Genomic DNA, 110,464 nt, shown 5'->3' with positions numbered 1-110,464 from the left:
CACCGCGCGGGAAGTGGGCGGCCGGCCGAGCGACTGGCGCTCGATCCGGGCTCCGGTCAGTTCATGGGGGTCGACTTCGGGCATCGGCGGGTCCACATCGTGGTGGCGGACGCGTCGCACGACATCCTGCTGTCGGGCTCGACGCCCTACGAGAACAACACTCCCTGGCCCACCAGGATCCGGCGGGCGCTCACGCTGATCGATCAGCTGAGCGAGGAGGCGGGCGTCCACTTCGGCGCGCTCCAGGGCATCGGCATCGGCGTTCCGGGGCCGTATCCGATTCCTCCGTCCGCCAGGCCGCGCCTGGCCGGTGACGGCCCGGCACAGCCGTCGGCCGACGGGGTGGACGCCGCGTTCATCCACCGGTTCGGCGCGCCGGCGATCGTCGACAACAACACCAGGCTGGCGGCGCTGGCCGAGGCGATCAACGGTGACCACGCGGTCGAAGACCTGCTGTACGTTCGGCTGGGGGATGGAGTCGGTGGCGGCCTGGTCGTGGGTGGCCGGCTGGTCACCGGCTCGAACGGCCTGGCCGGCGAGTTCGGCCATGTCACCGTGCAACCGGACGGCAGACAGTGCCGCTGCGGCAAAACCGGCTGCCTCGAGACGATCGCCTCTGTTCCGGCCATCCTGGCCGCCTGCCAGGCCGGCGGTGTCGCGGTCAGCAGCCTCGACGACCTCCAGGCGGCCGTCGACCGTTCGCATCCCATCGTCGATCAGGTACTACGGGGCGCGGCCGCCGCCGTCGGTGAAGTGGTGGGTCGGGCGGCGATGACACTGAACCCGGCCAGGATCGTGATCGGCGGTGAGATCACCAGGGTCGCGCCGATCATCGTGCAGCAGGCCGCCGCCACGGTCGCCTACGAACTGTTCCCCAGTGGCGTCGCCCGACCGCCGGTCCGGGCCGCGGAGCTCGGCGAGGACGCCGGTGCGCTCGGGGGCCTGGCAGCCCTGTTCCACAACAGCCCCCTGCTGGCGGGCTACCCCGAAGCCGACGCGGCCGACCGCGCCGATTCCCGCCACCTCTCGACTGAAGGAATGGCTCATGGCCGTGCTTACTAGAAGGCGCGCCACCTCGGCGCCACCCGTTCCGCCGCAGGACGGCCCACCGGCGCCGAGTGCCGGCGGCAGCGGCCGGCGACGCCGGGTTCGGCTCGGCGGCCTGAACGTACTCTCGGTACTCCTCGGCATCGCTGCCTGGTGGGCGCTCGCCGTCGCGGGACTCAAACTGCCGACTCCGCCGGAGGTGCTCAGCCAGGCAGTGACTCTGATCGGCAACGGCACCCTGGGCAAGGACGTCCTGGCCAGTCTGGTCAGGGTGGTCACCGGATTCGCCTTGGGCACCGCCGCTGCCGTGCCGATCGGTTTCCTGATGGGCTGGTACGCCGCGGTGCGGGGCCTGGTGGAGCCGTGGATCCAGTTCTTCCGCACGATCCCACCGCTGGCGATCATCCCGCTCGCGATCGTGCTGATGGGCATCGGCGAGGCGCCCAAGATCTTCGTGATCTTCCTGGCCGCGTTCCTGGCCTGCGTGATCTCGACCTTCCAAGGCGTCGTGAACGTCGACAAGACGCTGATCAACGCGGCGCGGGTGCTCGGCGCCAACGACCTCACGATCTTCCTGCGCGTCGTGGTGCCCGCCTCGACGCCGTTCATCCTGGTCGGCATGCGGGTCGGGCTGGGCTCCGCCTGGGCGACGCTGGTCGCCGCCGAGCTGATCGCGGCCCAGCAGGGCCTGGGCTACCGGATGCAGAACGCCCAGCTGTACTACGACCTGCCGACCATCTTCGTCGGCCTCATCTCGATCGGCATCCTCGGGCTCGTGATGGACCGGCTGCTGCTGATGACCGAGCGCAAGCTCACCGGATGGCAGGAGCGCCGATGACCACCACAGCCAAGATCTCGGTGCGGGGCGTGACCAAGACGTTCCCACTCGGCCAGGAGACCTTCACCGCGCTCGGCGACGTGTCGCTCGACATCGGGGACAACGAGTTCGTCACCGTCGTCGGTCCGTCCGGCTGCGGCAAGAGCACGCTGATGAACATCCTGGCCGGCTTGGAGGAGCCGACGTACGGGCAGGCCCTGGTGGACGCCGTACCGGTGTCGGGACCGTCGCCCGAGCGTGGCGTGATCTTCCAGCAGTACGCGTTGTTTCCCTGGCTGACCGTGCGGCAGAACGTCGAGTTCGGTCTGCGGACCGCGGGAGTGTCCAAGCCCGAACGGCGGGAGCGAGCGCAGTACTTCATCGACATGGTGGGGCTCGGGCAGTTCGCCGACGCGCTGCCGAAGATGTTGTCCGGCGGCATGCGGCAACGCTGCGCGATCGCCCGGGCGTACGCCGTCGACCCCTCGATTCTGCTGATGGACGAGCCGTTCGGCGCGCTCGACGCGCTCACCCGGGTCAAGCTCCAGGAACAGCTCCTGGACACCTGGAGCAAGGAACGGCGCACCGTGCTGTTCATCACCCACGACGTGGACGAGGCGGTGTTCCTGGCCAACCGGGTGATCGTGATGGCCGCCCGGCCGGGACGCGTGTACGACGTCGTCGAGGTGGATCTGCCCTATCCGAGGTCGGAGGAGTTCCGGCTCAGTCCCGAGTTCGCCGCGCTGCGCAACCGCGTCTGGCGCTCGGTCTACCACCAGGACGGCCCGAGCGCCGCCTCATCGCCGTCCCCGACGGCCTGATCTAAGGACCACGATGGCTGACTCACCGACCCGCCGGCGCCTTGCCGCCGCGATTGCGGGCATCTTACTGACCACCACGATCGTTGCCTGTGGCGACGACGGCGGCGCGGCCGGCGGCACCGAGGAGGTGAACTTCGGCTACATCGGCGATTTCAACGGCACCAGCCTGATCGCCGTGGCCGACGACCAGAAACTGTGGGAGAAGCACGGCCTGAAGGCGAGCGCGAAGGTCTTCACCAACGGCCCGCTGCAGATCCAGGCGCTCGGCACCGGCGACCTCGACTTCGGCTACATCGGGCCGGGCGCCATGTGGCTGCCGGCGACCGGCCAGGCCAAGGTGGTCGCCGTGAACACCCTCGGCAACGCCGACCGGGTGATCGCGCAGCCGGGACTCAGCTCGATGGAACAGCTGAAGGGCAAGACGATCGGGGTTCCCGAGGGCACCTCCGGCGACATGATCCTGACCCTGGCGCTGCGGAAGGCCGGAATGACGAAGGCCGACGTCAAGGTGGTGCCGATGGACGCCTCGACGATCGTGTCGGCCTTCTCGTCGAAGAAGATCGACGCGGCCGGCTTCTGGTATCCGGCGATCGCCACCATCAAGAAGCAGGTGCCGGAGCTCGCCGAACTGGCGAAGAACTCCGATTTCGAGGCGCAGGTCTCGTTCCCGACCGCGTTCGTGGCCGGCAACGACGTGGTCGCCAAGGAGCCTGACAAGACCAAGAAGGTGCTGACCGTACTGCGGGAGGCGATGCAGTTCCGGTCAGCCAACACCGGCCAGACCATCGAGCTGACCGCCGAGATGCTCGGCGTGAGCGCGGACCAGGTGAAGGCCGACGCGGCGAACGTCAAGATCCTCGGCGTCGACGAGCTCGACACGATGACCAAGGACGGCACCATCGTGAAATGGCTGACCGGGATGAACGAGTACTTCGTCCAGGCCGGAAAGCTGAAGCAGCCGGTGGATCCGAAGACCTACTACACCGGCGACCTGTTCACCGGAGCCGCCCAGTGACGAAGCCGGCCAACATCCTGTTCCTGATGACCGACCAGCACCGGACCGACACGCTTGGTGCCTACGGCAACAATCTGGCGGCCACGCCGGCCCTCGACGAACTCGCCCGCACCGGCACCCGGTTCGACCGCTGGTACACCCCGACCGCGATCTGCACACCGGCCCGCGCCAGCCTGCTGACCGGTCAGGCCCCCTTCCGGCACAAGCTGCTGGCCAACCACGAACGCAACGTCGGTTACATCGAAGACCTGGCCGACGGCCAGTTCACCTTCTCGGCCGCGCTGCGCGAGAAGGGCTACAACTGTGGGCTGGTCGGCAAGTGGCACGTGGGCACGCATCGGACGGCCGCCGACTTCGGCTTCGACGGCATCCATCTGCCCGGCTGGCACAATCCGGTCGATCATCCGGACTACCTCGCCTACCTGGCCGAGCACGACCTCCCGCCGTACCGGATCAGCGACCACATCCGTGGCACGTTGCCGAACGGGGGGCCGGGCAACCTGCTCGCCGCTCGCCTGCACCAACCGGTCGAGGGGACCTTCGAGTACTACTTGGCGACCAGGGCCATCGAGATGCTCGAACGGTACGCCGAGGACCAGCGCGACGACGGCCCGCCGTTCTTTCTCGCCCTGCACTTCTTCGGTCCGCACCTGCCCTACATCCTTCCCGATGAGTACTTCGACCTGTTCGACCCGGCGGACATCGAGCTGCCGCGGTCGATCGCGGAGACGTTCGAGGGCAAGCCGCCGGTGCAGCGCAACTACAGCGCGCACTGGACGTTCGACACCATGCCCATCGAGGCCACCCGCAAGCTCATCGCCGCCTACTGGGGCTATGTCGCACTCATCGACCAGCAGATCGGGCGGGTGATGGACGCGATGGAGCGACTCGGTCTGGTCGACGACACGGCGGTGTTCTTCACCTGCGATCACGGCGAGTTCACCGGCTCGCATCGGCTGCACGACAAGGGCCCGGCGATGTACGAAGACATCTATCGGACCCCTGGTCTGCTTCGGGTCCCGGGCGGTCCCGCGGGCGTGGTGCGCTCGGAGTTCGTCAGCTTGCTCGACTGCACCGCGACGATCCTCGAACTGGCCGGGATCGACCCCAAGCCGGCGACGGACTCGCGCAGCCTGCTTCCGCTGGTCAGCGGCGGCGAGGCCGAGTGGGACGACGACATCGTCTGCGAGTTCCACGGGCACCACTTCCCTTACCCGCAACGGATGTTGCGCACGGATCGCTACAAGCTGGTCGTCAATCCCGACTCCGTCAACGAGCTGTACGACCTGTCGGCCGATCCGGACGAGCTGCTGAATCTCTACCGGCTTCCCGAGCTGACCGAGGTCCGCAACCAGCTCATGCGGCGGCTGTACGCCGTACTGCGCGACCGTGGCGACAACTTCTACCACTGGATGACTTCGATGTACGACGTCGGCGACGTCGGCTACGACCCGACCCTGAGCGGGCTCGACGAGGCCAGCTACCAGGGTGGCAAGCACTAGCGAACATCCACGGGGACAACCTTCTGACCGTTGTCACAAGCAAGGAGATGTAGCGCATGACCAGTCACGAGAAAGGTTCCCCCGTCGGCCGGCGATCCGTCCTGAGCGGTCTGGCCGGTTTGGCGGGCGCCGCCATGCTGCCCTCCGGTACGGCGGCCGGCGCCGCCGCGGGCGGGCTCGAGTTCGCGGACCCGGCCTGGGGCCGGCGCTACCCGGCACCCTGGCCAGAGCTCACGCCGTACGGCCTCGCCGACACCCGGACCGACCTGTGGCCTCGAGCGGACAACTCGTTCGTCCTGCCGCTCGAACTCCGTCCCCGTGACGAGGAACTCGGCCGGGTGTGGATGCGCGACACCTACGTCAACTGCTTCGTCGTCGACGGCCGGCCGCTGTACGTCGCCACGGGTACCACCCGAGTTCCCGGTCTCGCCGCGGCCGCGCCGTGGAACGACGGGATCTTCGTCTGGGTCGCGCCGTCGCTGCACGGACCCTGGCGGCTCGTGGACACCTCCGGAATCAGGCCGGACGCGGAGAAGGGCAAGGTCTGGTCGTCCGAGTTCGTCGGCGAGAACCGGTCCGGGCGCACGGTGGTCGCTCCCTGGCAGGAGTTCTGGTACGACGAGCAGTTCGGCAAGCGTGGTCAGGTCTGGGCTCCCGAACTGCACTACTTCCGCAACACCTGGTACATCGCCGCCTGCATGGGTGACCACTCCCGCAAGGTCGGTTCCTTCCTCCTGATCAGCGACGGCGGGATCGAGGGGCCGTACCGCCTCGCCGAGGGCAATGCCGACAAGCCGTTCGGCGAGTCCTTCATCGGCGGGCCCGCGTTCATCAAGCCCGGTGCGTACCACCACATCGACGGCAGCCTCTACACCGAGGGCGACGACGCCTGGCTGGTACTGCACAACCACCTGTACGCCAGGTTCCGCGACGACATGGAAGACATCATGCCGGCCACCGGCCTGCCGAAGTTCCAGCAAAGCCAGTACGCACCCGAGCCGTATCTCGAGGGCGCCTATGTCTTCAAGTACGGCGGCAAGTACTACCTGCTGCATGCTGCGTGGGACCGCAGCTCGACCAACCCGGACGGCACCACGCGGAACGCGTACGACCCGCCTGGACCGGGCCGCGTTCAGTACCAGTACGACGCCGTGCTGGCGGTCTCCGATCGGATCGAGGGCCCGTACTCCAAGCGGTGGACCGCGGGTGTCGGCGCCGGGCACAACAACCTCTTCGAGGACGCGAACGGCCGGCTGTGGGCCACGTTCTTCCGCAATCCGGCCTTCGGCTACTGGGCCGATCCGGCACGCGTCGGGGAGGCGGCGGTGGCTGGCGTCGTCCGCCTGGAGTGGACCGGCCCGGCGAGCAACCGGATCTATGTGCGGCGCCGAGGGCATGGCGGCGCGATCGTCGACTGACCGATCGAGCGAGCGAAACCTCAACGGCACAAGGGAATCGGAGCTGAACCATGTCACGTCCGCGCCGCACGACTCGAGTCCTCGCGCTGGCCGGGGCACTCGCCCTGGTATGTGCCTTCCTGCCACGATCCGGCCACAGTCTCGAAGCGGCCGCCCAGTACCCGGTCCCCACCGAGCATCGGACCCGAGCCCTGCCCGCGCTGGGCGCGCTGGGCGCCAACTTCAACGAGAACCTGAACCAGGTCGACTACGGTGAGCTGAACTCGGCCAACGCCGACTGGATCCGCGGCTTCTACACCGTGGCCCAGGCCGACGCGCTGCCGCCTGCGCAGAGCGAGAACCTTAGGGTGATCCGAGAGGCCCGTGGGCGGGGCCTTCGGACCATCCTGAGTCTGCAGTTCCAGAAGACCAACCTCCCCTTTCCACGACCGGGCACCGCCGAGATGACCGCCGAACTCAGGCGGCTGGACCGTGTCCTGCCCCTCGTGCTCGGGGCGGTGGACATCGTCACGATCGGGAACGAACCGTTCATCGAAAGCATGCCCGGCCAACGCGACCAGCGGCTGAACGAGTTCTACGAGACCGTGGCGCGCCACGTGATCGCGGCCCGGGCGAACCTCTGTCCCGCCCCGTGCTCAACCCATCTGTACATGGGAGCCCTGAACCGGCTGGATCTGCTGGAGCAGCGCACTCCCGCCGTCGAGCGCTACCTCGGGTTCGCCCGCAGAACGCCCGCCATCGAAGGCGTCGACCTCCATCCGCACGTACCCGACCAGGCCCGGATCCAGGCCTTCCTCGACTACACCCTGCCGCGCCTGCGGCCCGATCAGACCTTCCTGGTCACCGAGTTCTCACTGGTCTGGCACTGGCAACGGCACCTGACCGACCCCATCCCGGCGGCCTTCGCGCAGCGGTACGGCTACTCGCCGGCCGTCCAGGTGTGGCAGGTCATCGGCGAGGCGATCAGGCAGCCGTTCCCCGCGCAGAAGTGGAGCGACCTGCTGTCCATGAGCCCCTGGTTCGAGTCCAGGAAGCACATGCTGCGCGAGGAGATGGCGCGGTTCCGCGGTACGGGCCGGCTCGCCGTCGCGACGTACGGCTTCCGCCAGATCCCGTCGATGACGGCCAACTGGAGCGCCACCAAGACGCCGTGGCTGCTGAACAGCGTGTTCGCCAACCTGACCGTACAACCGCGTGCCGATGGCACAGCGGCACCCGGCTACGCCTGGATCGACGACTTCCGAGCCCTGCAATAGCTTGAGACTCACTACAGTGGCGGGATGGAACGCGTCGCAGGGATCGGTGGACTGTTCTTCCGGGCGAATGATCCGAAGGCACTCGCCCAGTGGTACGAGGACCACCTCGGGATCGAGCAGGCTCCGGAGTCGTACGAGACGAGTTCGTGGTGGCAGCAGCCGGGGCCGACCGTGTTCGCACCGTTCGAGGCCGACTCCGAGCACTTCGGTCGGCCCGAACAGACGTGGTCGGTGAACTTCAGAGTTCATGACCTGGACGCGATGGTCGCGCAGTTGCGCGCCGCCGGCATCGACGTCGAGGTCGATCCTGAGGTCTACCCGAACGGCCGGTTCGCGACCTTGCACGACCCGGAACAGAATCCACTGCAACTGTGGCAGCCCGACGGAGCCGACCGACGCGGGCCGGCGAACGACTGACACCGCCGCCCGGCCTTTCAGGTGGCTGGTCCGATGGTTTCGCTCTTCTTGCGTAGGAAGTGGATGGCAGGTTCGGTTCTGGCCAGTTCTGCGGCACGGGCGTAGGCGTTTGCGGCCTCGGCTGATCGACCGAGGCGGTGCAGCATCGAGCCGCGTGCGGCGTGCAACAGGTGGTAGTTGGCCAGTGTGTCAGCGAGGCCGTCGAGCAGGTGCAGGCCTTCAGTCGGGCCTTGGGTCTCGGCGACGGCGATGGCGCGGTTCAGCGCGACGACCGGTGTCGGCGTGACCGCGATCAACCGGTCGTAGAACCTCACGATCGAAGTCCAGTTCGTCTCCTCGTAGCTACCTGCCGCGCAATGCAACGCCTGGATCGCGGCTTGCAGCTGAAACGGCCCGAGCCGGCGCCTGCGCAGGCAGCGCAGTACGAGCGCCTGCCCCTCGGCAATCAGGGATTGATCCCACAGCGACCGATCCTGGTCCTTCAGCAGTACTACGTCAGTTCCACCGCCGCGGGCGGGCATGCGCGCGTCGTTCAAAAGCATGAGGGCCAGCAGCCCCAAGGCCTCCGGCTCATCCGGCATCAGGACAGCCAGCAGCCGGGTCAGTCGTGTCGCCTCGGCGCGAAGGTGGCTGCGCCCGGAGTCGTCCGCGCCCGCGTTGTACACCAGATAGAGCACCGAGAGCACTGCGCGCGTCCGGCCCGGCAGTTCGGCGTCGTCGGGCACCCGAGAGGGAATGCCGGCCGCCTTGATCTTGTACTTCGCGCGCACCAGCCGTTTCGCCATCGCCTCGTCGCTCATCAGGAACGCCGATGCCACCTCCGACGGCGTGAGCCCCGCGATCAGTCGGAGGGTGAGGGCAACTTGGTGCTCGACCCGGATGGCGGGATGGCAGCACGTGAACACGAGCCGCAACTGATCGTCCTCCATCATGTCGGACGACTCCCACTCGGCGCCTGACTCGGCTCGGAGCCGGTCCGACGCGATTCCCTCGGTCAACTCGCGTCCGCGCCGGGTCCGGCGTACGACGTCGACGGCACGATTCCTCGACGTCGTGACGATCCAGCCGGCCGGGTTCTCCGGGACGCCGTCCCGCGGCCAGCGATCGAGGGCGGTCACGAAAGCATCCTGTACGGCGTCCTCGGCCAGCGTGATGTCACCGAAGAGCCGGATCAAGGTGGCCACGGCCCGCCCTTGCGCCTCCCGAAAGACCCGCTCGACGTCGTCCACCCGCGCCTCCGTCAGTGGCCGTCCCGCAGGCGTCCGGTGGCTCGGAACGGCCGCACCTCGATGGCGTGGTTGACGGCTTCCACGACCTTCTCCGCCCACGCGAGCGCCGCGTCGAGATCCTCGGCGTTGATGACGTAGAAGCCACCGATGTGCTCTTTCGCCTCCACGAAAGGCCCGTCGGTCGTGACCTTGTCGAGGCCTGTGCCGCCCCTCACCACCGTCGTCGCGTCGGGACCGTGCAGCGCGCCGCCGAACACGAAGGCCCCGGCCCGGTCCATCTCCTCCTCGAGCGCGATCACGCGCCCCATGAAGGCCCGCATCTCCTCAGGCGTGGAAGGTGCCCCCGCGACGTTTCCCTCCACCTCGTACACCGACAGCAGGTACTGACTCATCTCGACTCCTCAGGTCCGCGGGACCATCCCGCTTCGACCTAGTGACGAAAGACCGAGGCACGATCAGGACAACTCTCGCACCGAATCCCGATTTTCTGTCCCCGGCCGCGCCTAGCCTGACGGTTATGAACCGCATCGACCGTCTGTACGCCCTGGTCGAGGAGCTGCGAGCGGCGGGGCCGAGGGGCCGTACCGCGCGGCAGCTGGCCGGGCACTTCGAGATCAGTGTCAGGACCGTCGAGCGCGACCTGAGTGCGCTCGGTCAGGCCGGCGTCCCGCTCGCGACCAAGCAGGGACGCACCGGCGGCTACACACTTGACCGGTCGATGAGCCTGCCCCCGCTCAACTTCACGCCCCGCGAAGCCACGGCGGTAGCTGTCGCGCTGAGCCGGAGCGACCACGTGCTCTTCGCCCGCGACGCCCGAAGCGCATTGCAGAAGATCGTGGCCGCGATGCCCGAGCGCGCACTCGAGGAAGCGCGCACGGCTGCCGCGAAGGTCAGACTGCTCATCCAGCCGGTGCCTGACCCCGATGCCGATATCGCCGAGAGCATCTGGCGAGCCGTCCGCGATGTCCACGTACTGCGCATCTGCTACATCGACGTCGGCGGCATCGAAACCGAGCGAGAGGTCGAACCGCAACACGTCGTCGTCGGCCCCAACGGCTCCTACCTCACCGCCTGGTGCCACCTGCGGCAGGACGACCGGGTGTTCCGGATGGACCGCATCACCCGCGCCGAGCCCACACCGACACCGCCACGCCCGCGGCGCGCTGCCCCTGAGGTGAAGGTCGACGGTCACGACACGAAACTGCCGGAGTCGGCGCTGCGTCCCGAAGATCTACTGCCGAACACCGACATAGGGCTGTCGCGAGCCCCTGCGACGGTGGGACCAACCCGCCGCTCCGGTGGGTGATCCACACACGAAGGAGACCCTCATGACCACTCCCGGCACCCTGGCCTGGTTCGAAATCGCCACCAGCGACCCCGACGGCACCCAGCAATTCTTCGGCAGCCTCTTCGACTGGAGCTTCGACACAGACGGCCCCGCCGCGGCGGGCGGCCTGGACTACCGCAACATCAAGGCCTCCGGAGCCGACGCACCGATGGGCGGCATCTTCGGTACCGGCGGCCAGCTGCCCGACCACGCGGTGTTCTACATCCTCGTCGCCGACGTCGAAGCCACCTGCGCGGACGCCGAACAGCTCGGCGGCTCAGTCGTCAGCAAGCACCTCGATCCCGGGCCGGGCGCCCCAGCCTTCGCCTACCTCCGCGACCCGTCAGGCAACCAGTTCGGCGTCTTCACCCCACCGGCGGCCTGATGGCACAACCCCCGAAGCGCCCCTCCCCGCCGGACCGATCCGGCGGGGACGAGGCCCGCGACCTCTACGCCGAACTCACCGACGACCTGCTCTACGACCCGGCGATCGGCCGCTCCACGATGATGGGCTATCCCTGCGTCCGGCTCGCTGGGCAATTCCTCGCGTCGTACGACGAGAAGGCCGCCTGCCTGATCGTCAAACTCCCGAGCGAGCGCGTAGCCGAACTCATCAGAGCCGGCACCGGCAACGAGTTCGCCCCAGCCGGCAAGGTCTTCCGTGAGTGGATCGCAATCCCCAACAACAACCGCCAACTCTGGCGCACCCTCCTCGCCGAGGCCGTCGCCTTCGCGCGAACACACGCCTAGAGCGTCCGAGCCCCAGGGTGCCGTGTCGAGAATGACGACCTGGCTCCGACAAGTAGGTGACAAGCAAGTACTCCGACTTGCGGTGGACAGGGGACGAACGGGTATGACGAAAGTCTTTGCGCAGGCGTCGGTTTCGCTGGACGGGTATATCGCCGGACCGGGCGGTACAGGGTTCGATCGGCTCTTCGCGTGGTGCACGGCCGGTGATGTGGAGACGCCGACTCGACAGCCCGATCGATTGACTTACCGGACCAATTCCGCGACCGCGGCGTACCTGCGTGAACTGATCGACGAGACCGGGGCCATCGTGGTCGGGCGGCGGCTGTTCGACGTGACCAACGGATGGGGAGGGTCACATCCGTCGGGCGTCCCGGTGTTCGTGGTGACGCATCAGCCGCCGGCCGACTGGTCCAACACCGATACGCCGTTCTCGTTCGTCACCGATGGTGTCGCGGCAGCCATCGAGAAGGCCAAAGCCGTGGCCGGCGGCAAGAAGGTGGGCATCGGTCCGGGCTCGACCGTCGGACAGGCTCTTCGGGCCGGACTCGTCGACGAGCTCCGCGTTGACCTCGTACCGGTGACGCTCGGCGGCGGCGTCCGCATGCTCGACGGCCTCGACGACCAACCGCGCGACTTCGCCACCCCTCGCGTGATCGCAGGCATCGGCGTCACTCACCTCATCTACCAACTCTCCTGACCAGACCAGTCCCGAAAGGCCCTCGAGATGACCGACAACCCCACGCCCGCCGTTCAGCCAGGCGCGTTGCTGCTCGAACTGGTCCTCGTGCCGGTCAGCGACATCGACCGCGCCAAGGCCTTCTACACCCAGCAAGTCGGCTTCACCGCCGACGTAGATGTCAGTCCGAGCGAAGGAGTCCGAGTCGTGCAACTCACCCCGCCCGGCTCCTACTGCTCGATCACCCTCACCTCTGGTCTGCCGGAGACTGAGATGCCGGCCGGTTCGCTCCGCGGGCTCCACCTGGTAGTGGCAGACATCGAGGCCGCTCGCTCGGAACTGATCGAACGCGGCGTCGACGTCGCACCGACAGAGGACTTGGGCGGTGTCTTCTACGCCCGGTTCGCGGATCCGGACGGCAACACGTGGGTCTTGCAGCACATGCCCTGGCGCCGTTGACCCTTTACAGTGCCTCCAGGAGCGTCGCCACGTTCGTGCTGACCTGCCGTGCGCTGCGCGCAGCCTGACCTTCGAAGGATCCGGATGATGGAACAGATCGGGGTGACGCGGTGACCGATCGCCAGGAACACCTCGCCCGGATCGCCGCGGGCTGGGACGAAGCAGCCGCCGGCTACGAGCAGTACTACGTACCGCGGTTCGCGCCATGGGTCGACGCCGCGGTTCGTGCGGCGGTCTCGGCCCCGCTGCCCGACGGTCCGGTCCTGGTTCCTTGCTGTGGCACCTTTCCGGAACTGAACGCGTTGGTCCGGCACCTGCCCGACCGCCGGATCATCGGCATCGACCTGTCCACGGAGATGGTGCGTCTGGCCCGCGAGCGGGCCGGTGGACACCCCCAGGTCAGCGTCGTCGAGGGTGACGCGTCGACCCTGGCACCCGAGTGGTCCGGGCAGTGCGCTGCCGTGGTGTCGGTGTTCGGCCTCCAGCAACTGCCGGAGCCGGCTGCCGCGCTGCGGTCCTGGACAGGGGCTTTGCGCAACCATGGTCGGCTCTCGGTCGTGTACTGGCCCAGCACAACCGAGACTGACGGTCCGTTCGCCCTCATCGCCCGGCTTGTCCGCGAGGTCGCGCCCTCCGACCACGACGCGTCCTGGGAAGACGAGCTCGTACCGACGCTGACCGCGCACGGAGCGATGATCGAACAGGACACCCAGCTCTCTTTCCCGATGGTCCACCCGGACGCCGCCAGCTTCTTCGAGGCGCACACCCGCTCCGGACCGCTGCGAGCACTCGCCAACGCCCGCGGCGCCGCGTTCATCGCCGACCTCCGCGAGCGCTTCCTCGCCCAGGCGCCGACCGGCCAGTGGGAGCACCACCCACAAGCCCGCCACCTCACCGCCCACCGCCAGACCGACTGACCCCGCCCTGCCGCACGCGGCCCGACGAACCCCTTGTCCGACCTGGCTGCTACATCCAGCGGCCAGGTCGGCCGACGTACTTATTCGCCGGTGAGGTTGTCGATCTTCGGGGCGTAGCGGAAGTAGTGCGGGTCGTTGAAGGTGCCGGGGACTTTGCCGAGGCTCTTGATCGCGGTACCGGTGCCGCCGACGTGGCCGAACTGATAGAGATAGGCGGAGTTGGTGTCGCGGTCGATGCCGAGGACCAGGGAGCCGTCGGGGCCGCAGGGGGTGGCGATGAGCTGCTCGAAGACCTGCCAGGTCGAGGTGCGGACCGTGCGGCCGTAAGTCTGCATCGGGTAGGTGGTGCCGACGGCGACGAGGACCACCATCAGCGCGCCGGCCCGGGTGTTGGTCAGGAAGCTCTCGTAGAAGTCGTCGCGGCCGATCAGGGTCATCGACTTGACCGTGCTCAGCCCGCCGATGCCGCCGCTGTCGCGCCAGACGCCGTTGCTCGCCAGGTTCCAGCGCTCGAAGAAGCCGGACGTGTCCTGGGCGTAGAGCGTCGTCCGGACGGGGCCGCTGACCTTCTCCTCGACCGACCGCTCGATCCAGCGGAAGTTCGACCAGCCGCCACCGATCCGGCGGTGGACCACCGGCCGGGCCGGGTCGATCTGACCGTTGGTCTTGAGGTTGTAGCTGGTTTCGTACAGGGCGCCACCCATCACGGCCATGCCGGATCGGGTGCGGCCGCCCTCCGGTACAGGGAAGTCCCTGAAGGTACTGATGTGCTTGACCGCACCCGCCGGGTAGACGCCAGGCACGGACTGCACCGCGCCGACACTGACCGGCGCGCCGGCGGTGATCGTGCGGGCGGTCTGAGCGCCGGCAGCGGTGATCGAGCCGAGGTCGAGTGTGCAGGCCGCCGTACTGCGCGCGGTGTCCGACGTGGTGGCGTTGGCCGGCCCGACGGTCGAGCCGAGCGTCACGGCCAGCGCCGCGGCACCCGCGAGACTGATGGTCTTTCGGAACATGACTTTCCTCCCGGTTCCGAGAGCCCCCCTTGTGGCCCTCGTCACCTTAGAAGCCGCCCGGCGCCGAGAAGTTGGGGATCTGTCTAGACCGTTACACGTACTGCGACGGTCTCGATCAGCGTGGGGGCCGGAGGACCGCGAACGGGTCGGTGACGGTGAGCTCGCGGGTCACGAACTTGTAGACGGTGGCCGGGCGTCCACCGGACTGGCCAGGGCTGGCTCGCCGATCGGTCGGGTCGATCACGTGCCGGCGGGTCAGGACGCGGGTGAGGTTGGTGGCGCCGGGCTGGTAGCCCAGGGCCGCACCGAACAGATCCCGCAGCTCCGCGATGGTGAACTCGAGCGGAGCCAGCGCGAACCCGATGTTCGTGTACGAGAGCTTCGCGCGCAGCCGCCCGGTCGCGGCCTCGATGAAGTGGTGATGGTCGAACGCGGTCCGCGGCAGCTCCTCGACCGGATGCCAGGCCGTGTCGGACGGAAGATCCGGCTCGACGTCGGACGGAACCAGGCCGAGATAGCCCGTGGCCAGCACCCGGGCCCGGGGATCACGGTCGACGCGGCTGTGGGTGGCCAGCTGCTCCAGATGCGCGACGTCGCGGACATCGACCTTCGCGGCGAGGTGCCCGGTGATGGCCTCGCGGAACCTCTCGGTGGCCTCGACACCGCCGCCGGGAAGGGCCCACCGGTCCCGGTGCGGACTCCGGGCGCGCTTCCAGAGCAGGACGCACAGCCTGCCGTCGCGGACGGAGAGGACCACCGCGAGGACTTCGTGGGGATAACTGGGGAAGTTAACCCGATCACGTTCGTTGCTTGCCGGCACGTCGCCGATGGTAACGTGAGCCTAGTTATCGCCTCTGAAGCGAAAACCTCCCAAAGGACACCGACGTGACTATTACCGAGACCCGATCGACCCACTGGCAGGACGAGGTACGCCGCCTCGCCCGGGAGCGGGACGCAGTGATCCTCGCTCACAACTACCAGGAGCCGGCGATCCAGGATGTCGCCGACCACGTCGGTGACTCGCTCGCCCTGTCCCGGATCGCGGCCGGGACCGACGCCGGCACGATCATCTTCTGCGGCGTGCACTTCATGGCCGAAACCGCCAAGCTGCTCAGCCCCGGCAAGACCGTGCTGATCCCCACCGCCCAGGCAGGCTGTTCCCTGGCGGACACCATCGACGCGGATCAGCTGCGGGCCTGGAAGGCCCAGCACCCGGGTGCCGCGGTCGTTGCCTACGTCAACACCAGTGCGGCGGTGAAGGCGGAGGCCGACGTCTGCTGCACCTCGTCCAACGCCGTGGAGGTCGTCAACTCGATCCCCCGCGATCAGAAGGTGCTGTTCCTGCCCGACCAGTTCCTCGGGGAGCACGTCCGGCGGCAGACAGGCCGGGACAACATCGAGGTGTGGATGGGTGAGTGCCATGTCCACGCCGGGATCAGCCCGGTCGACCTGCGCGCCCAGGTCGCGGCCAACCCCACGGCCGAGGTCCTCGTCCACCCCGAATGCGGCTGTGCGTCGTCGACGATCTGGCTGGCCGGGCGGGGCGACCTGCCGGCCGAGCGGACCCACATCCTCTCCACGGCCGGGATGCTGGAGACCGCCCGCGGCATGAAGGCCGAGACCGCCCTCGTCGCCACGGAGATCGGCATGCTGCACCAGCTGCGCAAGGTGAATCAGCACACGACCTTCGTCCCGGTGAACCCGAAGGCGTCCTGCCGGTTCATGAAGATGATCACCCCGGAACTGCTGCTCCGATGCCTGCGCGAGGGCCGCGACGAGATCCAGCTGCCGAGCGAGATCGCCGAGCGGGCCAGGCGTTCGGTCCAGCGAATGGTTGCCATCGGCAAGCCCGCAGCCGCGTGACGAGCCGGGACGCGTCGCCGGGCTGTCCGTCGTACAGAGTGTGTACGACGAGGTCGGGGTCTACTTGCCGGCTCGAAGCTTCCGGCACCATCAGCCTGGACACGATCGGCGACATCGTTGCCGCCGGCATCGACGCTGTCTCGGTCGGCGCCCTCACCCAGTCCCCCACCGCACTCGACATCAGTCTGCTGGTCACTCCGGCCCCCTAGATCTGGCGACGGCCGGTCCGTGCAGGTGAGCTGCTGCGGGTCGGCTAAGGGATGTGGGTACTACGTGTGACGTCCGCGGCGCCGCCCAAGCGGACCTGCAGCCCCGACGCGTCGTACTGCGTGGTGGCGGTGATCGTGGCGGGGCTGCCGAGGGAGTCACCCATGTCGACGGCAATGTCGCTGATGCCCTGGCCGGCCAGGTGCGCAGCGAGGCAGGCGGTGCTGTTGGCGTTGGCGATGTCTTCCTCGACGCCGATCGACGGAGCGAACATGCGGGCCGCGGCGCGGCCGCTGGGTGTCGGCACCGAGTAGACGTAGCAGCCCAGGAAGCCGAGCCGGTCGCAGGCGTCACGGAGCCGTTCGAAGTCCGGGCTGAGAGCAGTGAGAGCGGACCGCGTAGTAAGGGGAACCAGCAACCGCGACCGCCCTACCGAGGCGACGCGGGTGCCGGGAGCGAGGGTGCCCGGGGTGACACCGAGTGCGGGCAGGACAAGGTCGCACTCGATCGCTGTGGGCCTGCGGAGATCTACGGGACCGGGGTCGAAGGCGGCCTTGAAATGAGTGTTCTCCCGGACAGACGAACCAGTGAAAACGCGCCCTGCCGTATGGATGGTGGCTCGATACTCCGGGCCCCCTGCACGCTCGGCCAGGAAGGCCAGGGCGGCAACCGTCCCATGACCGCACCCAGGCAGCTCTCCCTCGGCGGTGAAGAAGCGGAGGGAAACCACCGGGCCGCCGGGTCGGCTGTCGCGCACCGACACAAAGACCGCGTGCGACGTTCCCATCGCCGCCGGCACCCGACGGCGTTCATCGTCACTCAACGGGGCCTCGTCCAGAACCGCGGTGGGACTACCGCCCTGGCCGTCGCGCAGACAGGCGCGGACGATCGTGACGGGCAGACCGTGCCTACTCATCCCGGGGCCGTGATCCTTGCGCCTGCGCCCAGGTGACCGCCCATTCGTCGAGTGGTCGGAGGGCGTGACTGAGTGCTTCCCCCAACTCAGTGAGCTCGTAGCCGTCGGCGGAGCGGGCGATGATCCCGCTTGCCGTGAGTTCGCGAAGCCGCTGGTAGAGGACGCTGGAGGACATCTCGTCGCACTGTGCCAGCAGCGCGCGGGCGCCGAGCGGCCCCGCACGCAGCTCCCAGAGAATGCGCAACGCCCACCGACGACCGAAGAGGTCCATCGCGGCCATGATCGGACGGCCGGTCGCCGATCCACGAACCGGCGTTCCTGGGCGCGGTGTCGGCATGACCCTCCTTGCGTTTCGTTATTCGAAACACTAGCATCCATCCAGTGTTTCTAATTTAGAAACAACCTCACCGGGAGCGTCGATGTCGCGAATAGCCCTGCTGGAGCCGCCGTACGCCGACGAGGCCGGCGCGCTGCTCGCGCGCATGATGCCCGGGGACGTGCCGCCGATCGGGCTGTTCCGGATGTTCGCCAGGAACCTCCCGATGGCCGGTGCCATGCACGAATGGGGGCGCTACGAGCTGGGCCGGCAGCTGACCCTGACCATGCGGGAGCGCGAGATCGCCATCGATCGGACGTGCGCGCTGTGCGGCTGCGAGTACGAGTGGGGCGTGCACATGATGACGTTCGCCGAGCGGGTCGGGCTCACCCGCGAGCAGGCGGCATCCCTGGTGCACGGCGGCCCTGCTGACGAGTGCTGGACGTCCGAGCGGGAACGGCTGCTCATCCTCGCCGTCGACGCGCTGCACGAGCGTTCCGACATTGACGACGCGCTGTGGACACGACTCGCGGCGGTCTTCGACGAGCTCCAGCTGCTCGATCTGCTGCTGCTGTGCGGGTGGTACCACGCCGTCAGCTTCGCCGCGCGCGCCGCGCGGGTGCCGCACGAGCCCGGCGCGCCTCGCTTCGCCGACTTCCTCCCCACCACGACCACGACCAACCCGTAAGTCAGATGCACTCATCCCACCACTGGAGGTTCCATGCCCAAGGGCTACTGGGTCAGCGCCTACCGCACCATTTCAGACCCTGAGAAACTGGCTGCTTACAACGAGCTGGCCGCTCTGGCCGTCAATCCCGCGGGCGGGCGGACCATCGTCCGTGGCGGCCGGGTCGTGGCCCACGACGCCGGAATCGCCGAACGCACCGTCGTGGTCGAGTTCGACAGCTTCGAGCAGGCCGTCGCGGCGTACGAGAGTGCGGCCTACCAGACGGCGCTGGCTGCCCTCTCCGACGGCGTCGAGCGCGATTTCCGCATCGTCGAAGGCATCGACTGACAATTCCGGTCAGGCGGGAGGCCAGGTGGTGAGGAGGGTGTGGAGGGCGGTGATGGTGGTGCGCCACGAGGCGTTGGTGGAGCGAGGGGTGTGGCGGAAGGAACCGGCCAGCTCGAGGCTGATGTAGCCGTGGAGGGTTGCGCCGACGAGGCGGATGGCGTCTGTCTGTGCGTGGCCGGTCAGGTTGTACGCGCGCAGAATGGCTCGCGTCAGTTCCGCGTGGCGACGGGCAGGCTCGGCGGCCGGCCCGTCGGCGTCGAGGTCTTGCTGCATGGCGGCGTACCGGCCCGGGTGCTGTTTCGCGTAGTCGCGGTAGGAGTTGGCAAACGCGAAGAGCGCCTCCCTACCCGCACGCCCGGCCATCGCAACCGCAACCCGGTCGGCGAGTTCCGTCAGCGCCAGTGCGGCGACTCGGACGCGCAGGTCCTGGGCGTTCTTCACGTGCGAGTACAGGCTCGCGTCCTTCACCCCGAAGTGCCGGGCCAGCGCCGAGACCGTGACGTTGGCGAAGCCGATCTCGTCGGCCAGCTCGGCAGCCGCGGCGGTCAGGCGCTCGGTGGTCATCCCCACTCGCGGCATACCGTCCTCCTCTAGCCATTTGCCTAGGACTATTAGGATAGTACCTATGAACCACAAGTTACTGACTACTCGCCTCGACGAGCAGCTCGTCCGAGGTGCCGTGGAGTTGGAGACCACGCAGTACGGCGTACTGCCGCATCGCCTGCCCGCGTGGGCCCGCGCACAGACCAACGACGGGCAGCTCGCGATGGCCGAGGCTCAGCCGTCCGGCGTACGGCTCGCCTTCCGCACCGCCGCAACCGAGATCGAACTGGACGTCTTGCCGACCAAGGTCGCGTACGCCGGTGCGCCTGCCATGCCCGACGGTCTCTACGACCTGCTCGTCGACGGCCGGCTCACGGCCCAGGCCAGCGCGCCGGGCGGCAACGTCCTCACCATCGACCTCGCCACCGGAAGCGCCGACCTCACCCCGGGCTCCCCCACGACCGTCACCTTCGCGGAACTGCCCGAAGGCGACAAGAATGTGGAGATCTGGCTCCCCCACCGCGAACGCACCGAACTGGTTGCCCTGCGCACGAATGCGCCGGTGGAACCACAGCCCGACCACGGCCGGAAGATCTGGCTGCACCACGGCAGCTCGATCAGCCACGGCTCCAACGCGGACAGCCCGACGGCGACCTGGCCCGCGCTGGCCGCAGCCCGCGGCAACGTGGAGCTGGTCAACCTCGGCTTCGGTGGAGGCGCGCTGCTCGACCCGTTCACCGCGCGCACGATGCGCGACCTTCCCGCCGACCTGATCAGCGTGAAGATCGGCATCAACCTGGTCAACAGCGACCTGATGCGGCAACGCGCGTTCGGTCCGGCGGTCCACGGCTTCCTCGACACGATCCGCGACGGGCACCCGGACACTCCACTGCTCGTCGTCTCGGCGATCTACTGCCCGATCCACGAGGACACCCCCGGACCAGGCGCGCCGGACTTCCGCGACGGCAAAGTCAGCTTCCGCGCCACCGGTGATCCCACCGAGCCCGGCAAGCTGACCCTCACCTACATCCGCGAAGCACTGGCCGAAATCACCGCCATCCGAGCGAAGACCGACCCCAACCTGGGTTACCTCGACGGCCGGGACCTGTACGGCGAGGCGGACTTCGCCGTACATCCGCTCCCCGACCAGCTGCACCCCGACTCAGCCACCCACCGCCTCATCGCCGACCGCTTCGCGAGCCACCCGTTCCTCACCACCCAGCCGGCCTGACTCATCGGAGGCTGTAGCTGGGTCAGAGCGAGTTGAGGTAGGCCTTGCCTCTGGGGGTTAGTTCGTAGCCGGTTTCCAGGCTGTAAGTGAGGCCCAAGTTTTTCAGTTTGCGGACGTCCAGTTTGAAGCTGGGGGTGTCGCGGCCGAGGTCCGCGGCCAGGTCGGCTGCTCGGGTGGCGGGGGTGGCCTGGATCTTTTGGAGGGTGGCGGTGGTCCAGGCGCCGTGGCGGCCCAGCTCGTCCAGCTTGGCCAACGCCGTGCGGAGTTCTTCCAGGTCCTCGGGCGAGAGGTCGGCGTTGGCGGCCAGCTCTTCGCGCGGGTCCGGGCCTTCGACCAGGTGGAACTTGATCAGGAAGGTCGGCCAGTCCTCGTTGCCGCGCAGCCGGCGGCGGACGTCGCGGGCGTTCTGGCGGTCGGCGGCGAAGATGTCGTCGTCGTAGTCGGAGATCAGGTCGGGATTGACCTGCCGGACGCTGTCGATCTCGATCCGGCCGGCGTTGGTCCGGTAGATCCGGCCCTCGACCACGCGCGGTTCGGCCCAGCGCCGGTACGCCGCGGTGATCTTGCCCGCCGCGACGCCATCACGATCTGACCCCGCGAACAACATGTCAGGCCTCCAGTGCTTTTGCCACGATCGGCGCCAGTTCGCGCAACGCCTTGCCGCGATGGCTGATCGCGTCCTTCTCCTCGACGGTGAGCTCGGCCGTCGTCCGGTCGTACCCTTCGGCGGCGAACAGCACGTCGTACCCGAAGCCGCCGGTGCCGCGCAGTTCGCGGATGACCGAGCCGGGCATCTCGCCGCGGACGATCACGTCCTCGGCACCCTCCCGCACGAACGCGACGGCCGCCACGAACTGCGCCGTACGGCGCTCGTCCGGTACGTCCTCCAGTTGACCGAGCAGCAGCAGGTTGTTCGCGTGGTTGTCCTTGGCCGGGCCCGACCAGCGGGCCGACAGTACGCCGGGCATGCCGTTCAGCGCGTCGACGCAGATGCCGCTGTCGTCCGCGATCGACGGCAACCCGGTCGCGGCCAGCGCGGCGTGGGCCTTCAGCAACGCGTTGCCCTCGAAGGTCGGCTCGGTCTCGGCCGGCTCCTCGTACGGCGGGACGTCGCCCAGCCCGAGCACCTCGATCCCGGGCACGATCGGCGTCAGAATGCGCCGGAGCTCCTCAAGCTTCTTCTTGTTGTTCGAGGCAAGTAGTACCTTGCTCACGCCAAGGCCTCCAACTGCAGCTTGGTCAGGTCGGCGCAGCCCGCGGTGCCGAGGTCCAGGAGGCTGTTCAGCTCGTCGCGGTCGAACGGTGCGCCTTCGGCGGTGCCCTGTACTTCGATGAACTTGCCGTCGCCGGTAAGCACCAGGTTCATGTCCGTCTCGGCGCGGACGTCCTCTTCGTAGCAGAGGTCGAGCATCGGGGTGCCGTCGATGATGCCGACGGACACCGCGGACACCGAGCCGGTCAGTGGTTCGCCCTTGAGCGCCTTGCGGTCGCGCAGGTAGGACACGGCGTCGGCCAGCGCGACGTACGCGCCGGTGATCGCGGCGGTGCGGGTGCCGCCGTCGGCCTGCAGGACGTCGCAGTCGAGCAGGATGGTGTTCTCACCGAGGGCCTTGTAGTCGATCACCGCGCGCAGCGAGCGCCCGATCAGCCGGGAGATCTCGTGCGTCCGGCCGCCGATCCGGCCCTTCACCGACTCGCGGTCCGAGCGGGTGTTGGTGGACCGCGGCAACATCGCGTACTCCGCGCTGACCCAGCCCAGGCCGGAGCCCTTGCGCCAGCGCGGCACACCCTCGGTGACGCTGGCCGCACACAGCACCCGGGTCCGCCCGAACTCCACCAGCACCGACCCCTCGGCGTGGTCGAGCCACTTCCGCGTCAACGTCACCGGTCGAAGCTGGTCAGGAGTCCGTCCATCAATACGAGCCATAGACGAAACCCTATGCCCGGAGCTGCTGCACCCCCGCATCGGCCAGCCGCGACGGCCACCCCTCCCGCCCGCCACCATTTCGGCGGTCAACCCCCGAGCTTGTGGGTTGCCACCCCGTAACCAGGGGTGGCAACCCATCATTTCAGGGGTTGACCGCCGAAATGGGCGTAGGGGGTGGCGGGACGACGGGGCGAGGGGCGGGCGGGCGACTGGTGGGGGCGGAGGTGGGTTAGGGCTAGGCGGGTTGCCCAGGGGGTTAGGTCGTTGGCTCGGCGGGTTAGCCAGGGGACTCCTTCGCGGAGCATCCAGGCTGCGTCTGCCCACTTGGTGGGAGGTTGCCCTGCGCAATCCAGAGCGGGCGGTACTGCGATCTGCAGGCCCTGACGCTGCAGCTCGTCGGCGAAGGCTCGGGCCAGGTGGCGGTGGCCGCGTTCGGCGGGGTGGAGGCGGTCGATGCTCCAGAACTCGCGCCGGTAGACCTCCGGGTAGTCGGCCATGTCGATCCGGATACCGCCGAAGCGCGCGTGCAGTTCGTCGTACACGGTGTTGACCTGCTCGATCCGCTGCCACAGTGGCCGGCGCAACCACGACGGCAGGCCGAACACCTGGCCGTGATCGTGGAACCGCACGGTCAGCAGCAACGCGCCGCGCCCGGTCAACTGCTCCGCGCAGTACCAGAGGCAGTCGCGGATCTGCCCGGTGTCGAAACTCGAGCGCATCGTGTCGTTGACGCCGACGATGAGGGACGCCAGATCGATCGGCCCGGCGCCGGTCGCCGGGAGTTGGTCGGTGGCGACCACCGGTGCGGTGGCGCCGCTGGTCGCGAAGTTGGAGAACGTCACACGGTGGGAGCTGCCCAGGGAGTCGGCGAGCAGCGAGGCCCAGCCCCGCCAACCCTCCCCCGGGCGCGCACCGGCACCGGACAGGTCGGTCGTACTGCCGTTCAGCGGGTCCCCGACACCAACGGTCGTCGAGTCGCCCAGTGCCACGTAGTGGAGGCTCACATTCCGTCATGGTGGCGACGCTGTCCGAGTTCTGGGTGAGACCGAGATGACCAGCGGATGGCCACGACAGGATCAGAGAGATGTTGAAGATCGGAAGTGTTCAGACATAGGGTTTAGCAATCACCTACGTGCAGGAGTTGCTGGCATGAGTACAGAAGACCTTCGGTTCGGTGTGGTGGGGCTCGGCCTCCGGTCCGGGCTGGCCAAGCACGCCCACTTACCGGGCGAGGGATCCCGGATCGTGGCCGTCTGCGACCCCGTCGAGGCGCAACGGCAGGCGGCGCTCGCGGAGTACCCGGAGGCCGACGCGTACGCCGATCACACCGAACTGCTCGACCTGAAACTGGACGGCGTCTTCCTGACCACGCCCGACGACCTGCACGAGGACCCCGCGATCGACTTCCTCCGGGCCGGCGTCGCCGTCTTCGTCGAGAAGCCGCTGGCGATCACCACCTCGGGCTGCGACCGGGTGCTGCAGGCGGCGTACGGCACCGGCAGCCGCCTGTACGTCGGGCACAACATGCGCCACATGCCCGTCGTCCTGACGATGCGCGAACTCATCCACGCGGGTGTGATCGGTGAGGTCAAGGCGATCTGGTGCCGGCACTTCGTCGGCCACGGCGGCGACTTCTACTTCAAGGACTGGCATGCCGACCGCCGGCGCAGTACCAGCCTGCTGCTGCAGAAAGGTGCCCACGACATCGATGTGATGCACTGGCTGGCCGGCGGCTACACCACCCGGGCGAACGCGCTCGGCGGCCTGACCGTGTACGGCGGGATCGAGGATCGCCAGGACCGCTCCGAGCAGCGGTTCGCCGACTTCGTCTCCGAGGACAACTGGCCGCCGCTCGCCCAGCAGGGTATGGCCCCGGTGATGGACGTCGAGGACCTCTCGATGGCCAATCTCCAACTGGACAACGGCGTTTTCATGACCTACCAGCAGTGCCACTACACCCCGGACTACTGGCGCAACTACACGGTGATCGGCACGGCCGGCCGGCTGGAGAACTTCGGCGACACCTCGGGCGGCGTCGTGAAGGTCTGGAACAGCAAGCGCTCCGGCTATCGCGAGGACGCCGATCAGGTGGTCGAGATCCCGGAGGCCGAGGGCGGTCACGGCGGTGCCGACCCGCGCCTGGTGGCGGAGTTCGTCCGTTTCGTCCGCGACGGCAGCCCGACCCTCACCTCGCCGATCGCCGCGCGAGCTGCCGTCGCGGCCGGCTATGCGGCAACTACCTCGCTCCGCACCGGCGGCACCCCGATCGACGTCCCTGCCCTCGACCCGGCCCTGATCGAGTACTTCGACAACGGCCAGACCCGCTAGTCCGCGAGAAACTCCTGCAATACTTGACGAAACGCGTCCGGTCGCTCCCGCCAAGGAGAGTGACCGGCGCCTTCGATCAGGCGAACCTCATGATGCGGGATGTGCCGCGCCAGAGCCTGTACTGCGCTCGCCGGGCGCGGGTCACCCGTGCCATGAACAAGCCAGACCGGCATCGGCAGACCGGCCACCAACGCGATCAACTCGTCGTCGGACCACGCGTTGATCTCGGTGGCGAGTGCCCGGTTGGCGGCGAAGTTGATCGGATGCGGGACGGCCGCATCCTCCGACGCCCACTGCCAAGCGTGCTCCCGATCGGCGTGATCGGTGACCCAGGACAGCACCCGGAACTCAGTCTCCTCCTCAGGCGATCGGCTTGCCTGCAAGGCGGTCAGTCGTTCCAACTGCTCAGGAGTCAGACGCCGGTTGCGCTCCTCGTAGTACGGCGTACGCCAGTCGCCGAGGCCGACTCCGCTGAAGTGGCCGACCTTGACGACGTGCTGTGGATACGCGGCCGCATACGTCAGCGCCAGCCGGGCACCGAAAGAGTGGCCGAGGACAACGATCTGCTGGTGACCCCAGTGCTGCCGGAGCTCGTCGATGTCGTCCTGGAGGCGCCGCATCGTCTGCTCTTCCGAAGGATTCGAGCCGCCGCAGCCGCGCTGGTCGAAGCGGTGCACGACGGTCAGGTCGTCGAGCATCGCGGCCACCGGCTCCAGGTAGTCCCACAGCCCTGGCCCGCCGTGCAACAGGACCACCGGCGGCCTGGCGGTCGGAGTACCGGTGGTCCAAGTGCGCAAGCGGGTGCCGTCGGACAGACGGACCGAGGACATCAGATGTCGAAGGTCGCGTTGGGGGTCGCGACCAGGACCTCACCCGGATAGGTGCGGCGGGCACCTATCGCCTGGGTCTCGCGGTTGAACCACGGCGGGACGTGGGTGATGACGAGGCGTTTCACCCCGGCTCGTTTGGCGTGCTCGCCCGCGTCGGCCGGGGTCATGTGGAGGTCGGGCGGGTTGTTCGGGTCGTCGTCGCGCAGGGCGGCCTCGCACAGCAACAGGTCGCTGCCGCGCGCCAGCTCGATCAGCCCGTCGTTGGGGCCGGTGTCGCCGGAGTACACGAGCGACTTGTTGCCGTGCTCAACGCGGATCGCGTACGCCGGTACCGGGTGCACCATCGGGACGGTGCTGACCGTGAACGGCCCGATCTGCTGGATCTCCTGCCAGGTATGGAAGTCCAGCTCCTCCTCCATCCCCGGATCCAGCGGCAGGTCGTAGGCAAGCGCCATCCGCTCGGCGGAACCGGGTGGGCCGTAGACCGGGATCCGGGGCAGCGGCGACGACGGCGAGTACTTCGCCGCGACGTACAGGCCGCACAGGTCCATACAGTGGTCGGGATGCAGGTGGGACAAGGCGATCGCGCCGATCTCCGGCACGGACAGATGGCGTTGCAGCGCACCGAGCGCGCCACTGCCGAGGTCGAGCACCAGGTGGAACCCGTCGGCGGTGACCAGATAGCTCGAGGCAGGCGAGTCCGGCCCGGGGACGGACCCGGAGCAGCCGAGCACGGTGAGCTTCATACTTGAACATTACCGGCGGGTTGCCGTCTTCGCAGGAATGCGTGCGGCGTCATCGAAGAGCTGATCGAGTTGCCTGGCTATGATTTCGAGCACATCACGGCTGCGTCTGGTGCCATGGACAACATCTAGCCCCAGCCCGGTGACGCCCGCGACCAGCAGGTCGGCGGTCGAGCCGGGGTCGACGCCGGCCCGGAGCAGTCCGGAATCCGCCGCCTGCCGGAGGATCAGGGCAACAAATTCCTCCAGCGAACGGTCTCCGGCCAGGAACACGGCGGCCAGCGCGGGATCGGTGAGGCTGCGGGCGTAGTACGCCGCGAGCACCCGCAGGCTGAGCCGGCGCTGCTCGTCCAAGGGCACGAACTCGCGGAGAATCGCCGACAGCAAGGCCCTCGGGTCGGTGAGATCCGCCTCGATCCGGTCCCGGGCGTTCTGCTGGTTCGTTTCGTGCAGCAACGTGAGCGCGTCGACGAGCAACTGGTGCTTGCTGCCGAAGTGGTACTGCACGACTCTGACCGAAATGCCCGCCTCGGCCGCTACTGCGCGCAGCGAGACTGCTTCCAGGCCCTGCTCGGCCGCGATCCGCCAGACCGCGCGTGCGATCTGCGTACGCCGTTGCGCCGCGACTGTGGTCTGTTCAGCGGGCGGTGCGGGCTGTGCACGACGGCTGCGATAGGCCCTCGCCTGGCACGCGCGCGAGCAGTACCGCGGCCGCCGCCCTCGCTCGGGCACCACCAGCGCTCCGCCGCACACCTGACATTTTTCGTCACGCACCCTCGCATTCTATTTGCTGGAATAGCGTGACGAAATAGCCAATTCCGCGACTAAAGTCGCAAACGCTGTTGGTACGTTCGTGTCAATCGAGAGGAGACACGATGGACGAGGGAATCTACCGGCTGGCGATGGTCGGGGTCGCCTTCCTGGGCACTTGGGAAGGCCTGCTGACGATCATCTTCCGGCTCTTCACCAGCAAACCGGCGAACTGGCTGACCGCGGCGAACCACCTCGACAGCCCCTGGTGCTACGTCGTGGCGGGTGGCGTCATCGCCGTCGCGGTGGTACTGCTGTCGATGCTCGGCACCGCGCGCAAAAAGGTGCTGGCGAAGGCTTAGCGAAGCCTCAGCGGACCCAGGCGAACTGGTCGACGCCGGAGATGACCGGGCCGAGGAAGCGGGCGCCGATCTTGGCGAACTCCGCGGGGTCGCCGGTGGTGACGAAGCGGTGCTGGGGGGCCGGCAGGTCGTCGGGGCGCAGCAGGCCGCTCTTGGTGAGCTCGCCGTAGACGTCCTTGGCGCACTCCTCCGCACTGCTGACCAGGGTGACGTTGTCACCCATCACGTACGAGATCACGCCGGTCAGCAACGGGTAGTGGGTGCAGCCGAGGATGAGCGTGTCCACGCCGGCCTCGATCAGCGGATCGAAGTACTCGTGGGCGGCGGCCAGCAACTCGGGTCCCGACGTCACGCCGGCCTCGACGAAGTCCACGAAACTCGGGCAGGCCTGGGTCATCAGCTGGATCTGCGGGGCGGCGGCAAATGCGTCCTCGTAGGCCAAGGACGTCGCCGTCGCCTTCGTGCAGATCACCCCGACGCGATGGTTGCGGGTCGCGGCAACAGCTCGACGGGCCGCCGGAAGGATCACCTCGACCACCGGTACGTCGTACCGCTCGCGGGCGTCTCTGAGCATCGCGGCGCTGGCCGAGTTGCAGGCGATGACGAGCATCTTGACGCCGGCCTCGACCAGGTGGTCCAGGCATTCCAGCGCGTACTCACGCACTTCAGCGATCGGTTTCGGGCCGTACGGCTGGCGGGCCGTGTCGCCGAGGTACAGGATCGGCTCGTGCGGCAGCTGGTCGAGTACCGACCGCGTCACCGTCAGTCCGCCGAACCCTGAGTCGAAGATCCCGATCGGTGCGTCTGCCACAGTCCGAACTCTAGCCCGCGGCGGCTTGGGGGCCGGTAACGGGCAGAGCTGAAGTAAGGCTTACCTGAGCCCTGCCTGACCGGGGTGGTGGGGTGGGGTCAGCATATGCACAGCGACACGCCGGAGTTATCCACATCTTTACTCTCAGGAATTGCCAACGGACGTGACGCGGGCCACTCTTATCGGATGTGTTTCCAACCGCCCCCAGCGATGCCATGAACCTGGTGGTCCAGATCGCGGTGGCTTTCACCTCCACCGGCGCACCGAATCCGCACCCCACCAACGCCGCGGCGGCAGGCAATGCCGCCGGTCAGGCTGTGGAGACGAACACGTCCAGCACCAGCGCCGACGTCGCGTCGGCACTCGGCCCGACCGGGATGCTGCTGGTCCTCGTGTTCGCCGCCTTCGCCGCCTACGTCCTCTCGCTGCGCCTGCACCCGAACGCCAAGTGCAACCGCTGCAAGGGCGCCGGCCGCCACAAGGGCTCCATCTTCAGCTACGCCCAACGCCCCTGCAGCAGCTGCAAGGGCCGCGGCGTCCACCCCAGACTAGGCCGCAAAGTGCTCTTCAAGACATAACCCTCAGGCCCAGAGCTGGCCCTCCAGGCGTTCTTCGGCTTCTTCGACCGTGCCTTCGTAGGCACCGGTGGAGAGGTACTTCCAGCCGCCGTCGGCGACCACGAAAGCGATATCGGCGGACTGGCCCTCCCGCACGCACTTGGCCGCCTGGCCGAGCGCGGCATGCAGGATCGCGCCCGTCGAGATGCCGGCGAAGATGCCTTCGTTGTCGAGCAGCTCACGGACCCGGCGGACCGCGTCGCGGGGGCCGACCGAGAAGCGCGCGTCGATCAGCGTCGCGTCGTACAGCTCGGGGACGAAGCCCTCGTCGAGGTTGCGCAGGCCGTAGACCAGTTCGCCGTACCGCGGCTCGGCGGCGACGATGCGTACTTCGGGTTTGTGCTCGCGGAAGAACCGGCCGGCCCCCATCAGGGTGCCGGTGGTGCCGAGCCCGGCCACGAAATGCGTCACCGACGGCAGGTCGGTGAGGATCTCCCGCGCTGTCCCGTCGTAGTGCGCGGCCGCGTTCGACGGGTTGCCGTACTGGTAGAGCATCACCCAGTCCGGGTGTTCCTCGGCGACCTGCTTGGCCACCCGGACGGCCTCGTTCGAACCGCCCGCGGCCGGCGAGGAGATGATCTCGACCCCCCACATCCGGAGGATCTGCCGGCGCTCCTCGGAGGTGTTCTCCGGCATCACGCAGACCATCCGGTACCCGCGCAGCTTGGCCGCCATCGCCAGTGAGATCCCGGTGTTGCCCGACGTCGGCTCGAGGATCGTGTTGCCCGGCCGGAGCCGGCCGTCCTTCTCGGCGTCCAGCAGCATCCGCAGCGCGGCCCGGTCCTTGATCGACCCGGTCGGGTTGTGGTCCTCCAGCTTGGCCCACAACCGCACGTCACCCGACGGCGAGAGCTTCGGCAGGCCGACCAGCGGCGTACCGCCGACCGAGTCGAGCAGGGAGTCGAAACGCATGATCAGCCGCCGGCCACCGCGGGCAGTACGACGACGACGTCGCCGTCCTTGACCCCGGTCTGCAGGCCGCCGGTGAACCGGACGTCCTCGTCGTTCACGTAGACGTTGACGAACCGGCGCAGCTCCTCCGGCTCCCCCTCCACGATCCGCTCCTTCAGGCCCGGGTGGGTGCCGTTCACGTTGTCGATGAACTCGGCCAGCGTGCTGCCGTCCCCGTTCACCGCCTTCTCGCCCCCGGTGTAGGTGCGCAAGATGGTCGGGACGCGAAGCTCGATCGCCATGTCAGTTGTCTCCTTGATTGCTGTAGTCCGCCACGACCTTGACCTCTTCCTCGGTGACCGCGCCGTCGATGATCCGGTACGACCGGAACTCCACCGGCCCGTCGTACGACGGTGAGTCGGCGCTGTCCCGGGTGGAGACCAGCACGTAGTGCGCGCCGGGCTCGGAGGCCAGGTTGATGTCGGTGCGGGACGGATAGGCCTCGGTGGCCGTGTGCGAGTGGTAGATCACCACCGGTTCCTCGTCGCGCTCGTCCATCTCCTTGTAGAGGCGGAAGAGGTCGCCCGAGTCGAACTCGTAGAACGTCGGCGACATCGCCGCGTTCAGCATCGGGATGAACCGCTCCGGCCGGTCCGACCCGACCGGTCCCGCCACCACGCCACACGCCTCGTCCGGGTGATCCCGCCGGGCGTGCGCCACGATCGCGTCGTACGTCTCCGAGTCGATGATGAGCACGCCACCACGATACGGAGGCCACCGCCGACCCCCTGCCAACCAGGGAGTCGGTCCAGTATGTGGACTACCAGCGGTCGTGGACCTGCGGGCGGATCAGTTCGTCGTACACGGTCTGCACGACCTTGAGCTCGCCTGTGGTGAGCGGCCGCAGGGTGGCGGCGCCGATGTTGCCGGCCACCTGCTGGGGGTTGCGGGCGCCGGGGATGACGACGGTGACGCCGGGCTGGTCGAGGATCCAGCGGAGGGCGAACTGGGTCATCGTGGCGCCGTCCGGGACGAGCGGGATGAGCCGCTTGACCGCTTCCAGGCCGGTGGCGAAGTCGACGCCGGAGAAGGTCTCGCCGACGTCGAAGGACTCACCCTTGCGGTTGTAGTTGCGGTGGTCGTCCGCGCCGAAGGTGGTGTTCTCGTCGTACTTGCCGGACAGCAGGCCGCTGGCCAGCGGGACCCGGGCGATGATCCCGACGCCGGCCCGCTCGGCGGCCGGCAGCACCTCGTCGAGCGGCTTGAGCCGGAACGCGTTCAGGATGATCTGCACCGACGCCACGTTCGGGCGGGCGATCGCGGTGAGCGCCTCGGCGCAGGTCTCCACACTCACCCCGTACGCCGCGATGCGGCCCTCCGCCACCATCGTGTCGAGCCCGTCGAAGACGGCGTCGGACGAGTAGACCGGGGTCGGCGGACAGTGCAGCTGGACCAGGTCGATCGTGTCGACCCCGAGATTCTCCCGGGAGCGGTCGTTCCAGGCGCGGAAGGCGTCCAGCGTGTAGTTCTCCGGCACCTGCTCGACCCGCCGGCCCATCTTGGTGGCGACGGTCAGCTCCGGGTGATCCTTGAGCACCTGCCCGACGAGCCGCTCACTCCGCCCGTCGCCGTACACGTCAGCGGTGTCGATGAAGGTGACACCACCGTCGATCGCAACGTTCAGCACCCCCAGTGCGTCGCTCTCGTCAACCTCTCCCCAGTCAGCCCCCAACTGCCAGGCCCCCAGCCCGACCACACCAACATCCCGCCCAGTACGCCCCAACCTCCGCTTTTCCATACCACCCACCCTATGCGCCGTCAGGCCTCGCCAGCGCGACGGCGAACTCGTCACCTTCGGCGACTTCGAGGGTGACGGCGAGGGTTTCGGCCATCAACGTCTCCCGGTGGGCTTCGATTGCTGCTCGGGTGAGGGCGTCGGCCGTCAACTTCAGGGTGATCCGGTCGGTGATGTCGAGGCCGGCGTCGCGACGGGCTTGCTGGACTGCTCGGATCGCGTCGCGGGCGATTCCGTCGCGTTCCAGCTCGGGGGTGATGGTCAGGTCGAGGATCAGGAAGCCGTCGGTCAGCAGACCACTTGCCTGTGGGCCGGCGCCGTCAAGAGCCTCCGCGAGGACGGTTTCCAGGGTGTACTCGCCCTCCTGCAACTCGATGCCACCGGCAACAACCGAGCCGTCAGTGGAGACGGACCAGTCGCCTGACTTCGACGCCTTGATCACCGTCTGTACGTCGCGACCCAGTCGCGGGCCCGCCGCTCGCGCGTTCACGGTCAGCTTCTGCGAGACCGGGGCATCCACCTGGTCGACCTCGACCAGCACCACCTCGCGGACGTTGACCTCCGCCCGCAGGATCGGCACCAACTGCTCCAGCGACGACGCATCCGCCGTCGCGACCGTCATCGTGTGCAGCGGTTGACGCCCACGGATCCCCTCCGCCTTCCGGACAGCCGAAGCGACCGAACAGATCTCCCGGACCCGCTCCATCCGCGTCACCAACGCATCATCCGCAGGAAGTTCGTCGACAGCCGGCCAGTCGGTCAGATGCACCGACCGCTCGCCGGTCAACCCGCGCCAGATCTCCTCCGCCGTCAGCGGCAACAGCGGCGCGACGGTCCGGGTGACCACCTCCAGCGCGGTATAGAGAGTGTTCAACGCATCCTGGAACGACGACCCCTGTGCATCCCAGAACCGTTCCCGCGACCGCCGGATGTACCAGTTCGTCAGCACCTCCAGATAGCTGACGACGGACTCGCACGCCGACGCGACGTCGTACCGGTCGAGTCGCTCGCCCACCTCACCGACGAAGACCCGCAACCTGGCCAGCAGATAGCGGTCGAGCTCCACCTCGGAGCTGACCGACCAGCTCGCCGTCGCGCCGGCCGCGTTGGCGTAGAGGCCGAAGAAGTACCAGGCGTTCCAGAGCGGGATCATCACCTGCCGCACCCCGTCGCGGATGCCCTGCTCGGTGACGACCAGGTTGCCGCCGCGCAGGATCGGGCTCGACATCAGGAACCAGCGCATCGCGTCGGCGCCGTCGCGGTCGAACACCTCGCGGACATCGGGATAGTTGCGCAGCGACTTGCTCATCTTCTGCCCGTCGCTGCCCAGCACGATCCCGTGCGACAGACACGACGAGAAGGCCGGCCGGTCGAACAACGCCGTCGCCAGCACGTGCATGGTGTAGAACCAGCCGCGCGTCTGCCCGATGTACTCGACGATGAAGTCGCCCGGGAAATGGTGCTCGAACCACTCGGTGTTCTCGAACGGGTAGTGCACCTGGGCGAAACTCATCGACCCCGAGTCGAACCACACGTCGAGCACGTCCGGCACCCGCCGCATCACCGACTTCCCGGTCGGGTCGTCGGGGTTCGGCCGGGTCAGCCGGTCGATGAACGGCCGGTGCAAATCCGGTACGGCGACGCCGAAGTCGCGCTCCAGCTCCTCGACCGAGCCGTACACGTCGATCCGCGGGTACGCCGGGTCGTCCGACCGCCAGACCGGGATCGGCGAACCCCAGAACCGGTTCCGGCTGATCGACCAGTCCCGCGCGTTCTCCAGCCACTTGCCGAACTGGCCGTGCTTGAGGTGTTCCGGCACCCAGGTGATCTGCTCGTTCAGCTCGACCATCCGGTCCCGGAGCCGGGTCACCTCGACGAACCAGCTCGACACCGCCTTGTAGATCAGCGGTTTACGGCACCGCCAGCAATGCGGGTAGCTGTGCACATAACTGTCCTCGCGCACCAGCGTCCCGGCCGCGGCGAGGTCGCGGATGATGGCCCGGTTCGCGTCGAACACGTGCTGCCCGGCGTACGGCGGAACCACACTGCTGAAGCGAGCGCCTTCGTCGACGGTCAGCAGGGTCGGGATACCGGCCGCGTCGCAGGCGAGCTGGTCTTCCTCACCGTAGGCGGGCGCCAGGTGGACGACGCCCGTGCCGCCCTCGGTGGTCACATGCTCGGCGGCGATGACCTGGAACGCGTTAGCCGTACTCCACAGCTCAGTGTTCGTGAAGAAGTCGAACAACGGTGTGTAGCGCAGCCCGATCAGCTCGGCACCCTTCAACCGCCGGACGACCTCGCCCGACAGGCCGGCGACGCCACCGTGCTCCTCCGTGTACGCCGCCAGACGCGCCTCGGCCAGGATCGTCGGCCGGCCCTCGGCGTCGTTGACGACGACGTAATCGATGTCAGGGGCAACGGCCATCGCGAGGTTGCTCGGCAGCGTCCAGGGCGTGGTCGTCCAGGCCAGCAGCCGCTCGCCGGTCTCCAGCGTCACCGCGACCGTGATCGAAGGGTCCTGCCGCGGCTGGTAGACGTCGTCGTCCATCCGCAGCTCGTGGTTCGACAGCGGGGTCTCGTCGTTCCAGCAGTACGGCAGGACGCGCAGGCCTTCGTAGACCAGCCCCTTGTCGTACAGGGTCTTGAACGCCCAGATGACCGATTCCATGTAGTCGCGGTTGAGCGTCTTGTAGTCGTTGCCGAAGTCGACCCAGCGCGCCTGCCGGGTGACGTAGGCCTGCCACTCGTCGGTGTACTTGAGCACCGACGACCGGCACACCTCGTTGAACTTCTCGATCCCCAGCTCGACGATCTCGGCCTTGGTCTTCAGCCCGAGCACCCGCTGAGCCTCCAGCTCGGCCGGCAACCCGTGCGTGTCCCACCCGAACCGCCGCTCGACCCGCCGCCCGCGCATCGTCTGGTACCGCGGAACGACATCCTTCACGTATCCGGTCAGCAGATGCCCGTAATGCGGCAACCCATTGGCAAACGGCGGCCCGTCGTAGAAAACGAACTCGTTCTCCCCATCCACCCCCGCCGCCCGGTTCTCCACCGAGGCCTGGAACGTCCCGTCCGCCTCCCAGTACTCGAGCACTCGCTCCTCGAGCGTCGGAAACTTCAGACTGGCATTCAACCGGGTGTGGCCGGCTTTCGGATAAGTCACCAGCCGATCGTAAGCGCGGCACGACAGCCGCCCCGAACAGATTTCGGTTCGTATGCCCTACCCGTTGTGCCGTTCAGCCGACAAGATCATCACCCAGGCAGTTACGCGCTAGGAGTCGACCAGGTGACCGCAGCTAGCACCAGTTTGTTCACCACGCTTGATCCGGCTCTCCGTGCCGCCCTCGGCGCCGCACGAGGGTACGTCCGTCTGGCAAGCCCCTACATCAGCGCACCAACTCTTCGATGGCTGGGTATGTTGGCCGCACGGAAGCAGGCGAGATGGCAACTGCTGACCTCCCTAGACCCGGTCGCGGCGGCCTACGGGTTCCTTCATCTTGACGGGCTCCGGGCCCTGCTAGCGACGGATGTGGACATCCGTCACCTGGACAATCTCCACGCAAAGCTGTTCTTGACGGAGAAACATGGTTTCGCCGGTTCAGCCAATCTAACTGCGGCAGGCCTTGGAACCATTGCTCCAGGCAACCATGAGTTGTCCATCGCTCTGACTGCTGAGCAGCGATCTGAAGCCGGCGGCATCTTCAAGCAGTGGCACAGCTCAGCACAGCGTGTCACCCGGGCGATGATCCTGGAATGCGAGCGCCGAGCGGTCACGATCCCTGTCCGCATCACGCGACCACCGGATCTTCCATCCACCGAGACGGCCTTGGCCGATACCGCCGACAAGCTCCTACAGCAGTCCGCCGATGTCGGTGTCTGGATCAAGGCCATCAGTGTCGATGAGAGCGGCTGGCCCGACGGCTCCTGGATCAGCAACAGCCGACGAGCCACGTTCTCGGTCGGCGATCTGGCAGTCATCTACTCCAAGGCGCACCAGGCATGTACGTCGGTAGTACGTATCGACAAACCAGTGGTTGACGAACCCCAGCGACTCCGCGAGTCCGGATACTCGGAGGAAGATGCCAACCGCTGGCGGTGGGTCTCCGACGCCACTTGCCTTCTCGAATTCCCTGAGTCCCGACGGGTGCCAATCGCCGAGGCTGGAAAGACCGCACAGTCGTTGCAGGGAGGTTACTGCCGGATGCCGGTGGGCGGCCTTGCTGCAGTTCTCCGCTACGCGCTGTGACCTCTACCGGATGTTGTGGAGAAGTGCGGACTGGAGGTAGCCGAGCCAGTCGTAGAGGTCGTAGGTGAGGCGGCGCGGGTCGTCGTCGGGGAGTTTTTCCCAGACCGCGTAGTCGTCCTCTTCCTTGATGTCCAGGCGGGTGCCGATCGCCAGGCGCAGGTCGTTCAGGGCGCGCAGCCAGGCGAGCTGGTCGTCGCCCTCGAGTGGGATCCCGTCCTCCGGTGACGCCTCCAGAGCTGCCAGCACCCGCTTCGCGTCCGACGCCTTGCTGTCCCGCAGCCCGCGCTCGGTGAACCGCCGGAACTCGGCGGCCGCCTGGTCGTCGGAGTTGTACGCGTCCGGCAGCAGCCGCTGCAGTACTACGTCCTCCGGCGGGGAGGTCGGCCCGTCGTTGTCCAGCAACGCGGCCAGCGGGTCGCTCGACTCGGCGGCGCGCGGTGGCATCCCGTCGTACAGGAGCTCGACCAGGTTGCGGAGCAGGTTCGCCAGGATGTCCGCCTCGTGGGCGGCGAAGCTGACGATCACGGTCTTCTTGCGCTTGCGGAACTTCGTCACGACTTCTCACAGGTGGCCCACAGGCCGTAGGAGTGCATGGCTTCGACATCGCGTTCCATCGCCTCGCGGTTACCGTTCGAGACGACCGACTTGCCTTCTTGGTGCACCTGCATCATCAGCTTCTCCGCCTTGGCCTTGGAGTAGCCGAAATAGGTCTGGAAGACGAACGTGACGTAGTCCATCAGGTTCACCGGGTCGTTCCAGACGATCGTCACCCACGGTGGGCTCAACTCGATTGCCTCGTCGATTTCGGGGCTGGCGAGTTCGCTCGGTGCGGTGGTCACGTAGCCATTCTCTCCATCATCGGTTCGGAGCTCGCAATAGGCAGTGTCCTCTGTCGGTGAGTCGTGCTTCAGCTCCGGTGTCCAGGTGCGTGCATCGCGGTGCTGGAGGAGGGTCCTCGATGCGGAGCATCGTGGATGCTTCTCCAGTGCCGTGAGGTGCGTGCCTGGGCGCCGGAGATGTGCACGAATCACCGACAGAGGACACTTACCCTTGTGAACGCTACGACAGCGCTGCTGACCGACCACTACGAGCTGACCATGCTGCAGGCGAGTCTGGCCGACGGTACGGCGCATCGCCGCTCGGTTTTCGAGCTGTTCGCCCGGCGGCTGCCCGACGGGCGCCGGTACGGCGTGGTCGCGGGCGTGAACCGGCTCCTGGACGCCCTGGAGCAGTTCCGCTTCGACGAGCGGACGGTCGACTTCCTGGCCGAGCGCGGCATCGTCGACGCCGCGACCCGCGACTGGCTCGCGGAGTACCGGTTCAGCGGCGACATCTCCGGGTACGCCGACGGGGAGATCTTCTTCCCGGGCTCGCCGGTCCTGGTGGTGGAGTCGAGCTTCGCGGAGGCGGTGCTGCTGGAAACCGTCTTCCTGTCGATCCTGAACCACGACTCGGCGGTCGCCTCGGCGGCCTCCCGGATGACCTGGTGGGCCGGTGGCCGGCCGTGTATCGAGATGGGCTCGCGGCGGACCCACGAGGAGGCCGCGGTCGCGTCCGCGCTGGCGGCGTACATCGCGGGCTTCGCCACCACCTCCAACCTGGAGGCGGCCCGCCGGTACGGCATCCCGAGCGCCGGTACGGCGGCCCACTCGTTCACCCTGCTGCACGACACCGAGCGGGATGCGTTCGTCTCCCAGGTGGATGCCTTGGGCAAGGGAACGACGCTGCTGGTGGACACCTACGACCTGACCGAGGCGGTGAAGACGGCGATCGAGGTGGCCGGTACCGGGCTGGGTGCGGTCCGGCTCGACTCCGGTGACCTGCCGTCGCTGGCCGGGCAGGTCCGCGAGCAGCTCGACTCGCTGGGCGCCACCAAGACCCGGATCATCGTCACCAGCGACCTCGACGAGTACCAGATCGCCGCGCTCGCGCCGGCCGCCGTCGACGGGTACGGCGTGGGCACCTCGCTGGTGACCGGCAGCGGCTACCCGACCTGCGGTTTCGTCTACAAGCTGGTCGCCCGCGAGGGCGACGAGGGCACGATGGTGCCGGTCGCGAAGAACAGCCCGGACAAGATCTCGATCGGCGGCCGCAAGTACGCGCTGCGGCGCCGCTCGGCGGCCGGCGTCGCCGAGGTGGAGCTGATCGGCGTCGGCGAGAAGGCGGTGGACGACGGCGACGACCGCGAGCTGCTGAAGCCGCTGGTGGAGGCGGGCAAGATCGTCGGCCGGACCACACCGGCCGAGTCGCAGGCGCACCACCTCAAGGTCCGCGACGAACTCCCTCGCAGCGCCAGTCAACTCAGCCGCGGCGAACCCGCCATCCCGACGGAGTACATCGGCGGCCTGAACGCCCGCAACCCGTTCGCCAAGCGGAGCGCAATATGACCACCCCGGAGGCCGGGGCAACCCGGGAGCATGGGGTGAGTCCGGAGGCCGGGGCGGATGCGCCCGAGCGCGACTCGGGTGCCCCCGAGCCGAGGCCGCCGCGGTGGGATCCGGAGGCGCCGGCCAGCCCGGCCGACATCCTGATCGCGTTGCGCTTCGCCGACCGGGCAGCGCGCAAGGCGGTCGGTGACGAACTGGCCGGCACCGGCGTCCACACCGGCCAGGAAATGGTCCTCGCCAAGCTTCTCCACCTCGGCTCGCTCCCGGTAGCTCAACTAGCGAAGGTCCTCGACGTCGAAGTCCCGACAGCCACCCGAACGACCCAGCGGATGGAAGCAGCGGGCCTCGTCCGCCGGCTGAGGAACGACACCGACGCCCGCAAGGTCAGCATCGAACTGACCGAGCACGGCACCGAGCTCGCCCGCACCGTCCAGCAACTCCACGCCCAAGCAGGCGAACGCGCCCTCCGCGGCGTCAGCGCCGAGGAACGCCGCCTCCTCCGCAACCTCCTCTGGTCCCTCACCCGCAACATCGAAGACATCCCCTGCGCGGGCCACTAAGACCCCGGACCGCCCCCACTCACAAACCTCAGCAGACCGCGCCTCGCCGGTCGTGGCCAAGCGTGAGCGGATGCGCCCAGCGCTGCGTGGAGGAGCTTTGTGAGTGGGGGCGGTCCGGCCTGTCGCACTAGGGCAGGCAGGTATCCAGGTAATCGTTGCGGAACTTCCCGGCCGGGTCGTACTTCGCCGCCAGGGCAATGAATTCCGGCACCTTCGGGTAGCACTCGCGCAGCGTCGCCGCATCGACGGTGAACACCTTGCCCCAGTGCGGCCTGGCGCCCAGCGGCAGCAGCACCTCCTCAAGAGCAGAAACAACCGGCCGGACCGCTTCCTCGTCCCGGATCCAGGTGAAGTGCAGAGCGACCGTGTCGCGACCTTGGCTCGGGCTCAGCCAGAGGTCGTCGGCGGCGATCGTGCGCACCTCCGAGATCTGGATCACCGGCGCCATCAGCCCACCGAGCGCCTTCAGCTCCTCGAAAGCCTGCGCCGCGACCGCCCGCGGCACGAAGTACTCCGACTGCAACTCCTCGCCGTTGCTCGGCGTGAACTCCAGCCGGAAATGCGGCAGCCGCTCGTTCCACGGCCCGGGCACCCCGCCCTGCTGGGTCGCGAAGTCGGCCGGCATCGACTTGATCGGATGCCGGGCACCGTCGGCGACGCGCGCGCCCAGCCAGGACGGCTCGTACGGCGTACCGGCGCGGAGTTTGCGCCAGACCATCACGTCCGGGTCGACCCAGTCGGTGAACGCGCTCACGCTGTACGCACTCGAGAAGACCTCCTCGAAGTCCGAACCGAGCCGCTCGACCGGCAGCGCGTCGTACACGACCTGGCTGATCTCGAACGACGGCCGGGTGTCGAGTTCAAGGCTGACCGTGACGCCGAGCGCGCCGAGGGAGACCACCGAGCCGGGGAAGTCCGGGTCGTCGCGTGTCAGCGTGACGAGCTCACCGTCGGCATTGACGAAGGTGATGCCCGAGACCGCGGAAGCGAGCGTGCCGTTGGCGTCGCCCGAGCCGTGGGTCCCGGTCGAGCAGGCGCCTGCGATGGAGATGTGCGGCAGCGACCCGAGGTTGTGCAAGGCCCGCCCTGCGGCCTGCAGCGCGGCCGTGACCTCGCCGTACCGCAGCCCGGCGGAAACCGTCACGGTGTCCTCACCGACGGTGATCACGCGAGGCAGGCTGGCGACGGACACCAGCGTCCCGGTCGTGTCCGCGATCCGGTTGAACGAGTGGCCGCTGCCCAGCACCCGAACGTGCTCGGAGGATCGCACCAGCTCCTGCAGCTCCGGCACCGACTCCGGTGCGTGCGGCTCCGCCGAGAAAGTGATGTTCCCCGCCCAGTTCGTTGCCATCGTCCACGCCTTCCGGTCAGCCAAGTGATCCTCCCGAAGCCTTCCACATCCGTCGGCTACGTTGATCCGCATGTCCACAGACGCTGACCTGATCGCCCATTCCCAGCAGTTGTCCGCCACCGCCGCCGAGGCCACCCGCCTCGTCGCCGACGATCTGCGGGCCGCGTTCCGGGCCGGGATGGACGTCGAGTTCAAGCGCGACAAGCACGACCCGGTGACGGTCCACGACCGCCGCGCCGAGGAGGCCATCTCCGCGCTGCTCACCCGGCACTTCCCCGGCAGCAGCGTCGTCGGCGAGGAGGACGGCGCGCACGAGGGCTCCGGCGACGTCACCTGGTACGTCGACCCGATCGACGGTACGGCGAACTTCGCCCGCGGACTCGCCTTCTTCTGTACGTCGATCGGCGCGGTACTCGACGGTCGGGTCGTGGCCGGCGCTGTCCTCGACCCGATGACCGGCCACCTCTTCACGGCCGACCTCTCCGGCGCCTGGCTCAACGGCGAGCCACTCCGCTCCGGAGGCACCAAGCAAGAGGCCGAAGCCATGCTGCTGACGAGTTATCCGGCAGCTCGGGATCTTGCCGGCCACCAGGAGTCCGCTCTGGCATCCTTCGCCGGCCTCGTCACGTCGTACGGGACTGTCCGTCGGCCGGGCAGTGCCGCGCTGAGCCTTTCGCATGTGGCGGCCGGCTGGGCCGACGCAACGGTGGGTACTTCGATCAGTGCGTGGGACGTGTGCGCGGCCCAGCTGATCGTCCAGCAAGCCGGCGGCCACTATCTGCCGTTCGGCGGCGAGGGCTGGGACCACCCTCACTTCGCTGCCTACACAGCCGATCTGGAGCCCACCACTCTCACCCAGTTCGTTGGTGACCTGCAGCAGTAGTTACTGTCGGGCGTTCGCTGAACCTTCGAGAGGAATGCATCTTGCGCTCCAGCACCTTCACCCGTCGCCGTACGGTCACCGCCCTCGGGCTGGCCGGCGTGCTGGCCACCGGATCCGCGATCGTTGTCGCGATCAACGGTTCGGACAGCTCGCAGGCCGCCACCCAGACGGCCCAGACTGCGCAGACCGGCCAGGCCGCGCAGGCGGTCACCGCGGCGCGGGCGATCAGTTGCAGCACCGCGACCGGCGGCAAGCCCTTCTACGACGGGCCGTCCGCGTCGAAGGTGTACGACGCCCGGTTCAGCAACAGCGCGGCCGTGCCGTACCTCGGCACGCACACGCCGCAGGGTGCCGGCACCTGGTGGAACTGGGACGGCAAGAAGGACCTGATCCTCGTCACCGCCTACCGCAAGGGCGCGAACTCCCTGATCATCGGGATCGACCCGGCGACCAACAAGGCGGTCGGCGCGGTCGCGATCGCCCCGACGCACGTCGGTGGGATCACCACCAGCAACGGCTGGGCGTTCGTGCAGGGTGGCACCAACACCATCCGCAAGTACAAGCTGTCCACGCTGAGGACCGCGATGAAGGCGCCCAAGACGCCGAAGATCAACCCGGTCGGCCCCGACCGCAAGGTCTACGGCGCGTCCTTCCTGACCAGCTACGGCGGCTACCTGTGGTCCGGCAAGTTCAACGAGAACGGCCGCGACAAGATGTACCAGTACAAGATCAACAGCAACGGCAGCCTGACCACGATCAACAAGGCGTGGGAGGTCCCGACCAAGACCCAGGGCCTGATGGTCACCGGCAGCCACTTCGTCTTCAGCACGTCGTACGACCGGGACAAGCGCAGCAACCTGTACGTCGTCCGCCGCGGCCAGCCCGATCTCGACAAGGCCACCCTGCGCTGCTTCCGGGCACCGAGCATGTCCGAAGGCATCACCGAGTACGGCGGCCGCGCGTACCTGCTCTACGAGTCGGGCTCCCACCTCTACCGCGGCGACTCCCGCACCCTGAACGTCATCACCCGCTTGCACAAGGCAACAGTCTCGTCCCTCACCAACTTGGCCTGACCCGCCGACTTCCCCAGTGCCCCCACCCAACTCTGGGTGGGGGCACTGTTCTCTGTCAGAGCATGGTGACGGCGGCGACGAGGCCGGCCAGGACTACGAGGATGCGGAGGAGGGTGGGTGGGAGGATTCGGCCGAGGTGGGAGCCGGTGTAGCCGCCGATGATGGAGCCGGCGGCCAGGAGGGCGACGGCGGTGTAGTTGAGGTCGGCGACGAAGACGAAGATCAGGCCGGCCACGACGTTGGCCGCCAGCAGGGCAAGGGTTTTCAGGGCGTTGACGATGCGGAGTTCCAGGTCGAGGCCGAGGCTGAGGACGGCCATCATCATCACGCCCGCGCCGGCGCCGAAGTACCCGCCGTAGACGCCGGTCAGGCCGGCGAAGAAGATGGTTGCGGGCGACATCGCAGTACGGGGATGGTCGTCGTCCGGGTGTCTGCGGGAGCGTAGCCAGCGGGAGATCCACGGCTGGGCGCCGACGAGCAAGCAGGTGAAGAGGATCAGCCAGGGCACGATCGACTCGAACACACTCGACGGCAACGCCAGCAGCAGGACGGCACCGCCGACCGCACCGATCGCGGCTGTCAGGACGAGGACCCAGATGACCCCCGGCTGCCCGCGCAGCTCACGCCGGTAGCCGAGGGATCCGCCGAGGCTCGCGGGGATCAGCCCCAAGGTGTTCGAGGCGTTGGCGACCACCGGTGGGATGCCGAGCGCGATCAGCACCGGGAAGCTGAGCAGCGAGGCCACTCCGACCGTCGAGGTGAGCACCCCCGCGCCGAGCCCCGCGGCCACCAGCGCGACCTGCTCCCACCCCGTCACGGATGCTCGGGCGACGGTCTGGCTTCGCTCCGGTGCATGCCAGAGAGCTTATGGACGCCAGGCACTGGGTGTACCTTCGGGGGTAACCCCCGGGGACCAGGAGTTCCACGGCGCACCAGGCTCCGCAGAGCTCAGGCAGCCCACGCGACACCCTCACCCGGGAGCACCTCATGGCGAAGAACAAGGGCGGACGCGAAGTCCGCAAACCCAAGCAACCGAAAACCCCGAAGGCCAACGCCGGCGACAGCACCATCATCCCGCCGACCAAGCAGGGCCGCCGCTAACCCCGAACCGCCCCCACTCACAAAGCTCATCTTGCCGGCCCGCTCAGGCGTGGCTGGAGGTGCCTTGGGCTGGGTGGAGGAGGTTTGTGAGTGGGGGCGGTCCGGGTCACTAGCGCTGTGGTGGCGGGCAGTCGGTTGCGCCGTTGCGCCACTGGTGGTTGTAGCGGCCCGAAACCTTTGTGACGAAAGCGACGATCGCCGCCTCGTCGAGTGCGTCGGTGCCGTGCGAGTTCATCCGGCTGAGCCGCTTGACGGCGACGGGCACCTTCGGCTTGCCGAGGTCTTCCTCGGTGTAGCGCAGCTGGCGGGTGAGGTTGCCTTCTTCAATGATGTCGAAGTCGACGCAATGCACGGCGCCGACGCCGGCTGCCACCAGTGCCGAGGCAACAGCCGACCCAGTCCCACCGAGGCCCAGTACTACGACGCTGCTGGCCTTCAGGCGAGCCTGTACGTCGTACCGGCTGGCGCGTGGGGTCAGGTCCACCCATGCGTAGTACGTCGTCGCCCGGCATCGCATGCACCGTTTGCGGGCCGGTCCTTCCGACCCTGTCGCGGGCTGACCCCGGGTTCGCGGGATGCTGTTGCGCGCACAAGCCGATCGAACGGGAGCTACGCCGATGACGAACGACTGGGCGACCGACCGCGCACAGAACCGCGCCCTGGACGAGCTCCGGGACCAGATGGCGACGGTCTCGTCCGAGGCGTCGAGCTTGCGGTTCCGGCTGTCGCAGGTCCAGGGCAGCATGGAGACGCGGCTGTCCCGGCTGACGACGGCCTTCGACGCCTTCGTGGAGCTGTCCGACATCCGCTTCGACCTGATCGGCTACGCGGACGCGGCCGATGTACGCCGTCGCGCCGGGCACGTGCTGACCGCTTTGGCTTCCGGCGAGACTCCGCCGGCGGCGGGACCCGACGTACCGGCGTACTGGTTGTGGCCTGCGGTGGAAGCGGTTCGTGGTCTCGCCAATGGTGGCAACCTCGACGAGACCATGCTGGCCGAGGCGATGCGGCGCGACGAGCGGCGGACATCACTCTTCCTGTGTCTCGCCCTCGCCTCTCTGGGCTGGCGGAACGAGGTCCGGGCGCAGTGGCTGGACACGGCGTTCGGTCAACTGGCCGCCGACGGCACGGTCACGCGGGCGCAGCGGGCGCTCTGGACCACCGCGGCCCGCGGCGGGTTCGGAGCCGAGGGGCAGAACTCGATCGTCGCGCGGCTGAAGGTGCCGAGCACGGCCGCTGCTCAGCGCTGGGCCGGCCCTGCGATGGCACGCGCCGACAAGGTGAAAGTCACCGGCCCGGCGTACGTGGAGATCGCCGGCTACACCAAGGCCCGGGGCGAGCTGAGCCGGCTCCGGACCGCCGTCGAGATCATCACGGGTGACACGAGCGTCCTCGAGCCCGACCGCGAGCTCGTCTACGCGCCCAGCGACAAGCCCGACCCGGACAGCACGTCCGCGCTCCTGCGACTGCTGATCTCCGAAGGCAGCGAGCCCGAGCAGGCCTCGCTCGCCCGGGTCGCCGAGCTCCGCCGGCAGATCGTCGAGGGCGATCAGACCGACGACGGCGCGATCGACGACTCGGCCGGGACGGTCGAGGCGTTGCTGGAAGCGGATCTCGGCAAAGCCGACGAGCCGCACCTCGCGGCGACCGCGTTGCGTGTGGTCGCGATCGGTGTGGCGGCCGACGCGGAGGTGCTGGCTCAGACGGCGAGCATGCCCACCCCACCCCGGGTGAGCCAGGAGATCGAGTGGCGGACGGTCGATCTGCTGCCGGACGGTCCGGAGCGCCAGTCCCTGGCCGCCGCCGAAGGCGCGATCGCCTCGAGCGTGCAGCCACTGTCCGCCGGTGACGTCAAGGGACCGATCGCGGCGGTTGTCGCCGGTGTCCTCGTGGCCGTCGGGCTGGGTTTGACGCATCCGTTCTGGATCATCATCGGCATCCTGGTCGTTGCCGTCGCCGGTTACAGCTACTGGAAGGCTGCCAAGAAGCGGGCGGACGAGCAGGCCGACGCGGCCCACCGGATCAAGCGGCTGCGGGACGAGGCCGGCCAGGCTGCCGCCCAGTTCGCGGCGTACAAGGCCGATGACCGCGACCGGGCTGCCGCGATCGCGGTCGACCTGCAGGAGATCAAGAAGCGCCTCGAGGCCTGATCCCGCCGTTCCCCGGACCCGTCAGGACCGGTCGCGGGCAGTCCGGACGCTGCTGACGATCTCGGAGCCGGCCACGAAGAGCACGATCACCGCTGCGCCCGTGTAGACGGCGTCGGGGGTGGTCCAGCCGTTGTTGAAGTCGGCCAGGAAGGCGGGGTTGAAGAACTTCTGCTGCCAGAGGATCCAGGCCAGCGGCAGGGCGTAGACGAGCTGGGCCACGGCGTACAGGGCGGCGTGGACCATGGTCCAGCTGCGGGTGGCGAAGCGGATCACGTCGAGCGTGGCGTTCGCGGCCAGGCCGGCCAGAATCGGCCAGATCCAGCCGGACCACAGGTCCGGGTCGAGCACCTCGATGCGGTCGTTGTCCGCCCGGTACGGCGCGGCGGTGTGCTGCCAGACGATCAGCGCGATCACCAGCGCGCTCCAGGCCACCGCCAGTGCTGCGCCGGAGTCTCGCTTGTCTGTCTGGCGCAGGTCGGGCAGGTCGTCCGGGGTCCAGTTGTCGACCATCGCGAGCTCGCGGTGCCGGGACCGGTCGATCAGGGCGAAGACGACCGTCAGCCAGGCGATCATCTGCGCGCCGACCGTGAGGACGCCGCCGATCGCGCTGCCGATCGCCGCGCCCACGTCATTGGTGTCCAGGACCTCGATCACCACCAGGACCGCGACGACCACGGGCAGCACGGTGGTCAGCAGCAGCTTGAGCAGCCGGATGTAGGCCGGGTAGAGGTCCGGGCCGATCAGCGCCAGCGGGCGGTCGGCGTACTTGGCGGCGAGCCGGATCGGGTCGCCCATCTCGATCAGCACCTCGCGCTCGGCAGCCGCCGGGTCGGCCGCATCCCGCGCGTCGGCGGTGTCGGCGATCGTGGTGCGCAGTTCGTCGGCCACGTCGGAGCGCTGGTCGGCCGGGATCCGCCGGACCACCTCGTGCACGTAGCGATCGGTCAGCGTGTTCCCGCTCATTGGTTCTCCTTGGTCAGTTGGGCGATCGAGGCGACGAGGTCTTCCCACTCGCGGACCAGGCCGGCTCGCACGTCAGAGCCCTCCGGGGTGACGCGGTAGAACTTCCGCGGCCGCGACTCGTCGGTGTTCCAGTCGCTGGTCAGCAGGCCCTGCTTCTCCAGCCGGCGCAGCAACGGGTACAGCGTGTTGCCGTCGACGGTGACGCCCGCGTCGTTCAGCGTCACCAGCAGGGCATAGCCGTACTGCGGCGCTTCGAGCAGGGCGAGACAGGCCAGCACGACCGTCCCGCGACGGAGCTCCTGGGCCTGACTGGAAATCAGTTCTTCGGCATCGGCCATGACCAACACTTTACAGTGCGCCACACACTATTGTCCAACGCCTATGTCAGTGCGCCGCGCACACCTGCGCGCCAACCACGTCCCTAGAACAGCAGAGTTGTGATGATGAAATTAGTCGGCTAAGTTCTTTGCTTAGTCGGCTAACAGAGTCGGCACTGTCGCGAGGAGAGCACGCTGTGGAGCTGGGACTGCAGGGCAAGCGGGTGCTGGTCACCGGAGCCTCGTCCGGGATCGGCCGGGAGGCCGCGCTGGCGTTCGCCCGGGAGGGCGCGCGGGTGGCGATCACCTACAACTCACGCAAGGACGCCGCCGACCGGGTGGCGGCGGAACTCACGGCGGCAGACGGCGAAGCGTTCGTAGTACCGATGGAGCTGTCGGCGCCGGAGTCGATCGCGGACGCCGTCGGGCAGACGGTCGAGCGGTTCGGCGGCCTGGACGTCCTGGTCGGCAACGCCGTGTTCTGGGGCGGAGCCTTCGATGACCGGCCGACCCGGATCGAGGACGCCAAGCCGGAGCAGTGGCTGCCGATCCTGCGGGCCAATCTGGAAGGCAACTTCCACCTTGTGCAGCAGGCCGCGCCGGCTCTGCGGAACTCCGACCAGGGCCGCATCGTGCTGGTCTCCACGGACCTGGCCGAGCGCGGTATGACCGGCTCCTGGGCCTACGGTTCGGCCAAAGCGGGGCTGCACGGGCTGGCGGCGAGCCTGCAGCACGACCTCGGCCAGGACGGCGTACTGGTCAACATCGTGATGCCCGGAATCACCCTCGAGAACGGCACGCACCGGGTCATCCCCGCCGAGGCGCTGAGTCAGCTCAGCAGCCGGTTCACGGCCGGGTTCCCCGAGGCCGCGGACGTCGCCGCGACCATCGTCTACCTCTGCTCGGCCCGGACCACCGCCACCCAGGCGGAGATCGTCCGGGTGAACGGCGGGACCGCGCGGGTGGCGTGAAAGCACGCGAACTTCACCGCTGACGGGCACCAGGGCTTGTACCGTGGGGTCAAGGACACCCAGAAGGAGTGTGTGATGACCCGGGCGCTGATCGTGGTCGATGTGCAGAACGACTTCTGCGAAGGGGGCAGCCTGGCCGTCAGCGGTGGGGCGGACGTGGCCTTCCGGATCGGTGAGCTGCTGCACCGGTGGCACGAGGCCGAGCCGGCGGACAAGCACTACACGTACGTCGTGGCGACCCGCGATCACCACATCGACCCCGGTGACCACTTCTCCGACACGCCCGACTTCGTCAACTCCTGGCCGCGGCACTGCGTGGCCGGCACCGACGGCGTCGGGTTCCACCCGAACCTCGACCCGCAGCCCTTCGACGCGATCTTCGACAAGGGCGAGTACGCCGCGGCGTACTCCGGGTTCGAGGGCAAGTGCCACGAGGACGGCAAGCCGCTGGCCGACTGGCTGCGGGACAAGGGCGTCACCCAGGTCGACGTCTGCGGCATCGCGACCGACTACTGCGTGCGCGCGACCGCCCTGGACGCGCACCGCGAAGGGTTCAGCACGACGGTCCTGACCGAGCTGACCGCGGGCGTTGCCCCGACCAGTACCGAACAAACCCTCACCGAGCTGCGCACGGCCGGCGTCACCCTCACCTGACTTCGGGCGCCATCCGCTCTTGCACGGCAGGGACGAACGGGCTCCAGAGGAACCACCCCGGCAGCATCCGGAGCAGCCTGGGTGACCCAGCGAGTACGACGGCGCCGTCCCTGCGCGCCTGATCCAAGGTGGTGATGCCGGAGAACACCCGCATCAGGTCCACCGGCTGGGTGGTGACCAGCACATCGCAGTCGAAGCCCGGATGGGTGGTGCACACCGAGGCTTCCTCCCGATCCAGGACCAGCCAGATCCGGGTCGGATCGTCGCCCCGGTAGTCGAACTCGACGGTGACCCGCTCGGCGGGTAGCTCGTGGTGGTCGACCCGCCGGGACATCCACCAGGTCAGCGTGATCGGGTCGACCTCGCGCGGCTGCGGCTCGGAGAACATCCAGCGCACCGCCCACTCGCCGATCGCCATGATGACGCCCTCGAGGTCACGACCGGCCGGCGTCAGCTGGTACTCGTGCCCGCGAGCGACCGGGACGCGCTCCAGCACGCCCTTGCGTTCCAGGTGGTGCAGCCGCTGCTTCAGGAGCGTGCGGGAGATCCCCGGCAGACCCCGGTCGATGTCGTTGAACCGCCGGCTGCCCAGCACCAGCTCGCGCACGATCAGTGGCGTCCACCGATCGGCCAGCACCTCGCTCGCCAGCGCCACCGGGCAGTACTGGCCGTAGTCTCGCACGCCCTCAGTGTGCGCCCGGTCCAGGATTTGTACCAGCAGGGTCCAGAACCTGTACTGGTCGCGTGTCGGCCGCCGGTGGTCCGCTGGAACCCTCATCACACCGAGGGGGAACCCATGACCACCACTTTCGATCCGATCGCGTTCAAGCAGACGACCCGCGCCCAGTGGGAAGAGGCCGCGGAGGCCTGGCACCGTTGGGGCCCCACCATCGAGGACTGGCTGGGCGAGGCGACCGATGCCATGCTCCGCGCGGCCGGCATCGGCAAGGGCGACCGCGTGCTCGACGTCGCCGCCGGAGCGGCCGGACAGACCCTCGCCGCGGCCCGACTCGCGGGACCCGGCGGCAAGGTGCTCGCCACCGACATCTCCCCCGCCATCCTCCGGTACGCCGCCCGCGCGGCGACCGACGCCGGGATCGAGACCGTCGAGACCCTGGAGGCCGACGGTGAGAACCTCTCCGCGCTAGCCGAAGGCGGGTACGACGCAGCGATCTCCCGGGTCGGCCTGATCTACTTCCCCGACCAGCAAGCCGCCCTCCAAGGCATCCGCCGGGCGTTGCGGCCGGGCGGGAAGTTCTCCGCGGTCGTCTACTCGACGCCGGACCGCAACGGCTTCTTCGCCATCCCGGTCGGCATCATCCGCCGCCGGGCGGAACTGCCGCCCCCGGTACCGGGTCAGCCCGGACCGTTCAGCCTCGGCGGACCCGGGGTCGCCGAGAAGGCCTTCACCGCGGCGGGCTTCCGCGACGTCACGGTGACAACCGTTCCGTCGCCGGTCCGTCTGAGCAGCGCCGCGGAGTGTGTCCGGTTCGAGCGGGACTCGTTCGGCGCGCTGCACCAGATGCTGTCCAAGCTGGACGACGACGCCAAGGCAGCCGCCTGGCAGGAGATCACTGAGCAACTGACGCAGTTCGAAGGCCCGGACGGGTTCGCCGGGCCGTGCGAGATGTTGGTTGTCACCGGCACCAACTGACCGGGGGGCAGGCTCCCCGGCCGCTTGGCGGGGAGCCTGACTGTGCTCAGGCCTTGACCACGACCGGCGTGCCGTTGGCCGTGAGGGACCAGTCGGTGGTGTGGAAGACGTTCGGGTTCACCTCGCCGGTGGTCGTGACGTAGTCGATCATCAGCTGGCGGATCTCGACCTGGCGGTTGTAGACGACCGGCGCGGTCTTGACGTGCGGGAAGTTGCCGCCGCCGGACTGCCGGTAGTTGTTCACGGCAACGACGAACTGCTGACCGGCGGCCACCGGAGCGCCGTCGTACGAGAGCGCCGTGATCCGCGAGCCGGCCGGCTTGGCGATGTCGATCTGGTAGACCAGCGGCTTGGTCAGGCCGCCCATGATGTCGTAGTTGTAGTCCGGCGTACCGGTCGGTGCGGTCGGCGTCGGGGCATTGGTGACCTGGTCGGGGGTGAACGGGCCCGGGCCGCTGACCTGCTTGAAGTAGACCGCGGAGTACTCGAGGTAGTCCTTGATCTGGGCGCCGGTCATGGTCACCCCGATCAGCGTGTTGTCAAAGATGTAGAGCCCGCCGACGTCGCGAACCGATACGTCACCGGCCGGGATCGCGGCCGACCGGTTGAAGGGTGCCGCGATCGCGAGCACCGGGAGCGAGGCCTGCGGCGTACCGGCGAGTGCTTTGCTGACCGCGTCGGCCTGGACGAAGTTCACGAAGTCGAGCGCGGCCGTGTCCTCCCAGGGCGCGGTCGCGGCGGACATCGCCTCCGTGCAGGTGCCGATCTTGGAGTTGACGTAGCCGACGACCTTGTCGTGGTCCTGCTGCAGGAGCTTGGTGACCTTGGGGTCGGCGGCGACGGTGTTGGCGTTGAGCACCTGGCCGTGCCGGCCGACGACCTTCCACCGGCCGCGGACCTTCTGCAGGTCCAGGTCGATCAGCGAGAGCCGCATGCCCCACTTGAGCGGCTCGGTCAGCAGGACCTGTTCGCCGGTGACCTTGTTGGTGACGAGTCGCTCGGGGATCTCCACGTGCGCGTGCCCGACCAGGACGGCGTCGATGCCGGGGACGGTCTCGGCCATCAGGACCGAGGCGTTCTCCGGGACCGGCAGCGCGTCGCCGTACGACGAGGACAGGTCCATGCCGGAGTGGGCGGACACCACCACCACGTCGGCGCCGGCCGCGCGGATCCGCGGTACCCAAACCTTCGCGAGCTCGACGATGCCGCCGAACTTGATCTTGTTCTCGACGTGCGCCTTGTCCCAGATCGCGGTGCCCGGGTTGGTCAGGCCGAGGATGCCGACGGTGATCGGCTTGTGGCCGGGCACGTGCACACGCTTGAGCACGTACGGCGGGAAGACGGGCAGGCCGGTGGCCCAGTCCTGGGCGTTGGCGCCGAGCAGCGGGAACCGCAGCTGCTGCTGGAACTTGCGCAGGATGTCGAGGCCGTAGTTGAACTCGTGGTTGCCGAGCGCTGCGGCGTCGTACCCGATCGCGTTCATCGCCGCGGCCATCGGGTGCACGTGCCCACCAGTGATCGGCTGGATCTTCGCGAAGTAGTAGGCCAGCGGGGTGCCCTGGATGGTGTCGCCGGCGTCGAGCATCAGCGGCGCCGGGGCGTGCCGGTCGGCGGCGATCCGGTCGCGGACCGCGCTGACCAGGGTGGAGATCTTGGCCAGGCCGATGTCGTTGTGCGCGCTGTCGTCGTACTCGGCGTTCTTGAAGTAGTCCCAGTTGAAGACGTTGCCGTGCAGGTCGGTGGTGCCCATCACGCTGAGCCGGACGGTTTTCGAGCCGCCGGCGTACGCCGGGGCCGCCTGGAAACCGGCCGCGGCCAGGGCTGTCGCGGCGGCGCCACCGATCACCGTTCGCCTGCCCATGGTCCGATCCACCACTCCGCCCGCCGGGCCTGCCGGCGTACCGGCCGTCGTCTGGTCGCTGTCCGTCATCGCTGTCGCCTCACGCGTCGTCTGGTTCTGGCTGGCGCGGGCCGTGGGTGTGGCCTGCCCCGGGTGCACGATACGTGCGACGCGCCGGAGGGTGGTGCGCGGATGGCCCCGTCGCCACGAGAGGATGCGGCCCATGACCTTGCCGCCCGGCAAACTTTTTCTGCTTGCCGCCCTCTTGTTCGTCGCCGCCCTGGCTCAAGCCGCGACACCGTCGGCACCGTCGAAGACGGGCGACCGCAACGTCGCAGCCGGGCCGGCTGGGCGGGCTCCGGCTACCGCGCGGGTTCCCGTTGCGGCGATCACGAAGCACAAGCTGACGACCGCGCGCCGGCCCGGCAGCGCCTCCAAAGCTCACCAGAGCCGCGCTAGGCAGGGTAGTCAGCGGACCGGTACGCCGGTCCGGGCGGACGACTGGACGCTGGGCAACGACGGCAAGGTGATCTACCTGACCTTCGACGACGGGCCGCAGCCGGAGTTCACGCCGAAGGTGCTGACAGTCCTGGCCCGGCACCACGCCAAGGCGACCTTCTTCGTGCTGGGGCGCGAGGCCGCGAAGTACCCGGACCTGATCGCGACCCTGCTCTCGCAAGGTCACACCCTCGGGAACCACACCTGGGATCACCCGCAGCTGACCAAGCTGCCCCCGGAGCGCATGCGGCAGGAGATCCTCAGCGGCGTGAAGTCGAAGTGCTTCCGGCCGCCGTACCGCGACACGAACGCGGCCGTGGCGGCGGTCGCGGCGGCGAACCACCAGCGCGAAGTGCTCTGGGACGTCGACACCAAGGACTGGGACAAGCCGGGCGCGGCCAAGATCGAGCGCCAGATCCTCCGCGGGGTCTTCCCCGGCGCCGTCGTCCTCCTCCACGACGGCGGCGGCGACCGCACCCAGACAGTCACCGCCCTGGACCGCGCCCTCACCCAACTGACAGCCCGCGGCTACACCTTCCGCGCCCTCCCCTGCTGACTTACCGAAGGACAGCTTGGCCCTGGGAGAAGTAGTGCACGGCCTGGGCGATCGCTTCGACGGGTTGGTCGAGTGAGGCGACGCCGTAGAAACCGGCCGGCTTGAGCCACTTGCTGGGGCGCAGGGCCGCCTTGGCGGTCGGCTGGTCGAGCCCCAGTACGCCGGGGCTGGTGGGCTCGACGCCTGGGTGGAGAACCACCTCGAGGACGGGCTGCCCGTACCGCCGCTCCACGCGCAATCCGCTCACCGCCGGCCAGGGCAGCACCACCGGGGCGGCAGCACCCTCGACACCGAGTTCCAGCGCCGCCGGAGTCATCCGCATCGCGTACGGCGGCAGCGCGGCGCCGTCGTACCAGCGCTTGAGCTCCTCGCTCATCGTCATCGCCTTGAGCGTCGGCACGGCGGTGATCAGCATCGAGACGACCATCAGCAGTCCGAACGGCCAGTACTGCCCGAGCATGATCGCCAGCGTGATCCCGAGGCCCGCCCCGACCGCCGCCAGCAACAGCACCACGCTGCCGCCGATCATCCGCGTCCGGCGCACCGCGGCGCGCCGCCGCAGTACCTCCTGCTGGTCGAGACCCACCGTGAAGCTCTCGTTCATGTTCAGAGCGTGACAGCCCCGGGGGTCTCAGGTGAGGATCGACGCCTTGCCCGCGGAGAAGTGCTTCAGGGCCTGGTCGATCACGTGGACCGGCTGGTCGAGGGCTTTCACCAGGTAGAGGCCGGTCGGTTTGAGCAGCGGGCTCGGCTTGACGACAGCCCGGACCGCCGGCTGGTCAAGACCCCGTACTCCGGCGGTGGTCGCACCGATGCCGGGAGCAAGCTTCAGCTCGAGCACGAACTGCCCGAAGCTCTTCACCTGCTTGAACCCGTGCACCGTCCCCCACGGCAGGATCACCGGGTAGGCGGCGCCCTCACAGGCCAGCTCCAGCCCCTTCGGCGACATCCGCATCGCCACCGGCGGCAGTTCGTTGGCCGCCACCCATCGCCGTCGTTCACTGTCTAGCTTCAGCGCCTGCAGAGTACTCAGGACCAGCGGGATCATTGCCGCGATCAACAACAACGCAAACGGCCAGAGCCCTGCGCCGCGAAAGGCGAGCAGCGCATAAACCGCGCCGACGATGCCCAGGGCCCCGATCACCAGGGTCACCCACGCACCCCGCCGCTGCCCCTTGCTGACCACAACCCGTCGCTGCGCCACAACCTCCCGATCAACGCCCACCACAAACGACTGCACCGGACCCTGATCGCTCATCCCCCCACCCTCTCAGGCGCAGGGTCCGTCCGCCCACCGACACCTACTACTGACGCCGCCCCGCCCAGGTCCAGGCGTAGACGCCGTCGTCGACTGCCGCGCCGCCTTCGCCGAGCTCCAGGGGACGGAAGGTGTCAACCATGACTGCCAGCTCCTCGAAGGACTCCGCGCCCAGGGAGGCCTCGATGGCCGACGGCTGCGGTCCGTGAGCGTAGCCACCCGGGTGGAGCGAGATCGAGCCCAGCCCGATCCCGCTGCCCTTGCGGGCCTCGTAGTCGCCGCCGCAGTAGAACATCACCTCGTCGGAGTCGACGTTCGAGTGGTAGTAGGGCACCGGCACCGAGAGCGGGTGGTAGTCGACCTTGCGGGGGACGAAGTTGCAGACGACGAAGTTGTTCGCCTCGAAGACCTGGTGGACCGGTGGCGGCTGGTGGATGCGGCCGGTGATCGGCTCGAAGTCGCTCACGTTGAAGGTGTAGGGGTAGAGGCACCCGTCCCAGCCGACCACGTCGAAGGGATGCGTCGCGTACGTCATCCGGCTGCCCACGATCCCCCCGGCGCCGTTGCCGCGGTGCTTCACCAGCACCTCGACGTCGTTGCCTTCCACAACGAACACGTCCCCCGGAGTCTTCAGGTCGCGTTCGCAGTACGGCGCGTGTTCGAGGAACTGCCCGAACCGGCTCAGGTACCGCTTGGGCGGCGCGATGTGGCTGTTCGCCTCGATGCAGTACGCCTGGACGCCCTCCGCGCTGGGCAGCCAGCGATGGGTGGTGGCCCGCGGGATGATCACGTAGTCACCCTCGACCGCCTCCAGCACTCCGAAGACGGTCTCCACGGTCGCCGAGCCACGCTCGATGTAGACGCACTCGTCCCCGATGGCGTTGCGGTAGTACGGCGAGATGCCGGCCGCGACGACGTACGAGATCCGGACGTCGCCGTTGCCCAGGACCAGCCGGCGGTGCTCGACGACGTTGTGGCCCTCGCCGGACTCGAACAGGTCGTGCAGCTTCAGGTGCCGTGGCGTCAGCGGATGGTTCGGCGTGGTCGACAGGTCCGGAAGCTCCCAGATCCGCGAGTCGACGATCGCCGACGGCACGCCCGAGTGGTAGAGCAGTGACGAGTCCGACGAGAACCCCTCCTCGCCCATCAGCTCCTCGTAGTACAACCCACCGTCCGGTTTGCGGAACTGGGTGTGCCGCTTCGGCGGGATCTCGCCAACCTGCCGGTAGAACGCCATGACTCCTTCTTCCCGGTGTGCATTTCTTGTAGGGTCCGTTTATCGGACACTTCCGTCCGCTTACCGAAAGCATCCGTTAGGCTCGGACCCATGTCAACCATCCCTGCCCTGTTCCGGCACCTGGTCGACGACGCGGCGATGTTCCCGCCCGGCGACCTCCCCCTGGTCGATGCCGTTGCCGCGCACCGCGAGCACCGGCGTTCGGCGTACGCCGACCTGGTCGGCCCACTCATCTGCACCGACGACAACCTGATGAAGGTCGCCGCCGAGGCCGCCAAGGGCGAGACACCGCTCGAGGTCGCCGTCGTGATCACCGGCGGCGCCGGCGGGATCGAGCCGGTCGTCCGGTACGGCGATCGCTCGGCCGACGTCGTGGTCACGGCGATCGAGGTCCGGCTGCGCGACGAGGACGACCTGTCCCGCAACGCGCTCCGCGTCGTCCGGGTCTGTGACGACTGCCTCGACGAGGAGAACGCTTTCGTCGAGATCGGCCTGGACGGCGCCTGGGAGCGGGCACTCGACGTCGTCGCCGACGCCGGGTACGCCGCCAAGCTGCGCACCGGCGGCCTCGACGCCACCCTGTTCCCGACCTCGGACCAGGTCGCCGCCTTCATCACCGCGTGCCTCGACCGCGAGGTGGCGTTCAAGTGCACGGCGGGCCTGCACAACGCCCTTCGGCACACCGCCGCCGAGACGGGGTTCGAGCACCACGGCTTCCTCAACGTCCTGCTCGCCACCCGCGCCTCGCTCGACGGCGCCGCCCACGACGAGCTGATCGCGGTACTGGAGAACCGGGGCGGCGAGAGTCTCGCCGCGTCCGCCGCGGCGCTGTCCGAGGAACAGGCCGCCGGTACGCGCCGGTGGTTCACCTCGTTCGGATCCTGCAGTATCGACGAGCCCCGCCACGACCTGACCGCACTGAACCTGTTGGAGCCCCAGTGACCTGGATCGACATCCCCGCGAACTCCCCGTTCGGGCCGGACAACCTGCCGCTGGGGATCTTCCGGCGCGACGGCGAGCAGCCGCGGATGGGCGCGGCGATCGGCGACCTGGTCATCGACCTCAGCGCGGTCGCCTCGGCGCGGCCGCTGGACGGGTCGCAAACGTTCGCCGAGCCCACGCTGAACGCCTTCCTCGCGCTCGGCCGGCCGGCCTGGCGCGCGACCCGGGAGTGGCTGCTCGAGCTGGTCCGCGACGAGAGCAACCGGGACGCCGTCGAGCCGCACCTGCTCCCGCAGTCCTCACTGACCATGGAACTGCCGTTCGAGGTGGCCGACTACGTCGACTTCTACGCCTCGGAGCAGCACGCCACGAACCTCGGCCGGCTGTTCCGCCCCGACTCGGAACCGCTGCTCCCGAACTGGAAACACCTCCCGGTCGGCTATCACGGCCGGGCCGGCACAGTGGTTGCCAGCGGCACCGACATCATCCGGCCGAGCGGTCAGCGCAAGGCGCCCACCGAGACGGCACCGACGTACGGTCCGTCGCAGCGGCTGGACATCGAGGTGGAGCTCGGCTTCGTCGTCGGCAGCCCGTCGAAGCTCGGCGAGCCGGTCTCCGTCGAGGCCTTCAAGGACCACGTGTACGGCGTGGTGGTGGTCAACGACTGGTCAGCGAGAGACCTGCAGGCGTGGGAGTACGTGCCCCTCGGGCCGTTCCTGGGCAAGTCGTTCGCCACCTCGATCTCGCCCTGGGTCGTCTCGCTCGAGGCGCTCGAAGACGCCACCGTCCCGCTCCCGCGGCAGGAGCCAGCCGTCCTGCCGTACCTGGCGAGCGACTCGCTGGCGAACTACGACATCACCTTCGAGGTGTACTGGAACGGCGAGCTGGTGAGCAGCCCGCCGTACCAGGACATGTACTGGTCGCCGGCCCAGATGCTCGCTCACCTGTCCGTGAACGGCGCCTCCGTGCGGACCGGAGACTTGTTTGCCTCCGGCACCGTTTCGGGTGCGGAGAAGGACCAGCGCGGCTCCTTCATCGAGCTGAGCTGGGGCGGTCGCGAGCCGATCAGGGTGAAGGGCGAGGAACGCACCTTCCTGCAGGACGGCGACGAGGTCACCATCACCGCCACCGCGACCACCCGCACCGGCACGAAGCTCGGCCTCGGCTCCGTCACCGGCCGCATCCTCCCAGCCGCCTCCTGACCACCGCCCCTGCGGGGCCGGACCGCCCCCACTCACAAACCCGTCTTCTGCAGTCCCAGCCGCCCTCACCCACGCCTGGCCGAGACCGGCCAGGCGTGGTTTGTGAGTGGGAGCGGTCCGGGACCCGCCGCCGACGCCGACGAACCGGCCGCCACCGCGAGCCTCTCGGCGGTCAAAGCGAGTTTAAACGTTCAGCAATCTTGTTCATTAGTGTTTGTTTCTCTTGACTTCTTGCGGTTGCGTACACAGAATCCGTCAGACAGTGACCCGCCCGTCAGGAGTCGTCCCGTGTCTCGACCTGTAATTCCGTCCCTGGCCGCCGCTGCGCTGGCGGCCGGCCTGCTCGTCGCCCTCCCACCCACCGCGGCCACCGCCGGCCCCGCGGCGACGGACCTCACGCTCACCTCCCCCGAGCTGACCGTGACCGTCGCCGCCGACTTCCCCCGCGTCATCCGGTACGCCGACAACGCGTCCGGCCGGTCGCTCGGCGGTCAGCCCGACGCGATCTCGACCGTCACCGTCAACGGGGTCGCCCGGGCTGCCCGGCTGACCGGACCGCCGACGGTCACCACCGGCAGAGCGCAGTACCGGCTGGCCTTCGATGCGTTGCCCGGCGTCGAACTGGATGCCAGTCTCGCGCTGAGCGGCCGGGTGACGACCTTCAGCATCGACGCGGTCCGCGATACCGAGGCTTCCCGGGTCCGGACGATCGACATCCCCGACCATGACCTGGTCTCCGTCGCGAGCACCGATCCGGGCGCCACCACGGCCTTCACCACGCTCGACCCGGACTCCACCCGGACCGCCGACAAGATCACGCCCGTCACCGCAGCCACCGCCGCCGAGCCGGCCGCCACCGGCGCGACGTACGCGTTCGTGAACACCAGTGGCCTCGCCGCGGGCATCGAGTCGAACTCGGTGTACGACAAGCCGTCGGGCCAGTCCGTCGACGACGGCGCCCGGCTCTGGCACCGGGCCCGCAAGGCGGCCGACGGGACCAGCCGGGTCGGTGTCTGGAGCGGTCAGTGGACCTATCGCGCCGACACCTCGCCGTACACCGAGCCGTTGCCGTGGGCAAAGGTCGTCGTGACGCCCGACGCCAACGACGACAAGACCGTCGACTGGCAGGACGGCGCGATCGCGTTCCGCTCGATCATGACCGAGCCCAAGGGCGGCGACCAGGTCAAGAACCGGGTGGTGACCCACATCCCGTTCAACTTCGCCAGCCAGGCCACCCATCCGTTCCTGCGCACGCTCGACGACGTCAAGCGGATCTCGCTGGCGACCGACGGTCTCGGGCAGATGGCGCTGCTGAAGGGGTACGGCTCGGAGGGCCACGACTCAGCCCACCCGGACTACGGCGGCAACTACAACCAGCGGGCCGGCGGTCTCACCGACCTCAACACGCTGCTGAAGAAGGGCAAGGACTACAACGCCTCGTTCGGCGTGCACGTGAACGCGACCGAGTCCTACCCGGAGGCACGAGCCTTCAGCGAGGAACTGGTCGACAAGTCCGCCAAGGGCTGGAACTGGCTGAACCAGAGCTATTACATCAAGCAGCGTCCGGACCTTGCCTCCGGCAGCATCGTCAAGCGCTTCCAGCAACTGCGCGACGAGACCGACCCGAACCTGAAAGAGCTCTACATCGACGTGTACTACCAGTCCGGCTGGCTGGCGGACGGTCTGACCCGGCAACTGGCCGACCAGGGCTGGCAGATCGGTACCGAGTGGGCCGACCGGCACGAGCGCACCTCGCTGTGGTCGCACTGGGCCAACGACCTCGACTACGGCGGCGCCACCAACAAGGGCCTGAACTCGAACATCATCCGGTTCGTCCGCAACCACGAGAAGGACGTCTGGAACAACCACCCGATTCTCGGCCAGACCTCGCTCGTCGAGTTCGAGGGCTGGACCGGAGAGACCGACTGGAACACCTTCTACGCCAACATCTGGCAGCGCAACCTGCCGACCAAGTTCCTCCAGCAGCAGCAGATCCTCGACTGGAACAGCAACGAGATCACCTTCGCCGGTGGCGTCCGCGGCACCGTTGCCAACGGCAAGCGAAGCCTCAGCGTCGGCACCGCCAAGGTGCTCGATGGCGACAAGTACCTGCTGCCGTGGGACGGCGACAAGAAGCTCTACCACTACAACCCGGCCGGCGGCGCGACCACCTGGAAGGTCCCGGCAGGCTTCAGCACGGACCGCTTCACCGTCTACAAGCTGACCGACACCGGCCGCGTCAGGATCGGTACTGCGCCCGTCCGCAACGGCAACGTCACGCTGGCAGCCAACCCAGGTCAGCCTTACGTCCTGTACCCCGAGCAGGCACCGCGTCTCGCGGACCCGCGGTGGGGCGAGGGCAGCCACCTGGAGGACCCCGGCTTCAACGCCGGCAACCTGAACCCCTGGGACCCGGCCGGCAACGCCTCGATCGCCACCCTCGCGAACGGCCAGCATGTCGCGGAACTCGGATCGGACCACACCACGCTCCAGCAGCGGATCCGCGGCCTCGTCCCCGGCCGCACGTACAGCGCCTCCGCGTGGATCGAGGTCGAGCCGGGCAAGTCCCGCAAGACCACGCTCGACGTCAACGGCACCTCGGTGACCGTCGACCGGTCCACCGCGATGAACCGGGTGGCGGCCGACGACAAGCACGGCCTGTACTACCAGCGGGCGCGGGTCATCTTCGAGGCCAAGGGCATCACGGCCGACCTGACCCTGAAGGCGGTCAGCGGCGCGGCCCGGGTTCGCATCGACGATGTCCGGGTGGTGGAGACCAAGCGTCCGGCCGCCGGGCTGGTCGAGGACTTCGAGAACGTCGACCAGGGCTGGGGCCCGTTCGTGAAGGGCGACGCCGGCGGCACGAACGACCCCCGGACCGTGCTGGCCAGGAAGCACGCTCCGTACACCCAGGCGGGCTGGAACGGGAAGCTCGTGGACGACGTACTCGACGGCGAGTGGTCGTTGAAGTCGCACGAGGAGAACCAGGGACTCGTCTACCGGACCATCCCGGCCACCGTGCCCTTCACTCCGGGTCACAAGTACAAGGTCAGCTTCGACTACGAGAACGGCGTGGCCGGGCAATACAGCTGGGTGCAGGGCGTTGACCGGCCGGCGTCGGTGGAGGTGAAGGCGACACCGATCGGTGCGCAGCGCACCAAGGCGACGTTCAGCCAGGAGTTCGTGGCCGGCTGCGGAGGCGACTACTGGGTCGGCCTGCGCAAGCACTCGTCAGGCGGCGACCAGGCCGACTTCGTGCTGGACAACTTCGCGGTCACCGATCTGGGTGCCACCAGCGACGCAGCCGACTGTACTTCGCTGAGTCTGGCCGGAGCCGGCCTCAACGGCATGGTCTCCGGTGAGCCGAACACAGTCGTCACCACCTTCACCAACAACGATGTGGTTGCCGTCGACAACATCACGCTGGCACTCACCGCTCCGGCCGGCTGGGCGGTCGAGGCAACCACTCCGGCGACGCACGCGACGGTTGCCGCTGGCACTAATGTCTCGACTACCTGGTCGGTCACTCCGCCTGCCGGGACGCCAGCGGGCAAGTACGTGCTCTCGGCAACCGGTGGGCAGGCAACCACTTCGGCCGAGGCGACCTTGTTGCCACCGGGCATCGTTCCGCAGTCCAGGATCAAGGTGGTCGACGTCAGCAGCGAGGACCCGGCCACCGACGGGCCCGCCACCGCTGCGCTGGACGGAAACCCCAGCACCCTTTGGCATTCCGCCTGGTCCCAGGCGCCGACGCCGGCGACCTATCCGCACCACATCACGCTCGACCTCGGGACGACGTACCAGGTGAACGGGTTCAGCTATCTGCCGCGGCAGAGTGGGACGAACGGGATGTTCAAGGGGTACGAGGTCTACGTCAGCGCCGACGGGCAGACCTGGGGTACGCCGGTGAAGACCGGCGAGTTCCCCAACTCCCGCGACACCCAGCGGCTGGACTTCACCGCGAAGGCGGGCCGGTACGTCAAGTTCGTCGGTACCAGCTCACTGAACGGGGCGGTCTTCGGTGCGGCGGCCGAGCTGAACGTCTACGGAACGCGTTAGCACAAAGGAAAAGCGGCGCCATCTCCCCCGAGGATGGCGCCGCTTTTGTTTGCTCACTTGACGACGGTGACCGAGACGGCAGGGCTGGCGGCCTTGGCCGTCACGACGCGGAACTTGTTGACGCCGAGGCGGCCGCTCTGCACCCACACCGAGTAGGTCGCCTTGCTGGTCACCTTGGTGGTGGCGGGGAAGTTGACCCACTTGCCGCTCTGCAGGCGCTGGACCTGGACGACCGAGTTCGCGGCGATGCCGGTGGTCTTGCCGGAGAACGACACCTTGGCCCAGGCCTTCGCGGTGGTCTTGTCCGACTTGATCGTGATCGACGGCTTCGCGGCGACATCCGTGCTGGTGCTGGTGATCCGGGTGGTGTCCGGTGTCGCGGTGGCCTGCAGAGCGCCGGCCACGCCGATCCCGGCGGCGGCCAGAGCGATCCCGGCGACCACGGCGAACGGACGACGAACGGCCTGAGAGCGAGTGCGCATGGTGGTGATTTCCCCTCGTAGGTATGGGGTTCTGGTGAACCCGACACCTGTGGAGACGCCCCGGCCGTGGGAAAGGTTGTGTTACGACTCCGTCTCAGGACTGTCCGGCAGCACCAGCCGGGCGCACGCACCGCCGCCAGGAGAGGTGCCGAAGGTGAGCTCGGCGCCGAGAACCTTGGCGTGTCCAGCGGCGATGGTCAGGCCGAGGCCGTGGCCGACGCCGCGCTCGGCCATCCCGGAACGGAACCGACGGGGGCCTTCGGCAATCAATTCCTCGGGATAACCGTTGCCGTGGTCCACCACCTCGATGGTCCGGCCCCGCACGGTGACCTCGATCGGTGGCCGGCCGTGCCGCAGGCCGTTGACGATCAGGTTCGCCAGGATGCGTTCGATCCGTCGGGAGTCGGTGGACACCGTCTCCTCCGGGCCGCACCGGTGCACCACGACACTGTCCGGCGCCAGCGACTGCTGCATCCGCAACCGGCCGACGGCGGACCCCACGAACGCGCCGAGCCCGACATGCTCCAGATCCGCCTGCTCGACACCGGAGTCGAACCGGGCGATCTCGAGCAGGTCCTCGACCAGTCGCCGCAGTACCTTGGCCCGGTCGCGCACGAGCTCACTCGGACGACCGGGCGGCAACAACTCGGCGGCGGTCAGCAGGCCGGTGACCGGCGTACGGAGGTCGTGGGCGACGTCCGCGGTGAATCTTCGCTCCGCTTCGAGTTGGCCGCGCAGCGAACTGGCCATCGTGTCCAGGGCGGTGGCCAGTGCCTGGACCTCGTCCTTGCCCTTGCCCGCGGCGCCCGCGGCCGAGGCATCGAGATCCCCCGCGGCGATGCGGCGCGCAGTACCGGCGACTGCGACGATCCGGCGGGAGAGGCTGCCGGCCGCGATCACGCTGCCCAGGGCGACCAGGGCAACCGTGCCGATACCGCCCAGGATCAGCGCCCGGCGCAACGCGGCCATCGACGGGTCGTCGACGTCGTAGTCCTGCACGATCGACAGGATCTGGCCATCCTTGACGCCGACGGCCGCCCACATCTTGGCGTTCGGCGAGCCGGTCTTGAAGGTGGCCCGCTTGCCACCCATCACGGCTTCCCGCAGCTGCGGCGGCAGATCCGGATCGTCCAGCCGCGACCCGAACACCGGTACGTCGCTGCGGTCGTAGCTCTCCGCGGCCAGCTGGATCCGCTCGTCGGCGAAACTCCGCGTCCGGTCCAGCCGGGCCGACTGGGCCTGGGTGTAGACCGCGACGCAGAGCACCAGGATCGCGAGTGACGACAGCAGAACGAAGATCAGGCCGAGCTTGCTGCGAAGACCCATCAGAGGCCTCCATGGGGGGCGGAAGGCATCGTGCTAGGCCCGCAGCTTGTATCCGAATCCGCGCACGGTTTCGATCCGGTCCGCGCCGATCTTCGTCCGCAGGCGTTGCAGGTGGACGTCGACCAGCCGGCCGTCGCCGCCCCACTCGTAGTCCCAGACGCGTTGCAGCAGGGTGGACCTGCTCAGCACGACGCCCGGGTTGTTGGCGAACTCGATCAGCAGCTTCAGCTCGGTCGGGGTGAGCTGGACGGTGTTACCGCCACGCCGTACCTCGAGAGCCTCGCGATCCAGCTCCAGGTCGCCGAACGACTCGACGCTCGAGCCCGTCGCCGGCGCGGGCCGCTCCGGATCGGCCACGGCGCGCCGCATCACCGCGCGCAGCCGGGCCACCAGCACCTGGGTGTCGAACGGCTTGGTGACGTAGTCGTCCGCGCCGGCCTCCAGCCCGAGGACGACGTCCAGCGCGTCACCGCGGGCCGAGACCATCACGATCGGCACCGTGCTGGACTCCCGGATCCGCCGGCACACGGAGATGCCGTCCAGTCCGGGCAGCATGATGTCGAGCATCACCGCGTCCGGATGGATCTTCTCGAAACGTTCGATCGCCTCCAGGCCGTCCTCGGCCGTCGTGACGTCGTACCCATGGCGTTCGAGGGTCAACTGGGTCGCCTCACGGATCACCGCGTCGTCCTCGACCATCAGGATGCGCGCTGCCGGTTCTTCCGGTACCACCGAAGTTCAGTCTCCCTCTTGGATCTGCGAGCTCACCGTGGTCATCCGACCGCCGACCCAACGGTAGACCTGGACCGTGCTTCCGGACGGGCAACAAGGCGCGTCGTCCACGGTGAAGATTTTCGCTTCGACCACCAGCTCGCCTTGCCGGGTGGGACTGATCTTCAACTGATCGGCCTTCAAACTCCAAACCCGGCGTGGCCCCGTCGGCGTGGCGGCCATCAGGGCGGCTCCGACGACGAAGTTGTCGAGCGTGTGGATCAGCACCACCTGCTGCGGCTGGCCGGTCTTCATCATGTCGACGGCGGGCCCCCGGGTGAGGCAGCGGGCGATCACCGTGCACCGCGCCAGCAGCTTGCGGAAGTACGCGTCCACCTGGCTGTCGTTGCGCAGGCTGTCCCGGATCTCGGTCAGGCTCATCGCCTCCGCGCTGATCCGCGGCCCCAGCGTCGTGGACGGTGGCGTGGACGGCGCGAAGCCGCGGTTGACCGACGGGCTCGGCGCCGCCGAGGTGGCCGGCGTGTCGGCGCCCTCGACCCGCAGGCCGCCGCCGTTCGCGCAGCCGGACAGGACGACGAGCCCGGCCAGGACCAGCGCAGCCGGCAGCAACCGCCTTGCTCGCATGGGTGACCTCCCGCCTTGCCTCACCGTGTTCCCCCCGTTTTCAGACAACTGCCTTCCATAGTGCGGCCGGCACGTCACATTCGACGGCCGTGAACGTCGAATGGCCCCGGCAGTTCCGTTGCGGTTGAGTCACAGAAGGTAGAAGAACCCTCACGAAACGACCTTGCCCGGATTCAGGATGTTCTTCGGGTCCAGCGCGGCCTTGATCGCGCGGTGCACCGAGACCGCCACCGGACCGATCTCCTGGACCAGCCAGTCGCGCTTCAGCACCCCGATCCCGTGCTCGCCGGTGATCGTGCCGCCCAGCTCCAGACCGACCTCCATGATCTTGTCGAAGGCCACCTGGGCCCGGGCCGCCTGGTCCGGATCGGTCGCGTCGAACACGACGGTCGGATGCATGTTGCCGTCGCCGGCATGACCCAGTACGCCGACGGTGATGTCCAGGTCGAGCGCGATCCGCTCGACCGCACCGATGAAGTCGGCCAGCCGGGACCGCGGTACGCAGACGTCGTCGATCATCGTCGTCCCGAGCTGCTCCAGCGCGACCAGCGCCGCCCGGCGGGCCGCCAGCAGGAGTTCACCCTCGGCCGGGTCGTCCGCCTCGATGCACTCGATCGCGCCGTACTGGCGGCAGAGCTTGGCCACCATCGCGACATCGGCGGCACCGGCCTCGCCGCCCGCGTCGGACTGGGCGATCAGCATCGCCGCGGCCTCGGTCGGCAGGTCCATCCGCAGGTAGTCGTTGACCGCGCCGATCGTGGTGCGGTCCATGATCTCCAGCAGGGACAGCGACACGCCGCTGCGGATGATCTCGACGATCGCCTCACCGGCCGCGACGCCGGAGTCGAACAGTGCTGCCATCGTGCGCGGCTGGGCCGTCTGCGGGCGCAACGCGAGGGTCGCCTCGGTGATGATGCCGAGGGTGCCCTCGCTGCCGACCATCAACTTGGTGAGGTCGTAGCCCGCGACGCCCTTGACGGTGCGCCGGCCGGTGCGCAGTACCTGGCCGTCGGCCAGCACCACTTCGAGCCCGAGCACGTAGTCGGTGGTCACGCCGTACTTCACGCAGCACAGGCCGCCCGAGTTGGTCGACAGGTTGCCGCCGATCGAGCAGAACTCCCAGCTCGACGGGTCCGGCGGGTAGAACAGGCCCTGCTCGGCCACCGCGCGCGACAAGACGGCGTTGAACACGCCGGGCTGCGTCACGACGTACCGGTCGACGGGCTCGATCTCGAGGATCTTGTCCATCTTCTCCAGCGAGATCACCAGGCAGCCCTCGATGGCGTTCGCCGCACCCGAGAGCCCGGAGCGGGCACCTTGGGGCACGACCGGGACGCCCGCCTCGGCGGCGATCCTGACCGCCGCCTGGACGTGCGCCGTCTCCCGCGCGAGCACCACCGCGATCGGCTCACCGGCCGGACAGAACATCGCCCGGTCGTACCGGTAACTCTGGATCCGGTCGGCATCGGTCACCAGCGCCTCCGGCGGCAACACCTGCCGAAGGCGCTCGACTAGATCGTTCATATCGGTGAGCCTAGTGTCCTGGGCGAGGTGATGCTCGTTCGCCGGGGGTGTCCAGGTGCGTGCATCGCAAGGCGGAGGAGCGTCCTCGATGCGGAGCATCGTGGACGCTTCTCCAACGCCGCGAGGTGCGTGCCTGGGCGCCCCCGGCGTCGAGCATCACCTCGCCCAGGGCACTCGGGCGGTTTTGCGCCTCTTGGCAGGTGCGATCAGCGGGTTCTGCTGGTCGCGTTCTCCGAGATCTCCTGGTAGCCGCCGCCGTAGTTGTGGAACTCGCGGGCGATCGCGATGAACGTGACGCTCTTGTCGGTGGACCTCACCTTCGGCGTCCGGCAGGTTCGCTGCCCGGCCGTCACGGCTCCGTTGCCACCGCTGCTGTCACAGGACAACGTTCGCCCCGCGTTGGAGCCGCCGTGCTGGACCAGATAGGCATTGGCCCGCTGGTTCGCAGTCAGTCGCGGCTTCATGGTGATCTCGGCCCAGTACTGCGAACAGTTGTCCCGGACGAGCCGGACACTGCCCCAGCTGGGCGGTCGGTGGTCGCGCAAGATGCTTGCGGACGAGATGGATTTCGCACCCGAGCAGCTCACGGCAGGCGCCGCTTGAGCTGAGGTGGCCAAGGCGAACACGCCGCTTGCGGCCAGACCCGCGGTGCTGAGCACAATGCCCAGTGTCTTCATCGGAAAACCCTTCCTGAGCGTACGCCCCGACGCACACTCATTGGGCAGAGTACGCGAACCTCCCCTGACCTGACAGTCACTCCGGTAATCGGACGCAACCTCGGTGTGTCGCGGGCAGATCACGGTGGGTATACACACAGACCAACAAAACACCCCGCCTTTCAAGGCGGGGTGCTTTGGGGTTACAAGTTGCCGCGGCGCTCCTGCTCGCGCTCGATGGCCTCGAACAGCGCCTTGAAGTTGCCCTTGCCGAAGCCGAGCGAGCCGTGCCGCTCGATCAACTCGTAGAAGACCGTCGGCCGGTCGCCGATCGGCTTGGTGAAGATCTGCAGCAGGTAACCGTCCTCGTCGCGGTCGACCAGGATCTTGCGCGACTGCAGCTCCTCGATCGACACCCGCACGTTGCCGATCCGCTCGCGCAGCTCCGGGTCCTCGTAGTACGAGTCCGGCGTGTTCAGGAACTCGACACCGTTGGCCCGCATGATGTCGACGGTGCGCAGGATGTCGTTGGTGGCCAGCGCGATGTGCTGCGCGCCGGCGCCGTCATAAAACTCCAAGAACTCATCAATTTGCGACTTCTTCTTCGCGATGGCCGGCTCGTTCAGCGGGAACTTCACCCGGTGGTTGCCGTTGGCCACCACCTTGCTCATCAGCGCGGAGTAGTCGGTGGCGATGTCGTCGCCGATGAACTCCGCCATGTTCACGAAGCCCATCACCTTGTTGTAGAACCCGACCCACTCGTCCATCAGCCCGAGCTCGACGTTGCCGACGACGTGGTCGACCGCCTGGAACAGCCGCTTCGGGTGCCCCTCGGGCCGGGTCACGGCCGTCTGCGCCGACACGAACCCAGGCAGGTACGGGCCGTTGTACTGCGAACGGTCGATCAGCGAGTGCCGCGTGTCGCCGTACGCCGCGATCGCAGCGCGCCGGACCGTACCGTGCTCGTCCGTCACGTCGTGCGGCTCCTCGAGCACGGTCGCGCCCTGCGCCCGGGCGTGCGCGATGCACTTGTCGACGTCCGGCACCTCGAGCGCGATGTCGGAGACGCCGTCACCGTGCTTGCGGTGGTGCTCGTGCAACGTGCTCGTCGGGGTCACGCCACCGGTGATGACGAACCGCGCCGAGCCGGCCTTGAGCACGAACGCCTTGCTGTCCTTGTTGCCGGTCTCCGGACCGGAGTACGCGACCAGGTCCATCCCGAACGCGAGCTGGTAGTACTTCGCGGTCTGGGTCGCGTTGCCGACGATGAACACGACGGCATCCATCGCGGTGACCGGGAACGGGTCGGTGCTCTCGTCGTACGGCACCAGGCCGACGAGCTGCTTCAACTGGTCGAGGTCGAGATCGGCGTCGAGCTCTGCAGGGGTGAGGTCGGTGCTGGTCATCGGTGTCCTCCCGGAGGGTTCGGCTTGGGCATGAGCTTTGCCGCCCCCGGACAGGTTGCGCAACAGAAGTATGTTTCACTGAACACTCTGCCCAGTATTCTCAGCCTTCTGCTGGACTATTTGGTCACCCTGACTATTGGAGGTGTGTATGGCCGGAGTAGACGCCCTGGACGCCCGCATCCTCGACCTGTTCGCCGCCGAGCCACGCGTCGGCGTACTGGAGGCATCCCGCCGCCTAGGCGTAGCCCGCGGCACCGTCCAAGCCCGCCTGGACCGCTTGACCCGCGACGGCGTAGTCCGAGGCTGGGGCCCCGACGTAGACACCACCGCCATCGGCTATCCGGTGACCGCTTTCGCCACCCTCCAAATAGAACAAGGCTCCGGCCACACCGCAGTAGCCGCCGCCCTGGCCGCCATCCCCGAGGTCCTGGAGGTCCACACCATCACCGGCGCCGAAGACCTCTGGTGCCGAATAGTCGCCCGCTCCAACGCCGACCTCCAACGAGTAATCGACCAGGTAGTAATAGTCCAAGGCATCCAACGAGCCTCCACAGTCATAGCCCTAGCCGAACAAATCCCCCACCGAGTCCTCCCCTTACTCCACGCGGCCACCCGAAGCTGATCTGCGGACCACGTCGTACACCGATCCGCGTGGGAGCGGTACGCCGGTCCGGGTGGGACTCGTGCCACCACCTTTGCCTGCCCGGACGAGACACGTCGTACCTGCAATTGGCCTCGGCCGGCCATTTCGGGGGTCCACCCCTCAAACGGTGGGTTGCCACCCCGGATTTAGGGGAGGCAACCCACAAACTCAGGGGTTGACCCCCGAAATGAGCCAGCACCACGGCGGCGAGCGAGGCTGTCGGAGCACCAGGAACCGGCTCACCAAGTGCGTGTCCTGCGAGCGCCCACGACATCCCCACCTTGCCTCCGAGGTCACACGCGGCGTCACAAGCCCAGGCGCCACCACTCCGACTACCCCGTCGCTCCGGCGTCTGCGCCCACATCTTCAGCCGCGCTGTGACGCGCAGCATCACGAGCAGACCGCCACCCGCTTGTACTACGTGCGCCCGCGCCCTCGCATCTCACTGCCGAGGTGACGCGCAGCGTCACGAAGCCGGGCGCCGCCCCATCTCCGCCTGCCGCCGGCGCAGATACGTCGTACCTGCCGTTGCCCAGCACCTGCGATTCAGTCGACAGCCACCTGGCGGCCGCATCTCCGCGCGCGAGGTGACGCGCAGCGTCACGAGCCGGTACCAGCACCTGCTCGTACTCCGGTGCCTGCGGCTGCTCGTACTCCGGTCCGCCGGTTGCTGGTGGTGGGTCAGGCGAGGCGTTTGGCTACTTCTACTGCGGCTCGGGCTACTCGGGGGCCTACGAAGTCTCGGTCCAGTTTGCCGAGGACGACTACGCCGATGGAGGCTTCGACACCTGGTACGCCGAGGACCGGGGAGGAGACGCCTTGGGCGCCGGCCTGGAGCTCGCCGGCGGTGATGACGAAGGGGCGGCCGGCCGGGTCGGGTTTGCGGCGGCCGGCCAGGATCGCTTTGCCGGCGGCGCCCTGGTCGAGCGCGTGGCGGGAACCCATCCGGTAGGAGACGTGGAAGTCGGTCCAGCTCGGTTCGATCACCGCGATCGCGAGTGCTTCGTCACCATCGGCCACGGTGAGGTGGGCCGTCGCGCCGGTGTCTTCGGCCAGCGAGCGAAGTACCGGCAGAGCGGCGTCTCGCAGGGTTGGCTGGACGCGGCGGGAGTAGTGCAGTACTGCGAGTCCGAGCCGGGCGCGGCCTTCGCTGTCGCGGCGGACCAGGCGGTGCAGTTCCAGCGTGTTGACCAGGCGGTAGACGACGGTCCGGCTGACGCTCAGCGAGGCGGCCAGTTCGGTGATCGACAGGCCGTCCGGGGCGTCCGCCAGCAACTCGAGGACGGTGAGTCCCCGATCGAGCGTCTGGGACGTCTCAGCGGGCACAGCCGAAGCGTAACCTTTTTCGGCCGCGGCCCGATGTCCCCGTATCTTGCTGCCGTGCGAAATTACTGGGCGCTGCTCCCCGCCATCGCGATCTGCGTCGGTCTGATCCTGCTGTACGCCGTCCCGACGCTGGTCAATCCGCAGTGGACGAGCAGCCTGCTGGGCCTGTTCAAGCAGTTGCCCGGCAGCGAGGAAACCGGCGAGCCGGAGCAGCTCACCGGGCAGCAGGTGCGCGCCCGGCGGATGCTGGCCGGCGCGCTGGTGATCGGCGCGCTCGCGCTGGTCGGGTTCAACGTCCAGCTCAACCGCGAGGCGAACGGCTGCTACCAGGCGGCCAAGGCGTGGGGGGCGATCGACGGCAAAGAAAAAGACGCCGATCCGTGCGTCGACAAGATCTTCGGCGCCTTCATGAACGACGGCGGCGGCAAGGCCGACGAGAAGACCCAGCAGCCGGTACTCCGCTACCAGGTGGTCCAGGGCAAGCGGCCGAAGTACCTGAAGTTCGTGCAGAACCGGCCCAAGTACGACGAGGCGAACCTGCTGATCGGTCTCGGCTTCAACTGCTTCTCGGACCTGGTCGTGACCGAGTCCGACGACAAGATCACCGCGGTGATCGACGAAACCGAGCCGTGCCCGCCGGACGCGCAGATCGAGCTGATCCCGGTCAAGCTCAAGAAACCGCTCGGCGACCGCCCGATCGTCACCGTCGACGACAAGCCGCTGAACCGGATCAACCCGGACATGGATTCCTGGGGCAAGGTCCTGAAGAAGCTCGTCACCGGCGGCTGACGGTCAGCGCAACGCGCGGACCTCGGAGTCGTACCGGCGGAACGGCTGGTTGACGGCGAGCAGGATCAGCAGCCCGGTGACGCACACGCCGGCGCCGCCGAGCAGCGCGATCGTCGGGGTGCTGAGCGACGCCGTCGTACCGGCCACGAAGTCGCCGAGACGCGGACCGCCCGCGACGACCACGATGAAGACGCCTTGGAGCCGGCCGCGCATCGCGTCCGGAGCCGCCGACTGCAGCACGGTGTTCCGGTACGCCGAGCTGACCATGTCCGCGGCACCCGCCAGGGCCAGCAGCGCGACGCCGAGCCAGATCGTGCGCGACAACCCGAACAGGCCGATCGCCACCGCATAGACGCTGATCGCCACGACGATCGCGACGCCTTGCCGCCGGATCCGGCTCACCCAGCCGGAGAACAGCACACCCAGGAGCGCCCCGATCGCCGGCGCGGCCTGCAGCAGACCGACCGTCCGTACGCCGCCCGCGAAGAACGAGCCCGCCACCGCCGGGAACAGCGCCCGTGGTTGCGCGAAGACCATCGCGAGGATGTCGGCGAGGAACGTGGCGAGCAGCGCCGGAGCCGCTCGCAGGAAGGTGAAGCCTTCGAGCACCGAGCGCAGGCCGGCCCGGCGTACCAGCCCGGTCGGCGGCACCGGGGGCAGCCGGAACAGCGCGTAGAGCGCTGCAGTGAAGGTGATGACATCGACCAGGTACGCCGCGGCGAACCCCTGCCAGGCGAGCACGACCGCGCCCAGCAGCGGTCCTGCGGTGAAGCCGAGGTTGAACGCGGCCTGGCTCAGCGTGTTGGCGGCCGGCAGGAGTTCTGGGCGGACGAGTCGCGGGATGATCGCGGACCGGGCCGGGTTGTTCACCGCGAAACAGGCCGACTGCACCGCGACCACGGCGTACAGGACCCAGACCTGGTTCCAGTGCAGGACGGACTGGGCGACCAGCAGCATCGAGAGCAGCCACAGACCGCTGGACGAGATGAGCGCGAGCGTACGGCGGTCGACGGCGTCGGCCATCGCGCCGCCGTACAGCCCGAAGATGATCAGCGGGACCAGTGAGAAGAGGCCGACCAGGCCGACCGAAAAAGTTGACTGGGTTAAAACATAGACCTGGATAGAAATGGTCACCGCGGTCATCTGCTGGCCCAACTGGGAGACCGTCGAACCGAGCCACAGCCGGCGGAAGTCGGCCGACTCCTGGAGCGGACGAAGGTCGGTCAACAGGCGGGCCACGGCTCCGAACTTATGTCACGACTTATTCGCCGGACTACCAGGGAGACCGGTTCCGGTGGCTTGTCACCAGGGCAGACGACCCTCTTCCGCGTGGACTTCGCCGGTCGGGCCGTCGGCGCCGAGGGTGGCCAGCCGGACCGCGACGGCCGCGCCCGCAGCCGGCGTACGGGGTGCGTCCCAGCCGCCCATGTCCGTCGCGCAGTTGCCCGGATCGGCTGCGTTGACGAGGATGCCGGTACCGCGCAGCTCGTTGGCGAGCATCACGGTGACCATGTTCACCGCGGCCTTGGACGAGTTGTAGCCCAGCATCCGCATGGTCGAGAACTCCGACTCGGGATCGCCGACCAGGGTGAAGGACGCGAGCGAGGTGGACAGGTTGACGATCCGCGCGGCGTCGGCGTTTCGCAGTACCGGGAGCAGTGCCTGGGTGACATTCACCAGGCCGATCACGTTGGTCTCGAACCCGGCCCGCAGGACATCCGCGGCGATCTCGGTCACGCCGGCGTCGCCCTCGGGGATGATCGCCGCGTTGTTGACCAGTACGTCGAGCTGCCCGTACTCCGCCTCGATCCTGGCCGCGGCGGCCCGGACCGAGGCGGGGTCGGTCACCTCCAGCTGGATCGCGCTCGCCTTGATGCCGTCGGCAACCAGTTCCTTGGCCGCGGCCTCGCCGCGGGCGAGATCCCGCGAACCGATCAGGACGGTGTGACCCGCCTCGCCCAACTGCCGGGCGATCTCCTTGCCGATTCCTTTGTTGGCGCCGGTAACCACTGCAACTTTGTTCATGGCTCAGAGCTTTGTCCGGTTTCGGGACTGCAGGCAGAGCGGGCTGAGCCTGGGATCGGCGGTCCCTGGTTGGCGTTCGGCGGACTTGAGATGCTGGTTGCATGGACAGGGCACAGCTGGCGGAGTTCCTGCGCATCCGGCGCGAGCGGTTGCGCCCTGATGACGTGGGCCTGCCGGCTGGACTCCGCCGCCGTACGCCGGGCCTGCGGCGCGAGGAGGTTGCCGGGCTGGCCACGATGTCCACGGACTACTACACCCGCTTGGAGCAGGGGCGCGGCCCACGACCGTCCCGGCCGGTGCTGACCGGGCTGGCCCGCGCGTTGCGGCTGTCCGACGACGAGCGGGCTCACCTGTTCCGGCTGGCCGGGGAGCAGCCCGGGCCTCCGCCGGGACCGCCGACGGAGGTGCGTACCGGCGTACTGCGGATGCTGGCGCGGCTCGACGTACCGGGGTTGGTGCTGGACGCGAAGTACGACGTACTGGCGTGGAATCCGTTGGCTGCGGCGTTGCTGGCGGACTTCTCGGGGCTGCCGCCGCGGGAGCGGAACCTGTTGCGCCTGCGGTTCTTGTCCGGGACTCGGCAGCAGGAGCGGTTCGGGGAGCAGCAGACCGCCGAGTTCGCGCGGGAGGCGGCGGCGGATCTGCGGGCGGCCACCGGGCGCTATCCGGACGATCCCGCGATCGCGGCGTTGGTCAGGGAACTGGTCGAGGGCAGCGAGGAGTTCGCCCGGATCTGGGCGTTGCACGAGGTCGGCACGCAGCAGAGCATGTGCCAGACGATCAACCACCCGATGGTCGGCCGGATCAATGTGGTCTGCGAGGTCCTGGTCATTCCCGAACGCGACCAGCGCGTGGTCCTCTACACGGCCGACCCCGGCTCGGCGTCCGACCAGGCGATCCGGTTGCTCGAGGTCGTCGGCACCCAGGCCCTCACCGCCAGTTGACAAACAGCTCCACGGGAACGCGATCGACGTCAACGAACTGGCGCCCGGAGCTTCCCGTCCAGGACCTTCAAACCGGCTGCCAGGACAAGACCGATGACGAGGACAGCCAGCGCGTTGCGAACGGCGACGCCCAGGCCGAGCTCGGTGGCGTCGAGGAACGGATACGGGTACCAGTCGGTGAAGCTGCCCTGCACGAAGATGTAGAGCAACCAGGCAACTGGCCAGATGAAGGCCGCGGCAACGATCCGCCACGTCAACCGCGGCCGGGGGCCGAGCAACAGCCAGGCGAGCAGGGTTGCCCACGGCGAGACGTAGTGGAAGCCGATAGTCGCCACCAAGGCGGCCCCGGTCAGGTGCACCTGCGGCGCCAACACGATCGCAAACACCAGCCCCGTGATGACAATCCCCAGCAGCGAGTCGAGCCGGACGACATTCCAGACCCGCCCATCCCGCAACGGCCGCCGTACCAGCCCCAAACACACGGCCAGCACGATCAAATTGCTCTCAATCGTGAAAAAACTGAACAACCGCCACAACCGCACCCCGACGCCGGCGGCCTCTCCAGTCTCCCCAGAGTTGGCATCCGCCCCACCACTGAAGATCAAAATCAACTGGATCACCAACGACCCGAGAATGACGACCGCAATCCCCGCATGCCACCACCGCACGACAGCCACGGCCCCCGCCGCCCGGACAGAAGGTGTCGAAGTCACCACCTAATAGTCGCCGATTCCCTCCCCCACCCCAGACGGCACGCCGCCAACCCCCACGTTCGCTCGGGGGCGGTGATCAGCCCCAGCCGCCCTGGACCATCGACTGGAACTTCCACTCGCCGTCGATCTTGAGCAGCAGGTCGCCGTAGCGGATCGGCTGGGTGTGGCCGCCGTACGTCATCGTGCCCTCGGTGATCACGAAGACCAGGCTGTCGGTCAGGAAGTGCGGGGTCCGGGTGGTCTCCATCGTCACGTCACCACTGCCGCCCATCACCTCAGCCATCTGCGCGACGAACGCGGCCCGGTCGTACTGCGCCGCCGACGCGTTCCCCTTGCCGTCGTCGGTCACCTCGTTGAGCGGGAAGACCGCCTGGTCGGCCATCCCCTCGTAGTCCTGCGCCGCCGCGAGCGCGTCGTACCGCACGAACCAGGCCTGGACCTCGGCCACCTCCGCCTCGCTCGGAACGAATCCCGTCGCACCCGGACCGCTCTGCAGCTCGCTCAAACCAGCTCCTCCACCGTGTCGAATCAGTAAACTTCGTACAGTGTACCCAGTTCAGCCGCAGAGGCAACCCATAGCGGCGAACCTGGCCCTCAGTGGCGGAGAATGCCCGCTTTCGCGGCCTCGGCGGCATCGCGGGCGAAGCGAGTCGCCAGCTGGGCGGACATCGGCTGCCGGAGCAGGACCAGTTGGTGATAGAGCGGAGCGGTCGCCAGCATCAGGACGCGATGAGCGTCGGTGCCGGCTGGAATCTCCCCGCGTTCGACGGCACGGGTGACGACGACCGCGCTGCGCTCGTAGCGATCCACCCAGAAACGCCGCAGGGCGTCAGCGGCGTCAGCCGTGCGGAACGACGCCGCGATCACGGCGACCGTGACGGACGGCAGCATGGTCAACGCCGACCGGATCTCCCGGTTGAGCTCGGCCAGGTCACCTGCCAGCGTGCCGGTCTCCGCGGGCGCCCAGGTGTCGTCCGCACCCAGCGCGAGCAGGTCGACGAGGAGCCGGTCGACAGTCCCCCAGCGGCGGTAAACCGTGGTGCGGTGGACACCGGAGCGCGCCGCGACGCCGTCGATCGTGAGTCCGTCATAGCCGCGCTCGGCCAGCTCGGCCTCGACGGCCGCCAGCACGTCGGCGCGGACCCGGGCGCTGCGCCCACCCGGCCTGCTTGCGTTCCCGGCGGAGGTCATGGCATGATCTTAACGCAACATTCGTTGCATTAACTGGAGGTAGCAGTGATCCACTGACCCGCCGTCGAACCGGCCTCACCCCACCGCGGTGATCGCCGTCCGTTCCAGCGAGTCAGGAGGACACTTATGTCTACCCAGTTGTCGGTGCACAACCTCACCAAGACCTACGACCACCGCGTGGTGCTGGACCAGATCAGCTGCGCCTTTCCACCCGGCCAGGTCAGCGGGCTGATCGGCGAGAACGGGTCCGGGAAATCGACGCTGCTGCGCCTGCTCGCGGGTCAGGAGCAGCCGACCGACGGATCGGTGCAAGTGGCCGGCAGCATCGGCTTCCTTGCCCAGGACAACCCGTTGCCACTGCACCTCGACGTCACCGCCGTCGCCGATCACGCACTGGCGGACCTGCGCTCGATCGAGGCCAGGATGCTCGCTCTCGAGTCGATGCTTGCTGACGGCAACCTCGACGTGCTGGACGAGTACGGCGAGCTGCAGACGGCGTTCGAAGTACGGGAAGGGTATGACGCGGAGGCGCGGTTGCAGCGAGCTCTGGCCGGGTTGGGGTTGAGCAATCTGCCGGGAGATCGGCGGCTGTCCTCGCTGTCCGGCGGGGAACTCGCCCGGCTGCACCTGGCCGCGGTACTGGCGTCGTCGCCGGAGGTGCTGCTGCTCGACGAGCCGACCAACCACCTCGACCTGTCCGCAACCACCTGGCTGGAGGGCCACCTGCGCTCCAGATCCGGTACTACGGTCGTCGTGTCGCACGATCGCGCGTTCCTCGAGCAGGTGGCGTCGACGTTGTTCGAGGTCGACGGCGACACCCACCGGATGACGCGCTACGGCAACGGCTACGCGGGATACCTGACCGAGAAGGCCGCCGAGCGGGCGCGGATGGCGCAGGCCCGGCAGGAGTGGGAGGACGAAGTCGCGGCGATGCGCGTGACCGTGCGGACCACCGCCGATCGGGTCGCCTACGGCCGGCCGATGAAGGACAACAACAAGGTCGCGTACGACCGGGCGACCGGACGCGTCCAGGAGGCGGAGTCCAGCAAGATCCGCAACGCGCGGGAGCGGCTCCGCCGGCTGGAAGCCGACCCGCCACCGGTGCCCGCGAAACCGTTGCGCTTCACGCCGTCCCTCCGTACTGCGGGCGCCGCGTCCGGCGTACTCCTGGACGCGGTCGGCGTGGCCGTGCGGGACCGCCTGCGACCCACCTCGCTGGCAGTTCCGGCATCCGGCCGGCTGCTGATCACCGGTCCGAACGGGATCGGCAAGTCCACCCTGCTGGACGTCCTCGCGGGCGAACTCGCACCGGACGAAGGCTACGTCTCCCGCACCGGACAGATCGGCTACCTGCGGCAGGACGTGGTCGAGCCTCGACCTGGCGCGACGCTGCGATCGGAGCTGGTCAGGCATCGCGGGTCGGGCCGGCTCGGGCTGTTCCGTGCCGACCAGCTGCAGACGCGGGTGGAGGCGTTGTCGACCGGTCAGCGTCGACGGCTCGCGCTGGCACGCTTGCTGACCACGCCATACGACCTGCTCGTTCTGGACGAGCCCACGAACCACCTGTCGCTCGTACTGGTCGAAGAACTGGAAGCCGCGCTGGATCGCTACGACGGCGCGCTGGTGGTGGTCAGCCACGACCGCCGCTTCATCTCCCGTTGGCGCGGCGACGTCCTCGAACTGAAGGAGAACTGCCTTGCCGGTACGCCGGGCTGCTAGGGATTGTCAGACATGCTCTAGGCGCGGCGTTGGGTTGCCCAGTCGCGAATGAGTTCTATGCGGTCTCGGAGTTGGGCTGAGGAGGCGTGGGCCGCGGCGGGACCGCCGAGTTTGCGGCGGAGGTCGTTGTGGATGACGCCGTGCGGCTGGCCGGTGCGGTGGTGCCAGGCAGCGACCAGGCCGTTGAGCTCGCGGCGGAGGAGGGCCACCTGTTCGTGGGTGGCCAGTTCGACCGGGGTCGGGTCTTCGCGATCGGAGGTGCCGCGCTGGGATTTCTTCTGCTGGGCGATCGACTTCGCCTGCCGCTTGCGGAGCAGTTCGCGGACCTGGTCGGGCTCCAGCAGGCCGGGGAGACCGAGGAAGTCGAGTTCCTCGTCCGAGCCGATGTCACCGCCGGTGCCGTAGTCGCCGCCGTCGAAGACGACCCGGTCGAAGGTCGCGTCCGAGCCGAGCGCCTCGAACTTCGCGTCGAGGTCGTCACTCGCGCCCTCGGCCTGGTTCGCCTTCTTCAACAGGTCGTCCTCGAGGCCGAAGATGTCGCCGTCCTCGTTCGAGTTCTTCCGGCCGAGCACGTGGTCCCGCTCGACCTCCATCTCGGCCGCGAAGCTCAGCAACCGGGTCACCGACGGCACGAACACCGACGCCGTCTCACCCCGCTTGCGCGCCCGGACGAACCGCCCGACGGCCTGCGCGAAGAACAGCGGCGTCGAGGTCGGCGTCGCGTAGACCCCGACCGCCAGCCGCGGCACGTCGACGCCCTCACTGACCATCCGGACCGCGACCATCCACCGCTGGTCGCCGTCGGAGAACGTCTGGATCTTCTTGCTCGCCGCCTTCTCGTCGGACAGGACGACGGTCGGCGCCTGGCCGGTCAGTTCGCGCAGCACCTTCGCGTACGCCCGGGCCGTGTTCTGGTCACCTGAGATGACCAGGCCGCCCGCGTCGGGCATGTGCCGCCGTACTTCGGTCAACCGCTTGTCAGCGGCAGCCAGTACTGCGGGCATCCACTCGCCGGCCGGGTCGAGCGCGGTACGCAACGCCTGAGCGGTCAGATCCTTGGTCAGCGGCTCACCCAGCCGGGCAGCCACCTCGTCACCGGCCTTGGTGCGCCAGCGCATCTCCCCGGAGTACGACATGAAGATGACCGGCCGTACGACGTGGTCGCGCAGCGCGTGACCGTAACCGTAGGTGTAGTCGGCCTGGCTGCGTGCGACACCGTCGTGGCCGTACTCGTAGGTGACGAACGGGATCGGGTTGTCGTCGCTGCGGAACGGCGTACCGGTCAGGGCGAGACGACGGGTGGCGGGCTCGAAAGCCTCCCGGACACCCTCACCCCAGCTGAGCGCGTCACCGCCGTGGTGCACCTCGTCGAGGATCACCAGCGTGCGGAACTTCTCGGTCCGGACCCGGAAGGCGAGCGGGTTCACCGCGACACCGGCGTACGTGACGGCGACGCCCTGGAAGTCCTTGTTCGTCCGGCCCCTGCGACCGGCGAAGGCGGGATCGATCGCGATCCCGGCCCGGTCGGCAGCGTCGGCCCACTGGACCTTCAGGTGCTCGGTCGGCGTCACCACGGTGATCCGCTCGATCACCCGGCGGTGCAGGAGCTCGGCGGCGACGGTCAGCGCGAACGTCGTCTTGCCCGCGCCCGGCGTCGCGACCGCCAGGAAGTCCTTCGGTTGCTTGTCCAGATAGAGCTGAAGTGCCTCCGCCTGCCAGGCCCGCAGCTTGCTCGCAGTTCCCCACGCGGCGCGGTCCGGGTAGGCCGGAGGAAGCACGGCTGGTGCGGCAGGCACGTGCGAATCCACGGACGGCATACTCCCCCGATAGTCGACTGTCGGCCGTGCAGGAACGTTACCCGAGATCCCTCACAAGGTCAGATCGGCGGGCACCACACTGACCTCGAACGGCGCCGTCAACCGCGCCGCTTCGTCCCCGGCAGCCTTCGCGACCTGCGCATATGCCCCGTCCCGCAACTCCCACGCAATCAACTCCGGCGTGTCGGGATCAACCACCCAGTACGACGGACAGCCCGCCGCCTCGAGCCGGGAGAACTTGAGGGTCAGATCGAATCGTCGCGTGCTCGGCGACAGAACTTCGACGGCGAGTAGGGGTGCCATCGGGAGATCGCGCTCGGTGAAATCTGCTCGACGTGCGACGAGAACGTCTGGCTCCATCACCGTGTCCTGGCTGATCACGACGTCGAAGGGCGCCACCACGACCTTCAAGTCCGGCGGACAGATCGTCTTGAGCAGGACTGCCAGGTTGAGGACGACGTCCTGATGCCGGGCCGAGGGGGCCGGAGTCATGACGAGCGATCCATCGATGAGCTCGTAGCGATGCCCGTCATCCGGCATCCGGGCGAGTTCGTCCCGGGTCAGCGGCCCGCTCCAGGACCAGGGTGGTGAGTACTGCGGTTCGGCTTCGGCTTCCACAAGTGCCATGGTGCCTCCTTTTGGTGGTCATACCTACAAAGTGCCGTCGTCTGCCCCGGGGTGCCCCGGTTTTCCACAGGGCACTTTGCCCGGAGGCGGTTGTGGAGAAAGTTCGGGAGTTGGGGGCTGGGGCGACCTACACTCTTGGCTATGAGTACTCAGCTGAGCCCGGGCGCAGAGACGGTCATCGACGAGCGGACCAAGCCGTCGCTGGACGAGGGCGATCACGAGCGGTTCTCGCACTACGTGCCGAAGGACAAGCTCACCGAGGCGATGGTGATGGGCACCCCGGTGGTCGCGCTGTGCGGCAAGGTGTGGGTGCCGAGCCGCGACCCGCAGCGCTTCCCGGTCTGTCCGGAGTGCAAGGAGATCTGGGACTCGCTCAACCCGGGTGACGGAGACGACGGCGACAAGGAGTAACCACTCCGGAGTACTGGCGCCGGGGCGGTGGGCTCCGCGCGTGGGAGCTCCGCGCCGGAAACAGACCACCGCCGCATCCGCGGCGAGCCGCGATGCGGGAGCCTCGCGGGCTAGTTCTGGGTGGGGTCGTCGGGGTAGGTGGCCAGGTAGGCCATCTGGTCGTTCTGGCGGCGCAGGACTCGGCGCCAGAGGCCTTCCGGGCGGAGGCTGAAGACGTCGTCCGGTTCGGACGGGACGACGTACCAGGCGCCCTCGGTGATCTCGCCTTCGAGCTGGCCGCTGGACCAGCCCGCGTAGCCGGCGAAGATGCGCATGCGCTGGATCGCCCCCTCGAGCAGCGCCGGCGGGACGTCCAGGTCGATCAGCCCGATCCGGCCGAAGCACTCGCGCCATCCGGGCGGGTCGGCGGACTCGATCACCTCGGCGACCGCCAGCGCACTGTCCGTGCCCACCGGACCGCCCATGAAGAGCACGCCCGGCTCGCTCACCGTCTTCGACCAGTCGGACAGGACCCGGTCGACCTCGAGGTCCGCGGCCCGGTTCACCACGACGCCGAGCGCCCCGTCGTCGTCGTGATCCAGCAACAGGATCACCGACCGCCGAAAGGGCGGCTCGTCGAGCAACGGGGTCGCCACCAGCAGTGAGCCGGTCAGGGTCGTGGCCGTCATGTCCCCATCATGTCGTGCCGGACGACTTTTGGGCACGGAGCGCGCGTACGCCGAGCCACGCGCCGAGCGCCAGCCCGGCCAGGTCGGCCAGCGCGTCGAGCGGATCGCCGCTGCGGAACGGCAACCAGAAGTACTGGATCAGCTCGCTGATCACCGCGTTCGCGGCCACCACGGGCAGCAGCCAACGAGCCGGTACGCCGGTGCGCAGGCCGAGATAGACCACCGAGCCGAACAGGAGCAGATGCGCGACCTTGTCGGCGTACGGGATCTCGGCGCCGGCGGAGCTCGCCTGATGTGGCGAGTACAACCCGTAGAGGTGGATCAGGCAGGCCACCACGAAGGCAGCCCGCCACCACCACGCGGTACGGGAGGTTCGGACGTCAGGTTCGCTCAAAGTGGAGTCGATCACGGCAACCCCATCAAACCAGCTCGACCCAAAGCCGGTCTCAGAGCGAAGGCGAGTCGTCCGGGAAGTGCTCCGCGGCCGGCGCCTTGCCGCCCGCCGCGTCACGGACCGCGTGCGCGACCCGGGTGTGCACCTCCGGGTGGAAGACGCTCGGCACGATGTAGTCGGCGTTCAGCTCGTCGTCGGTGACCACGCCGGCCAGCGCCTTCGCGGCCGCCAGCTCCATCTGGATCGACACCTTCGACGACTGCGCGTCGAGCAGACCGCGGAAGACGCCCGGGAAGACGAGCACGTTGTTGATCTGGTTCGGGAAGTCGCTGCGGCCGGTGGCGACCACGGCCGCGTGCTCGTGCGCCGCCGCCGGATCGACCTCCGGGTCCGGGTTGGCCAGCGCGAACACGATCGAGTCCTTGTTCATCGTCGCGATGTCGTCACCGTTGAGGATGTTCGGCGCCGAGACGCCGATGAACACGTCGGCCCCGGCCAGCGCGCCCTTCAGGTCCCCGCTGTACTGCGCGGCGTTGGTGTTCTCCGCGATCCAGCGCAGCTCCGGCGACAGCCCGTCGCGCTCGGTGTGGATGACTCCGGCGATGTCGGCCACGATCGTGTCGCGCACGCCGGCCTCGATCAGCAGCTTGAGGATCGCCGTACCGGCCGCGCCCGCGCCGGACAGCACGATGCGCACCTCGCCGATGTCCTTGCCGACCACGCGCAGCGCGTTGAACAGGGCGGCCAGCACGACCACCGCCGTACCGTGCTGGTCGTCGTGGAAGACCGGGATGTCGAGCTCCTCGCGCAGCCGGGCCTCGATCTCGAAGCAGCGCGGCGCGGAGATGTCCTCCAGGTTGATCCCGGCGAAGCCCGGCGCGATCGCCTTGACGACCGCGATGATCTCCTCGGGGTCCTGGGTGTCCAGGCACAGCGGCCACGCGTCGATGCCGGCGAACCGCTTGAACAGCGCGGCCTTGCCCTCCATCACCGGCAGGGCGGCCTTCGGGCCGATGTTGCCCAGACCGAGCACGGCCGAGCCGTCGGTGACCACGGCGACGCTGTTGCGCTTGATCGTCAGCCGGCGCGCATCGTCGGGGTTGGCGGCGATCGCCAGGCAGACCCGCGCGACACCTGGGGTGTAGATCATCGAGAGGTCGTCGCGGTTGCGGATCGGGTGCTTGGCCTCCATCGAGATCTTGCCACCGAGGTGCATCAGGAAGGTCCGGTCGGAGACCCGGCCGATCTCCACACCCGGTACGGCGCGCATCGCCTCGACCAGCCGGCCGGCGTGCTCGGTGTCGGCGGCGGCACACGTCACGTCGATCCGCAGCCGCTCGTGCCCGGAGGCGGTCACGTCGAGTGCGGTGACGAGACCACCGGCGTGCTCGACGGCGGTCGTCAGCTTGCTCACCGTCGAGCCGCCCGCGGGCACCTCGAGGCGAACGGTGATGGAGTAGGAAACGCTCGGCAAGGCAGTCACGCGGGTGATCCTCTCATGTCACTGGTAAGGCCCGGGGGTTCTGTTCGTAAAGTGCACGCCGAGCTGATGGGTAATCCATTACCCGAACGGATAGGGTGCGGGTCAGCGAAGGGAGCAGGGTGCCGACGATCAGCGACGTGGCGGGCCGGGCCGGGGTGTCCACGGCGACCGTGTCGCGCGCGCTGAACGGCAAGTCCACGGTGGATCCGGACCTGGTCGCGCGGGTCCGGCAGGCGGCCGACGAGCTCGGCTACCAGCCCAACGGACCGGCCAGGAACCTGCGCCGTCAGGAGGCCGCGGTCGTCGCGCTGATCATCTCCGACGTCGAGAACCCGTTCTTCACCGCGATCGCGCGGGGCGTCGAGGACGTCGCGCACGAGGTCGGCTACTCGGTCGTGCTCTGCAACTCCGACGAGAACGCCGCCAAGGAGAGCCGCTACATCGACGTCGCGATCCAGGAACGCGTCGCCGGCGTCATCCTGTCCCCCACCGGTACTGCGACCAGCGTCGAGAAGCTGACCCAACGCGGCACAGCCTTCGTGGCGGTGGACCGGCCGCTGCCCGGGCAAGCCAGCGATGTCGTCCTCGTCGACACCAGACTCGCCGCCCGGCAGGCGACCGCGCACTTGATAGAGCAGGGCTATCGACGAATCGGCTGCATCACCGGCCCGTCAGGAGTCCGTACTGCGGACGACCGGCTGGCCGGCTATCGCGATGCGTTGAAGGCGGCGCGGTTGCGCAGTACAACGAAACTGGTGCGACGGACGGAGTACAAGGCGGCGGGAGCCCATCGAGCTGCACAGGAACTGCTCGACCAGCCCGAGCCGCCCGACGCGTTGCTGGTCGCGAACAGCGCGATGGCGGTCGGAGTCCTCCAGGCGTTGCAGGAGCACGGCATCCGCCCGGGCCGACAGGTAGGCATCGTTGCCTTCGACGACGCCCCCTGGGCCGAACTACTCGACCCACCACTCACAGTCGTCGCCCAACCGGCCTACGAGATCGGAACGGTGGCAGCCCGCTTGCTCCTGGCAAGAATCACCGACAACACCCGCCCCACCACCACGACCACGCTAGCCGCCCGCCTAATAGAACGAGCCAGCTCCCACCGCCGCTGACGGATCAGCCGGAGGGGTTTTCTTCGGCGTAGATCTTGGCGGCGTTTTCCTTGTCGATGAGGCGGGTTTTGAGGGTTTGGGTCTTTTCGATGGTGGCGCAGTCGATCAGGAGTTTCTTGGCGGCGGTGATGGCTTCTTTGCCGTTGGTGGGGTAGGTGAAGGTAGCGCTCAAGCGGCCTTGTTCTACTGCTTTGATGCCGCCGGACGGGATCGGCAAAGCGTCGATGCCGATGAACTTCATTTCCTTCTCGCGGCCGGCTGCCTTGGCCGCCAGGTAGGCGCCTTCGGCCATCGGGTCGTTGTGGGCGTAGACCAGGTCGATCTTCGGGTTCGACTTCAGCAGCGCGTCCATCTGCGCCTGGCCCTTCTCCCGCAGCCAGTCGCCGCTGGCCGCGGCGACGATCTTGATCTTCGGGTTCGCCTTGATCGCGTCGACGAAGCCCTGGTGCCGCTCGGCCTGCGGGGTCGCGCCCGCCAGCCCCTTGAGCTCCACCACGTTGCCACCCTGGGGCAGCAGCTTCTCGGCGACGTACTTGCCCGCCTCGGTGCCGATCTCGACGTTGTCGCCGCCGATGAACCCGGTGTACGCGTCACCCTCGACCTTGCGGTCCAGCACCAGCACCGGGATGCCCTTGTCGTAGGCCTTCTTCACCACCGCGGTCAGCGGCTTGGCCTCGTTCGGGCTGATGATCAGCAGGTCGATCTGCTGGGTGATGAAGTTCTCCACATCCGCGACCTGCTTGGCGTTGTCCTGCGCGGCGTCGGCGAACTTCACCTCGAACTGCGGCACCTCCTTGGCGGCCGCCCGGATGTCGTCGTCCATCCGCTGCCGGTACGGCTCGGCCACGTTCGCCTGGCTCATCCCGATCGTGTACTTGCCGTCGGCACCCTTGCACTCCTTGGAGCTGCCGGCCTGCGGCTGATCGTTGGTCCGTTCACTGGTGGTGCCACAGCCGGCCAGTACCAGGGCGGCAACGGCCGCGGCAGCCAACGGTGCTTTCAGGTTTCGCATGACGAGCCTTTCGAGAGTCAGGAGGCGGGCCGGAGTCGTTGCAGCGCGGCCGCCGCGACGATCACGAGTCCCTTGATCAGCAGCTGGATGTTCGAGTCGATGTTGTTCAGGGCAAGGATGTTGTTCAATACGCCGAGCAGCAGCGCGCCGGCCACCGTCCCGGCCACCGAACCCCGTCCGCCGGCCAGACTGGTACCGCCGATCACGACGGCGGCGATCGCGTCGAGCTCGTACCCGATGCCGTCGTTCGGGCTGCCCTGGTTGAGCTGGACGGCGTGCACGATGCCGGCCAGCGCGGCGAGCAGACCGCAGATCGCGAAGACGGCGACCTTCACCCGGACCACCGGTACGCCGGACAGCCGGGCTGCCTTCTCGTTACCGCCGACGGCGTACAGGTGGCGGGAGAACGCGCTGACCCGGAGGAAGACGACGGCGGCGATCGCGACCACCGCGAAGATCATCACCGGGATCGGCACCAGGCCGCCGAAGGTGCGTTCACCGAGGATGGCGAAGGACTCGGGCGCCTCGTTCGGGCCGTTGCCGTAGGCAATCGCCACGCCCTGGCCGTCCGACCAGATCCGGGCCAGGCCGCGCGCTATCTGCAGCCCCGCGAGCGTGACGATGAACGACTGGATGCCGATCATCGCGGTCGCCATCCCTTGCAGCGCGCCGAAAACGAGCCCGAGCGCGAGCACCAGCACGACGGACGGCAGGAAGCCCCAGTCGCTCTCGACCATCAAGACGGCCGAGCCGACCGCGGCGAGACCGAGTACCGCACCGACCGAGAGATCGATCCCGCCGATCAGGATCACGAACGTCATCCCGACCGCGATGATGCCGATCTCCGACACCGCGCGCACGACATTGGCGAGGTTGTCGGCGCTGACGAACAGGATCTCGCCGTCCCGCCGCGGCGAGAAGATGATCGCCGCCACAAACACCGCCAGCAACCCGAAAACACTCTGAAAGCGGAAGAGCGTTGCGACCACTCCACCGGACTTCTCAGCCACAGCAGTCGGCGCGTTGCTGTCGGGGGCCGGCGCGATCACTTTGTCCTGAGTCACTGAGGTCCTCCGGCGTCTTCGAAGATGGTGCTTTCTCCCATGGCGGCGGCCAGTAGGTCGCTCTCCGACGACTCGCTGGTGTTGAACAAGGCGACGTCGCGGCCGTCGCGTAGTACGACGACTCGGTCGCAGACGCCGACGAGTTCGGGGAGTTCTGACGACGCCAGCAGTACGCCGATGCCTTGGCCGGCCAGTTCTCCGAGAAGTCGGTAGATCTCAGCTTTGGCGCCGACATCGACTCCTCGGGTCGGCTCGTCCAGCAACAGCAGCCGTGGCTCGGTCAGCAGCATCCGGCCGAAGACGACCTTCTGCTGGTTGCCGCCGGACAGCGTGCCGACCTCGTCCTGCAGCCGCCCGAACTTCAGCCGCAACCGATGCGCCATCCGCACCGACGCGGCCCGCTCCATCCGCCGCGCGATCACCCCCAGCCGCCCGTACGCCGGAAGGCTCGACACCACCGTGTTCGCGAGGATCGAATGGAAGAGCACCAACCCCGATGTACGCCGGTCCTCGGGCACGAAACCGATGCCGAGTTTCAACGCATGGCGTGGCGCGGTCGGCCGGATCACCTTGCCCTGCAACACGATCCGCCCGGATCGCGTGCCACCCGGCGCCACGCCGTACAAGGTCTCGAGCAGTTCCGTCCGACCAGAACCCAGCAGCCCAGCGAGGCCGACGATCTCGCCGGCGCGGACAGAGAGCGAGATGCCGGCCGGATCCTGACGACCGGGTCGCGGTCGCCGCGGGGTGAGCTTCAAAGATTCGACCCGGAGCAACTCATCGCCCGTCGCGCTGTCCGGTGTGGTGAACAGCGTCTGCACCGGCCGTCCCACCATCGCCTCGACGACTTCGGCGGTGCTCAGCGCCCGCGGGTCGAAGCTCGCCACGTTCTCCCCGTTGCGCAGCACGGTCGCGCGGTCGGCGACCTTCGCGATCTCCTCCATCCGGTGCGAGATGTAGACGATGCCGACGCCGCTGCGGCGCAGTTCGCGGATCACCACGAACAGCCGCTCGACCTCCGACGTGGTCAGTGCGGAGGTCGGCTCGTCCATGATCAGCACCCGGGCGTCGAGCGAGATCGCCTTCGCGATCGTGACGAGCTGCTGTTCGCCGACCCGCAGCTCACCGACCGGGCGGCGCGGATCGAGGGCGACGCCACTGCGTTCGAGCAGCGCGCGGGCCTCGCGTTCCATCCGCCGCCGGTCGACCGTGCGCAACCGGGTGCGCAGCTCGCGACCGAGGAAGATGTTGTCGGCTACCGGCAACCCCGGGACCAGGTCGAGCTCCTGGTGGATCATCGCGATCCCGGCCGCCTGCGCCTCGGTCGGGCCGGTGAACGAGACCCGCCGGCCGTCGATCTCGATCCACCCGTCGTACCCGGTGACATCACCGGACAGGATCTTCATCAGCGTGCTCTTGCCGGCCCCGTTCTCGCCCAGCAGCGCGTGCACCTCACCGGCCCCGAGGGTGAAGTCGATGTCCCGGCAGGCCTGGACGCCGCCGTAACGCTTGCCGATCCGCGACATCCGGACCAGGGCAGCGGGCTTCGGCATGACACCTCCGCGTTCGGCTGAGTAATCGATTTCCCGGACGCTAGACCCGCGCCGCGCACACCGTCAACCCCTCGCCGACATTAGGCCCCGACCGGCACCGATTGGCAGCCTTTCCATCGCACTCGAAAGGCCCAGCCGCCCAGCCCAGTTCTGGTGGGCTTGAACACCAAACGGCGTCCTTGGACAGGGCACACCTTGTTCAAGCCCACCACCCCGTGTTCATGCCCACCAGTAGTGGGCGGTCGCTTACTCGTCGAGCCAGGCGCGGACGGCTTCGTTGTGTTCGCCGAGGCGGGGTGGGGGGAGGTTGGTTTCGCGGGCGCCGGCGTACGGATGGTCGTCGAAGCGGAGGGGTGGGCCGGGGAGTTGGATTGGGCCGAGGGTTGGGTGGTCGACGTCGATCAGGAGGCCCTGCGAACGGGTCTGCTCCCACTCGTAGACCTGCTGGAAGTCGCGGACCTTGCCCGACGGGATGCCCGCCGTCTCGAGCCGGCGCAGCCACTCGTCGGCCGGCTCGCTACTGAAAGCGGCCTCGATCGCCGCCGTCAGCTCGTCGCGATGCGCCACCCGCAGCGCGTTCGTGGCGAAGCGCTCGTCAGCCGCGTCCAGCCCGACGATCGGCGCGAAGATCCGCCACTGCCCTTCACTGCCGACCGCGACCTGCACGATGTCGTCCTTGGTGCGATACATCCCGTACGGCGCGATCTGCGCGTGATGGTTGCCCACCCGCTCGGGCAACTCCCCCGCGACCGTCCACTTCGTGCCGTGGAACGCGTGGACGCCGACCACCGACGCCAGCAGGCTGGTCCGAACCACTCGCCCCCGACCCGTGGCGCTGCGCTCGTGCAGCGCGGCGAGCACCCCATAAGCGCCGTACATCCCGGCCAGCAGATCAGCGATCGGTACGCCGGTCTTGGTCGGTTCGACCGCACCCGTGATGCTCATCAGCCCGCCCTCGCCCTGAGCGATCTGGTCGTACCCGGCCCGCCCGCCCTCCGGCCCGTCATGCCCGAACCCGGTGATCGAGAGGATCACCAACCCAGGGTTGAGCTCGTGCAACCGCTCGACCGAAAATCCGAGCCGGTCGAGCACACCCGGCCGGAAGTTCTCCAGCAGCACATCGGCCTTCCCCACCAGCTTGGTCAGAAACTCCCGACCCTCAGAAGACTTCAGATCCGCCGTGACCGACTCCTTGTTCCGGTTGGCCGACAAGAAGTACGTCGACTCCCCCTCAACAAACGGCGGCCCCCAGCCGCGACTGTCGTCACCCCCAGCCGGGCTCTCCACCTTGATCACCCGCGCACCAAGATCCCCGAGCATCATCGCCGCATGCGGCCCCGCCAGCGCACGGGTCAGATCGACGACCACCAGGTCAGACAAGAGGTTCTGCACCACCTCACCCTAGGCGTAGCCTGCGGAGGAAAGAGGGGGTTGTGATGGCGTTCACCGGAACTGGCACGAAGAACGACCGTGGGTTTTGAGTACGCCGCCGGGCGGGTCGCGATGCTCAAGAACCACGGTGACTGGATGCCGCTCGGGAACGCGGATGAGCAGAAGCCTGCCGCGCCCGGGACGGTTGAGGCGTGGGCGCGGTCGGAGGACAACCCGGTCGGTGGGTGGTACGGCGTGAAGAAGGGGTTCAGGGGACGGTTCGCGAACTACGTTCCGCCTGTGCTCGAGGCGCTCGGGTTGGCCGAGGTCGAGCACAACGCTCGCAACAACCGGATGCGCGCGCTCTAGCGGACCTACCGCACCAGGGACGCCAGCCGCTGCGTCGCGTCCGTACTAGCGCACCTTCCGCACCAGGGACGCCAGCCGTTGCGTCACGTCGCGCGGGCGTTCCTGCATGAGCATGTGGCCGGCGCCGGGGTACATCCACAACCGTGCCGACGGCAACAGTTCGGCCATCCGGTTGCCGTGCCGCGGCGGGATCAGCCGGTCGCGGGTGCCGTGCATGATCTCGACCGGGATGTCGCCGAGCGTCTCGAGCACGTGCCCGAGGTCGTGCCGCGTGATCGCCTCGAAGAACCCACCGAACGACCGACCAGGCGTCGCAGCCAGATCAGCCATCAGGATGTCCACCTCAGCCGGATTGGCCTTCTTGCCGAAGACCAGCTGCCGTACTGCGGGACGCCGCACCGCAGCCGATGCCCCCTTCAACCACCCAGCCCGTACTGCGCTCGCACGCCGCTCCAGTCGCTGGCCGGCCAGGTTCACCGCCCGGGGCGCCACCACCGCGGCAGCCCCATCGAGCCGCGCCGGCAGCCCGAACGCACGCGAAGTCAGCTGACCCGACGAGGTCGCCACCAACGCGGCCGCTGCGATCTTCGACCCGATCAGGTCCGGCCGCTGATCGGCCAGCGCCATCAACGTCATTCCACCCATCGAGTGCCCGGCGTACACGACAGGTCCGTCGCCGACGACCTCGTCGAGCACGGTCGTCAGGTCTTCCGCCAACTGCTCGATCCGCGTGGTGCCCTCAGGAGCCGCAGCGGACCGTCCATGCCCACGATGGTCGTAGGCCACCACCCGTACGGCGTCGTCGCCCAGCACCTCGGGCAACCCGGACAGCTGGTGGTGCCAGCTCCGCGTCGAGCAGGTCCACCCATGCCCGAGTACTACGGTCACCGGCGCGTCCGGCGAACCCGTGGTCTCGACATGCAGCCGTACTCCGTCGGTGGTGACCACCTCAGCCTGTGTCGTCATAGCTTCCCCAGTCTGTCAGTCCACTCGCCCAGCCCACCCTTGCGGCGCTGCTGGTTCGTCCGCAACCTGACCAGTCTGTCGGCCACCGACGGTAGATGCCGCGCGACCGCCACTCCGACCCCGGTTGACCGGGTGGAAGCCCGATTCCGCGGCGGCCGTGCGGCGTCGGCCACGTCGACGATCGTCCCGACCACCTGCTCGACCGTCTCGGCGGGCAAGAACAGCCCGAGATCGACTCCCCGCGCGAGGGAGGCGTCGTGGATCGGCGTCGGCACGTAGCCCGGATAGATCACGCTCACATCGATCGCCCGGCCGTTCTCGATCCGCAACGCGTCGGCGTAGGTGTCGATCGCCCGCTTGGACACGAGATACGAGGCAGCCAGCGGAAGGGTCACGTAGGCGAGCCCGGAGGACACGAAGATCACCCGCCCGCGTGCGGCCCGCAGTACCGGCAAGGCTGCGGCGGTGACGGCCCAGCCGGCGAACAGGTTCACCTCGATCACCCTGCGCGCAACGGCATCCGGAGCGTCCCCTGCAGGGGCCGGTACGCCGATGCCCGCGTTGTTGATCAGCAGGTCCAGCCCGCCGAGCCGCTCGATCGCCTCGGCCACAGCCGCGGGAATCTGGTCCGGCTGGGTCAGATCGCACTCGATGATGTCTTCGCTCTTCTGCAGGTCGATCCCGATGACCTCGGCACCACGGGCGCGCAGCTGATCGACCGTCGCAGTACCGAAGGCGCCGGCCGCACCGGTCACCAACGCCTTCTTACCGCGAAGATCCCAGCGACCACCCTTCCGCAACCCCGCCCTGCCCGTCACGCGCTTTCCTTCTCTCGCTTGGAGTCTTCCAGGTGCGCCGCACGAAGCCGGCCGCCACGAGCGCCACGACCGACCAGCCAGGCGATCCCGAGGATCTCCAGCGCACCGACCACGGCCAGCAGGGCGTACCCGCTGTTCCACATCCAGCGCGGTACGTCGGTCCGCTCCTCGCGCCGCAGGACCTCCTGCTCACTGATGAAGTCGACCGTCTGCCCGTTGGCGACCCGCACCGCCGGCTTCTCGATCGCCAGATCCTCCGGTGCGTAGACCCACATCGCCACCATGTCCCGCGGCCCTTGGTGCAACCGGACCAGCGACTTCCACTTGCCGTGCATCGGCAACGGTTCCGTCGAGCGATAAGTGCCCTCAGCAACCTTCTCCATCGGCCGCGTCAACTGCCCGCCACCCTGCCAGGCCAGCGCCTCGAACCAGCGCGCTCCTTCAGCCGCATCGGCCGGCTGGAGCTTCACCGTCACGTACGCCGTCGGCTGCGCCCCGGTCGCGGCCGGCTCCAGCGACACCGTCCCGGTCACCCCCGGATCGGCCGACCGCGGCACACAGTAGAACAACGCAGCCAGTACTGCGACCAGCCCGATCGCGCCGAGCTGATGCGTCAGGCGCACCGGCGGAGTCTCGCGCACCTCGCCCGCCACCTCGGCGTACCGGGTGGCCAGCCAGGCACCGATCAGCCCGGCCCCCAGACCGACGACCAACCCGAAACCCAGTGCCGACGGCAACATCGAGGCCGGCCAGCGGATCGGCATCCACACCTGGCTCCAGCCGAACTCCGCGACCACACCGACGGTACCGATCAGCGCGCCCGAGACGAGGCCGAGCCGGAAGCGGTTCTTGTTGCCCAGGGCAAGAGCGGTCAGCTCGACCAGGGTCGCCTCGACGATCAGCAACGGGAAGTGGCCGAGGATCTCACCGAGCGGCTGGTCCACCGCCCAGGCGATGCCGCCGCGGATCACCAGGTAGACGGCGAGCGCGCCGAACGTCGTACCGGGACCGCGCCGCGACCGCAGCAGCGTGAAGGCCAGCGCCGACCCGAAGACGATCAGGATCGGCTGCAGGATCAACGGAAACTGCGGGACGCCGTAGTTGAACTCGGTGCTGAACAGGTCCCACGCGATCAACAAGGCGCCGACGGCAACGATCTCCTGGAAGCGCCGACGCAGGTTGATTCCGACCAGCTGCTCGACCTCGGCCGAGGCCAGCAACCGGGCGAAGATCGAGAAGACGACACCGCCGATCATCAGCAGGTGGGTCGGGCCCCAGAGCGTGACATCCTCGCCGAACAGCCGATGCCAGACGTCGTCCAGCGGGAAGCCGACCAGCGCGAAAGTGCCGCAGACTGTGACCAGCGCGGCGCTGCACGGAATCCGCCAGCCCTTGGTCAGCTTGATCGTCCGGGCGGGCAGCGGCTTGCGGGCCAGCGCGATCGGCAGCACGCCGGACACGATCACGCCCAGGATGCCGAAGAAGATCGGGTAGTGGGCCGGCGTACCGAACGGCCCGGTGTCGCGGCCGCGGTCGATGTGCACCGCGATGTCCCACCAGACGCCGAACGCGCAGGACAGCAGTGAGGCGGCATGCAGGTACGGCGTCAGCGCGGCCCATCGGGGGACTCCGTCCAGTCTCCCGATGGTGTCCGCGAGGCGCCCTACCAGCGTCACCCGTCCAGTCCGTTCCCGCCACAGGAGCACGGCGAGTGCGACGTACAGAAGGGAGACCAGCCCGGTGACGATGGCGATCTGGTCGAAGGTCGCGGTTCCGGTCGAGGCCGCCAGCGGGACGGTCATTCGGCACTCCTTCGGTTCGGGCAGCGCGTCATCGGGGCGCAGGCATGTGCCACGACTGATGTTACATCGAATATGTAACGTGGAGTCTGGAAGACTGTCAAGGGTGGGAGGACAGATGCCGGCCGAGTCGGCCCAGGAAGAGTTCACGGTCGACCAGCTCGCCGCGAAGGTGGGCATGACGGTCCGCAACGTCCGCGCGTACGCCGGACGCGGGCTGATCCCCCCGCCACGCCTGGTCGGCCGGACCGGGTACTACGGCGCCGACCACGTGGCGCGACTCACGCTGGTCCGCGAACTGCTCGACAAGGGGTACACCCTGGCGGCGGTCGAGCGGATGATGAGCGAGCTCCCCGACGGCGCGCTCGCGCTCGGCGTCTTCGAGACGCTGGTCAGCCCGTGGACGCCGACCGAGCCCGAGGTGATCACCGAGCAGCAGCTGGCCGAGCGCGCGGGCATCCCGCACCACCCGGGCACCATCGACAAGCTGGTCGAGCTGGGCATCGCCGAACGGCAGGACGACGGGCGGCTCCGCATCCCGAACCCGGACCTGCTGCGGACCGGCCTCGAGGTGATCAAGCTCGGTGTCCCGCTGGACGCGATCTTCCAGATGCTGCCGAAGCTGTTCAGCCACGCCGACGCGGTCGCCAAGATCTACGTCGAGCTGTTCCGCAGTACTGTCTGGCGCGAGTTCGCCGACGCGGGCCTGCCGGCCGACCGGTGGCCGGAGATCCAGCGCACGCTGGAAAACATCATCCCGCTCGCCGGCCAGGCGCTGGTCGCCGCCTTCCGCGAGGCCATGGGCCGCGAGATCGAGGTCGTCGCCTACGAGGAACTCGGCCTGGACCCCGACACCCTCCCCTCAACCGGCTGACAACACGTCCTCGAGGTGAGCCTGAACCCCTCGCAAGAAGTAACTCAACCCATCCGCAAACAAATCCTCGCCACCCGCGTCGGTAGCCGGCCGCACGGCGGCGGCGCCTCGCACGGCGGGCCGCTCGGCGGCCGCCGGCTCGGCGGCTACTGCGGCCATGGTCCAGCGGGCGGTGGTTTCGAAGACTGATCTGGCGACGGGCTCCGGGATGCCCAGCCTGACCAGAGCTGTCAGCTGAGCACGGACCAGAGCTGCTCTCGACCCCTCGCCCTCATCGCGGTACGGCGTCGCCTTCGCCTGGATCAGCCGAGCCAACCCTGGATGCCCGGCGTAGAACTCCCGCAACCGCAGCGCCCCGGCCGTGGTCACCTCGACCCACTCGCCGACGGTCTCGACCTTCTCGAAAGCAGCCCGGTCAGCCTCGAAGGAGTCGAACGCGTTGCGCGCGACCAGCTCCAGCAACTCGCCCTTGTTCCGCACGTGGTGATAGAGCGTTGGCGCCCGCACTTCCAGCCGCTCGGCGACCGACCGCATCGTCAGCCCCTCAACACCGGACTCACGGATCACCCCCAGCGCCGCGGCGACGATCGCGCCGACGGAGATGCCGGCGGCGGCATGCGACGACGCATCGCGCTTCACGAAATCCCCTCGCTCCCCGGCCGGACGTCCCGCTAGGCTACTGTCTAACGCCATTAGACAGGAGCACACCGGTGTCTCTCCACCCCAGCTACCCGATCCGGACCGAACGTCTCGGCCTGCGGCCGCACCGGATGGACGATCTGGACGACCTGCTCGCCTTCCACTCCGACCCCGACGTGGTGCGGTACGTCCCCTGGCCGGTCCGCGACCGCGAGCAGACCCGCACCGCACTGAAGGCGAAGCTCACCCAGGACGCTCTGACCGAGCCCGGGCAGTGGCTGGTCCTCGCGATCGAGTTGCGCGAGACGAGCACCGTCATCGGCGAAGTACTGCTGAAGTGGGAGAGCGAAACCAGTCGCCAAGGCGAGCTCGGCTATGCGCTGCACACCGGCTACCACGGTCGCGGCCTGGCCGCCGAGGCCGCCAACGCAGTACTGCGCCTGGGTTTCGAGGATCTCGGCCTGCACCGCATCTGCGCCAACGTGATCGACGGCAACGCCGCCTCGGCCAAACTGCTGACCCGCCTGGGCATGCGCCAGGAAGGTCACCTGGTCGAAAACGTCTTCTTCAAGGGCGCCTGGTGCGACGAACTCGTCTTCGGCTTGCTTGCCCGGGAGTGGCGTGACCGGTAGTCCGCCGTAACCTCACGCTCTGCGGACAGTTATCGTTTGACCGCGCACTGTCACGATAGCTGAGCTTCAGTCTGAGGACGGTCATGAAAAAGGCAGTACTGGTAGTCGTCACCGCTCTGGCCGTGATCGGGGCCGCTCTGATCCCGTCGGGGCGGCCGGTGGAGGCCGCGACCCGGACGCAGGGCTTCGGTTCGGCGCTGTCCGCGATCAAGCAGGCGTCCTGGCAGACCAACGCCAGCGTCAACGCCCTCGCCGTCGCGGGCAACACCGTGTACGCCGGCGGCCTGTTCACCCGGATCCGGCAACCCGGCCAACCCGCCTCGCGCGGTGGTCCCGTGCGGAGCTACCTCGCCGCGTTCAACCGCACCAGCGGGGCGCCCACCACCTTCGCGCCGAAGCTCGACGGCGCGGTCTGGGCGATCGCGACGAGCCCGGACGGCAAGTGGGTCGTCATCGGCGGCGACTTCACCACCGTCAACGGCCTGCCCCGCAAGCACCTGGCGATGTTCAGCGTCGCGACCGGGAAGCTCGTGGCCGGCTGGGATCCCGCGGTCGCCTACCGCGTTTCCGCGCTGGCCATCTACGGCAACAGCGTGTACTTCGGCGGCTCGTTCGGGCGGGTCGACAACCAGGAGCGCAACTATCTGGCCGCCGTGACCCTGAAGACCGGCGTCCTGCTGCCATGGAACCCGGATGCGGACGAGGAGGTCTTCGCGATCGACGTGGCCGACAACGGCAGTCGCGTCTTCGTCGGCGGCGGCTTCACGTCACTCAAGGACGAGGACCACAACGCGCTCGCGATGGTGAGCCCGACAACGGGCGCGCCCTTCGCGATGCCGGCCGCGGCCGCGATCCCGGAGCCGACGTTCGACTGCGTCAGCCGGGTCAAGGACATCGACACCTTCGGCAACAAGGTCTTCGTCGCCAACGCGGGCAGTGGCACGGGATGTTACGACGGCGTACTGGCTGCTGATTCCAGGACGGGCAAGCTGCTCTGGCAGAACCACTGCCTGGGCGCGACCGAGGCGATCAAGGCGATCGGCAACTGGCTCTACAAGGGCTCCCACGCCCATGACTGCAGCAAGAGCGGCGGTTTCAAGGAGGGCAACGGTACCCGTCACCTCCTGGTCGAGAGCGCGACCACCGGCAAGCTGGGGCCGTGGTTCCCCAACACCAACGGCGGCGGTACTACGGAGGTCGGTCCGCTGGCGTTCGCTTCGGGCGGTAACGACCTGTGGGTCGGTGGCGACTTCACGCTCGTGAACGGCCGGAGGCAGCAGGGCCTCACCCGGTTCAGCAACGCCGTCGGTGGTGCGCGGCCGGCCACGCCCGGTGCGCCGAAGGCTTCGAGCACTCGGGCGGGACGGGCGGTGGTGAGCTTCCCGCGGGTGGTTGACGAAGACAACATCACGCTGACCTACACGCTGTACCGCGGCACCACCAAGGTCGGCAGCTGGAAACGCGACTCGTACCCGTGGCTGAAGCCGACTGCCGCGACCTTCAACGACAGCGGCCTCAAGCGCGGCCAGACGGTCAGCTACCACGTCCAGGTGACCGACGGCCGCAACGTCAGCACCGGCCCGGCCACCGCGGTCAAGATCCGCTGACCTGCCGCGTCCGACCCCCGACGCCGCCGTCGACTTCCGGCGCGCTCGCGCTGCCGGCGACTCGCCGCGCCCGATGCTCGTCGCCGAGGTCGCCGAGGTCGCCGAGGTCGGCGTCCCAGTCGTCCTCGTCAGCGGCGGTCGCTTCGTTGCGGCGGGCGATCCGGACGAACGCGACGATCAGCAGGATCGGCCCGAGCACCATCGCCAGTTCGGGAATGCCACCCAGATGCAGAGCGATCATGACGCCGTCACCAGCGCGATCCCACCGGCGGTGAAGGCGACCATCGCCGCCAGCATCGGGTACTGCGCCCGGCGCAACTGACGGCGGCGGAACAACTGGGTCGCGCGATCGTGCGCGGACACCACCCCGAGTACGTGTCCGAGCACGATCGCGCCGATCTGGACGCCGGCGATCAGCCCGGTCCCGAGGAACGCGTAGTCGATCCGCGCCTCCCCCAGCCCGAGCAGATCCCAGCCGCGGCCGAACGGATCGGTTGCCAGCAGCAACCCTTCCTGGCCCTGGAACATCGCGAACGAGAAGTAGTGCGCAACGGCGTACCCGATCGCGATCGGCACCAGCGAGTGCACGAACGCGCCGGGCAACCCGGCCTTCCCGAGACTGCCGGGCCGGATCCGCGCCGCACCCGTCGCCCGGGTCGCGAGGAGGAAGAGAGCCGCGACCACGGCGACCGCCACAAGCAGGCCGACGGTGTAGACGACGAGGTGCGCGGCCGTCCCGAGTTCGCCGGTCAGCGCGGTCCAGGCTGACCAACGGCTGACACCGTCGAAGGCGGTCGAGCCGAGCAGCAGGCAGAGCAGTCCGACCATGCCGCGCTCTTGTGGGAGCGAGGCGAGGCCCGCGAGCGGGTTGCGGAGTACGAGGTGCCGCTCGTCGTTGCGACCGATCGGGCTGAGCTTGGCGAGCACTTCGGCGTACACCTCGAAGCTGTCACCGATGCTGAACCAGCGCGGTCCATAGATGATGCCTGCGCCAACATTCACGACGGCGTACGCCGTCACGAAGGCCGCGACCACGCGGGGCTCCGAGCCTTGCGGATAGACGAGCTCGAGCCAAAGGAACCCGAGAAGTCCCGCAACCGCCGGCCAGTAGGCGATCCCCGCCGGCAGCGGGCGGTAGGACTTGCGGGGCGCCAGCGCAGCGAGCGTGCGCAAAGGATTGGCGAGGCGCCAGACCGGGCCGAAGATCAGCGACAGCGGAATGATGCCAACCCAGATCCAGACATAGAGCCAGGTCGGCGCCGGATTCCTGCTGGGCGAGTCACTCCCGAACCACGCTGCCGCAAGCAGGAGGACCAAGGCAACCAATCCGATTGCCTTGAGCAACCATCGGACCGGCCGGGCGTCGACCACTCGCGCCAGCCGGCGGAGCGGCGTACCGGCGGCTTGCTCGAATCGTGGTTTCGACCAGAAAGCGGCCAGGGCGAAGAACGAGACAGCCACCGCGGCAGCGGCTGAGTAGATGGCCAGCCAGAGCGGTACGGGCAGGTCACCCCGGCCGCCGATGCCATGCAACGGGAGCAGCAGCGTCACAAGGCCCCTCCGATCGAACCAGCTATCTGACTGATCGAATGTAACACGCATAATGTCACATAGCGAGAGCCTGCCCACCGCCTATCGTTGGCCGCATGACGACCGACCTCCGCCTGGCCGAAATCACTCCGGCCAACTTCGAGACCGCACTCGCGATCAAGGTCCGCGCCGACCAGGAGCATTTGGTCGAACCAGTGGTGCAGTCCCTGGCGGAGGCGTCGATGTGGCCTGGCGTGGCGTGGCCGCGGCTGATCCTCGACGGGGACCAGCCGGTCGGATTCCTGATGGCCTTCCTGGACATCGACTGGCTCGGCGACGGAAGCCGCAGCGACATCCGCTCCGGTCTGTGGCGGCTGAACATCGACGCCGGCGCGCAGGCCAAGGGGTACGGGCGGTTCGCGGTCGAGCAGGTCGCCGAGGAGATCCGCCGGCGCGGCGGCAAGGTGATGACCGTGACCTACCACCCGGGCGCCGACGGCCCGCAAGGCTTCTACCTGCGGCTGGGCTTCAAGGAAACCGGAGAGTTCAGCGACGGCGAGACGGTCGCCGAGCTCGTCCTCTAGCGGGTCAGATACTCGCTGCGGTCGAAGCGCCTGGTCAGCTGCCGGAAACGGAAGGTGAAGGACGGCCAGAGGGTGGTGTTGCGGCCTTCGGAGTCCAGGTACCAGCTGGTGCAGCCGCCGCGGGTCCAGATCGTGTTGCGCATCGACGAGCGAACCCCGTCCACGAACTGCCGCTGCACCTCCGGTCGCACTTCGACCTCCCGCAGCCCCTCGGCGTCCATGGTTCGCAGGACGTCGAGGATGTAGGCGATCTGCGACTCGATCATGAACACCATCGAGCTGTGGCCGAGGCCGGTGTTGGGGCCGATCAGCAGGAAGAAGTTGGGGAAGCCGGCGATCGCCGTCCCGAGATGGGCTTCCATCCCGTTCGCCCAGGCCTCGCGCAGCGTCTTGCCGTCGCGGCCGTGCAGCATGTCCATCACCGGCAGGTCGGTGACCCGGAAACCGGTGCCGTAGATGATCGTGTCGACCTCGTGCTTCACGCCGTCCTCGGTGACGATGCCGGTCGGGGTGACCTCGAAGACAGGCTCGGTGACGACCTCGACGTTCGGCTGCGCGACGGCCGGGTAGTAGTCGTCCGAGATCAGCACCCGCTTGCAGCCGAGGGTGAAGTCGGGCGTCAGCTTGGCTCGCAGCTCGGGGTCCCGGATCTGCTGCTGCAGGTGCCGCTCGGCGATCTTCTGGCCCTGCTTCATCATCGCGGGCAGTTTGGCGAAGCCGAGCACCAGCGACTCGCGACTCCAGTAGATGCCGGCCCGAACCGCCTTCTGCACCAGGGGAAACGCACGGTAGACCCGCTTCTCGGCGGCGGTGATCTTGCGGTCCGGCCGCGGCATCACCCACGGTGGCGTCCGCTGGAACAGGTGCAACTCCTCGACATCCGGCTGGATCGCCGGCACGAACTGGATCGCCGACGCGCCAGTGCCGATCACGGCCACCTTGCGGCCGCTCAGGTCGAGCTCATGGTTCCACTGCGCCGAGTGGAAGACCTCCCCCTCGAACGCCTCGATCCCCGGCAGCTTCGGAATCGACGGCTCGGCCAGCGGGCCCATCCCGGACAGCACCATGTCCGCGGTGAAGTCGCCCTGGTTGGTGTGGATCAGCCAGTGGTCGTCCTGCCAGTGCGCCGACTCGACCGCATGCCCGAAGCGGATGTGCGGCCGGACCCGGAAGCCGTCGGTCACCTTCCGCAGGTACTCCTCGATCTCCGGCTGCGGCGAGAACGTGCTCGACCAGTCCGGGTTGGGCGCGAATGAGAAGGAGTACAGGTGCGAGGGGACGTCACACCGGCAGCCGGGGTACGTGTTGTCCCGCCAGGTCCCGCCGACGTCGTCGGCCCGCTCGAGCACGACGAAGTCGTGGTAGCCGGCCTGCTTGAGCCGCACGGCAATCCCGATCCCGGCGAAGCCGGTGCCGATCACCACGATCCGGTGCTGTCGGGTAGCCGTCATCGGAGCCTCCAAGGGGCGCGCTGGGAGAACTTACTCCCAGTAAGTTACTCGGAGTCAGTTAGAGTGTGCAAGTGACCTCGACCACGGACGGCGCAGTACCGGTGAAGCGCCGGCGGGATCGTGCGGCGCGCGAGCGGGAGATCCTGGACGCGGCCGAGCGGATCTTCGGCGAGCGCGGCTACCAGGGCACCTCGATGGACGACATCGCCGCCGCGGTCGGCGTCTCCAAACCGCTCGTCTACCAGTACTACGGCTCGAAGGACGGCCTGTTCCTCGCCTGCCTGTCCCGCCTGAGAGCTCAGCTCCTGGATGCCGTCGCCGACGCGATCCTCGCCGCGAGCGACCCCGAGCAGGCCATGTACGCCGGGTTCGTCGCGTGGTTCACGTTCCTGGACGAGCACCCGCGAGCGTGGTCGGTGCTGGTCGACGAAGGCATGCTCGCCGCCGGCCCGGCCGCCCAGGCCGCCGACGAGGTCCGCGCCGAGTTCGTCGAGCTGATCGCCACCATGGTCCGGCTGAACCTGCCCGCCGATCACCCGCACGACGAGGACGAGATCCAGATCGTCGCCCAGAGCATCTCCGGCGCCACCGAACGCCTGGCCATCTGGCGCACCCGCAACAACAACACCCCCACCCCCGAGAAGCTCGCCACCACCCTCAAAACCCTCCTCTGGCAAGGCCTCAACTCCCTCCGCGCCTGACCACCCCACCCCGCCCATCGCGCCCCCGGCTCCCGGCTAGACCCCCAGCCACCAACCGGCGCCCCGCCTACCGGCCGGACCCCCACCCCACCAATCGCCCCGCCCCGTACGCCGCACGCCCGCTGCCCCGCCTCATGCATTCCGCTCGCACCACCCATTGATGGCCTGGGCGTTCGGCCCCACCCCCCTTGGCGGGCTGCACCGCCGTGATCTGATGCGGTTGTGCGTACTGTGCGGGTTCCTCCTACGGCGATGGTGCTGGGTGGGGTGGTGTCCGTCCAGTTCGGTGGGGCGCTGGCCGCGTTGCTGATCGAGCGGTTGGGTGCCGCCGGCACCGTTTCGTTGCGGCTCGCGCTCGCCGTGCCGATCCTGTTGCTGATCGCCCGTCCGAGCCTGCGGCAACGAACCCGCCGCGACCTCCTCTCGGTTGTTGCCTTCGGCATCGTGCTGGGCCTGATGAACCTGTCCTTCTACCTCTCCCTCGAACGCCTGCCCCTCGGCGTCGCGGTCACCATCGAGTTCATCGGCCCGCTCGGCCTGGCCGCGGCGATGTCCCGCAAGCGACGGGACCTCATCGCCGTCGCGGGCGCGGCGCTCGGCGTAGTACTGGTGAACGGGCATGAGCTCTCGGAGGTCGACTGGCTCGGCGTCGGGTTCGCTGCTCTAGCCGGTGCGTTGTGGGCGTGCTACATCCTGCTCAGCGCCGACACCGGCCGGCGGTTCGCCCAGCTCGACGGTCTCGCGCTCGCGATGGTCATCAGCACCGTCCTCACCGCCCCCATCGGCCTGATGACCGCAGGCAGCGAACTGCTGCACTGGAACTCCCTCCTCCTCGGCCTCGCGATCGCCGTCCTCTCCTCGGTCCTCCCCTACTCGCTCGAGACCCTCGCGCTGCGCCGGATGAAGCCTGTTGTCTTCGGGATCCTGATGAGCATCGAGCCCGCCGTCGGCGCCACCGCGGGCTTCCTGATCCTCAGCCAGCGCCTCGCCCCCATCCAGCTCGCCGGGATGGCCTGCGTCGTCGCCGCCTCGATCGCGATCACCAGAACCTCCCGCTCCAAGGCCCCGGATATCTGATCGCCGCGCTGAGAATGCGCATTCTGAAACCAGATGATGCCTTGACGCCGGTAAGTAATCCGGGTTGACTGAAGCCGACTTCGGTCAGATCTCTTCTATATTCACCTTCGCAGTTTTCCGCCCCCGGAAGGTGCCTCGAGAAGACGACCGTCCGCGCGCTGCTCCCTGCGCCCGGACGGCTTTTCGTCATCTCCTGAGCTGGAACGGGAGCGGTCGCGAGGGTCCATCCGAAAGGACACCGCCCCCATGAAGTCAGTCAGGATGAAGCTCCGAAGTCGAGTGGCCGTCGCAGCCCTCGCCATGGTCACCGGCACCGCCGGCCTGCTAGCCACCTTCACCGGCGCTCCCAGCGCCGATGCCGCCGCCACGGCACCCGCTGCCGCCCAGGCCACCACGGCCGCCGCAGCCCTGCCGGCCGGATTCAAGAGCGTCGGCTACATGCCCTCGTGGTCCGGCAGCGTCAACAGCATCCAGTACAGCAAGCTGACGCACATCAACTACGCCTTCGCGCTGCCGAACTCCAACGGCACCCTGCAGGCGATCCCGGACACGGCCAAGCTCGCGTCGCTGGTGAACCTTGCGCACAGCAACGGCGTCAAGGTCTCGCTCGCCATCGGCGGCTGGAACGACGGCAACGACCCGGCGTTCGAAACCCTCGCCGGCAACGCCAGCTCCCGCACCACCTTCGTCAACAGCGTCGTCAACGCCGTCACGCAGCACAACCTCGACGGTGTCGACATCGACTGGGAGTACCCCGACCCAGGCACCTCCGGCAACAACTTCACGGCCCTGATGTCGCAGCTGAGCACCGCCATGCACAGCAGGGGAAAGCTGCTCACCGCCGCGGTTGTCTCCGAAGGTACGACGGCCAACGGCGTCCAGCCGGCCGTCTTCGGTTACGTCGACTGGCTGAACATCATGGCGTACGACGGCGGCAGCCCGCACGCCAACTACAACTGGTCGATCGGCTCTGCCAACTTCTGGAAGGGCCGTGGTCTGCCCGCCAGCAAAACCGTGCTCGGCGTGCCGTTCTACAGCCGGCCGAACTACCTGACGTACTCCCAGATCGTCGGGATGAACGCGGCCAACGCCCAGGTCGACTGTGTCACCGTCAACGGCGCCCAGCAGTGCTACAACGGCATCCCCACGATCAAGCGCAAGACCCAGTGGGCGGTGGCGAACGCCGGCGGCATCATGAACTGGGAGCTGTCCCAGGACACCACTGGCGCCACGTCCCTGGTCAGCGCGATCTTCGACGCCGCGGGCGGAACGAGTAACCCCGGCGGCAAGACCGGCACGATCAAGGGCATCGGCGGCAAGTGCGTGGACGTCGCCGGCGCCAACAGCGCGAACGGCACGGCCGTCCAGCTCTGGACCTGCAACGGCACCAACGCGCAGACCTGGACGGTCGGCACCGACGGCACGATCCGTGCCCTGGGCAAGTGCATGGACGTCACCGCCGCCGGTACTGCGAACGGCACCCGCGTCCAGCTCTACGACTGCAACGGCACCGGCGCCCAGTCGTGGCAAGCCCAGTCCAACGGGACGCTCCGCAACCCCGCATCGGGACGATGCCTGGACGCCACCGGCCAGAGCTCGGCCGATGGCACCCGGCTGCAGATCTGGGACTGCGTCAACCGCACCAACCAGCTCTGGACCCTCCCGGCCTGAAGCTAAACAGCCCCGGGAGGCTGCCACTCGACGGCGGCTTCCCGGGGCCTGACTTTGGTCACGGGTAGGTCATGACGGCCCCGCGATCTGCACGACATCCTCGGCCACTCGCTGACCGTGATCACGGCGAAGGCCGAGCTGGCCGGGCGGTTGATCGAGGCGCAGCCGGACCGCGCGGCGACCGAGGTCGCGGATGTCGAGCGGCTGGCGCGCTCGGCGCTGGCCGACGTACGGGCTGCTGTGGCCGGGTATCGCGAGTTGAGCCTGGCCGGTGAGCTGGTGTCGGCGCGAACCGCTCTGCAGGCAGCTGAGATCAAGGCCGACCTGCCGACGGTCATCGACGAGGTGCCGGAGGAGCAGCGCGAGTTGTTCGCCTGGGTCGTTCGGGAGGGCGTGACGAACGTGGTCCGGCACTCCGGGGCGAAGAAGTGCGCGATCAAGCTGAGCGCGCGACAGATCGAAGTACTGGATGACGGCAGGGGTCCGACGACTTCCGGCGACTCCGGGAACGGGCTGATCGGGTTGCGGGAGCGCGCGGACGCGGCCGGGGCGACGCTGCAGATCGGTACGGCGTCGGGCGGTGGCTTCCGGCTGGCTGTCAGAGTTGACTCGTGACGATACGGCTGCTGATCGCGGACGACCAGGCGTTGGTTCGTGGCGCCCTGGCCGCGCTGCTCGTTCTCGAACCCGACCTCGAGGTGGTCGCCGAGGTCGGCCGCGGCGACGAGGTTGTCGAAGCAGTCCGTACCGCGAAACCCGACGTGGCCCTGCTCGATGTCGAGATGCCGGGGCTGGACGGCATCGAGGCGGCGGCCGCGCTGCGCGCAGTACCGGGGGTGCGGGTGCTGATGGTGACGACCTTCGGCCGGCCGGGATACCTGCGCCGCGCGATGGAGGCGGGCGCGGCCGGATTTGTCGTCAGGGACACGCCCGCGGCCCAACTCGCCGACGCCGTACGCCGCGTCCACCAAGGCCTGCGAGTGGTCGACCCGTCGCTGGCCGCCGAGACGCTGGTCGCCGGGACGAGTCCGCTGACAGCGCGGGAATCCGACGTACTGCGGGCCGCACGCGCGGGTGGCACCGTGGCTGACGTCGCCCGGGAGCTCCATCTGTCGGAAGGCACGGTCCGCAACCACCTCTCGGCCGCGATCGGCAAGACCGGCGCCCGGACCAGGGCCGAGGCGGCCCGGATCGCCCTGGACAACGGCTGGCTCTGATGACTCAGGCTGGGTCGTGACCTAGGCTTACAACCGGGGGAAAGGGGCCAGACGATGTCGATCGAACAGTTCAGCGCCAAGGGGCGGCTGGCGGACACCGGCGAAGGAATCACCGGGGACGAGCTGCAACTGGCTGCGCGTAATCACGGGATCCCGCTGGAGGCGCTGCGGTACGAGCTGACGCCGCCCGGCCTGCACTACGTGCTGGTGCACTACGACATCCCGGCCGCGAATGCCGCGAGCTGGCAACTGTCCGTTGGTGGTTGCGTCGAGCAACCATTGGCATTCGGGCTGACCGAGCTGCGGGCGATGGGGCGGCAGACCGTCCGGGTGACACTGGAGTGTGCCGGCAACGGTCGCGCCTCGTTGCAGCCGAGGCCGATCAGCCAGCCCTGGTTGATGGAAGCCGTCGGGACCGCGGAATGGACCGGCGTACCGCTGGCCGCTTTGATCCAGGCCGCCGGGGTTCGTGAGGATGCCGTCGATGTGGTGTTCACCGGCGCCGACCATGGGTTCGAGCGAGGTGTCGAGCAGGACTACCAGCGCGGCCTGACGCTTGCCGAGGCGCTCGACTCCGGCGCAATCGTCGCCTGGGAGATGAACGGCGAACCGCTGCCGCCGCAGCACGGCTATCCCCTGCGGCTGGTGGTGCCCGGCTGGTACGGGATGGCAAGCGTGAAGTGGTTGCGCTCGATCGAGTTGATCGACCACGAGTTCACCGGCTACCAGAACGCGGTCGCCTACCGGATCCGGCAGGACGCGAACGATCCCGGGGTCGCGATCACCCGGATCGAACCGCGCGCGCTGCTGATCCCGCCGGGCTACCCGGACTTCATGAGCCGGCACCGCTTCGTCACCGCCGGGCCGGTCGTCCTGCAGGGCCGCGCGTGGTCCGGCTGGGCGCCGATCGAGCGGGTCGAGGTCAGCGTCGACGCCGGCGTCAGCTGGCAGGACGCGAAACTCGATGCCGAGAGCAACGACCTGTCCTGGCGCGGCTTCTCCTACGACTGGCAGGCGACCAGCGGTGAGCATGTGCTGACCGTCCGCGCCCACGACCGCAGCGGCCGGGTCCAGCCCATCGAAGCGCCGTGGAACCGCGGCGGCTTCGCGAACAACTCGGCCCAGCGAATCACCGTCCTCGTGCTCTGACGGCGTGTCGGTCGCCGGATCGGCGCCGGGCGGTTTCACCATGGAAGGGCAAGCGCACGGTTTCTCTACACACAGGGATGCGGGCGATGAGCGACCTTGGGACCGAGATCCACCTGCACGCGCGGGTCTTCCGCGCCGGCGGCGACTGGTACGCCGACATCGACGACCACGCCGATCCACAACCGGACGACCCCTTCTGGTACGGCTACTACCCGTCCCAGCAGGAGGCCATGGACGCGGCCTGCGACCGCATAGCCGCCCTCCACCGAGCCCGCTGCAACCGAATCAGCCACCAACTGTTGCTCAGAACAACTAGCTCAGCCTGAGATGTTGCCAGCGGCGGCCCGGATGGTTCCTCAGCCGATCTTCTTGGTGACGACCCAGGCGTGTTTGCCGATTTGGCGGGTGCGGTGGAAGCCGGCGCGTTCGAACATGGCGAGGGTGCCGTTGTGGAGGAAGGAGCCGGAGGTCTTGCGGTCGGTGGTGTCCTCGGGATAGCTCTCGACGACACCACCGCCCGCCTTCTCGATCTGGTCGAGCGCGCCCGCCAGCGCCGCGGACGCGATGCCGTGACGTCGGCGCTTGTTGGCGACGAAGAAGCACACGATCCGCCAGTCGGGCAGCGCGGTGAGTTCCTGCTCGTACCGCTTCCGGTGCTTGATCCTGGTCAGCTCATCGGTCGGACCGTACTGACACCAACCCACGGCCTCATCGCCGTCGAAGACCAGCGCGGCGTGCGCCTGACCGCTCCGCACCCGCGCCTCCTTCGCCGCCCGGTTGTCGGGCCCGAAACCCTCGGGATGGAAGCCCATGCACCAGCACCCACCCCAGACACCCTTGTGCGCCTCGACCAACCGGGCAAAATCCGCCCAGGTCGCCGGATCGAGTGGCTTGACGCTCAGCGCGCTCATGATCCAGAACTATAGAACGATCCATTTCCTTCGATCAATACCTCACTCCGGCTCGTTCCCGTGCTCACCACCGACCCGGTACGGCGTACTGACGCCCTCGTAGCCCAGATGTGTCATCAATCCCTCCGACGCGTGCGGCAGGTTGTGGCAATGGTCCATCCAGACGCCCGGGTTGTCGGCCACGAAGGCGATCTCGTACGTCTCCTTATCACCGACCTCGAGCGTGTCGATCCACCACGGCGTCCCGCTCGCCGCGACACCGTTCCTCGACAGCACCACCGCGTGATGCCCGTGCAGGTGCATCGGGTGCGCCTGACCGCTGGAGTTGCTGATCGTCATCACCACGACGTCCCCCTCGGCCACCATGTACATCGGTACGTCCGGAAACTTCTTCCCGTTGATCGTCCACCACAACCCCGGTACGCCGTCGAGGAAACCCGGCCGCCGCCCGATCCGGTACTCGAACCGGCGATCCGCCTTCGCCGGGTCCAGCCCGAGCGGTGCCGGCGTACCGTAGGTCAGCAGATCGACGGTCTCGTCCGGCAACTTCGCCGCCGGCGCATCACCTGCGCCGAGGTCAAGGGTCGCCGTCCCCGCATCCAGCCGCAGCACCCCAGAGGCCGGCACCACGACTTCGAGGTCCACTCGTGCGCCGGCAGCCAACGGGAACGCGGCCGTCACCGGCGTCGGCCCGGTCAGGTCCCGCCCGTCGACCGCGATCACCTTGTACTGCGCGCCGATCAGCCCGGTCCGGATGATGGTGTTGTCCGTGTTGATCACCCGGACGCGAATCTTCTTGCCAGGGGCAACATCCATCCGGGACGACCCGGTCCGCCCGTTGATCGTGCGCTTCCCGTCGTAGGTGTGGATCGCCGCGATCACGTCCTCCTCCTCCTCCGCACCGCCGATCACGATCGTCCCGAACAACCCGCCGCGCACTTCCTCACTCGACACCTGATGCGAGTGGTACCAATAGGTCCCCGCCACGTCGGCTTTGAACCGGTAGACGTGCTTCCCACCCACCGGTACGGCGTCCTGCGTGACACCCGCGACCCCGTCCTCCGCATTCGGTACGTCGATCCCGTGCCAGTGCAGCGTCGCGCCCTCCGGCACCGACTCGTTCACCAGCGTCACCTCGACCAGGTCACCCTGCTTCGCGCGAATGAGCGGGCCGGGTGAGGTGCCGTTCAGGGTGAACCCGTCGAACGCCTCACCACTCGCGAGGGTGAACTTCTGCTTCCGCGCGGTCAGCGTGACGGCGACATCGGGCTTGCCGGTCCGCGGCCCGGTCAGGTCCGCGACGCTCTTACCTCCGTGATGCTGATGCCCGGCCGCCGACGGCCCACCGCCGTAGTCGGCGTACCCCATCTCCATCGCCGAATAGTCGTTGGGGACCAGGCTGGTCGCCCAGAGGTACGCCAGCGGTACGAGGACCGCCAGCGTCACCCCCAGGGCGATCAGCCGCCCCTTCCACTTACGCACTGGTCGCGGGCTGAGCCACGGTCGCGGCTCGACGGGACGCCATCCCGGCGACCCCGGCGATCGCGAGACCGTTGATCCCGTGCAGCAGGCCGAGCGCGGGGAGCCCGAAGGACACCACGGCCAGCAGGATCTGCAGGACCACCAGGCCGACCACGATCCCGGCCAGCATCCGGCCGCGCGGTACGTTGGTCAGGAACGACACGATCAGGAACACCAGCGCGAGCAGCGCGATCGCCATCCCGGCCATGCTGTGGTAGCTCTGCCCGAAGTTGCTGTAGTCGGCCCCGATCGTCGCGCCGTCCTCCGCGTCACCGGCGACGGTGAACCCGGCCATCGCGATCGACGCCACCTGCAACACCACCGCCAGCGCGATGAGCGAAGCCAGCACCCGGTACGCCGCCCTCATGCCCGCGCCCCCTGCCGACGCGACTTCGCGATCATCACACCCGCGACAACCAGCAAGAACGGCAACACCGGCGGATGCCCACCCAACACCACACAAGCCACTGACAAAAACACCCCAGCAACAACCAGCCCAAGCAACACAGGCAACGGCACCTTGCGCTTCCAAGTCGGCCCGTACTGCGACCGCCTGGGACCCGCGGATGCCTGCGCTCCGGCCTTATCCTGGGGTGCAGTCCACGGCGGTCGAGCCCAACCCCACGGCCCGGCCCAGTCCTGCTGCTGCGCACCCCTGTCCCCGGCCCTCGCCTGCCCAGCTCCACCCGCCGGCTCGCCTGGGAGGTCTTCGAACAGGGCGGCCAGGTCCAGCTGGGTCTTCGCCTGCAGCGCCTCGCCGACGCGCTCTTGGTGCTCCTCGGCGGTCAGCCGCCCCGCCTCGTAGTGGGCGCCAAGCCGCGCCACGGCCTCTTCCCGCTCCCGATCGCCGATCCGAACCGGCTTCTCCTCGTTCATGACACTCCCTCGGTCATCGCAGTTCTCCGACTGCACCGATCGTGTCGCCCACCCCACCCCCGCCGCGTCCCCTCCACGGCGGTACCTCACCTACTCCCCGCGGAGTACACGCCCCTGACCGAACCCGCAGTCAGGGGCGTGTTGTGCGCTGGGCGCCGAGCTAGGAGTTGGCCGCGAGGATCTCGTTCACCTCTTCGTTGGCCTTGGCCAGGGAGGAGGGGTCCGCCTGGAAGCCGACGACCGCCTCCATCGCCGGCGTCATCACCGCGGAGACGTCGGCCGCGTTCGGATTGGCCGGGAACGGGAACACGTTGCCCGCCTCGACCGGCTCGAGGAACGGTGTCACGTCCCAGCCTGCCTTGGCGAAGGTGTCCTTCGCGGCCGGCATGCTGGCGGTCACCGCGGGAAAGACGACTCCGGCCTTGGCGACGATGTCCTGCGCCGGCTGCGAGCCGAGGAACTTCGCCCACGCCCAGGCCGCCTCCTTGCGGGTCGTGCCCGCCCAGATGCTGTCGGCCAGCCCGTTCATCATCGACATCCGCTTGCCGATCGGTCCCTGCGGCAGCCGGGCCAGCTTCGTCTGCACCTGCTTGAGCTGACCGTACGTGCCGAGCATCCACGAACCGTTCGGGGTGATCGCGTACCTGCCCGCCCCGAACGCCGCCGTGGCCGAACTGTCGATCCCGGACTTCGCTTGGGAGAGGCTGGGCATGTAGCCCTTGGTGATCAGCCCACGCCACCAGGCG

Annotated in this window: 119 protein-coding genes (2 of these 119 only partly in view); 53 read left to right on the top strand and 66 right to left on the bottom strand. The window is 68.3% G+C overall.

The window, feature by feature from the left end:
- The 8 genes in view from ACQPYM_RS11045 to ACQPYM_RS11010 are tightly spaced (at most 56 nt apart) and all read left to right on the top strand, a layout consistent with a single transcriptional unit that may run on beyond the window.
- On the top strand, positions 1-1,062 hold the 3' portion of the coding sequence (locus ACQPYM_RS11045; RefSeq protein WP_433018814.1) for an ROK family transcriptional regulator. It extends 198 nt beyond the left edge of the window; 1,062 of the gene's 1,260 nt are visible here — the last part of the coding sequence; the start codon falls outside the window, past its left edge; the stop codon is at positions 1,060-1,062.
- A complete protein-coding gene (locus ACQPYM_RS11040) occupies positions 1,046-1,885 on the top strand; it encodes an ABC transporter permease (RefSeq protein ID WP_433018812.1) in 840 nt (279 codons plus the stop codon). Before ACQPYM_RS11045 ends, ACQPYM_RS11040 begins: the two co-directional genes overlap by 17 nt.
- Positions 1,882-2,685, top strand: a complete 804-nt coding sequence (locus tag ACQPYM_RS11035) for an ABC transporter ATP-binding protein (RefSeq protein ID WP_433018809.1) — start codon at positions 1,882-1,884, stop codon at positions 2,683-2,685. Before ACQPYM_RS11040 ends, ACQPYM_RS11035 begins: the two co-directional genes overlap by 4 nt.
- A gap of 13 nt (positions 2,686-2,698) precedes the next feature.
- Complete coding sequence (locus tag ACQPYM_RS11030; protein WP_433018806.1) at positions 2,699-3,700, top strand: aliphatic sulfonate ABC transporter substrate-binding protein; 1,002 nt, start codon at positions 2,699-2,701, stop codon at positions 3,698-3,700.
- Positions 3,697-5,202 (top strand): sulfatase-like hydrolase/transferase, encoded by a 1,506-nt coding sequence (locus ACQPYM_RS11025; protein WP_433018803.1) that lies wholly within the window; start codon positions 3,697-3,699, stop codon positions 5,200-5,202. Before ACQPYM_RS11030 ends, ACQPYM_RS11025 begins: the two co-directional genes overlap by 4 nt.
- 56 nt (positions 5,203-5,258) lie before the next feature.
- Positions 5,259-6,620: a family 43 glycosylhydrolase gene (locus ACQPYM_RS11020; RefSeq protein ID WP_433018800.1), complete on the top strand. Its 1,362-nt coding sequence runs from the start codon at positions 5,259-5,261 to the stop codon at positions 6,618-6,620.
- A 50-nt stretch (positions 6,621-6,670) separates the two neighbouring features.
- Positions 6,671-7,876: a hypothetical protein gene (locus tag ACQPYM_RS11015; protein WP_433018798.1), complete on the top strand. Its 1,206-nt coding sequence runs from the start codon at positions 6,671-6,673 to the stop codon at positions 7,874-7,876.
- 24 nt (positions 7,877-7,900) lie between these two features.
- Positions 7,901-8,293, top strand: a complete 393-nt coding sequence (locus tag ACQPYM_RS11010; protein WP_433018795.1) for a VOC family protein — start codon at positions 7,901-7,903, stop codon at positions 8,291-8,293.
- A gap of 17 nt (positions 8,294-8,310) precedes the next feature.
- Here the strand turns inward: ACQPYM_RS11010 and ACQPYM_RS11005 are convergent, their stop codons facing one another.
- Positions 8,311-9,522, bottom strand: coding sequence for an RNA polymerase sigma factor (locus ACQPYM_RS11005; protein WP_433018792.1), 1,212 nt, complete (start codon positions 9,520-9,522; stop codon positions 8,311-8,313).
- 11 nt (positions 9,523-9,533) lie between these two features.
- Positions 9,534-9,914 carry a YciI family protein gene (locus ACQPYM_RS11000; protein ID WP_433018789.1) on the bottom strand — a complete coding sequence of 127 codons (381 nt, stop codon included), beginning with the start codon at positions 9,912-9,914 and terminating at the stop codon, positions 9,534-9,536.
- A gap of 125 nt (positions 9,915-10,039) precedes the next feature.
- On the opposite strand from ACQPYM_RS11000, the gene ACQPYM_RS10995 reads away from it, so the two are divergent.
- The 6 genes from ACQPYM_RS10995 (at position 10,040) to ACQPYM_RS10970 (ending at position 13,651) form a co-directional block, all read left to right on the top strand.
- On the top strand, positions 10,040-10,828 hold the full coding sequence (locus tag ACQPYM_RS10995) for a helix-turn-helix transcriptional regulator (protein WP_433018786.1): 789 nt from the start codon (positions 10,040-10,042) through the stop codon (positions 10,826-10,828).
- A 22-nt stretch (positions 10,829-10,850) separates the two neighbouring features.
- Entirely contained in the window at positions 10,851-11,234 is a 384-nt protein-coding gene (locus ACQPYM_RS10990) for a VOC family protein (protein WP_433018784.1), read from the top strand.
- Positions 11,234-11,599 (top strand): hypothetical protein, encoded by a 366-nt coding sequence (locus ACQPYM_RS10985; RefSeq protein ID WP_433018781.1) that lies wholly within the window; start codon positions 11,234-11,236, stop codon positions 11,597-11,599. Before ACQPYM_RS10990 ends, ACQPYM_RS10985 begins: the two co-directional genes overlap by 1 nt.
- 103 nt (positions 11,600-11,702) lie before the next feature.
- Entirely contained in the window at positions 11,703-12,296 is a 594-nt protein-coding gene (locus tag ACQPYM_RS10980) for a dihydrofolate reductase family protein (protein WP_433018778.1), read from the top strand.
- Positions 12,297-12,323: 27 nt separating this feature from the next.
- Positions 12,324-12,734 carry a VOC family protein gene (locus tag ACQPYM_RS10975; RefSeq protein ID WP_433018775.1) on the top strand — a complete coding sequence of 137 codons (411 nt, stop codon included), beginning with the start codon at positions 12,324-12,326 and terminating at the stop codon, positions 12,732-12,734.
- A gap of 110 nt (positions 12,735-12,844) precedes the next feature.
- Positions 12,845-13,651, top strand: a complete 807-nt coding sequence (locus ACQPYM_RS10970) for a class I SAM-dependent methyltransferase (RefSeq protein ID WP_433018772.1) — start codon at positions 12,845-12,847, stop codon at positions 13,649-13,651.
- A gap of 80 nt (positions 13,652-13,731) precedes the next feature.
- Here ACQPYM_RS10970 and ACQPYM_RS10965 read toward each other — a convergent pair whose 3' ends face one another.
- Both ACQPYM_RS10965 and ACQPYM_RS10960 read right to left on the bottom strand, forming a co-directional pair.
- Positions 13,732-14,664: a hypothetical protein gene (locus tag ACQPYM_RS10965; protein ID WP_433018769.1), complete on the bottom strand. Its 933-nt coding sequence runs from the start codon at positions 14,662-14,664 to the stop codon at positions 13,732-13,734.
- Positions 14,665-14,779: 115 nt separating this feature from the next.
- Positions 14,780-15,484, bottom strand: coding sequence for an NUDIX hydrolase (locus tag ACQPYM_RS10960; protein ID WP_433018766.1), 705 nt, complete (start codon positions 15,482-15,484; stop codon positions 14,780-14,782).
- 65 nt (positions 15,485-15,549) lie between these two features.
- Here ACQPYM_RS10960 and nadA point away from each other — a divergent pair, with 65 nt between their 5' ends.
- A complete protein-coding gene (gene nadA, locus ACQPYM_RS10955) occupies positions 15,550-16,527 on the top strand; it encodes a quinolinate synthase NadA (RefSeq protein WP_433018763.1) in 978 nt (325 codons plus the stop codon).
- A 38-nt stretch (positions 16,528-16,565) separates the two neighbouring features.
- Positions 16,566-16,736 (top strand): hypothetical protein, encoded by a 171-nt coding sequence (locus ACQPYM_RS10950; protein WP_433018760.1) that lies wholly within the window; start codon positions 16,566-16,568, stop codon positions 16,734-16,736.
- 44 nt (positions 16,737-16,780) lie between these two features.
- On the opposite strand, the gene ACQPYM_RS10945 is transcribed toward ACQPYM_RS10950, so the two are convergent.
- Both ACQPYM_RS10945 and ACQPYM_RS10940 read right to left on the bottom strand, forming a co-directional pair.
- Positions 16,781-17,650: a PhzF family phenazine biosynthesis protein gene (locus ACQPYM_RS10945; protein WP_433018757.1), complete on the bottom strand. Its 870-nt coding sequence runs from the start codon at positions 17,648-17,650 to the stop codon at positions 16,781-16,783.
- On the bottom strand, positions 17,643-17,987 hold the full coding sequence (locus ACQPYM_RS10940) for a winged helix-turn-helix transcriptional regulator (RefSeq protein ID WP_433018754.1): 345 nt from the start codon (positions 17,985-17,987) through the stop codon (positions 17,643-17,645). The genes ACQPYM_RS10945 and ACQPYM_RS10940 overlap by 8 nt, the downstream gene beginning before the upstream one ends.
- An 82-nt stretch (positions 17,988-18,069) precedes the next feature.
- Here ACQPYM_RS10940 and ACQPYM_RS10935 point away from each other — a divergent pair, with 82 nt between their 5' ends.
- A complete protein-coding gene (locus tag ACQPYM_RS10935; RefSeq protein WP_433018751.1) occupies positions 18,070-18,654 on the top strand; it encodes a carboxymuconolactone decarboxylase family protein in 585 nt (194 codons plus the stop codon).
- 33 nt (positions 18,655-18,687) lie between these two features.
- The gene (locus tag ACQPYM_RS10930; RefSeq protein ID WP_433018748.1) at positions 18,688-18,981 is read left to right on the top strand and encodes a DUF1330 domain-containing protein; all 294 of its coding nucleotides are present in this window, start codon (positions 18,688-18,690) and stop codon (positions 18,979-18,981) included.
- 9 nt (positions 18,982-18,990) lie between these two features.
- On the opposite strand, the gene ACQPYM_RS10925 is transcribed toward ACQPYM_RS10930, so the two are convergent.
- Entirely contained in the window at positions 18,991-19,560 is a 570-nt protein-coding gene (locus tag ACQPYM_RS10925; protein ID WP_433018745.1) for a TetR/AcrR family transcriptional regulator, read from the bottom strand.
- 46 nt (positions 19,561-19,606) lie between these two features.
- On the opposite strand from ACQPYM_RS10925, the gene ACQPYM_RS10920 reads away from it, so the two are divergent.
- Entirely contained in the window at positions 19,607-20,755 is a 1,149-nt protein-coding gene (locus ACQPYM_RS10920) for an SGNH/GDSL hydrolase family protein (RefSeq protein ID WP_433018742.1), read from the top strand.
- A 22-nt stretch (positions 20,756-20,777) separates the two neighbouring features.
- Here the strand turns inward: ACQPYM_RS10920 and ACQPYM_RS10915 are convergent, their stop codons facing one another.
- The 4 genes from ACQPYM_RS10915 to ACQPYM_RS10900 all read right to left on the bottom strand — a co-directional run bounded on the left by ACQPYM_RS10915 (position 20,778) and on the right by ACQPYM_RS10900 (position 23,686).
- On the bottom strand, positions 20,778-21,362 hold the full coding sequence (locus tag ACQPYM_RS10915) for a hypothetical protein (RefSeq protein WP_433018739.1): 585 nt from the start codon (positions 21,360-21,362) through the stop codon (positions 20,778-20,780).
- Position 21,363: 1 nt separating this feature from the next.
- Positions 21,364-21,969: an RdgB/HAM1 family non-canonical purine NTP pyrophosphatase gene (gene rdgB, locus ACQPYM_RS10910; protein ID WP_433018737.1), complete on the bottom strand. Its 606-nt coding sequence runs from the start codon at positions 21,967-21,969 to the stop codon at positions 21,364-21,366.
- Positions 21,966-22,682, bottom strand: a complete 717-nt coding sequence (gene rph, locus ACQPYM_RS10905) for a ribonuclease PH (RefSeq protein WP_433018734.1) — start codon at positions 22,680-22,682, stop codon at positions 21,966-21,968. Before rph ends, rdgB begins: the two co-directional genes overlap by 4 nt.
- A 137-nt stretch (positions 22,683-22,819) precedes the next feature.
- Positions 22,820-23,686 (bottom strand): SGNH/GDSL hydrolase family protein, encoded by an 867-nt coding sequence (locus ACQPYM_RS10900; RefSeq protein ID WP_433018731.1) that lies wholly within the window; start codon positions 23,684-23,686, stop codon positions 22,820-22,822.
- Positions 23,687-23,831: 145 nt separating this feature from the next.
- Here ACQPYM_RS10900 and ACQPYM_RS10895 point away from each other — a divergent pair, with 145 nt between their 5' ends.
- Entirely contained in the window at positions 23,832-25,010 is a 1,179-nt protein-coding gene (locus ACQPYM_RS10895) for a Gfo/Idh/MocA family protein (protein WP_433018728.1), read from the top strand.
- Here ACQPYM_RS10895 and ACQPYM_RS10890 read toward each other — a convergent pair.
- From ACQPYM_RS10890 to ACQPYM_RS10880, 3 genes are read right to left on the bottom strand one after another with little or no spacing between them, the layout of a single operon-like run.
- On the bottom strand, positions 25,007-25,840 hold the full coding sequence (locus tag ACQPYM_RS10890) for an alpha/beta fold hydrolase (protein WP_433018725.1): 834 nt from the start codon (positions 25,838-25,840) through the stop codon (positions 25,007-25,009). The two genes, ACQPYM_RS10895 and ACQPYM_RS10890, sit on opposite strands and share 4 nt — an antisense overlap.
- Positions 25,840-26,586, bottom strand: a complete 747-nt coding sequence (locus ACQPYM_RS10885; RefSeq protein ID WP_433018722.1) for an MBL fold metallo-hydrolase — start codon at positions 26,584-26,586, stop codon at positions 25,840-25,842. The genes ACQPYM_RS10890 and ACQPYM_RS10885 overlap by 1 nt, the downstream gene beginning before the upstream one ends.
- Positions 26,587-26,595: 9 nt before the next feature.
- Positions 26,596-27,357, bottom strand: coding sequence for a TetR/AcrR family transcriptional regulator (locus ACQPYM_RS10880; RefSeq protein WP_433018719.1), 762 nt, complete (start codon positions 27,355-27,357; stop codon positions 26,596-26,598).
- A 101-nt stretch (positions 27,358-27,458) separates the two neighbouring features.
- Between ACQPYM_RS10880 and ACQPYM_RS10875 the strand changes: the two genes are divergently transcribed.
- Positions 27,459-27,695: a hypothetical protein gene (locus ACQPYM_RS10875; protein WP_433018716.1), complete on the top strand. Its 237-nt coding sequence runs from the start codon at positions 27,459-27,461 to the stop codon at positions 27,693-27,695.
- A 7-nt stretch (positions 27,696-27,702) separates the two neighbouring features.
- Here the strand turns inward: ACQPYM_RS10875 and murI are convergent, their stop codons facing one another.
- Positions 27,703-28,506, bottom strand: a complete 804-nt coding sequence (gene murI / locus ACQPYM_RS10870) for a glutamate racemase (protein ID WP_433018713.1) — start codon at positions 28,504-28,506, stop codon at positions 27,703-27,705.
- A 188-nt stretch (positions 28,507-28,694) separates the two neighbouring features.
- Here murI and ACQPYM_RS10865 point away from each other — a divergent pair, with 188 nt between their 5' ends.
- Complete coding sequence (locus ACQPYM_RS10865; protein WP_433018710.1) at positions 28,695-29,084, top strand: hypothetical protein; 390 nt, start codon at positions 28,695-28,697, stop codon at positions 29,082-29,084.
- A gap of 3 nt (positions 29,085-29,087) precedes the next feature.
- On the opposite strand, the gene ACQPYM_RS10860 is transcribed toward ACQPYM_RS10865, so the two are convergent.
- The 5 genes from ACQPYM_RS10860 to ileS form a co-directional block, all read right to left on the bottom strand.
- Positions 29,088-30,035, bottom strand: coding sequence for a PLP-dependent cysteine synthase family protein (locus ACQPYM_RS10860; protein WP_433018707.1), 948 nt, complete (start codon positions 30,033-30,035; stop codon positions 29,088-29,090).
- Between the two features lie 2 nt (positions 30,036-30,037).
- A complete protein-coding gene (locus tag ACQPYM_RS10855; protein ID WP_270132520.1) occupies positions 30,038-30,316 on the bottom strand; it encodes a MoaD/ThiS family protein in 279 nt (92 codons plus the stop codon).
- A 1-nt stretch (position 30,317) separates the two neighbouring features.
- Entirely contained in the window at positions 30,318-30,770 is a 453-nt protein-coding gene (locus ACQPYM_RS10850; protein ID WP_433018703.1) for a Mov34/MPN/PAD-1 family protein, read from the bottom strand.
- A gap of 64 nt (positions 30,771-30,834) precedes the next feature.
- Positions 30,835-31,812: an aldo/keto reductase gene (locus tag ACQPYM_RS10845; protein WP_433018700.1), complete on the bottom strand. Its 978-nt coding sequence runs from the start codon at positions 31,810-31,812 to the stop codon at positions 30,835-30,837.
- A 10-nt stretch (positions 31,813-31,822) separates the two neighbouring features.
- Complete coding sequence (ileS, locus tag ACQPYM_RS10840) at positions 31,823-34,972, bottom strand: isoleucine--tRNA ligase (protein WP_433018698.1); 3,150 nt, start codon at positions 34,970-34,972, stop codon at positions 31,823-31,825.
- 123 nt (positions 34,973-35,095) lie between these two features.
- On the opposite strand from ileS, the gene ACQPYM_RS10835 reads away from it, so the two are divergent.
- On the top strand, positions 35,096-36,055 hold the full coding sequence (locus tag ACQPYM_RS10835; RefSeq protein ID WP_433018695.1) for a hypothetical protein: 960 nt from the start codon (positions 35,096-35,098) through the stop codon (positions 36,053-36,055).
- Positions 36,056-36,058: 3 nt separating this feature from the next.
- Here ACQPYM_RS10835 and ACQPYM_RS10830 read toward each other — a convergent pair whose 3' ends face one another.
- Positions 36,059-36,610 carry a DUF2017 domain-containing protein gene (locus ACQPYM_RS10830; RefSeq protein WP_360283378.1) on the bottom strand — a complete coding sequence of 184 codons (552 nt, stop codon included), beginning with the start codon at positions 36,608-36,610 and terminating at the stop codon, positions 36,059-36,061.
- Positions 36,607-36,894, bottom strand: coding sequence for an ATP-dependent Clp protease adapter ClpS (clpS, locus tag ACQPYM_RS10825; protein ID WP_360283376.1), 288 nt, complete (start codon positions 36,892-36,894; stop codon positions 36,607-36,609). Before clpS ends, ACQPYM_RS10830 begins: the two co-directional genes overlap by 4 nt.
- Before the next feature lie 213 nt (positions 36,895-37,107).
- On the opposite strand from clpS, the gene ACQPYM_RS10820 reads away from it, so the two are divergent.
- Together ACQPYM_RS10820 and ACQPYM_RS10815 are read left to right on the top strand one after the other, a co-directional pair.
- Entirely contained in the window at positions 37,108-38,442 is a 1,335-nt protein-coding gene (locus ACQPYM_RS10820; RefSeq protein WP_433018691.1) for a nicotinate phosphoribosyltransferase, read from the top strand.
- Complete coding sequence (locus ACQPYM_RS10815; protein ID WP_433018688.1) at positions 38,439-39,002, top strand: MarR family winged helix-turn-helix transcriptional regulator; 564 nt, start codon at positions 38,439-38,441, stop codon at positions 39,000-39,002. Before ACQPYM_RS10820 ends, ACQPYM_RS10815 begins: the two co-directional genes overlap by 4 nt.
- A 127-nt stretch (positions 39,003-39,129) precedes the next feature.
- On the opposite strand, the gene ACQPYM_RS10810 is transcribed toward ACQPYM_RS10815, so the two are convergent.
- A complete protein-coding gene (locus ACQPYM_RS10810) occupies positions 39,130-40,353 on the bottom strand; it encodes a D-arabinono-1,4-lactone oxidase (protein ID WP_433018685.1) in 1,224 nt (407 codons plus the stop codon).
- A gap of 70 nt (positions 40,354-40,423) precedes the next feature.
- On the opposite strand from ACQPYM_RS10810, the gene ACQPYM_RS10805 reads away from it, so the two are divergent.
- Entirely contained in the window at positions 40,424-41,236 is an 813-nt protein-coding gene (locus ACQPYM_RS10805) for an inositol monophosphatase family protein (protein ID WP_433018682.1), read from the top strand.
- Positions 41,237-41,277: 41 nt separating this feature from the next.
- The gene (locus ACQPYM_RS10800; protein ID WP_433018680.1) at positions 41,278-42,309 is read left to right on the top strand and encodes a hypothetical protein; all 1,032 of its coding nucleotides are present in this window, start codon (positions 41,278-41,280) and stop codon (positions 42,307-42,309) included.
- Positions 42,310-42,364: 55 nt separating this feature from the next.
- On the opposite strand, the gene ACQPYM_RS10795 is transcribed toward ACQPYM_RS10800, so the two are convergent.
- The gene (locus ACQPYM_RS10795; RefSeq protein WP_433018677.1) at positions 42,365-43,126 is read right to left on the bottom strand and encodes a sulfite exporter TauE/SafE family protein; all 762 of its coding nucleotides are present in this window, start codon (positions 43,124-43,126) and stop codon (positions 42,365-42,367) included.
- Between the two features lie 393 nt (positions 43,127-43,519).
- A complete protein-coding gene (locus tag ACQPYM_RS10790; protein WP_433018674.1) occupies positions 43,520-43,894 on the bottom strand; it encodes a HesA/MoeB/ThiF family protein in 375 nt (124 codons plus the stop codon).
- Positions 43,895-44,027: 133 nt separating this feature from the next.
- Between ACQPYM_RS10790 and ACQPYM_RS10785 the strand changes: the two genes are divergently transcribed.
- Positions 44,028-45,560, top strand: coding sequence for a hypothetical protein (locus ACQPYM_RS10785; RefSeq protein ID WP_433018671.1), 1,533 nt, complete (start codon positions 44,028-44,030; stop codon positions 45,558-45,560).
- A 21-nt stretch (positions 45,561-45,581) separates the two neighbouring features.
- Here the strand turns inward: ACQPYM_RS10785 and ACQPYM_RS10780 are convergent, their stop codons facing one another.
- On the bottom strand, positions 45,582-46,523 hold the full coding sequence (locus ACQPYM_RS10780; RefSeq protein ID WP_433018668.1) for an HAAS signaling domain-containing protein: 942 nt from the start codon (positions 46,521-46,523) through the stop codon (positions 45,582-45,584).
- Entirely contained in the window at positions 46,520-46,861 is a 342-nt protein-coding gene (locus ACQPYM_RS10775) for a PadR family transcriptional regulator (RefSeq protein WP_433018665.1), read from the bottom strand. Before ACQPYM_RS10775 ends, ACQPYM_RS10780 begins: the two co-directional genes overlap by 4 nt.
- A gap of 176 nt (positions 46,862-47,037) precedes the next feature.
- Here ACQPYM_RS10775 and ACQPYM_RS10770 point away from each other — a divergent pair, with 176 nt between their 5' ends.
- Together ACQPYM_RS10770 and ACQPYM_RS10765 are read left to right on the top strand one after the other, a co-directional pair.
- A complete protein-coding gene (locus ACQPYM_RS10770; RefSeq protein WP_433018663.1) occupies positions 47,038-47,811 on the top strand; it encodes an SDR family NAD(P)-dependent oxidoreductase in 774 nt (257 codons plus the stop codon).
- A gap of 75 nt (positions 47,812-47,886) precedes the next feature.
- Complete coding sequence (locus ACQPYM_RS10765; RefSeq protein WP_433018660.1) at positions 47,887-48,465, top strand: nicotinamidase; 579 nt, start codon at positions 47,887-47,889, stop codon at positions 48,463-48,465.
- On the opposite strand, the gene ACQPYM_RS10760 is transcribed toward ACQPYM_RS10765, so the two are convergent.
- Positions 48,458-49,147 (bottom strand): winged helix-turn-helix transcriptional regulator, encoded by a 690-nt coding sequence (locus ACQPYM_RS10760; protein ID WP_433018657.1) that lies wholly within the window; start codon positions 49,145-49,147, stop codon positions 48,458-48,460. The genes ACQPYM_RS10765 and ACQPYM_RS10760 overlap by 8 nt on opposite strands.
- 114 nt (positions 49,148-49,261) lie before the next feature.
- Here ACQPYM_RS10760 and ACQPYM_RS10755 point away from each other — a divergent pair, with 114 nt between their 5' ends.
- A complete protein-coding gene (locus ACQPYM_RS10755) occupies positions 49,262-50,119 on the top strand; it encodes a class I SAM-dependent methyltransferase (RefSeq protein WP_433018654.1) in 858 nt (285 codons plus the stop codon).
- A gap of 46 nt (positions 50,120-50,165) precedes the next feature.
- On the opposite strand, the gene ACQPYM_RS10750 is transcribed toward ACQPYM_RS10755, so the two are convergent.
- A complete protein-coding gene (locus ACQPYM_RS10750) occupies positions 50,166-52,049 on the bottom strand; it encodes a bifunctional metallophosphatase/5'-nucleotidase (protein WP_433018650.1) in 1,884 nt (627 codons plus the stop codon).
- A gap of 133 nt (positions 52,050-52,182) precedes the next feature.
- On the opposite strand from ACQPYM_RS10750, the gene ACQPYM_RS10745 reads away from it, so the two are divergent.
- On the top strand, positions 52,183-53,013 hold the full coding sequence (locus tag ACQPYM_RS10745; protein WP_433018647.1) for a polysaccharide deacetylase family protein: 831 nt from the start codon (positions 52,183-52,185) through the stop codon (positions 53,011-53,013).
- Between the two features lies 1 nt (position 53,014).
- Here the strand turns inward: ACQPYM_RS10745 and ACQPYM_RS10740 are convergent, their stop codons facing one another.
- From ACQPYM_RS10740 to ACQPYM_RS10730, 3 genes are read right to left on the bottom strand one after another with little or no spacing between them, the layout of a single operon-like run.
- Entirely contained in the window at positions 53,015-53,617 is a 603-nt protein-coding gene (locus ACQPYM_RS10740; RefSeq protein WP_433018644.1) for a hypothetical protein, read from the bottom strand.
- Positions 53,618-53,644: 27 nt separating this feature from the next.
- Positions 53,645-54,271, bottom strand: coding sequence for a hypothetical protein (locus ACQPYM_RS10735; protein ID WP_433018641.1), 627 nt, complete (start codon positions 54,269-54,271; stop codon positions 53,645-53,647).
- Between the two features lie 46 nt (positions 54,272-54,317).
- Entirely contained in the window at positions 54,318-55,508 is a 1,191-nt protein-coding gene (locus ACQPYM_RS10730) for a homogentisate 1,2-dioxygenase (RefSeq protein ID WP_433018638.1), read from the bottom strand.
- 90 nt (positions 55,509-55,598) lie between these two features.
- Here ACQPYM_RS10730 and ACQPYM_RS10725 point away from each other — a divergent pair, with 90 nt between their 5' ends.
- The 3 genes from ACQPYM_RS10725 (at position 55,599) to ACQPYM_RS10715 (ending at position 61,711) form a co-directional block, all read left to right on the top strand.
- Positions 55,599-56,450 (top strand): hypothetical protein, encoded by an 852-nt coding sequence (locus ACQPYM_RS10725; RefSeq protein ID WP_433018635.1) that lies wholly within the window; start codon positions 55,599-55,601, stop codon positions 56,448-56,450.
- The gene (gene fahA, locus ACQPYM_RS10720; protein WP_433018632.1) at positions 56,447-57,652 is read left to right on the top strand and encodes a fumarylacetoacetase; all 1,206 of its coding nucleotides are present in this window, start codon (positions 56,447-56,449) and stop codon (positions 57,650-57,652) included. The genes ACQPYM_RS10725 and fahA overlap by 4 nt, the downstream gene beginning before the upstream one ends.
- Positions 57,653-57,940: 288 nt before the next feature.
- Complete coding sequence (locus tag ACQPYM_RS10715) at positions 57,941-61,711, top strand: endo-alpha-N-acetylgalactosaminidase family protein (RefSeq protein ID WP_433018629.1); 3,771 nt, start codon at positions 57,941-57,943, stop codon at positions 61,709-61,711.
- Between the two features lie 53 nt (positions 61,712-61,764).
- Here the strand turns inward: ACQPYM_RS10715 and ACQPYM_RS10710 are convergent, their stop codons facing one another.
- From ACQPYM_RS10710 to hppD, 7 genes are all read right to left on the bottom strand, one after another.
- The gene (locus tag ACQPYM_RS10710) at positions 61,765-62,193 is read right to left on the bottom strand and encodes a hypothetical protein (RefSeq protein ID WP_433018626.1); all 429 of its coding nucleotides are present in this window, start codon (positions 62,191-62,193) and stop codon (positions 61,765-61,767) included.
- Positions 62,194-62,274: 81 nt separating this feature from the next.
- Positions 62,275-63,519, bottom strand: a complete 1,245-nt coding sequence (locus ACQPYM_RS10705; RefSeq protein WP_433018623.1) for an ATP-binding protein — start codon at positions 63,517-63,519, stop codon at positions 62,275-62,277.
- A gap of 33 nt (positions 63,520-63,552) precedes the next feature.
- Positions 63,553-64,251 carry a two-component system response regulator CseB gene (gene cseB / locus ACQPYM_RS10700; protein ID WP_433018620.1) on the bottom strand — a complete coding sequence of 233 codons (699 nt, stop codon included), beginning with the start codon at positions 64,249-64,251 and terminating at the stop codon, positions 63,553-63,555.
- A 6-nt stretch (positions 64,252-64,257) separates the two neighbouring features.
- Entirely contained in the window at positions 64,258-64,875 is a 618-nt protein-coding gene (locus ACQPYM_RS10695; protein WP_433018617.1) for a hypothetical protein, read from the bottom strand.
- A gap of 150 nt (positions 64,876-65,025) precedes the next feature.
- On the bottom strand, positions 65,026-66,399 hold the full coding sequence (locus ACQPYM_RS10690; RefSeq protein ID WP_433018614.1) for an FAD-binding oxidoreductase: 1,374 nt from the start codon (positions 66,397-66,399) through the stop codon (positions 65,026-65,028).
- A 206-nt stretch (positions 66,400-66,605) separates the two neighbouring features.
- Positions 66,606-67,076 (bottom strand): hypothetical protein, encoded by a 471-nt coding sequence (locus ACQPYM_RS10685; protein WP_433018611.1) that lies wholly within the window; start codon positions 67,074-67,076, stop codon positions 66,606-66,608.
- Positions 67,077-67,258: 182 nt separating this feature from the next.
- The gene (hppD, locus tag ACQPYM_RS10680) at positions 67,259-68,461 is read right to left on the bottom strand and encodes a 4-hydroxyphenylpyruvate dioxygenase (protein ID WP_433018608.1); all 1,203 of its coding nucleotides are present in this window, start codon (positions 68,459-68,461) and stop codon (positions 67,259-67,261) included.
- A gap of 148 nt (positions 68,462-68,609) precedes the next feature.
- Between hppD and ACQPYM_RS10675 the strand changes: the two genes are divergently transcribed.
- Positions 68,610-69,083, top strand: coding sequence for an Lrp/AsnC family transcriptional regulator (locus ACQPYM_RS10675; RefSeq protein WP_433018605.1), 474 nt, complete (start codon positions 68,610-68,612; stop codon positions 69,081-69,083).
- A 702-nt stretch (positions 69,084-69,785) separates the two neighbouring features.
- On the opposite strand, the gene ACQPYM_RS10670 is transcribed toward ACQPYM_RS10675, so the two are convergent.
- On the bottom strand, positions 69,786-70,430 hold the full coding sequence (locus tag ACQPYM_RS10670; RefSeq protein ID WP_020387098.1) for an IclR family transcriptional regulator: 645 nt from the start codon (positions 70,428-70,430) through the stop codon (positions 69,786-69,788).
- Between the two features lie 54 nt (positions 70,431-70,484).
- Between ACQPYM_RS10670 and ACQPYM_RS10665 the strand changes: the two genes are divergently transcribed.
- Positions 70,485-71,219 (top strand): hypothetical protein, encoded by a 735-nt coding sequence (locus ACQPYM_RS10665; protein WP_433018602.1) that lies wholly within the window; start codon positions 70,485-70,487, stop codon positions 71,217-71,219.
- Positions 71,220-71,222: 3 nt separating this feature from the next.
- Here ACQPYM_RS10665 and ACQPYM_RS10660 read toward each other — a convergent pair whose 3' ends face one another.
- Both ACQPYM_RS10660 and ACQPYM_RS10655 read right to left on the bottom strand, forming a co-directional pair.
- Complete coding sequence (locus tag ACQPYM_RS10660) at positions 71,223-72,458, bottom strand: MFS transporter (protein ID WP_433018599.1); 1,236 nt, start codon at positions 72,456-72,458, stop codon at positions 71,223-71,225.
- A gap of 63 nt (positions 72,459-72,521) precedes the next feature.
- Positions 72,522-73,244, bottom strand: a complete 723-nt coding sequence (locus tag ACQPYM_RS10655) for an SDR family NAD(P)-dependent oxidoreductase (RefSeq protein ID WP_433018596.1) — start codon at positions 73,242-73,244, stop codon at positions 72,522-72,524.
- Positions 73,245-73,345: 101 nt separating this feature from the next.
- Between ACQPYM_RS10655 and ACQPYM_RS10650 the strand changes: the two genes are divergently transcribed.
- Entirely contained in the window at positions 73,346-74,188 is an 843-nt protein-coding gene (locus ACQPYM_RS10650; protein ID WP_433018593.1) for a helix-turn-helix transcriptional regulator, read from the top strand.
- A gap of 29 nt (positions 74,189-74,217) precedes the next feature.
- Here the strand turns inward: ACQPYM_RS10650 and ACQPYM_RS10645 are convergent, their stop codons facing one another.
- From ACQPYM_RS10645 to ACQPYM_RS10635, 3 genes are all read right to left on the bottom strand, one after another.
- A complete protein-coding gene (locus ACQPYM_RS10645) occupies positions 74,218-74,901 on the bottom strand; it encodes a Pr6Pr family membrane protein (protein WP_433018590.1) in 684 nt (227 codons plus the stop codon).
- A gap of 76 nt (positions 74,902-74,977) precedes the next feature.
- A complete protein-coding gene (locus ACQPYM_RS10640) occupies positions 74,978-75,406 on the bottom strand; it encodes a nuclear transport factor 2 family protein (protein ID WP_433018587.1) in 429 nt (142 codons plus the stop codon).
- An 89-nt stretch (positions 75,407-75,495) separates the two neighbouring features.
- Positions 75,496-76,092 (bottom strand): TetR/AcrR family transcriptional regulator, encoded by a 597-nt coding sequence (locus ACQPYM_RS10635; protein WP_433018584.1) that lies wholly within the window; start codon positions 76,090-76,092, stop codon positions 75,496-75,498.
- 126 nt (positions 76,093-76,218) lie between these two features.
- Here ACQPYM_RS10635 and ACQPYM_RS10630 point away from each other — a divergent pair, with 126 nt between their 5' ends.
- On the top strand, positions 76,219-77,811 hold the full coding sequence (locus ACQPYM_RS10630) for an ABC-F family ATP-binding cassette domain-containing protein (RefSeq protein ID WP_433018581.1): 1,593 nt from the start codon (positions 76,219-76,221) through the stop codon (positions 77,809-77,811).
- Between the two features lie 17 nt (positions 77,812-77,828).
- Here the strand turns inward: ACQPYM_RS10630 and ACQPYM_RS10625 are convergent, their stop codons facing one another.
- Together ACQPYM_RS10625 and ACQPYM_RS10620 are read right to left on the bottom strand one after the other, a co-directional pair.
- Positions 77,829-79,628 (bottom strand): DEAD/DEAH box helicase, encoded by a 1,800-nt coding sequence (locus ACQPYM_RS10625; RefSeq protein ID WP_433018578.1) that lies wholly within the window; start codon positions 79,626-79,628, stop codon positions 77,829-77,831.
- Between the two features lie 51 nt (positions 79,629-79,679).
- Positions 79,680-80,255 carry a Uma2 family endonuclease gene (locus tag ACQPYM_RS10620; RefSeq protein WP_433018575.1) on the bottom strand — a complete coding sequence of 192 codons (576 nt, stop codon included), beginning with the start codon at positions 80,253-80,255 and terminating at the stop codon, positions 79,680-79,682.
- 141 nt (positions 80,256-80,396) lie between these two features.
- Here ACQPYM_RS10620 and ACQPYM_RS10615 point away from each other — a divergent pair, with 141 nt between their 5' ends.
- Positions 80,397-80,666 carry a DUF3039 domain-containing protein gene (locus tag ACQPYM_RS10615; protein WP_360283296.1) on the top strand — a complete coding sequence of 90 codons (270 nt, stop codon included), beginning with the start codon at positions 80,397-80,399 and terminating at the stop codon, positions 80,664-80,666.
- Between the two features lie 110 nt (positions 80,667-80,776).
- On the opposite strand, the gene ACQPYM_RS10610 is transcribed toward ACQPYM_RS10615, so the two are convergent.
- Genes ACQPYM_RS10610 through ACQPYM_RS10600 form a run of 3 tightly spaced genes read right to left on the bottom strand, consistent with a single transcriptional unit; the run spans position 80,777 to position 83,211 of the window.
- Positions 80,777-81,334, bottom strand: coding sequence for a YqgE/AlgH family protein (locus tag ACQPYM_RS10610; RefSeq protein ID WP_433018571.1), 558 nt, complete (start codon positions 81,332-81,334; stop codon positions 80,777-80,779).
- 7 nt (positions 81,335-81,341) lie between these two features.
- A complete protein-coding gene (locus ACQPYM_RS10605) occupies positions 81,342-81,743 on the bottom strand; it encodes a VanZ family protein (protein ID WP_433018568.1) in 402 nt (133 codons plus the stop codon).
- Positions 81,744-81,780: 37 nt separating this feature from the next.
- Positions 81,781-83,211, bottom strand: coding sequence for an NAD-dependent malic enzyme (locus tag ACQPYM_RS10600; protein WP_433018565.1), 1,431 nt, complete (start codon positions 83,209-83,211; stop codon positions 81,781-81,783).
- A 119-nt stretch (positions 83,212-83,330) separates the two neighbouring features.
- On the opposite strand from ACQPYM_RS10600, the gene ACQPYM_RS10595 reads away from it, so the two are divergent.
- Positions 83,331-84,326 (top strand): LacI family DNA-binding transcriptional regulator, encoded by a 996-nt coding sequence (locus ACQPYM_RS10595; protein WP_433018562.1) that lies wholly within the window; start codon positions 83,331-83,333, stop codon positions 84,324-84,326.
- A 4-nt stretch (positions 84,327-84,330) separates the two neighbouring features.
- On the opposite strand, the gene ACQPYM_RS10590 is transcribed toward ACQPYM_RS10595, so the two are convergent.
- From ACQPYM_RS10590 to ACQPYM_RS10575, 4 genes are all read right to left on the bottom strand, one after another.
- Positions 84,331-85,338, bottom strand: a complete 1,008-nt coding sequence (locus ACQPYM_RS10590) for a substrate-binding domain-containing protein (protein WP_433018560.1) — start codon at positions 85,336-85,338, stop codon at positions 84,331-84,333.
- Positions 85,339-85,355: 17 nt separating this feature from the next.
- A complete protein-coding gene (locus tag ACQPYM_RS10585; RefSeq protein WP_433018557.1) occupies positions 85,356-86,402 on the bottom strand; it encodes an ABC transporter permease in 1,047 nt (348 codons plus the stop codon).
- On the bottom strand, positions 86,399-87,955 hold the full coding sequence (locus ACQPYM_RS10580) for a sugar ABC transporter ATP-binding protein (RefSeq protein WP_433018554.1): 1,557 nt from the start codon (positions 87,953-87,955) through the stop codon (positions 86,399-86,401). Before ACQPYM_RS10580 ends, ACQPYM_RS10585 begins: the two co-directional genes overlap by 4 nt.
- 246 nt (positions 87,956-88,201) lie before the next feature.
- Entirely contained in the window at positions 88,202-89,347 is a 1,146-nt protein-coding gene (locus ACQPYM_RS10575; RefSeq protein ID WP_433018551.1) for a CaiB/BaiF CoA transferase family protein, read from the bottom strand.
- 78 nt (positions 89,348-89,425) lie between these two features.
- Here ACQPYM_RS10575 and ACQPYM_RS10570 point away from each other — a divergent pair, with 78 nt between their 5' ends.
- On the top strand, positions 89,426-89,695 hold the full coding sequence (locus ACQPYM_RS10570; RefSeq protein ID WP_433018548.1) for a DUF6855 family protein: 270 nt from the start codon (positions 89,426-89,428) through the stop codon (positions 89,693-89,695).
- A gap of 45 nt (positions 89,696-89,740) precedes the next feature.
- Here ACQPYM_RS10570 and ACQPYM_RS10565 read toward each other — a convergent pair whose 3' ends face one another.
- The 3 genes from ACQPYM_RS10565 to ACQPYM_RS10555 are packed head-to-tail and all read right to left on the bottom strand — an operon-like array spanning position 89,741 to position 93,281.
- Positions 89,741-90,661, bottom strand: coding sequence for an alpha/beta fold hydrolase (locus tag ACQPYM_RS10565; protein ID WP_433018545.1), 921 nt, complete (start codon positions 90,659-90,661; stop codon positions 89,741-89,743).
- Complete coding sequence (locus tag ACQPYM_RS10560) at positions 90,658-91,479, bottom strand: SDR family NAD(P)-dependent oxidoreductase (RefSeq protein ID WP_433018542.1); 822 nt, start codon at positions 91,477-91,479, stop codon at positions 90,658-90,660. The genes ACQPYM_RS10565 and ACQPYM_RS10560 overlap by 4 nt, the downstream gene beginning before the upstream one ends.
- A complete protein-coding gene (locus ACQPYM_RS10555) occupies positions 91,476-93,281 on the bottom strand; it encodes a hypothetical protein (RefSeq protein WP_433018539.1) in 1,806 nt (601 codons plus the stop codon). The genes ACQPYM_RS10560 and ACQPYM_RS10555 overlap by 4 nt, the downstream gene beginning before the upstream one ends.
- A 115-nt stretch (positions 93,282-93,396) precedes the next feature.
- Between ACQPYM_RS10555 and ACQPYM_RS10550 the strand changes: the two genes are divergently transcribed.
- Positions 93,397-94,152 (top strand): MerR family transcriptional regulator, encoded by a 756-nt coding sequence (locus ACQPYM_RS10550; RefSeq protein ID WP_433018536.1) that lies wholly within the window; start codon positions 93,397-93,399, stop codon positions 94,150-94,152.
- Here the strand turns inward: ACQPYM_RS10550 and ACQPYM_RS10545 are convergent.
- Complete coding sequence (locus tag ACQPYM_RS10545; RefSeq protein ID WP_433018533.1) at positions 94,141-94,791, bottom strand: TetR/AcrR family transcriptional regulator; 651 nt, start codon at positions 94,789-94,791, stop codon at positions 94,141-94,143. The genes ACQPYM_RS10550 and ACQPYM_RS10545 overlap by 12 nt on opposite strands.
- Positions 94,792-94,862: 71 nt before the next feature.
- Between ACQPYM_RS10545 and ACQPYM_RS10540 the strand changes: the two genes are divergently transcribed.
- Positions 94,863-95,423, top strand: a complete 561-nt coding sequence (locus ACQPYM_RS10540) for a GNAT family N-acetyltransferase (protein WP_433018530.1) — start codon at positions 94,863-94,865, stop codon at positions 95,421-95,423.
- An 83-nt stretch (positions 95,424-95,506) separates the two neighbouring features.
- Positions 95,507-97,030 carry a fibronectin type III domain-containing protein gene (locus ACQPYM_RS10535; protein ID WP_433018527.1) on the top strand — a complete coding sequence of 508 codons (1,524 nt, stop codon included), beginning with the start codon at positions 95,507-95,509 and terminating at the stop codon, positions 97,028-97,030.
- Here the strand turns inward: ACQPYM_RS10535 and ACQPYM_RS10530 are convergent.
- Entirely contained in the window at positions 97,017-97,271 is a 255-nt protein-coding gene (locus ACQPYM_RS10530) for a hypothetical protein (RefSeq protein ID WP_433018525.1), read from the bottom strand. The genes ACQPYM_RS10535 and ACQPYM_RS10530 overlap by 14 nt on opposite strands.
- Entirely contained in the window at positions 97,268-98,581 is a 1,314-nt protein-coding gene (locus ACQPYM_RS10525; protein ID WP_433018522.1) for a hypothetical protein, read from the bottom strand. Before ACQPYM_RS10525 ends, ACQPYM_RS10530 begins: the two co-directional genes overlap by 4 nt.
- Before the next feature lie 95 nt (positions 98,582-98,676).
- Between ACQPYM_RS10525 and ACQPYM_RS10520 the strand changes: the two genes are divergently transcribed.
- Positions 98,677-99,144, top strand: coding sequence for a GNAT family N-acetyltransferase (locus tag ACQPYM_RS10520; RefSeq protein ID WP_433018519.1), 468 nt, complete (start codon positions 98,677-98,679; stop codon positions 99,142-99,144).
- Here ACQPYM_RS10520 and ACQPYM_RS10515 read toward each other — a convergent pair.
- A complete protein-coding gene (locus tag ACQPYM_RS10515; RefSeq protein ID WP_433018516.1) occupies positions 99,141-100,595 on the bottom strand; it encodes a flavin-containing monooxygenase in 1,455 nt (484 codons plus the stop codon). The two genes, ACQPYM_RS10520 and ACQPYM_RS10515, sit on opposite strands and share 4 nt — an antisense overlap.
- 71 nt (positions 100,596-100,666) lie before the next feature.
- On the opposite strand from ACQPYM_RS10515, the gene ACQPYM_RS10510 reads away from it, so the two are divergent.
- From ACQPYM_RS10510 to ACQPYM_RS10480, 7 genes are all read left to right on the top strand, one after another.
- Positions 100,667-101,296, top strand: a complete 630-nt coding sequence (locus ACQPYM_RS10510; RefSeq protein WP_433018513.1) for a TetR/AcrR family transcriptional regulator — start codon at positions 100,667-100,669, stop codon at positions 101,294-101,296.
- Positions 101,297-101,518: 222 nt separating this feature from the next.
- Positions 101,519-102,373 (top strand): EamA family transporter, encoded by an 855-nt coding sequence (locus ACQPYM_RS10505; RefSeq protein WP_433018510.1) that lies wholly within the window; start codon positions 101,519-101,521, stop codon positions 102,371-102,373.
- A 246-nt stretch (positions 102,374-102,619) separates the two neighbouring features.
- On the top strand, positions 102,620-104,044 hold the full coding sequence (locus ACQPYM_RS10500) for a glycosyl hydrolase family 18 protein (RefSeq protein WP_433018507.1): 1,425 nt from the start codon (positions 102,620-102,622) through the stop codon (positions 104,042-104,044).
- 117 nt (positions 104,045-104,161) lie between these two features.
- A complete protein-coding gene (locus tag ACQPYM_RS10495; RefSeq protein ID WP_433018504.1) occupies positions 104,162-104,659 on the top strand; it encodes a sensor histidine kinase in 498 nt (165 codons plus the stop codon).
- A complete protein-coding gene (locus ACQPYM_RS10490; protein WP_433018501.1) occupies positions 104,656-105,261 on the top strand; it encodes a response regulator transcription factor in 606 nt (201 codons plus the stop codon). Before ACQPYM_RS10495 ends, ACQPYM_RS10490 begins: the two co-directional genes overlap by 4 nt.
- Before the next feature lie 54 nt (positions 105,262-105,315).
- A complete protein-coding gene (locus ACQPYM_RS10485) occupies positions 105,316-106,410 on the top strand; it encodes a sulfite oxidase (protein ID WP_433018498.1) in 1,095 nt (364 codons plus the stop codon).
- Positions 106,411-106,496: 86 nt separating this feature from the next.
- Positions 106,497-106,736, top strand: a complete 240-nt coding sequence (locus ACQPYM_RS10480) for a hypothetical protein (RefSeq protein WP_433018495.1) — start codon at positions 106,497-106,499, stop codon at positions 106,734-106,736.
- A gap of 30 nt (positions 106,737-106,766) precedes the next feature.
- Here ACQPYM_RS10480 and ACQPYM_RS10475 read toward each other — a convergent pair whose 3' ends face one another.
- The 5 genes from ACQPYM_RS10475 to ACQPYM_RS10455 all read right to left on the bottom strand — a co-directional run.
- Positions 106,767-107,321 (bottom strand): GNAT family N-acetyltransferase, encoded by a 555-nt coding sequence (locus tag ACQPYM_RS10475; RefSeq protein WP_433018492.1) that lies wholly within the window; start codon positions 107,319-107,321, stop codon positions 106,767-106,769.
- 42 nt (positions 107,322-107,363) lie between these two features.
- Positions 107,364-108,803, bottom strand: a complete 1,440-nt coding sequence (locus ACQPYM_RS10470) for a multicopper oxidase family protein (RefSeq protein WP_433018489.1) — start codon at positions 108,801-108,803, stop codon at positions 107,364-107,366.
- Positions 108,796-109,209, bottom strand: coding sequence for a hypothetical protein (locus ACQPYM_RS10465; protein ID WP_433018486.1), 414 nt, complete (start codon positions 109,207-109,209; stop codon positions 108,796-108,798). Before ACQPYM_RS10465 ends, ACQPYM_RS10470 begins: the two co-directional genes overlap by 8 nt.
- The gene (locus tag ACQPYM_RS10460) at positions 109,206-109,718 is read right to left on the bottom strand and encodes a DUF1707 SHOCT-like domain-containing protein (protein WP_433018483.1); all 513 of its coding nucleotides are present in this window, start codon (positions 109,716-109,718) and stop codon (positions 109,206-109,208) included. The genes ACQPYM_RS10465 and ACQPYM_RS10460 overlap by 4 nt, the downstream gene beginning before the upstream one ends.
- A gap of 160 nt (positions 109,719-109,878) precedes the next feature.
- Positions 109,879-110,464 carry the 3' end of an ABC transporter substrate-binding protein gene (locus ACQPYM_RS10455; RefSeq protein ID WP_433018480.1) on the bottom strand. It continues 776 nt past the right edge of the window, so only the last 586 of its 1,362 coding nucleotides appear in the window; its start codon lies beyond the right edge, outside the window — the gene reads right to left on this strand; the stop codon is at positions 109,879-109,881.

It is taken from the genome of Kribbella sp. CA-294648 (assembly GCF_050943845.1).
Lineage (GTDB): Bacteria > Actinomycetota > Actinomycetes > Propionibacteriales > Kribbellaceae > Kribbella.
The sequence above is the reverse complement of the archived record's forward strand: the minus strand, read 5'-3'. Positions and strand labels throughout refer to the sequence as shown.

Excerpts from the sequence above, each read along its gene's own strand:
- ACQPYM_RS11040 (WP_433018812.1), top strand. The coding sequence starts at position 1,046 with ATGGCCGTGCTTACTAGAAGGCGCGCCACCTCGGCGCCACCCGTTCCG.
- ACQPYM_RS11035 (WP_433018809.1), top strand. The coding sequence starts at position 1,882 with ATGACCACCACAGCCAAGATCTCGGTGCGGGGCGTGACCAAGACGTTC.
- ACQPYM_RS11030 (WP_433018806.1), top strand. The coding sequence starts at position 2,699 with ATGGCTGACTCACCGACCCGCCGGCGCCTTGCCGCCGCGATTGCGGGC.
- ACQPYM_RS11020 (WP_433018800.1), top strand. The coding sequence starts at position 5,259 with ATGACCAGTCACGAGAAAGGTTCCCCCGTCGGCCGGCGATCCGTCCTG.
- ACQPYM_RS11015 (WP_433018798.1), top strand. The coding sequence starts at position 6,671 with ATGTCACGTCCGCGCCGCACGACTCGAGTCCTCGCGCTGGCCGGGGCA.
- ACQPYM_RS11010 (WP_433018795.1), top strand. The coding sequence starts at position 7,901 with ATGGAACGCGTCGCAGGGATCGGTGGACTGTTCTTCCGGGCGAATGAT.
- ACQPYM_RS11000 (WP_433018789.1), bottom strand. The coding sequence starts at position 9,914 with ATGAGTCAGTACCTGCTGTCGGTGTACGAGGTGGAGGGAAACGTCGCG.
- ACQPYM_RS10995 (WP_433018786.1), top strand. The coding sequence starts at position 10,040 with ATGAACCGCATCGACCGTCTGTACGCCCTGGTCGAGGAGCTGCGAGCG.
- ACQPYM_RS10990 (WP_433018784.1), top strand. The coding sequence starts at position 10,851 with ATGACCACTCCCGGCACCCTGGCCTGGTTCGAAATCGCCACCAGCGAC.
- ACQPYM_RS10985 (WP_433018781.1), top strand. The coding sequence starts at position 11,234 with ATGGCACAACCCCCGAAGCGCCCCTCCCCGCCGGACCGATCCGGCGGG.
- ACQPYM_RS10980 (WP_433018778.1), top strand. The coding sequence starts at position 11,703 with ATGACGAAAGTCTTTGCGCAGGCGTCGGTTTCGCTGGACGGGTATATC.
- ACQPYM_RS10975 (WP_433018775.1), top strand. The coding sequence starts at position 12,324 with ATGACCGACAACCCCACGCCCGCCGTTCAGCCAGGCGCGTTGCTGCTC.
- ACQPYM_RS10965 (WP_433018769.1), bottom strand. The coding sequence starts at position 14,664 with ATGTTCCGAAAGACCATCAGTCTCGCGGGTGCCGCGGCGCTGGCCGTG.
- ACQPYM_RS10945 (WP_433018757.1), bottom strand. The coding sequence starts at position 17,650 with ATGAGTAGGCACGGTCTGCCCGTCACGATCGTCCGCGCCTGTCTGCGC.
- ACQPYM_RS10940 (WP_433018754.1), bottom strand. The coding sequence starts at position 17,987 with ATGCCGACACCGCGCCCAGGAACGCCGGTTCGTGGATCGGCGACCGGC.
- ACQPYM_RS10935 (WP_433018751.1), top strand. The coding sequence starts at position 18,070 with ATGTCGCGAATAGCCCTGCTGGAGCCGCCGTACGCCGACGAGGCCGGC.
- ACQPYM_RS10930 (WP_433018748.1), top strand. The coding sequence starts at position 18,688 with ATGCCCAAGGGCTACTGGGTCAGCGCCTACCGCACCATTTCAGACCCT.
- ACQPYM_RS10925 (WP_433018745.1), bottom strand. The coding sequence starts at position 19,560 with ATGCCGCGAGTGGGGATGACCACCGAGCGCCTGACCGCCGCGGCTGCC.
- ACQPYM_RS10920 (WP_433018742.1), top strand. The coding sequence starts at position 19,607 with ATGAACCACAAGTTACTGACTACTCGCCTCGACGAGCAGCTCGTCCGA.
- ACQPYM_RS10915 (WP_433018739.1), bottom strand. The coding sequence starts at position 21,362 with ATGTTGTTCGCGGGGTCAGATCGTGATGGCGTCGCGGCGGGCAAGATC.
- rph (WP_433018734.1), bottom strand. The coding sequence starts at position 22,682 with ATGGCTCGTATTGATGGACGGACTCCTGACCAGCTTCGACCGGTGACG.
- ACQPYM_RS10895 (WP_433018728.1), top strand. The coding sequence starts at position 23,832 with ATGAGTACAGAAGACCTTCGGTTCGGTGTGGTGGGGCTCGGCCTCCGG.
- ACQPYM_RS10890 (WP_433018725.1), bottom strand. The coding sequence starts at position 25,840 with ATGTCCTCGGTCCGTCTGTCCGACGGCACCCGCTTGCGCACTTGGACC.
- ACQPYM_RS10885 (WP_433018722.1), bottom strand. The coding sequence starts at position 26,586 with ATGAAGCTCACCGTGCTCGGCTGCTCCGGGTCCGTCCCCGGGCCGGAC.
- ACQPYM_RS10875 (WP_433018716.1), top strand. The coding sequence starts at position 27,459 with ATGGACGAGGGAATCTACCGGCTGGCGATGGTCGGGGTCGCCTTCCTG.
- ACQPYM_RS10860 (WP_433018707.1), bottom strand. The coding sequence starts at position 30,035 with ATGCGTTTCGACTCCCTGCTCGACTCGGTCGGCGGTACGCCGCTGGTC.
- ACQPYM_RS10855 (WP_270132520.1), bottom strand. The coding sequence starts at position 30,316 with ATGGCGATCGAGCTTCGCGTCCCGACCATCTTGCGCACCTACACCGGG.
- ACQPYM_RS10845 (WP_433018700.1), bottom strand. The coding sequence starts at position 31,812 with ATGGAAAAGCGGAGGTTGGGGCGTACTGGGCGGGATGTTGGTGTGGTC.
- ACQPYM_RS10815 (WP_433018688.1), top strand. The coding sequence starts at position 38,439 with ATGACCACCCCGGAGGCCGGGGCAACCCGGGAGCATGGGGTGAGTCCG.
- ACQPYM_RS10810 (WP_433018685.1), bottom strand. The coding sequence starts at position 40,353 with ATGGCAACGAACTGGGCGGGGAACATCACTTTCTCGGCGGAGCCGCAC.
- ACQPYM_RS10805 (WP_433018682.1), top strand. The coding sequence starts at position 40,424 with ATGTCCACAGACGCTGACCTGATCGCCCATTCCCAGCAGTTGTCCGCC.
- ACQPYM_RS10785 (WP_433018671.1), top strand. The coding sequence starts at position 44,028 with ATGACGAACGACTGGGCGACCGACCGCGCACAGAACCGCGCCCTGGAC.
- ACQPYM_RS10780 (WP_433018668.1), bottom strand. The coding sequence starts at position 46,523 with ATGAGCGGGAACACGCTGACCGATCGCTACGTGCACGAGGTGGTCCGG.
- ACQPYM_RS10775 (WP_433018665.1), bottom strand. The coding sequence starts at position 46,861 with ATGGCCGATGCCGAAGAACTGATTTCCAGTCAGGCCCAGGAGCTCCGT.
- ACQPYM_RS10765 (WP_433018660.1), top strand. The coding sequence starts at position 47,887 with ATGACCCGGGCGCTGATCGTGGTCGATGTGCAGAACGACTTCTGCGAA.
- ACQPYM_RS10755 (WP_433018654.1), top strand. The coding sequence starts at position 49,262 with ATGACCACCACTTTCGATCCGATCGCGTTCAAGCAGACGACCCGCGCC.
- ACQPYM_RS10750 (WP_433018650.1), bottom strand. The coding sequence starts at position 52,049 with ATGACGGACAGCGACCAGACGACGGCCGGTACGCCGGCAGGCCCGGCG.
- ACQPYM_RS10745 (WP_433018647.1), top strand. The coding sequence starts at position 52,183 with ATGACCTTGCCGCCCGGCAAACTTTTTCTGCTTGCCGCCCTCTTGTTC.
- ACQPYM_RS10740 (WP_433018644.1), bottom strand. The coding sequence starts at position 53,617 with ATGAACGAGAGCTTCACGGTGGGTCTCGACCAGCAGGAGGTACTGCGG.
- ACQPYM_RS10735 (WP_433018641.1), bottom strand. The coding sequence starts at position 54,271 with ATGAGCGATCAGGGTCCGGTGCAGTCGTTTGTGGTGGGCGTTGATCGG.
- ACQPYM_RS10730 (WP_433018638.1), bottom strand. The coding sequence starts at position 55,508 with ATGGCGTTCTACCGGCAGGTTGGCGAGATCCCGCCGAAGCGGCACACC.
- ACQPYM_RS10725 (WP_433018635.1), top strand. The coding sequence starts at position 55,599 with ATGTCAACCATCCCTGCCCTGTTCCGGCACCTGGTCGACGACGCGGCG.
- ACQPYM_RS10710 (WP_433018626.1), bottom strand. The coding sequence starts at position 62,193 with ATGCGCACTCGCTCTCAGGCCGTTCGTCGTCCGTTCGCCGTGGTCGCC.
- ACQPYM_RS10705 (WP_433018623.1), bottom strand. The coding sequence starts at position 63,519 with ATGGGTCTTCGCAGCAAGCTCGGCCTGATCTTCGTTCTGCTGTCGTCA.
- ACQPYM_RS10695 (WP_433018617.1), bottom strand. The coding sequence starts at position 64,875 with ATGCGAGCAAGGCGGTTGCTGCCGGCTGCGCTGGTCCTGGCCGGGCTC.
- ACQPYM_RS10690 (WP_433018614.1), bottom strand. The coding sequence starts at position 66,399 with ATGAACGATCTAGTCGAGCGCCTTCGGCAGGTGTTGCCGCCGGAGGCG.
- ACQPYM_RS10685 (WP_433018611.1), bottom strand. The coding sequence starts at position 67,076 with ATGAAGACACTGGGCATTGTGCTCAGCACCGCGGGTCTGGCCGCAAGC.
- hppD (WP_433018608.1), bottom strand. The coding sequence starts at position 68,461 with ATGACCAGCACCGACCTCACCCCTGCAGAGCTCGACGCCGATCTCGAC.
- ACQPYM_RS10675 (WP_433018605.1), top strand. The coding sequence starts at position 68,610 with ATGGCCGGAGTAGACGCCCTGGACGCCCGCATCCTCGACCTGTTCGCC.
- ACQPYM_RS10655 (WP_433018596.1), bottom strand. The coding sequence starts at position 73,244 with ATGAACAAAGTTGCAGTGGTTACCGGCGCCAACAAAGGAATCGGCAAG.
- ACQPYM_RS10650 (WP_433018593.1), top strand. The coding sequence starts at position 73,346 with ATGGACAGGGCACAGCTGGCGGAGTTCCTGCGCATCCGGCGCGAGCGG.
- ACQPYM_RS10635 (WP_433018584.1), bottom strand. The coding sequence starts at position 76,092 with ATGACCTCCGCCGGGAACGCAAGCAGGCCGGGTGGGCGCAGCGCCCGG.
- ACQPYM_RS10630 (WP_433018581.1), top strand. The coding sequence starts at position 76,219 with ATGTCTACCCAGTTGTCGGTGCACAACCTCACCAAGACCTACGACCAC.
- ACQPYM_RS10625 (WP_433018578.1), bottom strand. The coding sequence starts at position 79,628 with ATGCCGTCCGTGGATTCGCACGTGCCTGCCGCACCAGCCGTGCTTCCT.
- ACQPYM_RS10620 (WP_433018575.1), bottom strand. The coding sequence starts at position 80,255 with ATGGCACTTGTGGAAGCCGAAGCCGAACCGCAGTACTCACCACCCTGG.
- ACQPYM_RS10615 (WP_360283296.1), top strand. The coding sequence starts at position 80,397 with ATGAGTACTCAGCTGAGCCCGGGCGCAGAGACGGTCATCGACGAGCGG.
- ACQPYM_RS10610 (WP_433018571.1), bottom strand. The coding sequence starts at position 81,334 with ATGACGGCCACGACCCTGACCGGCTCACTGCTGGTGGCGACCCCGTTG.
- ACQPYM_RS10590 (WP_433018560.1), bottom strand. The coding sequence starts at position 85,338 with ATGCGAAACCTGAAAGCACCGTTGGCTGCCGCGGCCGTTGCCGCCCTG.
- ACQPYM_RS10580 (WP_433018554.1), bottom strand. The coding sequence starts at position 87,955 with ATGCCGAAGCCCGCTGCCCTGGTCCGGATGTCGCGGATCGGCAAGCGT.
- ACQPYM_RS10565 (WP_433018545.1), bottom strand. The coding sequence starts at position 90,661 with ATGACGACACAGGCTGAGGTGGTCACCACCGACGGAGTACGGCTGCAT.
- ACQPYM_RS10555 (WP_433018539.1), bottom strand. The coding sequence starts at position 93,281 with ATGACCGTCCCGCTGGCGGCCTCGACCGGAACCGCGACCTTCGACCAG.
- ACQPYM_RS10550 (WP_433018536.1), top strand. The coding sequence starts at position 93,397 with ATGCCGGCCGAGTCGGCCCAGGAAGAGTTCACGGTCGACCAGCTCGCC.
- ACQPYM_RS10535 (WP_433018527.1), top strand. The coding sequence starts at position 95,507 with ATGAAAAAGGCAGTACTGGTAGTCGTCACCGCTCTGGCCGTGATCGGG.
- ACQPYM_RS10530 (WP_433018525.1), bottom strand. The coding sequence starts at position 97,271 with ATGATCGCTCTGCATCTGGGTGGCATTCCCGAACTGGCGATGGTGCTC.
- ACQPYM_RS10520 (WP_433018519.1), top strand. The coding sequence starts at position 98,677 with ATGACGACCGACCTCCGCCTGGCCGAAATCACTCCGGCCAACTTCGAG.
- ACQPYM_RS10515 (WP_433018516.1), bottom strand. The coding sequence starts at position 100,595 with ATGACGGCTACCCGACAGCACCGGATCGTGGTGATCGGCACCGGCTTC.
- ACQPYM_RS10500 (WP_433018507.1), top strand. The coding sequence starts at position 102,620 with ATGAAGTCAGTCAGGATGAAGCTCCGAAGTCGAGTGGCCGTCGCAGCC.
- ACQPYM_RS10485 (WP_433018498.1), top strand. The coding sequence starts at position 105,316 with ATGTCGATCGAACAGTTCAGCGCCAAGGGGCGGCTGGCGGACACCGGC.
- ACQPYM_RS10480 (WP_433018495.1), top strand. The coding sequence starts at position 106,497 with ATGAGCGACCTTGGGACCGAGATCCACCTGCACGCGCGGGTCTTCCGC.
- ACQPYM_RS10475 (WP_433018492.1), bottom strand. The coding sequence starts at position 107,321 with ATGAGCGCGCTGAGCGTCAAGCCACTCGATCCGGCGACCTGGGCGGAT.
- ACQPYM_RS10465 (WP_433018486.1), bottom strand. The coding sequence starts at position 109,209 with ATGAGGGCGGCGTACCGGGTGCTGGCTTCGCTCATCGCGCTGGCGGTG.
- ACQPYM_RS10460 (WP_433018483.1), bottom strand. The coding sequence starts at position 109,718 with ATGAACGAGGAGAAGCCGGTTCGGATCGGCGATCGGGAGCGGGAAGAG.